Below are 115343 nucleotides of genomic sequence, written 5' to 3'. Positions count from 1 at the left end.
TTTTCTGAGATGATATCAAAACCTTTGGCATATTTTACAGTGCTTTTAGCAGGCTTCTCTTTAGTGGTTTTTTTAGTTTCTTGTTTACACTGTGTGAACAGAAATAATAAAGAAAAAATAAGTAAATAACGTTTCATAGTAATAAGTTTTTATAAGTGGAAACTAAGGATGTCCCCGTAGTTTAGTTTAAGTTCAAATGATTTTTCCAACGGAATATTGTTTGTATAAGCCCAAAGACTCCTCATTACTCCCGCATGGGTAACTAGCACTACTTTTTGGAGGTTTTTGGCTTTTAATTCGGTTAAAAAACTGGTGGTTCTGTTATGTAAATCGATATAAGACTCGCCATTTTTAGCAGGAGTTTTTACAAAATCGTTCATCCAAATATCGAGTTCTTTTTTATCAATATCGTTCCATTTTTGTAGCTCCCAATCACCAAAATCAAGCTCTTTCAATCGATTATCAAAAATCACCGTGGACGAAAGTTTTTCAGCTAAAAGTTTACAACGTCGTAAGGGACTGCTATAATACGTTACACCAGAATCGTTAACAGGAGCTTTTTTAAGAATAGTACTAACTTCCTCCTCAAAACTAGAGGTAACGTCAATATCTGCCTGACCATAGCATATACCCTTGGCAATATCTGGTGTGGTATGTCGTACTAAAATAACTTCCATAAAGCGAGCAGACTTAGATAAAAAACAATTTCAGCTACTTGTTGTAAAGCACCCGCGCAATCTCCTGTTTGACCTCCAATCCATTTTTTAAAGAAATGTCCCATATATAAATAGGTAACAAGTAATGGAAATAAGACTAAAAACACTATTGGTTTTTGAAAGAAAAACAGCGGTACTATTCCAAAAATAGCAGATATAAGTAGCGATTTGCTACTCATTTGTTTGGTAGTTGGTTTTATTTTAGAGCTATCAATATCTCTTACATAGTCATGTGTATACAATAAAACCGTAGCGATAAATCGGCTGATACTATGCCCAGAGATAATTACTAGAATTAAATTTACGGATAGGCTTTGTAAATGATATAAAGCTAAAAACTTTATCGCTAGGATAAAGACCAAACCACTCACTCCGAAAGTTCCAAGTCTGGAATCTTTCATAATGGTTAAAATCTTTTCTTTGGTCCATCCACCACCAAAACCATCGCAAACATCGGCAAATCCATCTTCATGAAAAGCTCCTGTAATCCAAATAGAACTAATCATGCTGATTACAATAGCAATATCCGTAGGAAAAATATAAGAAGAAGCGAAGTAGGCTAGTGCTGCAATGCTTCCAACTACAATTCCTACTAAAGAAAAATAACGACTGCTCTTATTGAGTATTTCAGGTGAGTGATTAACCCATTTAGGACACGGAATTCGTGTGAAAAACAATACAGCAGTTAAAAAATAATGAATTTGTCTTTTTATCATAACTAGGCTTCGCTAACATTGGCACTTTTAAAAGTCGCCATTTCGTTTAAAAAGTTTACACTCGATTGAATAATAGGAAATGCAACCGCACAACCTGTACCTTCACCTAAGCGTAAGCCTAAATTTAAAAGAGGTTCAGCATTTAAAAATTCTAACATTTTTTGATGACCTTGCTCACCTGAATTATGACAGAAAATACAATAGTCTAGAATATTAGAATCCATTGCATGAGCTGCTAATAGGGCAGCAGTCACAATAAAACCATCAATAAGTAAGGTCATTTTTAAAGAAGCGGCTTCTAACATAGCACCACACATCATTACAATTTCAAATCCGCCAAAAGCAGTTAAGGCTTCCGTAGGTGTTGAAATAGAATCGGCATGTAACTTATAAACCTCACGTAATGTGTCAATTTTTGTTTGTAGTCCTTTATCATCGATTCCAGTACCTCTACCAACACATTTTTCAATAGGTGTATTGGTAAAATAACTCATTAATAAAGCTCCAGATGAAGTATTGCTAATTCCCATTTCGCCAAAACCAATAATATTGGAACCTTCACTATATACTTTTCTTACCAATTTTCTCCCTTTTTCCAAAGCTTCTTGACAGTGTTCTAGCGTCATGGCTTTAGTAGTACTATAATCTTGAGTTCCTTTAGCTACTTTAGCATCGGTGAGTTGAGGATGTGCTTCAAAATCAGTATTTACACCAGCATCTACAATATTTAAAAGAATATTATTTTGTTTACAAAATACATTGATGGCAGCACCTCCTTGCAAAAAGTTAAATACCATCTGTTGCGTAACCTCTTGTGGGTATGGACTCACTTTTCCTGTAGTTGCAATTCCATGATCTCCAGCAAAAACCATAATAGTAGGTTTTGATAGTACAGGTGTAGTTGTATTTTGAATTAACCCAATTTGTAAAGCAATTTTTTCTAAACCTCCTAAAGCACCAACAGGTTTGGTTTTAAAGTTAATTTCTTCTTGAAGTTCGTTTTGTAGTTCTTTTGATAAGGGAGTTATAGTTGTTGTCATGTGTTATTTTAAAGTTAAAGGAAGTCCAGATACCATAAAAGTAGCTTTGTCAGCCAATTTTGCTATGTGTTGATTCGTCCAACCTTGTAGTTGTGTAAATTTTCTTCCAGATTCAGAATTAGCGTGTAATCCCATACCAATTTCATTAGAAATGATGATAATATTGGCGTCAATTTCAACCAATTTGTTTATTTCTTCTTTGGCGATTTCTAGTGCTTTTTCAATATCATATTTTGTGTCTACAAAGAAATTTGTTAGCCACAGTGTTACACAATCGATAACCACAGTTTGTTTTTCAGAAATTACTTTACTTAACCATTTTTCTTCTTCAATAGTGGTCCAACGTTCATCTCTATCAGAAATATGCCTGTCTACTCGTTGTTTAAAATCTTCGTCCCAAATACGAGAAGTTGCTAGGTAAATAGGGGTTTTAGATAAAGATTCTGCTAACTTTTGAGCATAGCTACTTTTACCTGAGCGTTCACCTCCTGAGATATAATATATCATGAAATCGCATTTTATTTTGACACAAAGATTGGAAAGATTTTTAATAAAAAACAAATTAAAATAGAGAACTGTTTATTTTTGCTGAACCAAAACTACGAATTATGACAGTATCTTCTTTTATGCCAGCAGTAACTCAGATGATTTATGATATGGGGTTACAAGATTATTTAAACGGAATTACTTTTGAGTGTCCTGAAGTGGCTTTAAAAGAAAAAGAAGTAGCTGTTAGATATAAGTTGGAAGGAAAAGTACTAACGAGTAAAGAAATAACAGCTATTTTTTCAAAAACAAAGGCGGAAGGAAAAACTTTGTATTATGTAGATGAACCTGTTTTAGAAAGTATAGCACCCGATATTGTTTTTACACAAGATGTGTGTGATGTTTGCCAAATAGATACGGAGTCTGTGGCAAAATCAGCTTATAAATTACCTAAGGTTCCCGAGTTAATTTCTATAACACCAAACTCTTTAGAAGACGTTTTTGATAATGCATTAACCATTGCAAAAGCAATGAAGCAAGAAGAAGTAGGAGAGGCGTATGTGAAGGGATTAAAAAAACGTATTTACGACATTGTAGATGTGCAACGTGAGCATAAAATACAGTCTAAAAGTGTAATGCTGTTAGAGTGGATTGATCCGTTGTTTAACTGCGGACATTGGATTCCCCATCAAATAGGATATGCTGGTGGAATCGATTTATTGTCACATCCATCAGGAGATAGCATCGTTATTTCTTGGGATAAAATTGTAAAGTATGATCCAGAGGTGTTAATTATTGCTCCTTGTGGATATGGAATCGATAGAACACTAGAAGACATGAAGTTTTTAGAAGAAAGAGAAGAATGGAAGTCTTTGAGAGCTGTAAAAAACAAACAAGTATACATTGCTGACTTCGCGATGTTTACACAATCTTCTGCGGGTACTTTAGTAGAAGGAGTGGAATGTTTGGCAAAAATGATTCATCCAGATTATTATACACTACCAGAGAACTTAAAAACAAAATTCGCAAAATATCATGATTTGATGGTTGCTAATTTATAAGAATACTATACATTTGCCGTGATTTTTGGTTTTTCTTTAATCGTCTATTAAAGAAAATTAAAAGGGAATTCGGTGCAAAACCGAAGCTGTTCCCGCAACTGTAAGCTATTAAGCTTGTAACAATTACTCAAACCACTGTTTTTTAATGGGAAGGTATGTTACAAGACGCAAGCCAGGAGACCTGCCAATTATTATAATTTAATTAAAACTTTCGGGATAAAAGTTTAATGTATAATGAAGGAAATAACAATAATATTTATACTGTTTTTTACGATTAATCTTTTTTCTCAAAAAGATACAATAGCTATTAACAAATTAAAAGAGGTAATAGTTAACGGGAAGAGAAATGTAGAAAAAAAACGCATTGCTACAAAAGAATTAAAGATTGGGATAAAAGAACAAACAAAAAACCCTATCAACTTAACGAACCTCTTACGATATAATAGCCCAATAGCATTTAGAGATTATGGTAATGGAGGGGTGAGTACTGCTCGTTTTAGAGGAACATCGGCTTCAAATACGTTGGTACTATGGAATGGAATTCCTATAAATGCTGTAGGAAGTGGACAAACAGACTTTAATGCACTTTCTGCGAGTATAAGTGATAATATTCTTGTGCAAAGTGGTGGAAATAGTACTGAATATGGTTCAGGAGCTATAGGAGGAACGGTACACTTAAAAGATGAAGTACTGTTTAAAGAGCATCAAAAACTTCAATTGTTTACTTCTTATGGAAGTTACAATACAACGTCTAATTTCTTTAAAAGTTCATCTGGAACAGATAAGTGGAATGTGAAATTAGCATCTACATTTAATTATTCCGATAATGATTATACATATATTGATGGACGTTATAAAGATAGCGAAGGTAACTTACTAACTAATGAAAATGGTAATTACAAAAACTACGGAGTTAATTTTGTCATAGGTTATAAGTTTAGTCCTGTAAACTTTTTATCGTTTTATTCGACTGCTTACTATGGAAACCGTTTGTTTTCTGATGGATTACCAAATCCGTCTGCTGGAAGTGAACGAAATGAAGATTTTAATCAAAGAAACTTACTACAGTGGAAATATGCGTTTTCTTCTCAGTTTAAACAAGAACTAAACTTAGCTTACTTAACTCAAGAATATCGATATTATAGTAATAAAGATGCTGAAAATTATAGTTTTGGAAAGTCTAAAACAACATTAGTTAATCATTCTTTAATCTATAAACTATCAAACATCTTATCTTTTAACTACAAAACGATGTTTGAAAATATTAATGGTGAAAATACAGATGTTAATACCAAAACAAGAAATTCAGTAGCCTTTGTAGGTAGTGTTAAATATCAGCCTATTGAAAAATTAGCAACAAAGATACAAGCAAGAAAAGAAATAAACTCTGATTTTGATGTACCTATATCTTTATTTGTAGGAGGAGAATATAGATTAACTAATCAATTAAACATTCTAGCCAATTTTTCAACAAATTATAGAGTTCCTACTTATAATGAAATGTATTGGCCTGTTGTAGGAAACTTAGGTTTAATACCTGAAAGCTCTAAGCAAGGAGAATTAGGAGCTTCTTTTAAAAATAAAAGCTTAAACATAACATCTACATTGTTTTATATCTATATAAATGATAAAATTTTGTGGTTACCAACAGGAGGTAGTAATTTATGGAGACCAAGAAACGTAAATGATGTAATAAATAAAGGCGTAGAAACTTTTGTAAGTTATAAGAAGGAAATAGGAGAACATACTATTGATTTTTCTTCCAACTATACGTTTACCTTGGCAGAAAATACAGAAACTAAAAAAACACTTCCTTATGCACCCGAGCATCTTTTAAACTTTAATGTAAATTATAATTATAAAAGGTTTAACTTTTTTATACAAAGTTTACATCAAAGTAAGGTATATACTAATGAAACAAACTTAGATTTTTATTCATTAGATCCAGTACATGTTCAAAATGCAGGAGTAGTCTTTAATTTATCTACAAAACAAACAAAACTTCCAACATTAGGATTTACACTAAATAATATATTTAATAAAGTGTATTATTTCTCAAACTTACGTCCTATGCCTGGAACAAATTTTAATATCAATTTAAATTATAAATTTTAAACCAATGAAAATAACAAAACTACTTTTACAGCTTTTTTTAGTAAGTATAGTTCTTACTTCTTGTTCTAGTGACGATAAAATAGTTGAAGTAATAAGAGACAAATACGATGATGGTATAATAATCAGTTCAGAAGGAAATTTCGGAAACAAAGATGGTTCCGTAGCTTATGTGGATAATTCTTTATCAACTGTTGCTACTAATTTTATTTATACAGGTAAAAATAATGCACAATTAGGAGGTTTAATTCAATCTATCACATTTACAGATACAGATGCTTATATCATTTTAAATGATGTTAATACTATTGTAGTGGTTGACAGAATTACCTTTGAGAAAAAGACAGAAATTAATACAGGGCTAGGGAATCCTAGATACATGACTATTGTTAATGGTAAAGGATATGTTACGAATTGGGGGGATGGAGCAAATGAGAACGATGACTATCTGGCTATTATTGATATCGAAACAAATACTATTGAAGAGAATACAATTTCACTAGCTAATGGTGTGGAACAAATTGTAAGTAGAAATAATAAGTTATATATCTCGCATAAAGGAGGGTGGTCATCTAATAATATTGTTTCTGTAGTAGATTTAAACAATAATAATGCTGTTTCAACAGTAACAGTAAAAGATAATCCTGATGAAATAGTATTTGATAATTCAGGGAACTTAATTGTTTTATCAGAAGGAAAGCCTCTTACTTATAATGATGATTATACAGAAGTATTAACATCAACGACTTCTTCAATAAGTTTTATAAACACTTCTACTAATGAAGTTACAAAAGAAATGGTGTTTCCAGAAAACAAAAGAGCAACATACTTAACACAATCAGAAGGTAAACTTTACTACTACCAAGGTGATACAGACAAAGTTTATAGTATTAGTGAAACTGCTACTGAATTAGCTGATGATGGAATAAGTGTAGGTTCTATTTATGGTATGAATGTAAAAGGAAATGAATTATTTACTGTAAAGTATGAATTTACAAAATTGAGTAAGCTTTTAGTTTATGATATAAATACAAAATCAGAAGTTTACTCTTCACCTGTTGGTTTAGGAGCTTCAAAAATTTATTTTAATTAAGTTGTCCCCCAATAAACAGGGAAATATTGCTATGAATAAGCTCACCAACTTGGTGAGCTTACTTTTTATAAAAACTTTTCTTGTATTTCTTTAGAAGGAATCATGCACGTTTCTTTTTTACCAAACCATTTATAACGATTTTTAGCAATATAATCGTATACAATATTTCTAAGCCCTTCAGGAAGAATCCAAAAAACTTGAGTTAACTTCCAAATTCCGCCAAAATCATTCATAATTTTTAAAGCTGCTGATGATTTAATATCATAAGCCACATTTGGTTCATATAAAATAATAGAATCAACTTTAGAAGTATCAATACCCAGATATTGTGTGATTTCTTTTCCTATGTCTGATTGAAGAGAGGTAAAAACAAACATATTTTTAGTGTCATACTTTATAACTTTTAGCACACTATCGTTGCAAAAATTACACACACCATCAAACAAAATCACTTTTTTATTGCTAGGTAAATTGTTCATATTTAGTTTTTTGTAAAAAATTAAGCGCTAACTTGTAACATTAATCAAAATTAAGCGTCTTGTAAGAAAGTAAATAATGATTTAACAATAATTTATTAGTAGATTAGAGAAATTAGTATTTATTTTTATTTAAAAATTAACTAACACTATGATTCGAATAGAAAATCTTCACAAATCTTACCCTATAGGAAAAGACTCACTTCATGTTTTAAAAGGGCTAGATTTACACATAAAAGAAGGGGAATTTGTGTCTATTATGGGATCTTCAGGGTCTGGAAAATCTACCTTATTAAATATTGTAGGTTTATTAGATACACATGATGAAGGAAAATATTACTTAAATGGGCAGTTAATAGAAAATTTAAATGAAAAAAAAGCTGCTGTATTACGTAACAAGTTTTTAGGATTCGTTTTCCAATCATTCAATTTAATTTCCTATAAAACAGCTCTAGAAAATGTTGCTTTACCATTGTATTATAAAGGAGTTGGTAGAAAAGAACGGTTAGAAATAGCTTTAGAATATCTTGAAAAAGTAGGGTTAAAAGAATGGGCTAATCACTTGCCGAATGAGCTTTCTGGAGGTCAAAAGCAACGTGTAGCAATTGCAAGAGCTTTAGCTACCAAACCAAAAGTTGTATTAGCAGATGAGCCTACAGGGGCTTTAGATTCTACAACAACCGATTCGGTAATGGATTTATTAAAAGAAATTAACGATGAAGGAATGACTGTTTTTGTAATTACACACGAGGAAGAAGTAGCAGCACAGACTAATAGAGTTGTTCGTTTAAAAGATGGAGTTATAATTAGTGATGAGTTAACAGAAGCGGCAACAAATAAAGCAAAAGCAATTTAATTATGTTTGATTTAGATCGCTGGAGAGAAATATTTCAAAGTATTGGTAAAAATAAGTTGCGTTCTGTTTTATCAGGATTCACTGTAGCTTTCGCTATTTTACTATTTACGCTATTATTCGGAATTGTATCAGGTTTACAAAATCAGTTTAAATCTGCTTTTGTAGATGATGCAACCAATGCTATGTTTGTAAGAGTATGGAAAACGTCAAAACCTTATAAAGGATTACAAACAGGAAGAAGAATTCAATTAAAAAATAAAGACTTTGATTACGTTAAAGACGAATATGAAAACAAAATTCAACATTTAACGGCAAGAATATACAAAAGCGTAAATATTACCTACAAGAACAATCAAAATAATTATCAATTACGTGCAGTTCACCCAGATCATCAGTTTTTAGAAAAAACAATTATTGATGAAGGAAGGTATATTAACGACTTAGACTTAAAAGACAAATCTAAAGTAATTGTAATTGGTAGACTTGTAAAGCAAGATTTATTTGGAGAAAAGCCAGCTTTAGGAAAAAGAGTAAATGTTGATGGAATTTCATACAAAGTAGTCGGAATATTTTCTGATAAGGGAGGAGATAATGAAGAAAGATTGACTTACATGCCTGTAACAACGGCACAGAAATTATATGGAAACAACGATTATATCAGTCAAATTAATATAGGATATGACCCTAAGTTAAATCTTGATCAGGCCATTACATTTGGTAATAGATTAGAAAGAGATTTACGTAAAAAATTAGACATACACCCAGATGATCAAAGTGCTTTATCTGTAAGAAACATGGCGGAAGCAAACAAAGGGATTAATCAATTTATGTTTGCGTTATATTTCATTGTCATATTTGTAGGTTCAGGAACTTTAATTGCAGGAATTATTGGTATCAGTAACATTATGATTTTTGTTATTAAAGAACGTACCAAAGAGTTCGGAATCCGTAAAGCATTGGGAGCAAAACCATCTTCAATTATTGGTATGGTAATTCAAGAATCTATTTTAATAACCACAATAGCGGGGTACTTAGGTTTAAGTTTAGGAACTTACATTTTAAGTGCTATTGGAGATAGTTTAGAAAAATACTTTATAAAAGATCCAAGTGTAAGTCCAGGTATTGTAATAGGAGCTACTATTATTTTAATCTTATCAGGATTAATCGCAGGGTATTTGCCAGCAAAAAAGGCAGCACAAATTAAACCAATTGTAGCACTAAGAGCAGACTAATTATGAAGTTTTTATTTGATTCAGACACTTGGCAAGAAATTTACGGAAGTATTCGTAAAAATAAATTAAGAACTGGTATTACCATTGTAGGTGTACTATGGGGAATTTTCATATTAGTAGTCTTATTAGGAGCTGCACGTGGTATGGAAAACAATTTTAAAAGAATTTTTGGAGACTTTGCTACCAACAGTGTTTTTATGTGGACGCAGAGAACCGATATGCCTTTTAAAGGATTTCAAAAAGGAAGAAGGTTTAATTTAACCTTTAAAGATATTGAAGTACTTCAAAAAGAATACGCCAATGAAATAAAGCTATTAGCACCAAGAAATCAAACCAACGGTAGTGTTGTTAAAGATTTTAAATCTGGAGATTTTCAAGTAAGTGGAGATTACCCAGTTTTAGATCGTGTACAAAAGAAAGATTTAATCTACGGTAGATTTCTCAATCAAAATGATATAAAGAATAACTCTAAAGTTTGTGTTATTTCTGAAGACATGTACAAACAACTGTTTGATAAAAAAGAAAAGCCAATTGGACAGTATGTGAAAATTAGTAATGTAAACTATAAGGTTATAGGGGTTTATAAACCATCAAATACTATAGATATTGATGGAGATACTGCATACATTCCGTTTACAACTTTTCAAAAAGTATACAACACTTCAAATAAAGTAGATTGGATGATGATTACGGCTAATGAAGGAGTAGATATTAAGCAGATGGAAAAAGACATTCTTTTAACCTTAAAAAATCTGCACAAAGTACATCCAGAAGATAACAGAGCATTTGGTAGTGTAAATTTAGGAGACCAAATAGATAAACTAATGGGCTTTTTAACAGGAATGCAATTCTTAACATGGTTTGTTGGTATTGCAACCTTAATAGCAGGAGTTTTTGCTATTGGTAACATCTTATTAATTACTGTAAAAGAGCGTACTAAAGAAATTGGAATTAGACGAGCTTTAGGGGCAACTCCAATAAGTATTAAAAGACAAATAATATTAGAATCTGTTTTTTTAACTACAATAGCAGGAATGTTAGGAATTATTTTTGGAGGACTTGTTCTATTCCTATTAGACTTTACAGTAGGAAGTGGAGACGATCCAACACTTGTAAATCCAACCGTAAATATACCCATAGTAATGCTGGCCTTTTCAATCCTAGTAATTCTAGGAACCTTAATAGGTTTAATACCAGCATATATGGCAACAATAGTAAAACCAATCGAAGCATTAAGAGAAGAATAAAAAAAGAAATAATCAATTAATCATGAGCAAAAGAGCAAAAATTATCTTAGGAATAGTAGCACTATTATTTGTAGTCATCCTAATTTGGTTAGGAAAGAAAAATCAAAAAAGTGTGGTAACCTATGAAACAGAAAAACCATTTAGAACAACAATTGTAAAAAAGGCAGTGGCTACAGGGAAAGTAGTTCCTCTAGAAGAAGTAGAAATAAAACCTCAAATTGCAGGAATTATAGACAAAATTGTAGTTGAAGAAGGAGCAATTGTAAAAGCAGGAGATTTATTAGCTACAGTAAGAGTTGTACCAAACGAACAATCATTACAAAGTGCAAGAGGAAGAATAAACTCAGTACAAATTCAATTAAATAATGCTAAAACTCAATACGACAGAAATAAAAGTTTATTTGATAAAGGAGTAATTTCTAGTCAAGAGTTTGAAGCCTCACAATTATCATACAATCAAGCAAAAAATGATTTGACAAATGCTCAAAATGATTATCAAATCATTAAAAAAGGATCAGTAGGTTCTGCCGGAGCAAACACAAATATCAGAGCAACAACATCAGGTATGGTTGTAGAAATTCCTGTAAAAAAAGGATACCAAGTTATTCAATCAAATAACTTTAATGAAGGTACAACTATTGCTACTATTGCTGATATGGAAAAAATGATTTTTGAAGGACAAGTTGATGAATCAGAAGTAGGAAAATTAGTAAAAGGATCAAACATAGAAGTTTCATTAGGAGCTATTGAAAACAAAAAGTTTCCTGCAATATTAAACTTTATAGCACCTAAAGGAACAGAAGAAAACGGAGCAGTACAGTTTAAAATTAAAGCAGATGTAAGTCTTGATGACAACTATTTTGTAAGGGCAGGTTATAGTGCCAATGCAGATATCGTTTTAGAGAAAAAAGACAGTGTTTTATCTATTAAAGAATCGTTGTTACGTTTTGATAAGAAAACTGAAGAGCCTTATGTAGAAGTAAAGAAAGGAGAGGATGAATTTGAAAAGCGTGAGTTAAAACTAGGAGTTTCAGACGGAGTAAATATTGAAGTATTAGAAGGTGTAACTACAGAAGATGAAATTAAAATCTGGAACAAAGCATCAAAAGATGACGAAAAGAAAGATTAAAACATCTAAATAGTTGATTAATAGTTGTAAAGCAGTTCTTTTAAGAGCTGCTTTTTACTTTTAAGGTATAATATAACACATTCATATCCAAAAAGGTATCATTCAAGGAAGTAAAGGTGGAAAAGGCTTTTTTGTTGTAGATATTTGGAGTGCTCAAACAAACGAGTACTTAATTTAATTTATTGGGGAAAATTAAATTATTTAAATAAGGGGTAAAAAGCAGCTTTTTAGAAGCTGCTTTTTTTTAGATATATTTTAACCTTTATAAAAAGGTAACTTCACTACTTTAGCAGGAATTTGTTTCTTACGAACTTGGATAAAAATATCACTATCAACTTTAGAGTTTTCTTTAGTAACATACCCTAATCCAATTCCTTTTCCTAATGACGGACTCATAGTACCAGAGGTAACACGTCCAATGTTGTTTCCATCAGCATCAACAATTTCATAATCATGACGAGGAACACCACGTTCAGTTAATTCAAAAGCAACTAATTTACGAGTAACACCCGCTTCTTTTTGAGCTTTTAAAGCCTCAGCATTAACAAAGTCTTTCGTAAACTTAGTAATCCATCCTAAGCCAGCTTCTAAAGGAGAAGTAGTATCGTCAATATCGTTACCATATAAACAATATCCCATTTCTAAACGTAAGGTGTCACGAGCAGCTAAACCAATAGGCTTAATTCCCCAATCTTTACCAGCTTCAAAAACTTTATTCCAAAGTTGCTCAACATCTTCATTCTTTACATATACTTCAAATCCACCAGAACCAGTATATCCAGTAGCAGAAACTACTACATTCGGAATTCCAGCAAAATCAGTAATTTCAAAAGTATAGAATTTAATAGTAGATAAATCTACTGAAGTTAACGATTGCATAGCTTCCGCAGCTTTAGGACCTTGAATAGCTAATAACGACCAATCTTCAGAACGGTTTTCCATCTCAACGTTTAAATCGTTGTGTTGAGAAATCCAGTTCCAATCTTTTTCAATATTAGAAGCATTTACCACTAACATATACTCATTTTCAGCAATCATGTAAATAATTAAATCATCTACAATTCCTCCATCAGCATTAGGCATACAGCTATATTGTGCTTTTCCAGGAACTAATTTAGAAGCATCGTTAGAAGATATTTTTTGAATTAAAGCCAATGCATTTTCTCCTTTTAAAAAGAACTCTCCCATATGACTTACATCAAAAACACCAACTCCTTTTCTAACAGTTTCGTGTTCAGCAGTTACTCCTTCGTATTGTACAGGCATGTTATAACCTGCAAAAGGAACCATTTTAGCTCCTAAAGCTTCATGTACATGTGATAAAGCTGTATTTTTCATGTGTTTGTTTTTTATTGTTTTTATTAACGCATGTAACCTTTTGTGAATAAAACAACCATTATAGGGTATATTTTATTTATGTAGGTTTCATTATTGTGTATTGTTTGTTTTAAAAAAGTGATGCTAAAGTATTGAAAAATTAGCAAACAATACAGGCGAATCTGTGTAATATTATAAGAGTATATTACCTAAATGTTTGTTAATATTTTCCTTATTCTATCATAGAATACTAAATTTGAGAGTAACAAATTTTATCACGATGCTAAAAAAACTATTATTTACTCTTTTCTTACTAAATATATGTGTTGTTGTATCAGCACAAGTTCCAACAGATTATTTACCAGCTGATTTTCATAAAGAGCGAAGAGCAATTTTACGATCAAAAATGCCTAAAAATGCTGTAGCAGTTGTTTTTGCGAATCCAACTCGAAACAGAGCTAATGATGTAGATTATGTATTTCATCAAGATCCTAACTTTTACTATTTAACAGGGTTTAGAGAACCCAATGCGGTTTTGGTACTATTTTCTGAAAATCAAAAAGACGCTAAAGGAAATAGTTATAATGAAATATTATATGTGCCTAAAAAAGACCCTCGATTTGAAATGTGGAATGGAAAACGTTTAGGAGTAGAAGGAGTAAAAAAAGAATTAGGGTTTGCGATGGCAAAAACATCAGAAGAATTTGTTACAGATGCTATTAATTTTAAAAGTTTTGATAAAGTAAGCATATTAAAACTTAATGATGATTATAGAAACTCAGAAAGAGATAAAGGAGAAATTTACGATTTAGTAAAAGCATTTAAAAAGCAGTCTGGGTATAAGAATGAGGAGGCTAAAGATCCAAATATAGAGTATATTCATAAGGCTATAGCAAATGTGCCTGATGCGAAGTTAGAAGAAGTGGCTAAAGAACTATCTAAAAACTTAGAGAATTATCCAGAGTATAAAAAAGACCCGATAATAAAAGAGTATATAAGTGCTACAGATGATGGATTAAGAAGAGAACTCAAACAAAAAATAAAAATAAAACTTCAAAAAAATAGTGAGTCTAATATAGATGTTAAATTTTTATCAACCGCACTTGCTGAAATGCGTGAAGTAAAAACACCAGAAGAATTAAAACTGTTGACTAAGGCGATACGAATTTCGGCAATAGGACAAGTAGAAGTAATGAAAGCTATGAAACCGCATATGTCTGAAACAGAAATTCAAGGAGTTCATGAGTTTGTGTATAAAAAATATGGAGCAGAGTATGAAGGTTACCCATCTATAGTTGGTGCAGGAAACAATGGTTGCGTTTTACATTACATTGAAAACAACAAAACAAAACTTGGAAATGAGTTAGTTTTAATGGATTTAGGAGCGGAATATAGAGGATATACAGCTGACGTAACCAGAACCATACCAGCAAACGGTAAGTTTTCTCCAGAACAAAAAGCTATTTACGAATTGGTATTAAAAGCACAAGATGCAGGAATCAAGGTATGTAAACCTGGAAATCAATTTTGGAAGCCAGGAGAAGCAACAAAACAGATTATTAATGAAGGATTAGCAGCTTTGGGTATTATTAGTTCTCCTTCAGCAAAACATAGCTATTTTCCACATGGTACTTCTCACCACATAGGCTTAGACGTTCATGATCCAGGAACATATGGTGCTTTTAAAGAAAATATGGTTATTACCGTAGAACCTGGTATTTATATTCCAGAAGGAAGCCCTTGTGATAAGAAATGGTGGGGAATTGCAGTTAGAATTGAAGATGATATTTTAATCACAAAAAGCGAACCTGTAAACCTATCAGCAGAAGCTCCAAGAACCGTTGAAAATATTGAGAAAATGATGGCTAAAAAAAGCGTTTTAAATGATTTTTTACTGCCTAATTTAGATTGATAAAGAAAACACATAAACAACTTGTAATACAATAATATTCATAACGACAGATAACAACCTTTAACCTAAAAAAACTAAATGAAATTCAATAGAAAAACAATCTCAAACATTGTATTTGTCGTTATTATAGGCTTATTACTATATCCGCCAACCAAAGTATATTTTATTAGGTTGGTTTCATTTTCACCTTCTACTATTACAGAAGATAAAAGAGAAGTATTAAACGATTACGACTGGAATTTAAAAGGGTTAAACACTACGAATATAGATTTTAATGAAACAAAAGATAAAGTTGTTTTTGTAAACTTTTGGGCAACTTGGTGTCCACCATGTATAGCGGAAATGCCAAGTATTCAAAAGCTATACAATGATTATAAAGACAAGGTTGAGTTTGTATTTGTAAGTAACGAAGATTGGACGACTATTGAAGCATTTTATAAAGATAAAGGCTACGATTTACCAACATATAATATTTTATCTAAAGTACCAGAACAGTTAGTAAGCAACTCAATTCCTGCGACGTTTATTATGGATAAAAAAGGAACTATTGTTGTAGACAAAAAAGGAGCAGCTGATTGGAATAGTGATAAAATTAGAATTTTGTTAGACGAATTACTACAATAGAATATTTACCTTTGTAGCATGAGTCAAGAACAGCCAAATAATCCGCTTCACGGAATAAAATTAGCCACCATGTTAGAAGAATTATACTTAGAGTATGGTTGGGAGGAAATGGGAGAAATATTGAATATAAACGCTTTTAAAAAGAACCCAACCTATAAATCTAGTTTAAAGTTTTTAAGAACAACGCCTTGGGCAAGAGCTAAAGTAGAAAAGCTGTACCTACAAATGTTAGGCTATTAAACGTTAACGTAATACCAAACCACTCCATTCTTTAGCATTTTCTAACATAGGGAAGTGCCCTGTGTTTTCAAGCCATCGTAATTCATTATTAGGAATTTCTTTGTGTAATTGCTCTCCAATAGCTTTTACAGCAATAGGGTCGTGGGTAGCCCAAACTATTTTTGTAGGAATTTGTGTTTGTGTCAATCCACCAATCCAACGATGCCAAAAAAAGTATCGCTCATTAATATAATTGCTCAATAAATGAATAACATTCCGACCATTATTATAATTTAACTGAAACCACATTTCGTTTAACTCTTCCTGAGAAACCTTAGAAGAATCAACATAAATTTTGCGAATATTCCTATTAAAAACAGTTTGATTCGCCAATTTAGCAACCCACTTTCCTGTAATTTTATTCTTTAGTAACTTTTGAATAGTTCGTAGTTTGGCTAATTCAATATGCATGCTACCATTGCACAAAATCAATTCTTTAATAGAAAAAGGAAGCAGATTCATATTGTTTCTAGCAATAATTTCGGTGGCAATACTGGTACCGTAATCATGCGCTAGTATTGTAACCTCATGTAAACCTAGTTTTTTCCATAAAAGTAAGGCTACATCGGTCTGCTCAATTAAAGAATACGAATAGTTTAAAGGTTTATCAGAAAAACCAAACCCTAAATGATCGTGAATAATCACTCTGTATTTTTTTGATAAAAAAGGAAGCGCTTTATAATAATCAAAAGAAGAAGTAGGATATCCGTGGAGTATCACAAGAGTTTCATTAGTATTTCCTTCATCAATAACGAAAACTTGTTGATTATTAATGGTGTAAAATTCACCCTTATTTTTCCATTCTAGTGAAGTCATAAATATAGAAGCTTTGGTGTTTACAATGTACTCATTTTTGTGTAGTTTTGATTTAATTTAAAAAGAAAGCTTTATCCATTTCATTGACGTCATATTACCCATTCCGTTGCAAAAAACGTTTACCTATACGGTAACCGAAGCAGAAGCATCTTTTTTAAAAAAAGGAATGCGTGTAGCGGTTTCTTTCGGAAAAAGTAAAATTTATACTGCATTGGTGTTTAACATTCACCAAAATGCACCCGAATTATATGAAGCCAAAGACATTCATCAAATTTTAGATGATACGCCTATTATAACGGAACAGCAACTAAAACACTGGCAATGGATTTCGAGCTATTATATGTGTTCGTTAGGCGATGTATATAGAGCAGCCTTACCATCAGCATTTTTGCTAGAAAGTGAAACCATCATCTATAAAAATGAAAACTTTGAAGAAGAAGCAATACTAACCGATGAAGAGTTTTTAATTTTTGAAGCCTTACAACATCATTCACAGTTAACCATTCATCAAGTTGCTGATATTTTAGGAAAGAAAACCGTACTTCCTATCATTAACGAATTGATAGAGAAGAATGCGGTTTACATTAAAGAAGAAATTTACGAAACATATAAGCCTAAACTGGTTAAGTATGTTCGATTACATAACAATTATGCCTCAAATGAAGGCTTGCAAACGCTTTTAGAGGAACTTTCAAGAGCTAAAAAGCAACGAGAAGCTGTACTGACGTATTTTCAGTTAGCAGCGGCTAAAAAGCCGATAAAAGCAAAAGACCTAGAAGAACAGTCGGGAGCTTCTTCCGCAGTTTTAAAAGCCTTGGTAGAGAAAGATATTTTTGAGTTTTATCATATTCAAACCGATCGAATTAACTACCAAGGAGAAACGAATCAGATAAAAGAGCTGAATGAATTTCAGCAAGAAGCTTTCAATCAAATAAAAACTTCTTTTGAAACGCAACAGGTAAGTTTATTACACGGGGTTACAGGATCTGGTAAAACAGAAATTTATGTAAAGTTGATTAAGGAAGTGATTGCTGAAGGAAGACAAGTACTGTTTTTGTTACCAGAAATAGCTTTAACAACCCAAATTATTACCCGTTTACAAAACTATTTTGGGAACTTTATTTCGGTATTCCATTCAAAATACTCGATGAACGAACGGGTAGAGGTGTGGAATAATGTGTTAGAAAATAAACCGAAAGCACAGGTTATTTTAGGAGCACGTTCTTCGTTGTTTTTACCGTTTTCAAACTTAGGGTTGATTGTAGTAGATGAAGAGCACGAAACGTCTTATAAACAGTTTGAACCGTCACCACGTTATAACGCTCGTGATGCTTCGGTAGTATTAGGTCATTTACACCAAGCAAAAGTATTGTTAGGTTCTGCAACACCATCAATAGAGAGTTATTTTAATGCTGAGCAAAACAAATACGGATTTATAGAATTAACGCGTCGTTTCGGAAACATTCAGTTGCCTAAAATCGAGCTGATAGACATTAAAGAAAAGCATCGAAAAAAGGAAATGAATGGTCATTTTTCTGATCGCTTATTAAAAATGATAACGGAAGCGTTGGAGGAAAAAGAACAGGTTATTTTATTTCAAAACCGACGTGGATTTTCGCCTGTGGTAGAGTGTACTACTTGTGGTGTTTCTCCTCAATGTCCGAATTGTGATGTGAGTTTAACTTATCATAAATTCCGCAAGGAGTTAAAATGTCATTATTGTCATTACCAACGTGCAATGCCGAATAGTTGTGGTGCTTGTGGAAGTGCTACCTTAGACACCAAAGGTTTCGGAACGGAGCAAATAGAACTCGAGTTAAAAGAGTTATTTCCGAATCATAATATTGGACGAATGGACTTGGATACCACGCGTGGTAAATATGGGTATCAAAAGATTATTGGGGCTTTTGAAGCGCAAGAAATTGATATTTTGGTAGGAACGCAAATGCTATCTAAAGGATTGGATTTTGAAAATGTATCGTTGGTAGGAATCCTGAATGCAGATTCTATGCTTAATTTCCCTGATTTTAGAGCACATGAACGTGCTTTTCAGCTGATGGTACAAGTATCGGGTAGGGCAGGACGTACCAAAAAACAAGGAAATGTGGCGATACAAACTTATAATCCGTATCATCAAATTTTACAGCAGGTATCTACTAACAATTATACAGAAATGTATAAAGAGCAGTTGCAAGATCGTTGGCAGTTTCATTATCCGCCATACTATCGCTTGATAAAAATAACCTTAAAACACAAAGATTACACGCGTGTTGATAATGGTATCAACTGGTTAGCAAAAGCTTTACAAAATGTGTTTCACGAAAATGTATTAGGACCCACAGCGCCAGCAGTTTCTCGTATTCGAAACCAATATATTAAGAATTTAGTGATCAAAATTCCACCAAAACAATCCTTAGGAAAAACCAAAGAGCAGCTACAAAAAATTAAAAATACCTTTGAAGCGGTTAAAGATTTTAGACCCATCCGTTTTATTATTGATGTGGATGCTTATTAAAGCTTTCTTTTTCATAATTTTTAATAGTTCTATTTATTTCGTCATTGAAACTATTTGGAGATATTTCTATAAGCTCCATTTTTCTTAATTCGTTTTTTTTTCTCCCTAATTGGTAAAAGAATAATTTGTTGTTCTTTTCTTTTAGAACAGCATAAGAGTTTAAATCAAACAAGATTATTTTAAAATCATTAACATTAATAATTTCATATTTACTTATAATCCAATCATTAGTTTTTAGTTTATTTTTATCTAAAAAATACTTTTTAGAAAAGAATAGAGTGTCAATATTAATAGAATCTTTAGATTCTAGTTTTAATTTATAAAGCTTGTTATATAGATCTACATCTGCTTTTTGTTTTAAAGAATTAGGTATTTTTTTATAAGTAGAGCTTTCATGATAAGGATAATTATTTAAAATGATGCTATCCCTGTTAACTTGTTTAATGGAAATAGCATTTCGATAGTTCAGTGTATCTTTATTAAGCAAAAAAATAATTTTACCAAAACCGATACTAGCTTGGTTTATTATATTTTTACCAAAAGAACTAGGATGATATTCACTTCTTTGAAAAAAATTGAAATCAATAATAGATACACCTTCGGTCCATGTTTTAGTTGATTTTACCCATGTACCATTAATTCTGTAGTTACTATATAAAAAATAAAATATAAAGCAGATAGTTAAAAGCATTAAAGCCTTTTTGAATTTTAACTTCATGTTTTAAAAATTTCGAATATCCACAATATCCCCATTTTTAAGTTTGTTTTGGGTGTCTATGGTAAAAATGGTTTCTGCAACGTACTCAGGAGTGTACAACTGGTCGTTTTCTTTTAAATCGATAAAACGTTGTACGTTTTTAAAATCTTTTTCATTGGTACTTCTAATATCAGTTTGCATATTGGTATCTACCACACCAGGGTAAATAGCATTGCACTTTACCCCATGTTCAAGCTCGTTTTGTTCCGCAGCAATGGTTTTGGTCATCATGTCAATGGCTGCTTTAGAGGTACAGTAAATACTCCAACCTTCGTACGGTTTTACAGCTGCTCCAGAAGAAATACTAATTATTTGTTTTTTACAGGTTAACTGTTGTGTAGCTTCAATAAACAAACTGGATAAAATGAGTGGAGTAGTGGTATTCAAATGAATACTCTTGGTAATATCTTCCGAAGGAATGTTTTCTAAGTTCGCTATGGCACCGAGTCTTCCTGCATTATTCACTAAGGTAATCGATGAAACTTCCAATTTCTGAATTTCATCTAATAACATTTTAAACGTGTTGTGTGTGGCTTTGGTATCAGATAAATCTACAGAAAGCTGCACCACATTTTCCAAATCGACAATGCTTCTGGATAGTGAGTACACTCTGTAGTTTTCTTGTGCGTATTTTTCGGCTAAGGCTTTACCGATTCCTTTACTTCCTCCGGTGATGATGATTATGTTCATAGAGTAAAAATAGGGAAATATTGGTAGTTGTACTCTAAATTGTGAGATTTCTCCCTTCGGTCGAAATGACGAGTAACGTCATAGCGAGGAGTGATAACGACGTGTCTATCTTTTAGTCGATATAAAGAATGCTTCGTTATCACTCGCAATGACGGTTACGTTGTGTTGAGGAAAGCTCAGCGGCGCTCGCTGATGGTTTCGTTGCGTTGAGGAAAGCTCAGCGAAGCTCGCTGATGGTTCCGTTGTGTTGAGGAAAGTTCAGCGAAGCTCGCTGATGGTTTCGTTGTGTTGAGGAAAGTTCAGCGAAGCTCGCTGATGGTTCCGTTGTGTTGAGGAAACTTCAATAGAGCTAAATCTTATAGTTGAGTATTTGCAATTCTAAAAGGTATTTGTAACTTCATTGGGTGAGATTCCTCCCTTCGGTCGGAATGACGGTAGTCGATTATTTGAAGAATTCTTTTGAATTTTCCCAATTTGAGTTATTTGAAAAATTCTTTCGAATTTTCCCAATGCACATCCATTTCAGCGAGGGTCATATCAGAAAGTTGCTTACCTTCTTTTTTGGCAGCTTCTTCTAAGAACTGAAAGCGGTTGATGAATTTCTTATTGGTTTTTTCTAGGGCATTTTCAGGATTTACCCCAATAAAACGAGCGTAGTTAATCATGGAGAACAAAACGTCTCCAAACTCTTTTTCTATTTTCTCCTGATTGTTGTTTTTGATTTCTTCGTTCAACTCAGAAAGCTCTTCTTGAACTTTTTCCCACACTTGATGTGGTTCTTCCCAATCAAAACCAACACCTGCAACTTTATCTTGAATACGATTGGCTTTTACCACTGCAGGTAAACTTTTAGGAACTCCTTCTAAAACAGATTTATTACCTTCTTTTAGTTTGAGTTTTTCCCAGTTTTTCTTAACGTCTTCTTCGTTTTCAACAACCACATCACCATAAATATGTGGATGACGGTCAATGAGTTTATCTGAGATTGCATTGGCAACATCAGCAATATCGAAAGCTTGTTTTTCGCTTCCTATTTTAGCATAAAAGACGATGTGCAAAAGCACATCGCCTAATTCTTTTTTTATTTCTTGTAAATCATTGTCTAAAATAGCATCTGCTAACTCGTAGGTTTCTTCAATAGTTAAATGACGCAGACTTTGTAATGTTTGTTTTTTATCCCACGGGCACTTCTCACGAAGATCGTCCATGATGTCTAACAAACGATTAAAGGCGGCTAACTGTTGCTTACGAGTATTCACGATTTAAGCTTCTTCTGTAGTTGTTTCTTCAGCTTCAGCTAACGTACTAAAGTCAAATTCAGCTTTCGCTAAGATGTTGTACCACTGAATTACTTTTTTAATGTTTGAAGCATATACACGCTCTTCATCAAACCCAGGTAATACTTCTCCAAAATAAGTAGTTAATTTATTAGCGCTCTCTTTGTGAGAAATAGCTTCTTTACCATCTTCTTTATCAGCAATATTTTTAAGTACTTGTGCTAAAGGCACTTCTTCTTCGTACGTGTAAATAGCGATATTTTCTAATAAACTTACGTTATGAGTAGCAGTAATAGGAAAACGTTTACCGTCAACAATAGATTTTACGATAACTCCTGTTTTAGTTTGTGATAAGATTTCATACAAACCTGGCTTACCTGTTACAGCTATAATTTTGTTAAATTCCATGTCTTAATGTTTTTTTAGTGTATAACTATTATCTTTTAGCATTAGGAAAACGCATGCGATATCCAGCGTTTACTTTCCCTTTAGAAATATTGTCTAATTTCTTTTTAATTAATCTCTTTTTTAAAGAAGAAAGTTTATCGGTAAACAAAATTCCTTCAATATGGTCATATTCATGTTGAAAAACACGTGCAGGTAATCCGCTTAACGTTTCTGTGTGTTTTTCAAAATTTTCATCTTGGTATTCAATAGTAACTTTTTCTTGACGAAAAACATCTTCGTTTATGGTTGGAATACTTAAACATCCTTCGTTAAAAGCCCATTCGTCACCTTCTTCTTCAATAATTTTAGCATTGATAAATACGCGATTAAAGTTTTTGAAAACTTCTTTTTCTTCTTCACTTATATCGTCATCTTCTGCAAAAGGAGAAGCATCAATAACAAATAAACGGATGTCTTTTCCTATTTGAGGAGCCGCTAAACCAAGTCCGTTAGCATTGTACATAGTTTCTCTCATATCAGCAATTAATTTGTCTAACTGCGGATAGTCTTTATCGATTTCTTTTCCTACTTTACGTAAAACGGGATCTCCGTATGCTACAATGGGTAAAATCATTTACTTTTTAATTTTAAGGAATGCAAAAATACAAAGAATGCTTTTGGTAGAAAATTATTTGTTGTATAAATACGACTGTAAGATGATTGTAGCACTTATTTCGTCTACTAAAGCTTTATTTTGACGTTGTTTTTTCTTCAAACCACTATCAATCATTGTTTGAAAAGCCATTTTAGAGGTAAAACGCTCATCTACACGTTTTATAGGGATAGAAGGGATAGCTTTTTCAAGCTTTTGTAGAAAAGGAGTTATGAGTACTTCACTTTCACTATCAGAATTATCCATCTGCTTTGGTTTTCCTACTAAAAAAAGTTCAACATTTTCTTTTTGAGTATACTCTTTTAAAAATGTGATAAGTTCAGAAGTATCTACAGTTGTTAAACCCGAAGCAATAATTTGAAGTTCATCGGTTACAGCAATACCTGTTCTTTTTTTTCCAAAATCTATGGCTAATATCCTGCCCATTCTATAAGTTTTTGCAAAGGTAGCTAAATTAAACAAGGAAGAAATATCTGTTTAAAAAATGTATCTTCGCGGTATATTGTTGAAAGCAACTTTATTTTTGCTGAAAAATATTATTAAAAATGACAGAATTACAATCAATTATAGAAAAAGCGTGGGATAACCGCGATTTATTAAAGGAAGAATCTACAATTAATGCTATTAGAAAAGTAGTAGATTTATTAGATGCTGGAGATTTACGTGTTGCTGAACCAACTGACAAAGGATGGCAAGTAAATGAATGGGTAAAAAAGGCAGTAGTGTTATATTTTCCTATTCAAAAAATGGAAACTTTAGAGGCTGGTATTTTTGAATATCATGATAAAATTCCATTAAAGAGAGGGTATGAAGCGAAAGGAATTCGTGTAGTACCAAATGCTGTAGCTCGTCACGGAGCCTATATTTCAGCAGGAACTATTTTAATGCCTAGTTATGTAAATATTGGAGCGTATGTTGATGAAGGAACTATGGTAGATACTTGGGCAACTGTAGGTTCTTGTGCGCAAATTGGTAAAAACGTACACTTATCTGGAGGAGTAGGAATTGGAGGGGTTTTAGAGCCTTTACAAGCAGCACCAGTAATTATTGAAGATGGAGCTTTCATCGGATCTCGTTGTATCGTTGTTGAAGGAGTTAGAGTAGAGAAGGAAGCTGTTTTAGGAGCGAATGTAGTATTAACAATGAGTACTAAAATTATTGATGTTACAGGTGATGAACCAGTTGAAATGAAAGGAGTGGTACCTGCTCGTTCGGTAGTAATTCCTGGAAGTTATACCAAGAAGTTTGCAGCAGGGGAGTATCAAGTTCCTTGTGCTTTAATCATTGGTAAGCGTAAAGAAAGTACCAACAAGAAAACTTCGTTGAATGATGCTCTTAGAGAGTATGATGTAGCGGTTTAAGAAAACATAAATGAATAAATCAGTGCTACGCTTTTTAAGAAAGCTTACTTTTTTGCCTCAAAAAACATTTTTACCCTTTTTGTACGAATACTACACAGGGAAAAAATTGAATTTGAAAAAACCACAAGAGTTTAATGAAAAAATTCAGTGGTTAAAAGCATTTTATCAACCAAAAATATTGAATATTTTGGTTGATAAATATGCCGTTAGAGAATATGTTTCAGAGAAAATAGGAGAGGAATACTTGAATGAATTATATGGTGTTTACGATTCGTTCTCTGAAATAAATTTTGAGGAGTTGCCCGAAAAATTTGTTTTAAAAGCAGTGCATGCAAGTAGTTATAATCTTATTTGTACAGATAAGAACAAATTAAATTTAAACAAGGTAAAAAAGAAAGTAAAGAAATGGCAAGCCGCAAATCAGTATTATAGAACAGGACAAGAATGGGCTTATAAAGATGTGAAACCTAGATTGATTGCGGAAAAGTACCTAAAGGACGATGAAAGAGATTCTTTAACAGATTATAAATTTTATTGTTTTAATGGTAAAACAACCTTTCTTGAAGTTCATTTAGACAGGGCAGACAATCACAAAAGAGCTTTTTACGATTTTGATTTTAAACAATTACCTTTCAGGTATGTTTCTTTAGAAAAATCTATTTCAGAAGAAATACAAAAGCCAGCAACATTAGAAAAAATGATAGAACTTTCTGAAAAACTATCGGTTGGTTTTCCTTTTGTTCGAGTGGATTTTTATTCTGTAAAAAATAAAATTATTTTTGGAGAAATGACTTTTTATCCTTCCGATGGTAGAAAAGACTTCTACCCTGAAGAATACAACAAGAAAATAGGGAATATGATTAAATTACCTGACTTAAAAGGGAGAAAAGTTATTACAGAAATAAAGTAGAGTTAACTTATTTGAAAAGGAATATGCAAATAGATGCAGTAATTACTTGGGTTGATGGTAAAGATGAGCTTCATCAACAAAAAATGTTACCTTATTTAGAAAATAAAGAGGTAGTTAGAAACAAAAAATTTAGGACAAGATTTGACCAAGTAGAAGAAATAAAATATACTGTTAATTCAATTCTAAAGTTTGCACCATTTATCAGAAATATTTTTATTGTAACGGATAATCAAACACCGAAATTTCTTAAAAATAAACAAGAAGGAGAATATACCAATGTTTTTATAGTTGATCACCAGCAGATTTTTAAAGATGATATTGAGTTTTTACCAGTTTTTAATTGTCGACCTATAGAAACAAAGCTCTACGACATTCCAAATTTATCTGAACATTTTATTTATTTTAACGATGATATGTTTTTATTGAAGGAGGTGAAAATTTCAGACTTTTTTATTAATGGCAAACCAGTAGTTAGAGGAAAATGGTTAAAATTCAATGAAAATATTTTCTACAAGCGTTTATTCAATTCAGAAAAGAAAAAGAAACGAGCAGGACATAAAAAAGCACAGGAAATGAGTGCAAAGTTGCTTGGTTTCAAAAAGTACTACAAGTTTCATCATACGCCTTATCCTTTGAGAGTTTCTACATTCAAAAACTTTTTTAAAGAAAATAAAGAGATTGAAAGACTCAATATAAAACATAAGTTTAGAAATGTAGAACAATATACACCTCAGGGATTGGCAAATCATATTGAAATTAAAAACAAAACAGCGGTTCTAAAAAATGATTATCAACTAGTGTATTTTCAAAATTATAAAAAATCTTTTGTTTGGTTAAAATATAAATTGAATACGTTTACTAAACGAAAAGATAAGTTGTTTTTAAATATGCAGAGTTTAGATCAATGCCCTGGAGAAAAGCAAAATTATGTGCTTAATTGGTTAGAAGAAAGGTATACGTTATGAATATGTTAGATGATATAATAAATAACTTAAAAGCAAATAAAACAATTCTATATCCAACTGATACAGTTTGGGGACTAGGTTGTGATGCAACTGATGAAGACGCTGTTAAAAAAATTTACCAATTAAAAAATAGGGAAGAATCGAAGAGTCTAATTATTTTGGTTGACTCTATTGAAATGTTGCAAAACCATGTGGGAAATATACCTGAAAAGGCTTTAGAAATTTTAAAGACATCGGTAAAGCCTACTACTATAATTTACAATAAACCGAAAGGGTTAGCACCGAATACCATTGCTTCTGATAATACGATTGCTATTCGAATTCCACAGGATGAGTTTTGTATTCAGTTAATTAAAGAGTTTGGAAATCCTATTGTTTCTACATCAGCAAACGTTAGTGGAGAGCCAACACCTAAGTCTTTTTCAGAAATAAGCGAAGCAATTTTAAAGAATGTAGATTATGTGGTAAATTTGCATCAAGATAAAGTAGCAGAAAAGTCTTCAACCATTTTAAAAATTGAAGGTGACGATGTTATTGTGATTAGAGAATAATTGTATGCAAAAACAATATTTTAAGGAAGCAATTTCCGCAGAAATATTTCAATATATATCCCAAGCAGCTAAAGAATTACAACTAGAAAGCTATGTAATTGGCGGTTTTGTACGTGATTTTATTTTAAAACGTGGAACAGCTAAAGATATTGACGTTGTCGCTGTTGGAAGTGGAATAGAATTAGCTCAAAAAGTAGCTGAATTACTACCTAGTAAGCCAAAAGTTCAAGTGTTTAAAACTTACGGAACGGCAATGTTGCGTTTTCAAGATGTTGAAATTGAGTTCGTAGGGGCACGTAAAGAATCTTATTCAGAAGAGAGTAGAAACCCTAAAGTTTCTGAAGGAACCTTACAAGACGATCAAAATAGGAGAGATTTTACGATAAATGCATTAGCATTGAGTTTAAATGAAGATGATTTCGGGTTGTTACTTGATCCTTTTGGAGGTATAGCGGATTTAGAAGCAAAAATTATAAGAACACCGTTAGATCCAGATATAACCTATTCTGACGATCCGTTACGTATGATGCGTGCTATTCGATTTGCTACCCAATTGAATTTTACTATTGAAGAAAATTCATTAAATGCAATCACAAAAAATGCTTCAAGAATTGATATTATTACTCGTGAGCGTATTGTAGTTGAGTTGAATAAAATTTTAGAATCTCCAGTGCCTTCTATAGGTTTTTTATTATTGGAAAAAACAGGGTTGTTAGAAAGAATTTTACCAGAATTAATTGCTTTAAAAGGAGTAGAAGAGGTAGAAGGACAAAAACACAAAGATAATTTTTATCATACACTAGAAGTAGTTGATAATATTGCACAAAATACGGATGATGTTTGGCTTCGTTGGGCAGCGTTGTTACATGATATAGGTAAAGCTCCTACAAAACGTTATCACAAAAAAATAGGCTGGACATTCCATTCACATGAGTTTGTGGGATCAAAAATGGTATATAAACTATTCAAACGTTTAAAAATGCCATTGAATAACAAGATGAAGTTTGTTCAGAAAATGGTGATGTTAAGCTCTCGTCCGATTGTTTTAGCAAGTGAAGTAACGGATTCTGCAGTGCGTCGTTTAATTTTTGATGCTGGTGATGATGTAGAATCATTGATGACTTTATGTGAAGCAGACATCACGACTAAAAACCCGAAGAAATTTAAGCGATATCATAAAAATTTTGAGATAGTTCGTCAAAAAATTAAAGAGGTAGAAGAGCGTGATAGAATTCGTAATTTTCAACCGCCAATTACCGGAGAAGAGATTATGGAGGCTTTTAATTTAAAACCTTGTAGAGAAATAGGTCAGATAAAAGAAGCGATAAAAGAAGCAATATTAGATGGTAAAATCCCTAATGAACATGATGCTTCTTATCAGTTTATGTTGGAAAAAGGAGAACAATTAGGTTTAAAAATAGGTCAACAATAAAAGTAATAAAAAAGAGAAGCATTTTGCTTCTCTTTTTTATTATCCTAAAGATTGCATTTCTACAAGCTTTTTATATGTTCCGCTTTTGGAAATTAGTTCTTCGTGTGTTCCTTGTTCTACAATTTTTCCTTTTTGCATTACTACAATCAAATCGGCTTTCTGAATAGTAGACAAACGATGTGCAATGACTACAGAAGTCCTGTTTTGCATCATTTTCTCTAAAGCGTCTTGTACTAGTTTTTCAGATTCTGTATCTAAAGCCGATGTAGCTTCATCTAAAATCATAATTGGAGGGTTTTTAAGTACCGCACGAGCAATACTTAAACGCTGTTTTTGTCCTCCTGAAAGCTTATTCCCACTATCACCAATATTAGTATCATAACCATTAGGCAAGTCTTTTATAAATTCGTGAGCGTTGGCAATTTTTGCAGCTTCGATGATTTCTTCATCACTTTTACCTTCAATTCCCAAGGTAATATTATTCTTTATTGTATCATTGAACAATATAGAATCTTGTGTAACTAAACCTTCTAATTGTCTGAGTGAATGTTTTTTGATATTTCTAATATTTATACCATCTATTTCGATAGCACCTTTGTTAACGTCATAAAAACGCGTTAATAAGTTTGCGATAGTAGATTTACCACTTCCTGATTGCCCAACCAAAGCAACCATTTTACCTTTAGGTATACTTAGAGAGAAATCCTCTAGAACGTAGTTGTCTTCATATTTAAAAGAAACATTTTCTATTGAAATATCTGTGTCAAAAGTCTTTTTGTCAATGGCATTCGAAGTATCCTTTAACGGATTTTCTGTTTCTAATATTTCTAAAACACGTTCAGCAGCAGCATTTCCTTTTTTAACACTATAACTAGCTTTAGAAATAGCTTTTGCTGGAGTTAAAATATTGTAGGCTAATCCCATATAAGCAATAAAATCTTCGCCTTGTAATGTGCCTTCTTCTAAAACTAATATACCTCCATACCATAAAAGAACTGCTATAACACCTATGCCTAGAAATTCACTAGCAGGACTTGACAAGTTAGTACGGTTAACTAAAGTGTTTGAAAAATGATAAAAACGGTTAGTTGAATCTTCAAATTTTTGTTGAAATTCCTTTTCAGCAGTAAATCCTTTAATTACTTTCAATCCCCCTAGAGTTTCCTCCAATAACGATAAAAAATAACCTTGCTCTTTTTGAACATTATCTGATTTTCGTTTTAAGCTTTTCCCTATTAAGGAAATTATATAACCAGAAATAGGAATAAAAATAAAAACAAATATTGTTAATTTAACGCTAATTAAAACCATTGCTACAATTGTGAATACAATAGTTAAAGGTTCTCTAACAATCATCAATAATATTGATAAAAAAGAATGTTGAATTTCTAATACATCAGTACCAATACGTGCCATAGTATCCCCCTTTCTTTTTTCTGAGAAGTAGGATATTGGTAGCTCTATAGTTTTCCTATATAAATCGTTTCTAATATCTTTTAAAACACCGTTCCTTAAAAATGTAATAAAATACATAGCTAAGTAATTAAAGATGTTTTTAAAGAAAAAAGTTATGATAACTAAACCAACAACTACCATTAAAGCTTTTGATTTATCTTCTCCTGCTATACCTGTAATATGGTAAGAAATAAACTCTTTAAAATAACTGATAGTATCTGCAATTCCGTTAAAAGTAGGTTTTGTTGTTACTTTTGGAGTATCAGGTTTGAAAATGACTTCTAACATTGGCATTAAAACCAAAAAAGAAAGCGTTGAAAAGAATGCATATAAGATATTAAATAAGATATTTAAATACCCATATTTTTTGTATGGGACAGCATATTTAATAATCTTTTTGAAATATTCCATTATAAGTTTAACTCTTTAATAATACGTTGAATTTTGTTGTCAAGTTCTTTTTCTACTTCCTTAGCATTTGAAATATCACTTAATTTACTTTTAACACTAAAGTAAAATTTGATTTTAGGTTCTGTACCACTTGGACGAGCGGCAATTTTAGTTCCATCTTTGGTTTGATAGATTAATACATTTGATTTAGGAATGTCAATTGTGGTTTTTTCACCAGTGATTAAATTTCTTCTTACAGAGGATTGATAATCGTATAAGTATTCTACTTTAGCACCATCTATTTCTGTCAAATGGTTATTGCGTAAATCAATCATCATTTGTTTGATTTGCTGCGCTCCATCCATTCCTTTTTTTACTAAAGAAATTAAATGCTCTTTATAAAAGTGATGGCGTGTATATAAATTCAATAATTCTTTATAGAAAGAACTATTGTTAGATTTTGCATCTGAAGCAATTTCACAGGCTAGTAGGGCAGAGGTAACAGCATCTTTATCACGCACAAAATCGCCTACCATATAGCCAAAACTTTCTTCACCACCGCCTATAAAATTAAGTTCAGGATGATCTTTAATCATTTTAGCAATCCATTTAAAGCCAGTTAATCCAACTTTGGTTTCCACTCCATATGAATCTGCTATTTCATTCACTAAATTGGTTGAAACAATTGTTGATCCAACAAATTGCTTTCCGTTTAGCTTCCCTTGTTTTTTCCAATCATTAATCAAGAAATCAGTCATCATACTCATGGTTTGATTTCCGTTTAACAAAGTCATGTTTCCATCTATATCTCTAACAGCAATTCCAATTCTGTCTGAATCAGGATCGGTTCCCAATACGATATCAGCATCAATTTTATTAGCTAAATCAACCGCCATTTTAAGAGCCGCTGGTTCTTCTGGATTTGGAGATTCAACTGTAGAGAAATCACCATCAGGAATAGCTTGTTCTTCAACAATATGAACTTGAGTATAACCAGCACGTTTTAAAACCTCTGGAATTAATTTGATAGACGTTCCATGTAAAGAAGTAAATATTATTTTTAAATCTTCACGACCTTTAATATCAAAAGTTCCGTTAGCTAAAGAAGATTTCCAAAAAGCTTCATCAATTTCGCTTCCGATAGAAGTTATCAATTCTTCTTTTGAATTAAAATTGATTTCAGAAAAAGCTAAAGAATTTACTTCATTGATAATTTCTGTGTCTTGTGGAGGAACGATTTGTCCACCATCATTCCAATATACTTTATACCCGTTATATTCTGGTGGATTGTGAGAAGCTGTTAATACGATTCCTGCGTCACATTCTAAATAATTTACCGCAAATGATAATTCTGGAGTAGGACGCATATCTTCAAACAAAAATACTTGAATGTTATTTGCAGATAATACATCAGCAACCACTTTAGCTAACCATTCACTGTCGTGGCGGCAATCGTAACCAATAGCTACTTTTAATGTTTTATCAGGATATGTTTTGTGTAAGTAATTACTTAATCCTTGAGTTGCTTTACCTAAGGTGTATTTATTAATTCGGTTGGTACCTGCGCCAACAATTCCTCGGATTCCTCCAGTTCCGAATTCTAAATTTTTATAAAAACGATCTGCTAAATCGTCAGCATTAGTATTAATTAATTGCTGAATTTCTTGTTGGGTTTCTGAATCGAAATCGTCAGAAAGCCACAGTTTTGCGCTGTTTAAAATCTCTTTCATGTATCAAATAAAAAAACGTACAAAGGTACGAGTTTAAAAATTCAGTTGTTCTTTAATTTTATAATGTTTTTGTTGCGGATTACTCTTGATAATTAGCTCACCTAAGAATCCTGCTAAAAACATTAGAGTTCCTAAAATCATGGAAGTTAAGGCTATGTAAAACCAAGGATTATTTGTAACGAGTATTGCTTTTACTCCGACAGTAAGGTGGTATATTTTCATCACCCCAATAAAAAAGGCAGATAAGAATCCGAAAATAAACATTAAAGTTCCCCATAAACCAAAAAAGTGCATAGGGCGTTTACCGAATTTAGATAAAAAGGAAATAGTAATTAAGTCTAAAAAACCGTTTACAAAACGATCCATTCCAAATTTGGTAACTCCGTATTTACGAGCTTGGTGTTGTACTACTTTTTCATCAATACGATTAAAACCTTCATTTTTAGCTAAAACAGGAATATAACGGTGCATTTCACCGCTTACTTTTACCGCCTTAACTACTTCATTTTTGTAAGCTTTTAATCCGCAGTTAAAATCGTGTAATTTTAATCCTGATGTTTTACGAGCAGCCCAATTGAAAAGTTTAGATGGAATATTTTTAGTAATTACGTTATCGTAGCGTTTTCTCTTCCATCCAGAAATTAAATCGAAATTTTCTTCAGTAATGAGCTTATATAATTCAGGAATTTCATCTGGACTGTCTTGTAAGTCAGCATCCATAGTAATAACTACACGTCCTTTTGCTAGACCAAAACCAGCATCTAACGCTTGTGATTTTCCGTAGTTTTTTTGAAAACGAATTCCTTTAACTGATTTGTTTTTAGCTGATAACTTTTCAATAACATTCCAAGAAGTATCTGTGCTACCATCATCAATAAAAATGAGCTCGTATAAAAACTGATTGGATTGCATGACGTTTGCAATCCAATCGTGTAACTCGTGTAAAGACTCTTCTTCGTTAAGAAGAGGTATTACTACCGATATATCCATATATTTTATTCAATGTTTAAAAAGGTAAAGTTACGAAGTATTACTTTTATGTAAAACTTTAACTTGTTTAAACTATTTTTAATATTGGTCTTCTTCTGTTTTTTTCATGATAGCTCCAGCAATAAGGGACGTTACTCCGCCCAAGAACATATTCATTATAAATACGCCACCGAATAAAGAAAGGAAAAAGAATTTTCTTGATTGTTTTTCACTATTTTCTATTTGTTCTGGAGTCATTCCAAAGCTGTCCGCCCAAACAACTTTTTGCATCTCTATAGTATTATCCATAAAGTTAGGTTCTATTACAAAAGCAAAAATGGCATAATAAACTATAATAATTAATGTAGCTATTAACGTAATACCTAATCCAACTTTTAATGCTTTTCCAAATGAAATGAGTTCATTATTATTAGATTTATATTTTCGTATACCAAGGACAATAAAAGCTACAAGAGCTATAAAACCTGCAATACCTGAAATAAATTCTTGTTTATATTGCATTCCTAATGCATATTTTATAAGTGCTATTAAAATAGAAGCACCTCCTAAATATAATCCGTAGTTTAAGATAATGTTTTTACTTTTTGCTTGATTTTCCATTGTGTGAATTTAGTTAGTGATACAAATATATTCTTTTTTAATATTACGTTTATTTTATCCTGTCAAAAGAAAAAAATATAAATAACAAACTATTAGTATTCAAAAACTTAGAAATGTTACAGTTTTTTTATTGAAATTTTGTTGTTTTTTACGAAAAAATGGTTGTAAATTTGCATCGGCAAGTCCTACACAACCAGCTCCCTTTGAATCCCCCAGGGCGGGAACGCAGCAAGGGTATTAGGTCGTAGCGGTGTGATGTAGGTAGCTTGCCTTTTTTTGTACCCGATAGTTTCGTTTATTCTTCCTCGTTTAAATTCAAATCACTTCTGGGGTGATGCAATTCAACAACTTCTTTAAGGTAGCTATTATCTAAATGCACGTAAATCTCTGTAGTAGTAATACTTTCATGTCCTAATAACTGCTGAATAACACGTAAGTCTGCTCCGTTTTTAAGTAAATATGTAGCAAAAGAATGCCTTAAGGTATGTGGACCAATACTTTTTTTTAGATTGATTTTTTGAGCTAATTCTTTTAAAATAATAAAAATCATTTGGCGAGTTAACTTTTTACCTCTTCTATTTAGGAAAACGGTATCTTCATCTTCCTTTTTAGGAATAATTTGGGACCTGATTTCATTAATATAGAAGTTTAACCTATGAATAGTGGTGATATGAATAGGAACAAAACGATATTTATTTCCTTTACCGAGAACTTGAATATAACCTTCGTCAAAAAATAAATCAGAGAGTTGTAGATTTATTAATTCACTTACACGAAGACCGCAACTGTAAATAGTTTCTATAATCGTTTTATTGCGTTCTCCTTGTGGATGACTTAAATCAATAGCAGCGATTAACTTATCTATATCTTCTTTTTCTAATGTATCAGGTAGTTTTTTGGTGATATTAGGACTCTCTATTAAGTCTGTAGGGTTGTCTTTTCGGTAATCTTCAAATACCAAAAAATCAAAAAAGCTACGTAATCCTGAAATTAAACGAGCTTGGCTACGAGCTTTTATGCTTTTACTTATATCATAAATAAATTGTTGTAAAACTTCATGAGTTATATAAACAGGAGAAGGGATTACTTCTAAATTATTTACAAATGAGGTTAACTTTTTTATATCTCTTTGATAGCTGTCAATAGAGTTTTTTGAAAGTCCTCTCTCAATTTTTAAAAAATTAGTATAATCAGATATAGCTTGTTCCCAGTTCATTTTTAAAAGAGTAGCTTTTTTTAGAAAAAGGTATTGTTAAAATTATTTTTGCTAGACAAACTTATAATTATAAATTTAAAAATTAAGAAAAAATTATTATTAGTAATTGCTATGGTAGCAGTGGGGTTAATTGCTAACGCACAAGAAGGAAAGTTTGTATTGGTTTACCTGTAGCAGATGCTTACACAGGTTACGATTTTGCAATAGGCTTAGAAGCTAATTATTTATTTAGTATTTCAGATAATTTTTAGTTAGGCCCTTCGGTTTCTTACTCTCATTATTTTGGAGGTGAATTTGCTGGTTTTGATATTAAAGATGCCTCTTTTTTACCTATTGCAGCAGCAGCGCGTTTTGATGCTTCTGAAAAATTTGTTGTAGGTTTAGATTTAGGTTACGCAATAGGTATTAGTCCAGATGGAAATGATGGAAGGTTTCATTACAGACCATTAGTAGGATATAACGTTTCAGATAATACTTCTATTCAAGCTTCATATTCTGGAGTTAGTGTTGAAGGCGGTACAATGGCTAATTTTGGATTTGGTGTTGTATTTGGACTATAGTTTAATAGTTTTAATAAAATATAAAGGGGGTAATTATACTCCTTTTTTTTATTAAAAGAATTTTTAAGCTAACTTTTTAAGTTTTAGTGTTTTAAGTAGAAAGAGGGGGTTAACCTCTTTTTTTATTAAAAAAATGAGCTGTTAAAACTTTATTTAGGTGTATCTTCGCCGGCTCAAAATAAAACTTATAAAACAAAAATTATGAAAAAATTTTTAGTAGTTGCTATGATGGCTTTAGGTTTAGCTGTTAATGCACAAGAAGGACAATTAAACGTTGGTGGTACTATTGGTTTACCAGTAGGTGATGCTGATGGTTTTGACGTAACTGGAGCTATTGAGGCTAACTATTTATTTAATGTAGCTGAAGGTTTTAAAGTAGGACCATCTGTATCGTATGTACACTTCCAAGGAGAAGGAGCTGATATAGCTTTCTTACCTTTAGCTGTAGCTGGTCGTTACAATGTAGCTGAGAAGTTTGTTGTTGGTGCTGATTTAGGGTACGGAATTGGTGTTAGACCTTCTGGAGTTGATAGTGGTTTTTACTATAGACCAATGGTAGGTTACCAAGTAAGTGAAAAGATTACTTTACATGTTGATTATTCAAATGTTGCTCTTGATGGAGCTACAGCTTCAACTGTTGGTTTAGGAGGAACTTATTCTTTTTCTTTATAATAAGAAACTCAATAATAAGTAAAAAAGAGGAAGCAAAGTTGCTTCCTCTTTTTTTGCTTTAAGAAAAAGATGTTTTTTGGGAGAACTCTAACCTATTCATATTGAAGCAGTTAGTTTTTGTTGGTGCTGTTTTGGTTTTTTTTTAGGAAAAAATGATTGCTTAAAGTCCTAATTTAGATGTATATTTGCCGGCTCAAACTAAAAATTTATAAAATTTAAAAATTATGAAAAAATTATTATTAGTAATTGCTATGGTAGCTGCAAGTTTTACAGCTAATGCACAAGAAGCTAACGGACAAACAGCTAAAGGAAAGTGGTTAGTAGAGGGAAATACTGGATTTGGTGCTGCTCACGGAGCTGCTACAGGATTTCAGTTATCATCTATTGATACACCAGCTGGATCAGAAACTGTATGGGGAATTGGAGCAGAAGCGGGTTATTTTATCATGGATGATTTAGCAGTTAAATTTGGTTTAGGATACAATGATAGAGGTGCTGAAGATGCATTTTCTTACAAGATTGGAGCAAAATACTATATTTCTAGTATGATTCCAGTACAGATTGATTATTCAGGAGCTTCTTATGACAACTATGATGCTTCTTACTTAGGTTTACAAGCTGGTTATGCTATTTTCTTAGGAGACATGGTAAGTATTGAGCCAGGATTAAGATATAATTTAGGTTTAGGTGATTCTGAAGATATCAACGTTTTTCAGTTAAATGTTGGATTTGCTTTACACTTCTAAGAAGTACTTTAACAATAAACTTAAAAAGGAAGCAAAATTGCTTCCTTTTTTTATGCTCAAAAATTAAAAAGAGTATTTTTACTTTAGAAAATATTAAGAATGAAAAAAATAATTTTAATTAACGGACCTAATTTAAACTTACTAGGAAAAAGAGAGCCGGCTATTTATGGAACAAATTCTTTTGAAGACTATTTTGAAGAATTAAAAAGTAATTACACTAATGTAAATTTAGAGTATTTTCAATCGAACATAGAGGGAGAGTTGATTGATAAACTGCATGAAGTAGGTTTTGATTATGATGGTATTATTCTAAATGCAGCAGCCTATACTCATACATCTGTAGGTATTGGTGATGCTGTAAAAGGTATAGAAACCCCTGTAGTTGAAGTGCATATTTCAAATATACATGCTAGAGAAGAGTTTCGTCATGTAAGTTATATTGCTCCTAATGCCAAAGGAGTTATTTTTGGTTTTGGTTTACAAGGGTACGAACTAGCGCTTCAAAGTTTTTTGTAAATACCAGTAACGAACCCATAGTAATACAAACAAAGGAGTTATAGGGTAGGTATATAACTGTATTTTGGTTAACCAAACAACAGGAATTAAAACTAAAAAAATCAATAAAATTTTCATATAAATGTGAATCCATTTAGGAGGGTTTTCTTTCAGCAAAAAGAAAGCTACCATTAAATTAGGAGCAAACGCCCATAAAAAGTTGAAGTTGTTTGGAGCAGTTGAATGATTAGTAAGGAACCATAAGAATACAATTAATAATCCTAAAATTCCTGTTGTAAAAAACAACGTAAAGTCAAGCCATTTACTTCTTTTTGAGTTTTTTATGTCTTTGTAAGTAATAAATATCCCAAGTAAGAAGAGTAGTAAAATTGCTAAAAAGGGACTAATAACATCACTTTTAGATTCTTTTTCTTCAAAATCGAGTAAAATGTTGGTTTTTTTAACTAAATCTTCTTCTTTATTTTCTTTGATAATTTTTGAAGCTTTTAAAGCTTCAAAAACATAATCAGGTAGGTATAAATATTCTTTTGGAGAGGCTATTTTATCTAACTTACTTCCTAAAGCAATATTGATACCTAAGCTTCCCCATGTGTTTGGACTAATTTCTTTATTCATCAATTGTCGTAACGATAAATCCTCCGTAATAAAATTATCCTTAAAAACTAAGTTATCTCCTGTAACTTTTTGAATTATATCACGAGGTCTGGTAGCACAGTTATCGAAAAAAGGATCGTAAAAATAACTTGCATTTTCAGGCAGAGCATTTGTTTCTAAAAACTGAAAGAACTCATTTCTCTGTTGTTGTGTTAAGTTTAAAACTTGTTCTTTAACCCAACGTTTATCTTGTTGAGCACTCTTTAAAGATAAATGGAACGGATAACGAGCCAATTTATATTTCATATAGCCTTTGGTGAAGTTTACATAAAAGCTAGGGTCATCAAAATCAAAAATCCCATAATTGTAAAGAAGATCTAGTTGTAAAACAGGATCTTTTACTCTAATAGCTGTGTGACCAAACTTTTCATATAAAGCTTCTCCAGGTCCTGATGTAATAATACTTATTTGAGAAAATTTAGATAAACCTAAAGTATTAACTCTTTGAGAGAAACTTTGATTAATATATAGCAGACAAAGAAAAAGAAAGGTGTATTTTTTTATCATCATAAGAATCTGAGGAGGTTAATGTCGGTATTTTACAAATATCATAAATCCGATTAATATAACTAGGGGTTTTTAAGGTTATTGTTTAATATTCAATTCCAAGAATTTCATTTATAAATCTTGAAATACGTTGTTCTAGCCATCTGTTTTCTGTGCTAGAAAAAGAAGACATAAAACCTACATGTCCGCCATAATTTGGTGTAGAGAGATAAAAGTTTTTCATTTGCTTAGCTTCTTTTATAGGGTAGCATTCTTTTGATAAAAAACTATCATCTAAAGCATTAATAAGTAATGTTGGAACCTTAATTTCTGGAATAAAAGGCTTAGCACTTGCTTTTAGCCAATAATCCTCGGAACTTTCAAAGCCAAAAACAGGTACGGTGTACTGTTTTTCTAAATGTCTAAATTTACTAGCTTTAAATAAGAGTTCTTTATTTAATTTGAAGTCAGGGAACTTTTTTGCTTTGTGTAAGAGCTTTAACTTCATAGTTTTTAAAAACTCATTTAGGTAAATTTTGTTTTTTAATTTATTTAGTTCCGCTTGAGAAGAGGTTAAATCAACAGGAACAGATACAGCTATTCCTCCTTTAACTTCTGAAGGAATATCACTGTATTCCCCTAAATATTTTAAAGTTAGATTTCCTCCTAAACTAAACCCTGTGATTATAATATTGTCATAATCATAATGTTTTTTTAAGTATTTAATGATGAAACTAACATCGTCTGTTTTTCCGCTATGATAGGTTTCCAAAAGTAAATTATCTTCTCCGCTACAACCTCTTAAATTCATACAAACTGTATCAAAACCTAAACTGTTTAGATGGTTAGATGTTGTAATCATATAATTTGACTGAGAACTTCCTTCTAGTCCATGAATTAATAGCACAATAGTGTTAGATTCCACGAAAGAAAAGTCTAAATCAATAAAATCAGCATCCCACGTTGTAATTCTTTTTCGTTTATATTCAATAGTGTCTTTCATGAATAACGGACGATAAACAGTGTTAAAATGAGCACTTTTAAATGGGAGGCTAGGAGAGAATGTATCTGAGATAATTGGCATAATACTAAGTAATAGCTTTTTAAACAAAGATGACAAAAAATAGCTAAAATGTAAAAACCATTGAATGATTTATTATTTTAGCTGTAAATTTATGAGTACTATGAATGTCAAAAAATATATTCCAAATTTATTAACCTTAGGAAACTTGTTGTGTGGTACTATTGCTACCATTTTTGCCATAAAAGGTGATTTTTTTGCTACGGCAATATTAGTAATGCTTGGGATACTTTTTGATTTTTTTGATGGGTTTGCAGCTCGTATGTTAAAGGTACAAGGTGAATTAGGTAAACAGTTAGATAGTTTAGCTGATATGGTAACAAGTGGAGTAGTGCCTGGGATTGTAATGATGCAAATGTTGGTAAATGCTATAGATGTAGATGCTGTTGGATACTTTGGAGTTGATGAATATGGAGCAACAGGAAGTAATTTGCCTTATTTAGGCTTATTGCTAACATTAGGAGCAGGATATCGTTTAGCAAAGTTTAATATTGATGAGCGTCAATCGGATAGTTTTATTGGAGTACCAACACCAGCTATGAGCTTGTTTGTGATTTCTTTACCATTAATAGCCCAGTTTGATAAAGAATCGTTTTTAATAAGTTTTATTGAAAATCAATACTTTTTAATATTACTTACAGTGTTGTTTACGTATTTAATGAATGCTGAAATACCGTTGTTCTCCTTGAAGTTTAAAAATTTTTATTTTAAAGATAATGTGATTAAGTATGTGTTTTTAGCTTTATCAATTATATTAATTATTACTTTAAAAATAGTTGCAATTCCAATGATAATACTATCATATGTAGTATTGTCTATTGTAAATAACTCAGATAAAAAACTCTCTTCAAAATAGAATAAGTTACATCTTAAATAAAACAAAAAAGCACGTTGTGAATCCAACGTGCTTTTTTGTTTTGATTTTGAAAATTATTTTTTAGGTGTTTTTTTGAGGTTCAAAAATGTTACTTATGAAATGATAATTTTCTAAAGATATTTTATCTTCAGCAAAGACCTTATCCATAAGTTTATTTTTCGTAAAATCTCCTTTTTTGTAGATATCCCAACTTTCGTTATTTCTATTGGTTAATGTAACTTTATCTGTACCTATTTCAAAGTTACACCAGTCATTATAATTAGCTATTTTTTTATAGCTATGATCAGACACTTTGATATTCCCTTTTACATTTAAACCTTCTATATCAATACATAAATTACAGAAATCGATGAAACTCATATTATCCGCAGGTATAACAAGAAAAGAATTAGTATTCCCTTTTTTTCTATACAGCTTAAAACCATCTTTTAAGTTTTGGTTATGATAGACTTTAGAAAAAGAGGAGAAAAGATCTTCTTCTTTTGCGTTCTCAATTATGAAATGATTTTGTGTTACAGCTTGATTATCGAATTTTTTCTTCTTAAGCTCAAAATCCTTTCCAAGATATACTCTACGAACAGTTTCGTCTTCAGCAAGCTCTTCGGGAGTTCCTTCTTTTAAAATCCCCCCATTATACATTAGGTAAGTTCTATCAGTAATTGCAAGAGTAGCCTGCACATCATGATCGGTAATTAAAATACCTATATTTTTATTTTTCAATTGTGCTACAATTCCTTGAATATCTTCTACAGCAATTGGGTCGACACCAGCAAAAGGTTCATCTAATAAAATAAATTTAGGGTCAGAAGCTAAACAACGTGCAATTTCTGTTCTACGACGTTCACCACCAGACAATAGATCACCACGGTTTTTACGTACATGTCCTAAACTAAATTCATCTATTAACTCTTCTAGGCGTTGTTTTCTTTCAGCTTTAGTTCTATCAGTAAATTCAAGAACTGACATGATATTATCTTCTACTGAAAGCTTTCTAAAAACAGAAGCTTCTTGTGCTAAATAACCAATTCCTTTTTGAGAACGTTTATACATTGCATCAGTAGTAATTTCTTCATTATCTAGAAAAATATGACCATCGTTAGGTTTAATCATACCTACAATCATATAGAAAGAGGTCGTTTTACCAGCTCCGTTAGGACCAAGTAATCCAATAATTTCACCTTGCTCAACTTCCAAAGAAATTCCTTTTACTACTTTTCTACTACCGTATATCTTTTGTATGTTGTCTGCTCTTAACTTCATTTATTATTGTTGAAAATGGAATTGATTAAGGTATAAAAGTAACAAAACTGTTTCTTAAAAACTTCTTAAATCAATATATGTATAAATTAAGCTTCGTTTTCTAATGCCTCCCAAAACTCTACAGCTCTTCGTAAATGAGGAATTAAAATAGTTCCACCTACTAATGTGGCAATACTCATAGTTTCCATCATTTCTTCTTTGGTTACACCATTTTGGTGGGCTGTTTTTAAATGATAAGCAATACAGTCATCACAACGTAATACTGCAGATGCTACCAAACCTAGTAATTCTTTAGTTTTAACAGGTAGATGTCCTTCGGTAAAAGCATTGGTATCTAAGTTAAAAATACGTTTGATTACTTTATTATCTGATGCTAAAATCTTTTCGTTCATTTTAGCACGATAGTCGTTAAACTCTTGGACTTTTTGTGACATTCTTTTGTTGTTGTTTTAAGACAAATTTTGATACATAAATACTCATTTCATATAAAATCATGATAGGTACTGATACAATTACTTGACTAGCCACATCTGGTGGAGTAATAATAGCAGATAATACCAATACCACGACTAATGCATGTTTACGATATTTTCGTAAAAACTCTGGTGTAATTAATCCTATTTTAGTTAGGAAGAAAATAACGACAGGAAGTTCAAAAAATATAGCAACACCCAATAATGTATTTGTAATAAGGCTAATGTAAGCCTCTAACTTAAAATTGTTTTGTATAGCGTCTGATATTTCAAAGTTGTAAAAGAAGTATACAGACATTGGTAAAATAACGTAATAGCTAAATAAAATCCCTAGAAAGAACAGAAAAGAAGAGGTGAAAATAAAACCTTTTGATTTTTTCTTTTCGCTTTCATGCAACCCAGGAGCTATAAATCGCCAAAACTCCCATAAAATATAAGGAAAAGCAACTACAAACCCTAAAATTAGAGAAGACCAAATTCCTGTCATTAATTGTTGAGTAGGATTTAAAGCTTGAAGTGTTTGTTTAAATTTAATAGTGCAAAAACTACTATCAATTCCAATAGAAGAAAATACTTTACAAAAGAATTGATACGTTGCAAAATCAGGTTTTAAATGAGCTAAAAGAATCTCATTAAAAACAAAATTAATATTTGCAAAAATGACGATTGCTACTACAAAAATAGCTGCAAAACTCCTTACTAAATGCCATCTTAGTTCTTCAAGATGGTCTAAAAAAGACATTTCCTTTTCTGCCATCTTAAAATATTCCTTCTTTAATTAAATCATGTAAGTGTACCACACCTACATAATTGTTGTCTGCATCAGTAACTAAAATTTGGGTAATATTGTTGTTCTCTAAAGTATCTAAAGCTTCAACAGCCATAGCATCTACGTCTATTGTCTTTGGGGTAGTACTCATAATATCAGTAGCAGTAAGCTCGTCTATTTTTGTCGTTTTACTTAGCATTCTACGAATATCTCCATCGGTAATAATTCCTGCAATTTTATCATTATCAACAACGGCAGTTACACCTAAGCGTTTTTCTGATATTTCAACAATTACTTGAGTAACTTTATCTGTACTTTTTACTTTTGGTAATTCATTATTTTTAATAAGATCAGAAACTCTTAAATACAGACGTTTTCCTAAAGCTCCTCCAGGGTGATATTTTGCAAAATCACTACTAGTAAAACCTCTTAATTCTAATAAACAAACGGCTAAAGCGTCCCCTAAAACTAATTGAGCTGTAGTACTTGTTGTAGGAGCTAAGTTGTTAGGACAAGCCTCTTTATCTACAAAAGAATTTAAAAGGAAGTCGGCATTTTTTCCTAAGAAAGAATCAGGGTTTCCTGTTATAGCTATAATTTTATTGTTATAGTTTTTAATTAAAGGTACCAACACTTTTATTTCAGGAGTATTCCCACTTTTAGAAATACAAATCACCACATCATCATCCTGCACATTACCTAAATCACCATGTATAGCATCAGCAGCATGCATAAAAACAGCAGGTGTACCTGTTGAGTTAAAAGTAGCTACCATTTTAGTAGCAATATTGGCACTTTTTCCAATACCAGTTACAATAACACGCCCTTTTGAATTAAATATAAAATTAACAGCGTCCGTAAACGAGCTATTTAATAAATTTGCTAAATTAGCAATAGCATTACTTTCTAAAAGAATAGTATCTTTTGCGGTTGAGAGAATAGCGTTTGCGTCTTTCAAGTTAAAAAAGTTTTAAGTATATTTTTAAAGTGTAAAAATAGGAATATTTGAGAAGAAAATCTTTTTTAATAAAAAGAAAGTTTACGTTATGTATTGTTGGGAATTTTTGTAAATTAGTTCTCGTTTTTAATTTTTGATATTAGAAGATGAATAAAGAGCAGACGGATTTATATGGATCATTAAAAAAAATCTTCGGATTTAACCAGTTTAAAGGGCTACAAGAAGATGTAGTTAACAGTGTGTTAGCAAATAAAAACACATTTGTTATTATGCCTACTGGTGGTGGTAAGTCGCTATGTTATCAATTACCTGCCTTAATGAAGGAAGGTACAGCAATTGTGGTATCACCATTAATTGCCTTAATGAAAAATCAAGTAGATGCCATTAGAGGAATTTCTGAAAACCATGGAATAGCCCATGTATTAAACTCTTCGTTAAACAAATCAGAGATTGCCCAGGTAAAATCAGATATTGAATCTGGAATTACAAAATTATTGTATGTAGCTCCTGAATCTTTAATAAAAGAAGAATATGCTGAGTTCCTTAGGAAGCAAAAAATATCGTTTGTAGCGATTGATGAAGCGCACTGTATTTCTGAATGGGGGCACGATTTTAGGCCTGAATACCGAAATCTAAGAAATATTATTAAGCAGATTGATAACGTACCAATTATTGGTTTAACAGCAACCGCAACAGAAAAAGTACAAGAGGATATTCTTAAAACTCTTGGAATGACGGATGCGAATGTATTTAAAGCATCTTTTAACAGATCAAATTTATTCTACGAAGTTAGACCAAAGACTAAAGAGGTAGAAAAAGATATAATTCGCTTTATAAAACAACGAATAGGGAAATCTGGAATCATATACTGTTTAAGTCGTAAAAAAGTAGAAGAAATAGCTCAAATTTTACAAGTGAACGGAATAAATGCAGTTCCTTACCATGCAGGATTAGATGCAAAAACACGTGTTAAGCATCAAGACATGTTTTTGATGGAAGATTGTGATGTTGTAGTAGCTACAATTGCTTTCGGTATGGGGATTGATAAACCTGATGTTCGTTTTGTAATACACCATGACATTCCTAAAAGTTTAGAGAGTTATTATCAAGAAACAGGTAGAGCTGGTCGTGATGGAGGAGAAGGTTATTGTTTAACTTTTTACTCATATAAAGATATTGAAAAGCTTGAAAAATTCATGGCTAACAAGCCAGTAGCAGAACAAGAAGTAGGGCATGCTCTTTTACAAGAAGTTGTTGGGTATGCAGAAACGTCAATGAACAGGCGTAAATACTTACTTCACTATTTTGGAGAAGAATTTGATGAAGTAAATGGAGAAGGTGCTGATATGGATGACAATATGCGAAATCCTAAGAAAAAGCACGAAGCAAAAGATGAAGTAGTAACCTTACTTTCTGTTATTAGAGATACTAGCGAAATGTATAAGCCTAAAGAAATTGTAAATACAATAATAGGTAAAGAAAATGCATTGTTAAAGTCTCACAAAACAAATATTCAACCTTTTTTTGGTGTTGGTAAAGCAAAAGACAATCATTACTGGATGGCTTTAATTCGTCAAGTACTAGTGGCGGATTTAATTAAGAAAGAAATAGAACAGTATGGTGTATTAAAGCTAACTAAAGAAGGTAAAGAGTTTATAAAAAATCCATCATCATTTATGATGACAGAAAATCATGTTTATAAGACAGCGGATGATGGTACTATTATTACTAATGAAAAGTCTGCAGGAGGAGTAGATGATAAGTTGGTAGCGATGTTGAAAGATTTAAGGAAAACTGTAGGAAAACGTTTAGGAGTACCGCCTTTTGCTGTTTTTCAAGATCCATCTTTAGATGATATGGCATTAAAATACCCTGTAACATTAGATGAATTAGCAAAAGTTCATGGTGTTGGAGAGGGTAAAGCTAAAAAATACGGTAAAGATTTCGTTGCACTCATTTCAAAATATGTGGAAGACAATGAAATTATGCGTCCTGATGATTTAATAGTTAAGAGTACAGGAGTAAATTCTGGATTAAAACTTTATATCATTCAAAATACAGATAGAAAATTACCTCTAGAAGATATCGCAAAATCTAAAGGTTTAGAAATGTCTGAGTTGATAAAAGAAATGGAGGCTATTGTATTTTCTGGAACTAAGTTAAATATCGATTATGCTGTAGATGACTTACTTGATGAAGATCAACAGGAAGAAATCCATGATTATTTTATGGAAGCTGAAACTGATAAAATTCAAGAAGCCTTAGATGAGTTTGATGGAGATTATGATGATGATGAATTGCGATTAATGCGTATTAAATTTACAAGTGAAATAGCTAACTAAAAATAACTAAGTAATATACTAATAGGTAAGTTTGGTGTAAGCTGGAAGATGTTTTTAGAAGAATAAATAGCAAAATGAATCCTAGAGTATCAGAATATATAGAAGATAAAAGTAATTGGACGCAAGAGTTAAATCTCTTGCGTTCTGTTTTTTTAGATCTCCCTGTAGATGAAACCATTAAGTGGGGAGCTCCTGTTTATGTGTATAAAGGTAAAAATATAGTTGGTTTATCTGCTTTTAAAAATTATTGTGGCTTATGGTTTTTTCAAGGTTGCTTTTTAACTGATAAAGAAGAAGTATTGGAAAATGCTCAAGAAGGAAAAACACAAGCAATGCGTCAATGGAGATTTAATCAATTGGATGAGATTAATATAGTATTGATAAAACAATATGTATTAGAGGCTATTAAAAACTCAGAAGAAGGAAAAGAGTTAAAACCTAAAAAGAATATCAAACCTATAGTTATTCCAGAAAAATTACAGTTAGAGCTAGATAGAAATGATAGACTAAAAGAAGCTTTCAGTCGACTTATTTTAAGTAAACAAAGGGAGTTTACCGATTATATTTCTGAGGCTAAGAGAGAGACTACGAAAGAAAAAAGACTTGAAAAAATAATTCCAATGATACTAAATGGAATTGGTTTGTATGATAAGTATAAAAATAAAAACTGTTAGTTAATAGTAATTTTATCAATTGTAGCGGTTGAATCACAACGTATAACATATAAATTGATATGATTTAAACTGTCTTTACCTGTAATAAAGTATTCTGCACAAGGCTTTAAACGAGGCTTACTTTTTCCAAAATCTACATCTCCGTGATTTAAAATAGTAGAAATAGTAGCGGTATCAATTTTAGAAGTTGCTAATATTTGCTGAGCATTATCAGAAAACAAACGCTTTTTAATTCTAATTGTTTTTAAAGTACGAGCGTCCATTCCATAGTCAAAAGAAACATCTTTACCTTTCCAAATAAAAAGAACAACTAAACTACCTAGGGCAATTCCTATTAAATAATAACCAACACGTTTTAACCACTGCATAATTTAAAAATTGAAGTGCAAAAGTAAGTAAAATAGAACTATAAAATCAATAAATTAATATCTCTGTAAGGAAGGTCAAACCAGTCTGCTACAGTTTTATTGGTTAAAATTCCATGATAAAAATACATTCCATTACGCAAACTTTTATCAAAACGAGCAGCATTTTCAAAACCTCCTTCTTCAGCAATTTCTAATAAATAAGGTGTAAATATATTACTGATAGATACAGAAGCGGTTCTAGAATACCTTGAAGGAATATTAGGAACACAATAATGAATTACTCCATGGTTAGCAAATGTAGGCTTACTATGTGTAGTAACTTGAGAGGTTTCAAAACAACCACCTCTATCAATACTTACATCAACAATAACAGCTCCATCTTTCATTTGTTCAATCATTTCCTCGGTAACAACTACAGGAGAGCGATCTTTTCCTCTAATAGCCCCAATAGCAACATCACATCGCATTAAAGCTTTTTGTAAGGTTTTAGGTTGAATCGTTGAAGTGTAAATAGGTGCTTGTACACATGATTGTAAGTTACGAAGCTTAGTTATTGAGTTGTCAAAAACTTTTACTCGCGCTCCTAAACCTATGGCTGTTTTAGCAGCAAATTCCCCAACTGTTCCTGCTCCTAAAATAACAACATCAGTAGGAGGAACACCTCCTATATTACCTAGTAGTAAACCATTTCCTCCATTAGAAGCTGTCATAAGCTCTGCAGCAATGTGCATAGAAGCGATTCCTGCAATTTCACTTAATGATTTTACTATAGGAAATACGCCATGCTCATCTTTAATATAGTCAAAAGCAATTGCTGTTACTCTTTTTTTAGCAAGTGCTTCAAAGTATTTTTTGTCTTGTGTTTTTAATTGTAGAGCAGAAATTAAAACCGTTTGTGGGTTTAACATTTTAATTTCCTCTAAAGATGGTGGCTCTACCTTTAATACAATATTACAAGCAAAAGCTTCTTTAACGTCATAGGATATCTTAGCTCCAGCATCAGAATATTCTTGATCACTGTAATTAGCTCCATCACCAGCACCAGTCTCAATCACAATCCTATGTCCGTGAGCGACTAATGCAGCAACTGCATCGGGAGACAAACTAATTCGTTTTTCTTCAAAATGAGTTTCTTTTGGTAAACCTATAAATAAATCTCCTTTTTGCTTTTTAATTTCAAGCATTTCGGTTTGTGGCATTAACTGCTCTTTGGTAAAAGGTGAAATAGAACCCATCTAAAATTTAGTTAGTTTTTAATTGAATGTTTCGTTGCCCGTTTTCTAGCAAACTAATTGATATTGAAACAGTATCTAAAGGTAGTAAATTTTTAACATTCTCAGGCCACTCAACTAAGCACCAATTATTACTGTATAAATAATCTTCAATTCCCATGTCATACGCTTCTTCTTCTTTTTCAATACGGTAAAAATCAAAATGATATACTGTTTCGTTAGAGGAAGTCTTATACTCATTAACTAGTGAAAAAGTAGGAGAATGGGCAATATCTTCTACACCCAAAACTTTACATATTTCTTTTATTAAAGTTGTTTTACCAACGCCCATTTCTCCATAAAAAAGTAGAATTTTATGTTGGGTAGTAGCTATGATTTCTTCAGCTACAGCTGTTAATTCGTTTAGTGAATAATCTCTGTTCATAAGTAGCAAAAATAAAGAAGTAGATGGTAAATTACTATAGTTTATTTGTTCTTATAGCTATAATGACCAATAATTTTAAAATTGAATAAACAATCTTCTAAAACTTGACCAGCTCCAATGTTATGTACTATCAAGTATTGTTGATTATTGGTTGGTGATTTTTTAGATGAAACTATCCCAATATGAGTTAACCCTCCTCCTAAACTCCAACAAACAATATCTCCAGGTAAATAATTATTAGGGTTTTTAGTAGTTTTCTTAATAGTTCCTTTTCTTTTAAAAAAGATCATTAAATTAGGTACTCTTCTATGGTCTATATTAGTGTCAGTACTTTTAAGTCCCCATATTTTAGGATACAATGAAAAGTTAGCTTTCATATCTTCATGAACTTCTTGCTGTAAATCTACTCCTAATTTACGATAGGCGCGAATAATAACATCAGTACAAACTCCTTTGCCTTTTGGAACATCTCCTTTAGGGTAAGGCATAGAGAAGTAACTAGGATCGTAAGTAACTTTATTTTTTGTCAGCTCTAAAGCAGCAGTAGAAAGTTTATTTTCTTGAGCTATTAAAGAGTGGGAGCAAGCAAAAAAAGATAAAAATAATAGAAACTGAAACTTAATTTTCATGTCAACACTAATTTTAAAAAAAGCTAAAAAGCTACTTTGGATTATAAACAGCACAAGGAATAATCATCTCTTCCAGTGAAATTCCTCCATGTTGATAAGTGTTTTTATAATACTTTACAAAGTGATTATAATTGTTTGGGTAAGCAAAAAACAGATCTTCTTTTGTAAATATAAAAGGACTGTTAATAGCTACTGAGGGCAAGAAAATATCTTTTGGGTTTTTAACCGCGTATACATCTTTGTCTTCATAACTTAAACTTCTACCAGTTTTATATCGTAAGTTAGAACTAATATTCTTATCACCAATAACTTTAGTAGGGTGCTTACAATTTATAGTACCATGATCGGTTGTAATGATTAACTTTTGTCCTAATTTTTGAGCCTTTTGAATAATATCATAAAGAGGAGAGTTTTTGAACCAGCTTACAGTTAAAGATCGATAGGCTTTATCATCACCAGCCAGCTCCTTGATAACTTCCATTTCAGTCTTAGCATGTGAAAGCATATCAACAAAGTTGTATACTACAGCTGTAAGGTCATTTTGTCGCGTTCCGTTATAATTATCAGCTAAATCTTTTCCACTTTTTAAAGAAACTATTTTGTAATATTCATGTGTAATATTCAGCCCTAAACGTTTTATTTGCTCTTCTAAAAAATCAGCTTCAAATAAGTTTTTACCTCCTTCATCAATATCATTTTTCCAATAATTTGGATGTCTTTTTTCCATTTCAGAGGGCATTAAGCCAGAGAATATAGCATTACGAGCATATTGAGTAGCTGTAGGTAAAATACTGTAGTATGAATATTCCTCTTCCTTTTTAAAATAATTATTGATGAAAGGTTCTAAAACCCTGTATTGGTCATAACGAAGGTTGTCAATTACTACCCATAAAACACCTTGGTTTTTCGATAAGTTTGGTACTATATAATCTTTAAAAAGTGTGTGCGAAAATGTAGGCTTATCATCTCCAGTTAACCAGTGTTGGTAATTCTTTTTAATGAATTTAAAAAATTGTGAGTTAGCTTCAGATTTTTGAGACTCTAAAATCTCTAACATTCCAGTGTCATTAATATTTTCTAATTCAAGCTCCCAATGAACTAGTTTTTTATATAGTTCAGCCCACTCCTCATAAGAATTTACCATAGCTAAATCCATAGAAATTTTCCTAAATTCTTGTTGGTAACTTGACGTAGTTTTTTCAGAAATTAAACGAGAGTGGTCTAAATTCTTTTTTAAACTTAATAATATTTGATTAGGATTCACTGGCTTAATTAAGTAGTCTGCAATCTTAGACCCAATTGCTTCCTCCATCAGATACTCTTCCTCACTTTTGGTAATCATAACCACAGGGAGATTTGTGTTTTTTTGTTTAATATCAGATAGTGTTTCTAAACCTGTAATACCAGGCATGTTTTCATCTAAAAAAACAATATCAAAATTATTTTCACTAACTAAATCAATAGCATCAGTACCATTAGTACAGGTTGTAACTTTGTAATCTTTTTTTTCTAAAAATAATATATGTGGTTTTAATAAATCTATTTCGTCATCTACCCAAAGAATATGTATGTTTCTCATCATAATTTTTAACTTGTTTTCTACCTAAATAACGGTTAAAAGTAGTTTTGTTGTGTTTATAAAAGCTAAAAATACGTTAATTAAACGCTGGTTAATTTGGTTTTGTAGATAAATTATGATTTTTTTGTTTAAAATTCAAGGATTTATACATTTTGAAGAAATCAAAAACCAACAAATTAAAGATAATTAACGATCCTATTTATGGATTTATCTCGATTCCAAACTCCCTAATTTTTGATATTATTGAGCATCCTTATTTTCAAAGGTTACGTAGAGTAACACAGATGGGGCTATCAAATTTAGTATATCCTGGAGCTAATCATACTCGTTTTCATCATGCAATAGGTTGTATGCATTTAATGCAAAAAGCTGTACATGTGTTACGAATGAAAAATGTCGAAATTTCAGAAAAAGAAGCAAATGCTTTATATATAGCTATTTTATTACATGATATAGGTCATGGAGCATATTCACATGCATTAGAACATAGTATTGTTAATGAAATTACTCATGAAGAAATTTCATTAAAATTTATGAAAGCCTTGAATGATGAATTTGAAGGAAAGTTAAGTTTAGCTATTCAAGTATTTGAAGGGAAACACCCACGTAAATTTTTATACCAATTAATATCAAGTCAATTAGATATTGACCGATTAGATTATTTAAAAAGAGATAGTTTTTTTACTGGAGTAGCGGAAGGAAACATTTCATCAGATCGTTTAATAGCAATGATGAATGTAGTGGATAACGAATTAGTAATTGAACAAAAAGGAATTTATTCAGTAGAGAAATTTGTTATAGCGAGACGCCTAATGTATTGGCAAGTTTATTTACATAAAACTGGCTTAGTAGCAGAAAATCTTCTGGTTAGTATATTAAAAAGAGCAAAGGAGCTAGCTACAAAAGGAGTGGAGCTTCCTTCTAGCAGAGCTCTTAGGTATTTTTTATATAATCCGATAAATAAAGAGAATTTTTCAAATAAAACATTAGAAATATTTTCTGAGCTAGACGACTATGATGTTTTATCAGCAATAAAAGAATGGAAGAATCATGAGGATTTTATTTTGTCTACTCTAGCCACAAAAATCATTGATAGAAGTTTGTTAAAGATTGAAATTCAGGAGAAATCATTTACTGAGGAGTATATTGAAAAGAGGCGTAAAAAATTAAGAAAGCTTGTAGATTTAAGTGAAAAAGAACTTGAATATTTTGTTTTTTCAAATGAAATAAAGCACCAAGCATATAATACCAAAAAGCCAATTAAAATTTACACAAAAAAAGGTAAGCTAAAAGATATAGCAAAAGCTTCTGACCAGCTAAACCTTAAAGCATTGACAAAGCCTGTAGTGAAGTATTACCTTTGTTACCCTAAGAAAATAAACTAGACGAATACTTAGAAACAAATTCTAATCGAGAGGTATTTGAACAAAAATAATTACTTTTGCAGATAATGAAATTTACAGCAAAACAAATAGCCAATATTTTAGAAGGAGAGATTGAAGGGAATCCGGAAGCTGAAGTATCTACACTTTCTAAGATAGAAGAAGGCAAAGAAGGTTCATTAACCTTTTTATCAAATCCAAAGTATAACTCGTATATATATACAACTCAAGCATCAGTAGCTATTGTAAATAAGAGTTTTGTTCCTGAAAAGGAAATTGAAACTACTTTAATTAAGGTTGAAGATGCTTATAAAGCATTTTCAAAACTTTTAGAGTTTTACAATGAAGTGAAAAATAATAAGCAAGGAAGAGAAAATCCTCATTTTATAGCTAATTCAGTTACTATTGGAGATAATGAGTACATAGGAGCTTATGCTTATGTTGGTGAAAATGTAGTTTTAGGTAATAATGTTAAAATTTATCCTAATTCTTATATAGGAGATAATGTAACAATTGGTGATAATACAGTTGTTTTTGCAGGAGTAAAAATATATTCTGAAACTGTAGTAGGTAAAAACTGTAAAATTCATTCAGGAACAGTAATTGGAGCAGACGGTTTTGGATTTGCACCAGATGAAAATGGTGAGTATAAAGCAATACCACAAATAGGAAACGTTATTATAGAAGATAACGTAGATGTGGGGTCTAATTCAACTATTGATAGAGCTACTCTTGGATCAACAATAATTCGTAAAGGAGTAAAATTAGATAACCAGATTCAAATAGCTCATAATGTTGAAATTGGTAAAAATACCGTTATAGCTTCTCAAACAGGAATTGCAGGATCTACTAAAATAGGAGAGAACTGTATGATTGGAGGTCAAGTAGGTATAGTTGGACATATAACCATTGGAAACAATGTAAAAATCCAAGCTCAATCAGGAATAGGAAAAAGTTTAAAAGATGAAGAGGTAGTACAAGGGTCTCCAGCATTTGGATATTCAGACTATAGTAAGTCTTACGTACACTTTAAAAACTTACCAAAATTAGCAACTACAATACATAAAATAGAAAAAGAGTTGAATGCTCAAAAAGTAAAAAATGAGTAAGAAACAAAAAACAATACAAAACGAAGTTACATTATCAGGTGTTGGATTACACACTGGTAATGAAGTTACAATGGTTTTTAAACCAGCTCCAGAAAATCATGGATTTGCTTTTAAGCGAGTGGATTTAGAAGGGGAGCCAGTAATAGAAGCAAAAGCTGATTATGTAACAAACACACAAAGAGGAACAAACCTTGAAAAAAATGGAGTTCAGATACAAACATCTGAACACGTTTTAGCTGCAGCAGTTGGATTAGATATTGATAACTTATTGATAGAAATTAATGCTTCTGAACCTCCAATTATGGATGGGTCTTCTAAGTTTTTTATTGAAGCTCTAGAAAAAGCAGGAATTGTTGAACAAGAAGCTGAGATAGAAGAGTATGTAGTAAAAGAAATTATTTCATACAAAGATGAAGTAACTGGAAGTGAAATTATTTTAATGCCTTCAGATGAGTACCAAGTAACTACTATGGTAGATTTTGGAACTAAAATATTAGGAACTCAAAATGCAACATTAAATACGATTTCAGACTTTAAAGAAGAAATTTCAGCAGCAAGAACATTTAGTTTCTTACATGAAATTGAAATGTTGTTAGAACATGACTTAATTAAAGGTGGAGACTTGAATAATGCTATTGTTTATGTCGACAAGGAATTGTCTGATGGCACAATGGAAAAGTTAAAAAAAGCCTTTAATAAAGATAATATTACTGTAAAACCTAACGGAGTTTTAGATAACTTAACATTACATTGGGCTAATGAAGCTGCGCGTCATAAGTTGTTAGATGTTATTGGTGATTTGGCTTTAACAGGTATTAGAATCAAAGGAAAAGTAATAGCTAATAAGCCAGGACATTCTGTAAATACTACTTTTGCTAAGAAATTAGCTAAAATCATAAAAAAGGAAAAAAGAAATAATGTTCCTTCTTATGATTTAAACCAACCACCATTAATGGATATCCATAAAATAATGGATATTTTACCTCACAGACCTCCATTCTTATTAATTGACAGAATTATTGAATTATCAGATAAACATGTAGTTGGGATGAAGAATGTTACTATGAATGAAGATTTCTTTGTAGGACATTTTCCTGGAGCTCCAGTAATGCCTGGGGTTCTTCAAGTAGAGGCTATGGCACAGTGTGGTGGAGTTTTAGTATTAAATACAGTTCCAGATCCTGAAAACTACTTAACATATTTCATGAAAATGGATAATGTTAAGTTCAAACAGAAAGTATTACCAGGAGATACATTAATATTTAAAAGTGAATTAATCACACCTATAAGAAGAGGTATTGCTCATATGCAAGCTTATGCATACGCTAATGGAAAGTTAGTGTGTGAGGCAGAGCTTATGGCACAAATTTCAAAAGTAAAATAATATGAATCAACCACTTGCGTACGTACACCCTCAAGCAAAAATAGCTAGAAATGTAGTTATTGAACCTTTTACTACTATTCATGCAAATGTAGAAATAGGTTCAGGAACATGGATAGGTTCCAATGTAACTATTATGGAAGGTGCGCGCATCGGTAAAAACTGTCGAATTTTTCCAGGTGCTGTTATTTCAGCTATTCCTCAAGATTTAAAATATAATGATGAGGATACGACCGTAGAAATAGGAGACAACGTTACTATAAGAGAGTGTGTAACCATTAACAGAGGAACTTCAGATAGAATGAAAACAGTTATTGGAGATAACTGTTTAATTATGGCGTATTGTCATATTGCGCACGATTGTAAAGTGGGAGATAACTGTATTTTTTCAAATAATTCAACTTTAGCAGGTCACGTAACAGTGGGTGATAATGTGGTACTTGCAGGCATGGTGGCAGTACATCAATTTGCTTCAGTAGGAAATCATGCTTTTGTAACAGGTGGGTCGTTAGTTCGTAAAGATGTTCCTCCTTATGTAAAAGCAGCAAGAGAGCCTTTGTCATATGTAGGAATTAACTCAGTAGGGTTGAGAAGAAGAGGTTTTACAACTGAAAAGATTAGAGAAATTCAGGACGTTTATCGTATTTTATTTCAGAAGAACTATAATAACTCACAAGCGATTGATATTATAGAAGCTGAAATGGAAGCAACCTCAGAGAGAGATGAAATTATTCAATTTATAAAAGATTCGCATCGCGGAATCATGAAAGGATATTTTAAAGCAAATTAATTAGTAAAATTGCACTTATAAGAGCAACTATAAAGATCAAATAAATGGCATCAACATCAGATATTAAAAAAGGATTATGTATAAAGTATAATCACGACATATTTAAAATCATTGAGTTTTTACATGTAAAACCAGGTAAAGGACCTGCTTTTGTTCGTACAAAACTTAAAAGTGTTACATCTGGAAAAGTGATAGATAATACTTTTTCTGCTGGGCATAAGATTGATGACGTTCGTGTAGAAACGCATAAATTTCAGTATTTATATCCTGAAGGAGATTTATACCACTTCATGAATACGGAAGATTATAACCAAATTACACTTCAAAAATCAGTATTAGATGCACCAGATTTAATGAAAGAAGGTGAAGTAGTTACTGTTTTAATAAATACAGAAGATGGTATGCCATTATCAGTAGAAATGCCATCACACGTAATTTTAGAAGTAACACATACTGAGCCAGGAGTAAAAGGAAATACAGCAACAAATGCTACTAAACCAGCAACTGTTGAAACTGGTGCTAGAATTAATGTACCTTTATTTATTAATGAAGGAGACAAAATAAAGATCGATACTGAAAAAGGCGCATATACGGAGCGTATCAAAGAATAAATTTAATATTCCCGCTTTAGCGGGAATTTCTTTTTAAAGATGAAATTTAAACAACCTCAAACTCTAGAGCAAATAGCAGGGTTATTAAATGTTGAATTTGTTGGAGAAAGTAATTTTCCTATAACAGGAATTAATGAAATTCATGTAGTAGAAAAGGGAGATATAGTTTTTGTAGATCATCCAAAATACTACGATAAAGCATTAAAATCAGCTGCTACTACAATACTAATAAACAAAAAAGTAGATTGTCCAGAAGGAAAATCATTATTAATTTCTGATGATCCTTTTAGAGATTTTAATAAAATAACCAAACACTTTAACCCTTTTATAGCATCAAAAAGTAGTATTGCTGAATCTGCTATTATAGGAGAAAATACTGTTATACAACCAAATGTTTTCATTGGAGAGAATGTAAGAATTGGTAAAAATTGTTTAATACATGCTAATGTGTCAATTAACAATAATTGTATAATAGGAGATAATGTAACAGTTCACGCCAATACCGTTTTAGGAGCAGATGCTTTTTATTATAAAAATAGACCAGAAGGCTTTGATAAATTAATATCTGGAGGTAGAGTAGTACTTGAAGATAATGTAGATTTAGGAGCTTCATGTACTATTGATAGAGGTGTAACTGGAGATACATTAATAGGAAAAGGAACTAAAATCGATAACCAAGTGCATATAGGTCACGATACTGTGATAGGTAAAAAATGTTTAATAGCTGCACAAACAGGTATTGCAGGGTGTACTGTCATTGAAGATGAAGTTACAATTTGGGGACAAGTAGGTATTATTAGTGGTTTAACAATTGAAAAGGGTACTGTTTTGATGGCACAGACAGGGGTCTCGAAATCTCTTAAAAAAGGAGTGTATTATGGAACTCCACAACGTGAGTATCGTCAAACACTAAGGGAAGTCATCTATTTAAAAAATGCAACAAATAAAGAAAAAAAGTAACCTAAAATTAATTGTGAAAACACAATTAAAAAGTTATTTTTGTCTGTCTTAAAAAAATAATAAAAAGCAAACCAATGAGTGTTTTAGTAAATAAAGATTCAAAAATTATAGTTCAAGGTTTTACAGGAAGCGAAGGTACTTTCCACGCTGGCCAAATGATCGATTACGGAACAAACGTAGTTGGAGGTGTAACACCAGGTAAAGGAGGTCAAGAGCATTTAGGTAAACCAGTTTTTAATACAGTTGATGAAGCTGTGCAAAAAGCAGGAGCAGATACTTCAATTATTTTTGTGCCACCAGCATTTGCTGCTGACGCTATTATGGAAGCTGCTGAAGCTGGGATCAAAGTAATCATTTGTATTACTGAAGGAATTCCTACTGCTGACATGGTAAAAGTAAAAGCTTATATTGACCAATTAGATTGTACTTTAGTAGGACCTAACTGTCCAGGTGTGATTACTCCAGAAGAAGCAAAAGTAGGAATTATGCCAGGATTTATCTTTAAAAAAGGTAAAGTAGGTATTGTTTCTAAATCGGGAACTTTAACTTATGAAGCTGCGGATCAAGTTGTAAAACAAGGATACGGAATTACTACCGCTATTGGTATTGGAGGAGATCCAATTATTGGAACGACTACAAAAGAAGCTGTTGAGTTATTAATGAATGATGACGAAACTGAAGCAATCGTTATGATTGGTGAGATTGGTGGTAACTTAGAAGCTGAAGCTGCTCGTTGGATTAAAGCTGATGGAAATAGAAAACCAGTTGTTGGTTTTATCGCAGGACAGACTGCTCCAGCTGGTAGAACAATGGGACATGCAGGTGCTATCGTCGGTGGTGCTGATGATACAGCTCAAGCAAAAATGAAAATTTTAGCTGAAAATGGAGTACACGTTGTAGAGTCTCCTGCTAAAATTGGAGAAATGGTAGCTAAGGTTTTAGCATAATAAACACATAATACATATTAGAATAAATTCCCGTTTTTAACGGGAATTTATTTTTATATTTGAATCCATTAAACTACCCAGATGTAAGTATCTTGGGTATTCAAAAAAAATGTAAGAATTTAGAGGCAAGCTTTTGGGAATAAATCCCTTGACTATCGCCCTGCGATTAAAACAACTAATAAATGAAACTTTTAGAAAATAAAACTGCAATTATTACTGGAGCTACTAGAGGAATTGGTAGAGGAATTGCATTAGAGTTTGCAAACCAAGGATGTAATGTTGCATTTACTTATAACTCTTCTGTTGAGGCAGCAACTGCTTTAGAAAATGAATTGAAAGAATTAGGAGTAAAAGCTAAAGGATATCAATCAAACGCAGCAGAATTTGATGCAGCTCAAGAGTTAGCAAAAAACGTTTTGGAAGAATTCGGAACCATTGATGTATTGGTAAACAATGCAGGTATTACAAAAGATAATTTGTTAATGCGTATCTCAGAAGATGATTTTGATAAGGTAATTGAAGTAAACTTAAAATCAGTTTTCAATTTAACAAAAGCAGTAATTCGTCCGATGATGAAGCAGCGTGCAGGATCAATTATTAATATGAGTTCTGTAGTTGGATTAAAAGGAAATGCTGGTCAAGCAAATTATGCAGCTTCAAAAGCGGGAATTTTAGGATTCTCAAAATCAGTAGCATTAGAATTAGGTTCTCGTAATATCCGTAGTAACGTAGTTGCTCCAGGTTTTATCGAAACTGAGATGACAGCAAAATTAGACGAAAAAGTTGTTGAGGGTTGGAGAAACGAAATTCCTTTAAAAAGAGGAGGTACTCCAGAAGATATTGCAAATGCTTGTGTATTCTTAGCGTCTGATATGAGTTCATATATTACTGGTCAAACATTATCAGTTGACGGAGGAATGTTAACATAGTGTTAACATATTGAGTTTTTTATAATAATTTTTATAAGTTAGATTAGTACTTTTTAATTTTAAACTTAAATTATTATGAAAAACTTAATTAAAATGTTAATGTTTATTTTTGTGATAGTATTAACATCTTGTTCTGAAAATGAAAATTCTTTAACCAATGGATTACAGTCAGAAGTAACTATTGATGATGACGTAAAAAGAAGCGCAAGAACTGGATGTACTATCACCGAGGTGTCCACTTATGGAAATCAAGTGACTTATTCAGTTAGCCTTCAGGGTTTTAATAATCCTGTAATTAGCTGGCAAGTTTTATCAGGAAGTATGAGTATTGTTGGGAGTAGCACAAATCAAACAGCTATAGTTAGTTTTGATGTCGCTAATTTTACTGGAGGAGAACTAAAAGTCTCTATTTATGAATACAGTGACCCAAACAACACTTATTGCGGAGAAACTCTTACATTATCACAGGGAGATTGTCCTGATCCATGCACAGGAGTTTCTGGAACAATTGTAGAAACTATTGAAGCATGTTATCCAGCGTCTCACCCATATGGTAGATACTATTTAAATTATGCAGGTGATAATGAAGATGTTACTTGGTCAGTAAATTATGGGACAATTACATATCAATCAGGAGCTTCTCAAGTTCATGTAGCAGCAGCAAGTTTAGATCCATTTACTTTAACAGCTACAATTAATACAGATGGAGGTTGTGTCAAACAGATAAGTAAAGTTTTTTATCCTTGTGATGCTGGAAGCGGAGGATTTGGAAAATAATTTATTAGAATAAACTCAATCAAAAAAAAGCCTGTATTATTTTTATAATACAGGCTTCTTCTATTTTAAGGGGTTGATTTGCTTGTAAGGGGGCAAGCACGAGGGGTTGCCTTGGGGGACAATTTCTAAACTCAACTCAAAGGGGGAAATAAGTCTTAGGGGAGTTTAGTTATTAATGATTTATAAAATCCAAACGGTTTGTAAGGGGAAACAAATACCGAGGGTTATTTGAATTTTATAGCACATTAAATTCTTAGGGGATTGTTAGGGAATCATTTATACTATTATCTTTTTTTGTAATCTTCAAAGGTTCCATCGTCATATAAAACCAAAATGTTTTTAATTTCTCTAAAAGCGGCAGATTCTTTTTGTTTTGAAGGGTTCTCTGAGAATTGCGTATTTGATTTTTTTTCGGGTTCTTGGTCAAATACAGGATTTTCATTAAACAGAGAAGGAGCTTCACTTTTCTCTATTTTTATCTCTTTTTTGTGATTTTCTGTATTTTTTGGAAAATAGCCTTTACCATATACTAACCAATTAAGGTCAACTTCATCAAAAGCCGTTTCAACTTTTATAATAAAATCTAGACTCGGTTTATTTCTTCCTGATAATAGGTGAGAAATGCTAGACCTTGGTACATCAATTTTATCTGCAAAACTTGACGCCGATAAATTGTAATAATCTAATATTAGTTTTAGTCTTTCTATCATTTGTTTACTTATGTAAACATTAGGGGTTGTTTACGTTTGTAAATATATATTGTTTTATAATTGTAAACAAGAAAAAATACATTTTTTTTCAACTCCACCAAAATAAATACCATAAAACACTTCAGATAACAATATATAACTCGCTTAAATACAGTTGTTTATGTTTTAAGTATAGAAAAATATTATATAGTAGATGAATTTGCTCGATTACAATTGTAATTGTTAAAACACAGGTCTTTAGGGTGTTTAATAATGTAACCTAACCTAACAATAATCATTATAATACCTTTCTTGGCTTATTAATAGCTTGTTTTATGCTTTTAAAATAAATAATAACGCTAAATAATAGACTTCTTTTCATAGTTTTATTTAAATCCTTTAAAATCAGTGTAAAAATCGCATTCAGCTTATATAATCACTTTAAAACTATTTAGTTTATAAGCTTGATAATTAAAAAGAGCTAATTATACTTCTATATGTATAAAATAGTGTTGTAATAGTTATAATTCAGGAAGTTTATTACAATTGTAATTAAAAACAACTTATTAACAAATGTGAATTAATAAATCATTTGTTTACTTTTGTAAAAAAAAGAAAGCACCCTGTTTACAGAGTGCTTTATATTATACGATAAAGTAGTATTTATACTTACTTTTTATTCTCTATCCATTTTCTTGCGTTTACAAAAGCTTCTAACCAAGGAGAAACTTCATCTTGTCTGTCTTGTGGGTAATAAGCCCAATTCCATTGGAAAGTTGAACGTTCAATATGTGGCATTGTTACTAAATGACGACCAGTTTTGTCACACATCATTGCTGTGTTATAATCTGATCCATTTGGATTATTAGGATATCCTTCATAACCATACTTCGCAACAATATTATAATTGTTTTCAGTTTCTGGTAAATTGAATTTTCCTTCTCCATGAGAAATCCAAACCCCTAATTCAGTTCCCGCTAAACTAGATAACATTACTGAATTATTTTCTTGAACTTTTACAGATGTAAACGAACTTTCGTGTTTCTTAGATTCATTATGAAGCATTTTACCATGTTCGTTATGTTCTGGATTAATTAATTCTAACTCCATAAACAACTGACATCCGTTACAAATACCTACTGAAAGCGTATCTTCTCTTTTAAAGAAATTTTTCAAAGCAGTATTTGCTTTTTCATTATATAAGAATGCTCCGGCCCATCCTTTTGCTGAACCTAAAACATCTGAATTAGAAAATCCTCCAACTGCACCAATGAACTGTATATCTTCTAACGTTTCACGACCAGAAATTAAATCGGTCATGTGAACATCTTTTACATCAAAACCGGCTAAATACATAGCATTAGCCATTTCTCGTTCTGAGTTTGAACCTTTCTCTCGAATAATAGCAGCTTTTGGTCTGTTTTTTACAGTACCTACAGTATCAGCAAGCTTTCCAGTGAAATGAGTTGGGAATGTGTATTTTAATGGTTGATTCTTGTAATTATCAAAACGATCTTTAGCTAAACCATTAGCTGTTTGTTTTTGGTCTAATAAATACGAAGTTTTATACCAAGTATCTCTTAGCTCAGCAACAGACAAAGCAAAAATATCAGTTCCGTTTTTAATATTTAATCTGTCAGATTCAGTAACTGAACCTATTTTGAAGAATTCAATATTATTATCTACTAAAATTTGTTCTACAGAAGCATCTACTGCTTGGAAAACAATTCCTGAATTTTCAGCAAATAGCAATTTAATACTATCAGCTTCGCTTAAAGCAGACAAATCTAGGTTGGCGCCAGTATTTACATCGGCAAAACACAATTCCAATAACGTAGTGATTAATCCTCCAGAGGCAACATCATGTCCAGCAACGATTTTTCCTTCTTTTATTAAATTCTGCAATACATTAAATGCTGATTTAAAGAATTTATTATTCGTTATAGTAGGAGCGGAGTTTCCTAATTTATTTAGGATTTGTGCAAACGAACTTCCGCCTAATTTAAATTCATCTTGCGATAAATTAATATAATAGATATTTCCCTTATTTGGTTGTAAAACAGGTTCTACAACTTTATTGATATCGTTACAATTAGCTGCAGCAGAAATAACCACAGTACCTGGAGAAATTACTTCTTCATTAGGGTATTTCTGTTTCATTGATAACGAATCTTTTCCTGTGGGAACATTGATTCCTAAATCAATAGCAAATTCAGAAACTGCTTTTACCGCTTCGTATAAACGAGCATCTTCACCTTCATTTTTACAAGGCCACATCCAGTTTGCAGATAAAGAAACTGATTGTAAACCATCTTTTAAAGGAGCCCATACAATATTGGTTAAAGCTTCAGCGATTGAGTTTTTACTTCCTGCTTCTGGATCAATTAATCCTGAAATAGGAGAGTGCCCTATTGTAGTAGCAATACCTTCTTTACCTTTATAATCTAACGCCATCACACCTACATTGTTCAATGGAATTTGTAAAGAACCCACACATTGTTGCTTCGCTACTTTTCCTCCAACACAACGGTCAACTTTGTTGGTTAACCAATCTTTACAGGCTACGGCTTCTAATTGTAGTACCTGCTCTAAATATTGGGTAAAGTTTTCTTTAGAATACTCAACGTCAGCGTAATTACGATCTACTGTTTTATCAGTCATAATCGTTTTTGGAGAACTACCAAACATATCTTCTAAAGCTAAATCCATTGGTTTATTACCGTTGGTTTTAGATTCAAAAGTAAAGCGATGGTCACCAGTAACATCACCAACAGTGTACATTGGTGAACGTTCACGTTCAGCAATCTTATTAAGGGTATCAATATGCTTTTCAGCAATCACTAAACCCATACGCTCTTGAGATTCATTACCAATAATCTCTTTATCAGATAGAGTAGGGTCACCTACTGGTAATTTATCTAAATCGATGTTTCCACCAGTATCTTCCACTAATTCAGATAAACAGTTTAAGTGTCCACCAGCTCCATGATCGTGAATTGAAACAATATAGTTTTCATCACTTTCTACCATACCACGAACAGCATTGGCAGCACGTTTTTGCATCTCTGGATTTGAACGTTGAACAGCGTTTAATTCTATTCCTGAAGAAAATTCTCCAGTATCAGCAGAAGAAACTGCAGCTCCTCCCATACCAATACGGTAGTTTTCACCTCCAAGAATAACTATTTTATCTCCTTCTTGTGGAGTATCTTTTAATGCTTGCTCTTTTTTACCATATCCAATTCCTCCAGCCTGCATAATTACTTTGTCGAAACCAAGTTTGCGAGCATCTTCTTCATGTTCAAAAGTTAAGACAGAACCACAGATTAATGGTTGACCGAATTTATTACCAAAATCAGAAGCTCCATTAGATGCTTTGATTAAGATATCCATTGGAGTTTGGTATAACCATTTACGTTCATCCATTCCTTTTTCCCAAGGACGATTCTCTTCTAAACGAGAATAAGAAGTCATATAAACAGCAGTTCCAGCCAATGGTAAAGATCCTTTTCCACCAGCTAATCTATCGCGAATTTCTCCACCTGACCCTGTAGCTGCACCATTAAAAGGTTCTACAGTAGTAGGGAAGTTGTGTGTTTCAGCTTTTAATGAAATAACAGATTCAAACTCTTTTGTTTCGTAAAAATCTGGTTTGTCTGCACTTTTCGGAGCAAATTGCTCCACTTTTGGTCCTTTTACAAAAGCAACATTGTCTTTATATGCAGAAACAATATCATTTGGATTTTGTTTTGATGTTTCTTTAATTAATTTAAATAGGGAAGTAGGCATCTCTTCACCGTCAATAACAAAAGTTCCGTTAAATATTTTATGACGACAGTGCTCTGAGTTTACTTGAGAGAATCCAAATACTTCAGAATCGGTTAATTTTCTACCAATTTTAGTAGCAACTTCTTCTAAGTAAGTAATTTCTTCATCACTTAAAGCCAACCCTTCTTGCTCATTATAAGTAGCGATGTCATCAATTTCTAAAATTGGTTCAGGTTTAATATTGATAGTAAAAGTTTCTTGGTTTAATCCACTAAACTTTTGAGAAATCATTGGGTCAAAATCAGAAAAATCGTCAGAAACTGCTTCGAATTCTTCAATTCTGATGATTCCAGAAATCCCCATGTTTTGAGAAATTTCAACAGCGTTGGTACTCCAAGGAGTAATCATAGCTGCTCTAGGCCCAACAAAAAAGGCGTCAAGAGACGCCGCGTTTATTTTCGGTTGGTTGCCAAATAACCAAGTTAACTTCGAAATTGTTTCAGATGTTAATTCTTCTGTTGTTTGAACAGCAAATACTTTACTGTTTACGTTTCCAAAGAAATGAATCATTATGTTATAGTTGTGTTTGTGTGTTGTTTTAAAGGCGTAAATTTAATTCTTTTGGATGAAATAGAAGCATAAAAAAAGCAGCAAAATTTCAGCTGCTTTTTTATTAATTTTTATCAGGTATTCTATTCCTCTCTATTTTTCCTTTTTTTGTTGTTTTATAATTTTCGTAACAGTTTAAGACAGCTTCTATTAATTGCAAGTCACTAGCTTTTTTTATAAAATATTCAGAGTAGTTACAATCAGACAGTAGTTTATTTAATTCAGCTCTATCCATTTCTAGGTATTCCATCATAACCTCGCGATCAAACTTACCTGCTAGCATTTTTCGTAAATCATCTTCCTTTTTAAGTTTTTTTAGTTTTTTAAGCTGTTTAGGCTTTTTACCAAAGAGGTTATATACTAAATCAACTGGATTTAATAACTTAGCAATAGGAGAGGAGATTTTTTGAGGTCTTCCAACTTCATAAGTTTGAGGAAGTCCATTAATATGTATTCTTGTAAAGCGATCTTTTGGAACTTGTTTAATATCTACTTCTAGTACTCCGATAAGTTCAGTAGATTTAATAACTACTTCCTTTACTTCTTCAGGTTTTTCTTCTAAAGAGATTACAACTTCATTCCCTTTTAAAAGGTCATTTGTAATTTTTAGTTTTATTGAGGAGTACCCTAAATAAGAAACCAATACAGTATCATTTGCTTGTGCAACAAGATTAAAAAGCCCTTTTTCATTTGTTATAGTACCTACAACACTGTTAAGGTTTAAGATATGAGCCGCACTCAAAGGTTTTTTAGACTCGGAGTCTATTATTTGTCCTTTTAGTTTGTCTTGTGCTTGAATAGATATACTAAATACTATTGCTACTAAAAATAATAATTGTTTTTGCATAAGGCGAAAATAAGAATAATAGGCTTTGTACTAGTTAATAATTTGTGAAATTAATTATTATTTTGTTAGGCGTGTGTTTTTAATGATAATTGATAAATAAAAATATAAATAAGTGGAGATAATTTAAAAAAATAAATAAAAAAGTAGGGGAAACGTATTTGAGATTGTTTAATTACTCCTCGAGGTCTTAATTAGTACAATATTAAATTTAAAAAATAAATAAATGAAAAATCTAAAAATACTTGGATTAACCCTCTTTTCAATTATTTCATGTCAAAACGACGATCTATTACATAATTCTGAAATAAATTCTAGTAAAGAGCAAGTAGCTCAATTTATAACACCGGATACACCAGATGGTATTCATAATTTAAATATTAATGAACTGTATGATAACACTTTTTCCAAAGCTAAAGGAGTAGCTGTAGAAGAGAATTGTGTAGATAAAGAAGTGTCATTTACTCAAACAGATTCAGATTTCTTTATTTTGGATGCAAATAGTTCTTTACTATGGCCTGGTAATTTGGTAGCTGCGAGATCTATACAAGAAGGAGCTCCAGTGTCTATACCTATTTTTGGAGAAGATAGGAATCCTTTAGAGGTAAGAGTAAATGTGTTGTCAGGAACATCTGCTTCTACATCAAGAACAATTGAAGAACCAACACCAGGAAAAGTTCAAGATAATTTAAACTCTATTTTAAATGCTTACTATAAGAGTAAAGCTAATTTTCCTGCTAGTTTTGATATTAGTATTCAAAGAATTCATGATGAAAAACAATTTCAATTATCTTTAAATGCAGGATATTCTGGACCTAGTGTAAATGTGTCAGGTAGTTTTGGGTTAGACTTCTCTACCCAGAAAACTAGATATGCAGTTACTTTGAAACAACGTTTTTTTACAGCTTCAGTATCTCCTAAAGAAGGAATTATAGGAAAGAATGGTTGGTTAAATAATAATGTTTCCCCAGAGAGGTTAAAACCTTATGTTACTGATTATTTAGAGGTAAGTGAAGATCAACAAAACCCGTCTTCGTATATAGAATCAGTAACTTATGGTAAACTATATACGTTAATTTACGAATCTAGTAGTAGTGCTAAAGAAGTTGAAGCAGCTCTGAATTTTGCTTATAAATCAGTAGGAACAGAAGTGAATGCAGAATTAGAAGCTAGGTATAAATCAATTTTTAGTGAATCTACTGTTAAAGTTAAGCAATTGGGAGGAAACGCTACTTCTGGAATAGCATCATCTTTAGCAGCTATGGCTAACAATTTAGATAGGGTTGTTGATTTTCTGAAAGAAGGAGCGGAGGTATCAGTTGATAATCCAGGGTATCCGATTTCTTATAAAGTAAATTATACTTACGATAACAGACCTTTTAAAGTAAGTTCAAATTTAGAGTATATTATCAAAGAATGTGATTTAGTATATTATGATAAGATAAGAGTAGACCCAACTAATGTAGCTCTATATGGAAGTGATCATGGAACTAGTGGAGCTGAGCTTTTCGGTAGATTTTATGTAGAAAAGTATGACCAAGAACTAGGATCTTGGTATTTAACAGGAAAGAAAATTTATTGGGGGTACGGAATTGAAGATCATGTAGGTTTAGACTATTATAGATTTGGCGAAAAAAGAAGCGTAGCTGATGGAAAAGTAATTGACTTTATGGTAAAGGCTAAAGCAGGTGAGCGCTTTAGAATAGTTTCTGTAATAGGAGAATGTGATTCTGGATGTTATGTTTATAGAGATGGAGTAAAGGCTTATAATGAGTATGAGTATAATCTTAGTTCAAAGAAATGGGAAGATTATACAAGACACAATCCGTATGTAGATAATTATACAGTAGGAGATGGTTTTCATAATCAAACATGGAATGGAGTAAGGACTATAGTTCAAGATGATACTTGTTATTTAGACTATAACACATATATATTAAATTAAATAACTTAAACACAAGGAGGTTTTTTTTAGTCTCCTTGTCTTATATAAATAAAAAAAGCACAATACAAAAATGTATTGTGCTTTTTTGTGCACGTAACAGGAGTCGAACCTGCACTTCCGTTGGAAACAAGCCCCTCAAGCCTGCGCGTCTACCAATTCCGCCATACGTGCATAAACTAAAAAAGTTAAGCGGAATGCTTAACTTTTTGTGACCGGGCTGGGGCTCGAACCCAGGACCCTCTCCTTAAAAGGGAGATGCTCTACCAACTGAGCTACCCGGTCATTGCTTCTTTGTGAAAGCGGTTGCAAATATACAACTGTTCTTTAAATCAAAAAAGCTTTTTTGTAATATTTTTTACTCATATTTGTAACTGCTTAATTACTAGTTTATGAAAATTGTATTATTAGGATATATGGCGAGTGGAAAATCGACAATTGGACGAAATTTAGCCGAAAAAATGGAAATTCCGTTTGTTGATTTAGATGAGTATATCGAAAAAAAAGAAGAAAAAACAGTTTCTGAGATTTTTGAACAGAAAGGAGAGATTTATTTTAGAAAGCAAGAACATATATATTTAAAAGAGCTTTTGGAGCAAGAAAAGAGCTTTATATTGTCTTTAGGAGGAGGTACACCTTGTTATGCAGGAAATATGGATGTGTTATTAAGTTTTAACGACGTGAGGTCGGTGTATTTAAAGACGAGTATAAATACTATTGTAGACAGGCTAACAAAGGAAAAAAGTAAACGTCCATTAGTTGCTCGCTTAAATAAAGAAGAGTTGGCAGAATTCGTTGCAAAACACTTATTTGAACGAAGCTATTTTTATAATCAAGCTAAATATAAGATAGCCGTAGATGATAAAAGTATTGACGAAATTATGGATAGTTTACAATCAATTTTAAGTTAAATAAGCAATTGTTTCATTAGCTTTGAATTCAACAACTACATGTTCCTTAATAGATGTAGATAAAGATAGACCTTTAAAGTCAGCCTTAACAGGATATTTTTTGTGGTTTCTATTTACTAACACAGCAGTCTTAAATCGTTTTAAAGGGACTTCTAAAAAATGCTTAACACCATATATAAGGGTGGTACCTGAGTTTAAAACATCATCGACTAAAACTAATGCTTTATTTTGGTACTCTTTACTACTTATAGAGGTAGTGATTGGACTGATTGGTTTTTTCTTATCAATAAAAACTTTACATAATGTTACTTTTATAGGAGAAACCTGACTTAAAACAGTTGAAATTTTTTCTGCTAAAAAATATCCATTATCAGCAATACCAGCAATAATAATTTCCGTTTCGTTACTATTACTTTCATAGATTTGAAAGGCTATTCGACGAATTTTTTGTTCAACCTGAGTATTGTTTAAGATGATATTATTTACTTCAGTCATTCTATTAGCTAATTTTAACTTAATTTGGAATTACAAATTAACATCATTTTTATTAGAATCGTCATAATAATCGTCAATATCACGACGATCTTTTTTTGTAGGACGTCCAGTTCCTTTTTTACGATAATAGTCCTTAGCGTATTTTAATAACTCAGTTTTTTCAAACTCTTCTTTAGGGGTTAAATCTTTTCTGTATAAATCAACCAATTTAGCCCCAACGCGGTTAGGAGGGATGTCTATAACTTTAATTTTGTAATTTATTTGGTTTTTACGGATGGTAATTTCTTCATTACCAAATATTTCTTTTGAAGGTTTAAGGTTAGTACCCTCTATTTTAACATGCCCTTTTTTACAAGCATCTGTGGCAATACTACGGGTTTTAAATAAGCGAATACACCACAAATATTTGTCAATTCTCATATAAAAAGTTAATTTTTATCGTTTCGTTTTTTACAAAGGTATAAAAATGGTAAATTGCGCGTTAAAATTTCAGAATTAAATGATAAAATTTAAACATTTACTTTGTACTGCCATTGTAGGTACTCTTTTATACGCTTGTGGAAGTGATAGCAATTCACCCGTTGATAATTTTGACCATGAGGCACAAGCTATAATTGATAATGACTCTTTGGTTACATTTTTGAAGAATAACTATTATAATGAGGTTTTAGATTCAGTTAAACCTATTACCAATAATGAAACATCATTATTTGATGATGATAAGTTGGTGACTAAAGAAGTAACTGAAAATGATATTAATTATAAACTTTATTATTATGTAAATAGAGTAGGTACTCCAGATGAGGACAAAGGGTTTCCAACGGTAATGGACTCTGTTTATGCTAAATATAGGGGACAAAGAATCGTTAGAAAAGACAGTTTAAGTCCAGATTTTGATAAAAACACTGCATGGTTTTCTTTAAACAATGTTATTAGAGGTTGGACTTATAGTTTTATTCATTTTAAAGGAGGAAACAATGTAACAAATGATGGGCCTATTAATTATGAGAATGGAGGAAAAGGAATTTTGTTTATACCTTCTGGATTAGCTTATGCAAATAGAGGAACAACTACTATAGCCCCAAATTCTTTATTGATGTTTTATATCGAGTTGTGGGATTTGGTTCCAGATACTGATGAGGATCAAGATGGGGTAGCTTCCATCAACGAAGATCCAGATGGAGATGGAAATCCCAGAAATGATGATACAGACGGAGACGGTGTGCCTAATTATTTAGATACTGATGATGATGGTGACGGTGTTTTATCAAAAGATGAGGACAAAAATGGAGACGGAAATCCAGCAAACGATTTTAGTGACCCAAATAAACCTAATGTACCTGATTATTTAAATAGAGACATTTTTTAGATATAAAAAGTTATAAAAAAAACCGAAGTTTTAACTTCGGTTTTTTTTGTATTTAACTTTAAAATGTTTTAGAATCTATATGATAAACCAACAATAATTTGATTTACACGAGTATCAAAATTTACGTTTCCAACATTAGAATCTACAAATTCGGCTTCAGTATCTGATAAAGCTCTTTCCCAACGTACATCTAAACCTAGCTTACCAAGTTCAACACCAGCACCTAATTGTAGTCCAACAGAAAAACCATCAGAATCTACTTGTTTAAGGTCTTCAATATCAAAATCAGAATCTAAAATATACTGAAAAGAAGGTCCTGCAAAAACATGCCCTACCTTTAAAAAGTTAAATCCTAATAAAACAGGAACGTCTATTTTTTGAATATCATAAGTTGTTACTGTAGCGGTAGGCTTATATTGAACTTCGTTACTTAATTGCGTATATACCAATTCAGGTCTAATATATAAACCTGTAGTAGGTAATTTTATACGTAACCAAGCACCAGCGTGAAAACCTGTTTTGCTTTTTGCTCCACCAAAGACGTCGTCTTTTACATCAGAAAAAGAATCAGAGTTGTAGTTGATACCACCTTTTATACCTCCTTGTATTTGGCTTTGTGCTAATTGAGAGCCTCCTATTAGAAGGCATAAAATAAAAATTGCTTTTTTCATTGTTATGAATTTACACTGTTAAATTGGGTTAAATATTTACTTTTTTATATAAAAAAATACATCACTTTAAACTTAAAAAGTGATGTATTTATTGTTTGGTTATTTATATTCTTATTTTCTAGAAATAACTTTTTCAACTGCTTTTACTATGGCTTCATCATTTAAGCCATATTTTTTCATTAGTTCATCTGGAGTAGCAGATTCTCCAAAACTATCATTTACAGCAACAAATTCTTGTGGAGTAGGTACATTAGTAGCTAAACAGCGAGCAACACTTTCTCCTAAGCCTCCATATTTATTATGTTCTTCAGCAGTAACTATACATCCTGTTTTGGCAACAGATTTTAAAATAGCTTCTTCATCTAATGGCTTGATTGTATGAATATTTATTACTTCTGCAGAAATACCTTTGGCTTCTAATTGCTCAGCAGCTTGTAAGGCTTCCCAAACTAAATGACCAGTAGCAACAATAGTAACATCGTTACCTTCGGTAAGTTGAATAGCTTTTCCTATTTCAAAAGGTTGTTCGGTCATAAATACTGGTACTTTTGGACGCCCAAAACGTAAATATACAGGACCTTCATGTTCTGCAATTGCTAAAGTTGCAGCTTTAGTTTGGCTATAATCACAAGTGTTTATTACAGTCATTCCTGGCAGCATTTTCATTAATCCGATATCTTCTAAAATTTGGTGTGTTGCTCCGTCCTCACCTAAAGTTAATCCAGCGTGAGAAGCACAAATTTTTACGTTTTTATCAGAATAAGCAACTGATTGACGAATTTGGTCATAAACTCTACCAGTAGAAAAGTTAGCGAATGTACCAGTAAAAGGGATTTTTCCTCCAATTGTTAATCCAGCTGCAATTCCTATCATGTTTGCTTCAGCAATTCCTACTTGATAAAAACGTTCTGGATGATTTTCAGCAAACTCATTCATTTTCAATGAGCCTGTTAAATCTGCACATAAGGCTACAACATTAGGATTTTTTTGTCCTAATTCAGTTAAACCATCACCAAACCCAGAACGGGTATCTTTTTTTTCAGTATAAGTATATTTTTTCATCAGTTTGTGTTGTGTAAATACGCGTCAAAAATAATCTTTTATATAGATGTAAAGCTACAATTTTGATAATTCTTTGTAAAGTTTATGAATAGGAAATCCCATAACGTTAAAATAGCTTCCTTCAATTTTAGTAATTCCTATTTTACCAATCCATTCTTGAATACCATAAGCACCAGCTTTATCAAAAGGCTTATAAGTGTTTATATAGTAGTTAATTTCTTCGTCTGATAGTTCCCTGAAATTAACAATAGTGGTATCATTCACCGTTTTTTGAAATGATTTACCAGTAATACATATAGAAGTAATAACTTCATGTTTGTTATTTGATATCTCTTTAAGCATTTGAAATGCTTCTTCATAATTTTTAGGTTTTCCTAAAGCTCTTTTGTTTATCCATACTATAGTGTCAGATGTTATTAACAACTCGTTTTCTTTTAATTCTTTTTTGAAAGGAGTAGCTTTCAAATCAGCTAAAAAATCAGTTATTTCTGAATGTTTTAGCTCTTTAGGATAGATTTCTTCAACTTCCTTTGTTTTAATAGAAAAAGGAATGTCTAAACTTTTTATTAATTCTTGTCTTCTAGGTGAATTTGAAGCAAGAATAATGGAGTATTTTGATAGTTTAGTTGATAACATATTTTATATAATAACCTATGGTAGGAACACTTAAGAGGGCTAAAAGGAAATTAACGTAACTAATTTTATGCAAAGCATTATAGTCCTTAGCTTCAGAAGCTAGCATTAATCGGTAAATAAAGTATAGCTCAGGAATTGTTCCTAGTAACATAATTGTTGAGAAAATGAACTTGTTTTTAATAAAAGAAATTGCTATTGAAAATACAAATAAGCAACCTATTATAGAGAGCATTAAAGCAATGTTTTTAGCCCTTTTTCGTCCTAATAAAACAGGAAGGGTATTTTGTTTGTTTAAATTATCTTGATTTACGTTAATAATATCAATAATTATTTCAACAACGATATTACTCAAAAAAGAAATGGTTACATAAGCGATAGTTATTAGTTGAAGGTCGTAAAACAATTCCCATTGCTCTATCGATAAATTAAGAGGAAAATCAAACCACCAAAGAGTAAGTAGTGCAAAAGGTTTTAGAAAAGACGTAACAATGTTGCTAAAAAAAGTTTTTTGAGTGTTGTTTTTAGAGTAAAGGTATACAATAATAGGGCAGGCTATAAATATAAGTCCATACCAAGCTTTGTTTACTTTTATAGATAAATATAACCCTACAATAATGCCTATTAGCATTAAGTAAATGGATAGATTTTTTACTTTTTGTAAAGGGAGTCTAGTTTTTTTTTGTGTATTTCTAAAGAAAAAACTGGTCAAGTAACCAGAAGCTAGTAAAAAAGCACTAGAGATAGATAACAAACCTAAATCAAGGAAAGAAAGAGTTGTTTTAAAACCATAACCATGTAAAAAAGAAAACTTAAATAAGAATAGGATAAAAATAAAGTATATAATTTTTTTCCATTGTATGATATTTAAAAAAGTATCATTCATTAATTATAAGCCTTTTTAATTCGGGCTAAATCACGTTTATTATCACGATCTTTAATGCTTTGTCTTTTATCATGGGTTTTCTTTCCTTTAGCAAGAGCAATATCTAGTTTTGCCCAACCATTCTCATTAATAAATAAGCGTAATGGGACAATTGTACTACCTTTAGCTTCAACTTCTTTTTCTAGTTTTTTCAATTCACGTTTATTTAATAATAAACGACGCTCACTTTTAGGTTTGTGGTTATAATGGTTTCCAAAAGCATATTCTTCAATATACATGTTTACCACAAAAAGCTCTCCTTTGTCATTGAATTCACAAAAACTTTCAGTAATTCTAGCCTTACTTTGTCTTATAGATTTAATTTCAGTACCAGTAAGTTGAATTCCTGCTGTGTATTTATCTATTATCTCGTATTCGAAACGAGCTTTTTTATTCTGTATGTTGATCTTTTTTTGCATAAATAGAACACAAATATAACTATAATTTTAAGTTGTTAAATAAAATTATTAAGCTATGATTTAAGTCATGTTTTATGGGAGGAGCGGAATGTAATTTTGCTTAAAATTTAAACTTATAATCATGAAAAAAATAATATTAAGTATTGTATTAGGAACATTATTTTTTAGTAATGTAAATGCTCAGGAAACTACTAAAACAAATGATTTTAAAAAATGGCAAGCGCGCTTTAGATGGGTAAGTGTTTTACCTAACGAATCAGCAACAATTGGTACTATTGGAGGAGATGTTGAAATAGGTGAAAGTTTTATCCCTGAACTTGACTTTACGTACTATTTTACTGAAAATATAGCAGCTGAATTAATTTTAGGTACAGCAAACCATGATGTAAAAGCAGTAAATACAGCTTTAGGAAACGTTAATTTAGGAGATGTATGGTTGTTACCTCCAACACTAACATTACAATATCATTTTAATATAAGTGATTTTAAGCCTTATGTAGGAGCGGGTGTTAATTATACTATTTTTTACAATGCTGATCCAGGAGCTGTAGTAGATGTAGATTATGAAAATGGTTTTGGGTATGCACTACAATTAGGTTTTGACTATGATTTAGATGATACTTGGTTTTTAAATGTAGATGCTAAGTATATAGGATTAAGTACAGATGTTTCTGTTAATGCAGGTGTAGCAACAGTACCAGCAGAAGTAGATATTAACCCTTTACTTATTGGTTTTGGCGTAGGCATGAGGTTTTAACCAATAAATTATAATCCCCTTTTTTAGAGCTACAATTACGTAGCTCTATTTTTTTGTGTAAAACTTAACAATTAAAATTAATGAATACGTGTAAATTTGTTAGCTAATAAACGACGAACACAAACAAAATTATATGCGACATTTATACATTTTTCTATTATTATTAATAGTTTCGTGTAAACCAAAATTTACCGCCCAAGAAGTAATTGATAAGTCAATAGAGCACTCTAAGTTGAATGAAATAGAGAACGCTACTATATCTTTTAATTTTAGAAAAAACCACTACGAAGCGACTAGAGATAAAGGAACATTTAAACTAGTTAGAGTTATAAAAAATGATTCTGTAACAATAAAGGATATATTGTCAAATGATGCTTTTGAACGATTTGTGAACGATAGTTTAATAGAATTATCTAAAAAAGATGAAAATCGTTATAGTAACTCCGTAAATTCAGTTCATTATTTTTCAGTATTACCCATTGGGTTAAATGATAAGGCTGTTCAAAAAAAGTTACTTGAAGATGTTACTATTAAAGGAAAACAATATTATAAGGTTAGAGTTACTTTTACTGAAGAGGGGGGGGGAGAAGATTTTGATGATGTATTTATTTATTGGTTTGCTAAAGATAACTTTCAATTAAATTACTTAGCGTACAAATACCATACAAATGGAGGAGGAGTACGTTTTAGAGATGTAAAAGAAGAAAAAATAGTGAAAGGAATTCGTTTTGTTGACTATAATAATTACAAGCCTATAGATAAAGATATTGATTTTTTTACTATTGATAAACTATACGAAGAAGGTAAATTGAAGAAATTATCTGAAATTGTTTTAGAAGATATACAAGTAGATACTTTTTAGAATTTTTAGTAACTAAAAGCTATAGAAAACCGAGTGACTTTTTAAGAACACTCGGTTTTTTAAATTAAAAAAAAATATTACAAAATTAACTTATTCAACTGTAATTAGTTTCGCAGGTTTAGGTTTTGCGGCTTCTAATTTTGGAATATTAATTTTTAGCTCGCCATTTTTATAGGTAGCTTTAATCTTTTCACTATTAACAATACCTTTAGGTAGTGTAAAGCTTCTTTTAAACGACATATAACTATATTCTTTTCGTGTATAGTTGTTGTTCGTATCTTCTTTATTCTCTTTTCTTTCAGATGAAATAGTTAGAATATCATTTTCAAGGTTTACTTGAAAATCTTCCTTATTCATACCAGGAGCAGCTACATCAACTGTAAACTCATTTTCATTTTCTTTAATGTTTACAGCTGGTAATGTAGTATTTGTATCCGAGAAATTTGAAGTAGACCAGTCTCTAAAAAAATCATTAAAGACATTTGGTAATGCTGGAAAATCAGTGCTCTTTAATAACATAACTTTACATTTTTTAGTTAAACATTAATTTTAATAATTATAACTCAAAAAAAATACCAATTAAAAAAAGTGACATTTTTTCATTATTTAAAACGAAAAAATGTCACTTTTTGAATTGATTTATAGATATTTATATAGAATTATTTTTCTACTAAATCAGATTGATTTCTAAAGACTAATTTATCATCAAAAGCATCTAGTAAAATAATACTATCTGTAGTTATTCTTCCTGATAATATTTCTTTAGATAATTGATTTAAAACCTCTTTTTGAATTACACGTTTTACAGGACGTGCACCAAATTCTGGTTGATATCCTTTTACGGCTAAGTAAGCAATAGCTTCATCAGTAGCATCAAATGTTATATTTTGTTGTGCAATCATCTTTTTAACACTATTCAATTGTAGTTTTACAATTTCTTTAATGTTATCTTCAGATAAAGGAGTGAACATAATGATATCATCAATCCTATTCAGAAATTCAGGTCTTACGGATTGTTTTAACAACCCTAAAACTTCTGTTTTTGCTAAGTCCATAGTTGTATGGATGTCTCCCTTCATATTATCAAATTTCTCTTGAATAATATGGCTTCCCATATTAGAGGTCATAATAATGATAGTGTTTTTAAAATCAGCAACACGCCCTTTATTGTCAGTCAATCTACCTTCATCTAGTACTTGTAATAAGATGTTAAAGGTGTCTGGGTGCGCTTTTTCAATCTCATCTAACAATACAACCGAATACGGCTTTCTTCTAACAGCTTCAGTTAATTGTCCACCTTCATCATAACCAACATATCCAGGAGGTGCACCAACTAATCTACTTACTGAATGACGTTCTTGATATTCACTCATGTCAATACGAGTCATAGCATTTTCATCATCAAATAAATATTCAGCAAGTGCTTTTGCTAACTCTGTTTTACCAACTCCTGTTGTACCTAGGAATAAAAAAGAGCCGATAGGTTTATTAGGATTCTGTAAACCAGATCTAGAACGGCGTACAGCATCAGAAACGGCTTCGATGGCTTCTTCTTGACCAACTACTCGTTTGTGTAACTCATCTTCTAAAAGTAATAACTTTTCACGTTCAGACTGTAACATTTTAGTTACGGGAACCCCCGTCCATTTAGCTACAACTTCAGCAATGTCATCATAGGTAACTTCTTCTTTAATTAAAGAGTTTTCTTGTTGATTAGCTAAAACTTCTTGTTGTTTATCAAGCTCTTCTTGTGCGTCTTTAATCTTACCATAACGCAATTCAGCTACCTTACCATAATCACCATTACGCTCAGCTTTTTCAGCTTCAAGTTTATAGTTTTCAATATCAGTCTTTAAGTTCTGAATGGTATCTACAACACTTTTTTCTGATTGCCATTTTGCATTAATCTCATTACGTTCTTCTTTTAAATTAGCTAAATCGGCATTTAAAGATTTTAGTTTAGTTTCATCATTTTCACGTTTAATTGCCTCTATTTCGATTTCTAACTGCATTATTTTACGATCTAGCACATCTAACTCCTCTGGTTTAGAATTAATTTCCATACGTAATTTAGAAGCTGCTTCGTCCATTAAATCAATCGCTTTATCTGGTAAAAAACGATTTGTAATATAGCGTTGAGATAATTCTACAGCACCAATAATGGCCTCATCTTTAACACGAACCTTATGATGTGCTTCATATTTATCTTTAATACCACGTAAAATAGAAATAGCACTCTCAGTATCAGGTTCATCTACCATTACTTTCTGAAAACGACGCTCTAAAGCCTTATCCTTTTCAAAATATTTTTGATACTCGTCCAAAGTTGTAGCTCCAATAGCTCTCAATTCTCCACGAGCTAAAGCAGGTTTTAAAATATTAGCAGCATCCATTGCACCTTGACCACCACCTGCACCAACTAAAGTGTGGATTTCGTCAATAAATAACACGATGTCTCCTTCAGACTTTGTAACTTCTTTTACTACAGATTTTAAACGCTCTTCAAATTCACCTTTATACTTAGCTCCAGCAATTAACGCTCCCATATCTAAGGAGAAAATTTGTTTTTCTTTTAGATTTTCAGGAACATCACCTCTAATAATTCTATGTGCTAACCCTTCTGCTATTGCAGTTTTACCTGTACCAGGTTCACCAACCAGAATTGGGTTGTTTTTAGTTCTACGCGATAAAATTTGTAGTAATCGTCTAATTTCTTCATCACGACCAATTACAGGATCTAATTTTCCGTCTTGTGCTAACTGGTTTAAGTTTTTAGCATATTTATTTAAAGAGTTGTATGTCTCTTCGGCACTTTGTGATGTTACACGATTTCCTTTACGTAACTCCTCAATAGCTGCTTTTAAACTTTTTTCAGTAACACCTTGGTCTTTTAATACTTGTGCTATTTGACTTTTAGATTTAAAAATAGCTAAGATTAAATGTTCAATAGATACATATTCATCGTTCATTTTTTTAGCGATGATAGATGCTTCATTTAATGTTTTATTAGCTTCACGAGAAAGCATTAAATCAGCACCAGTAACTTTAGAAAAGCTTTCTAATTGCTTATCTAATACTTGCTGTATAACATCGACATTTATATTAAGTTTCTTTAAAATGAAAGGAAGTACATTTTCATCGACTAAAAATAAAGCTTTGAAAATGTGTTCATTTTCTATAAGGTTGTTACCATAACTTTGCGCTAATTGTTGCGCTTGCTGTATGGTTTCTTGTGATTTTATTGTATAATTGTTAAAATTCATATCGTTTTATTTTTTTCTCTGTAAAAGTCAAAATCAGTACCAATTGATTTTTAAAATAAAAAAGAGACATTTTGTCTTTAAAAAATGGGTTTTTATGACTTTTTGACTGATGTAGTGGTAGTTAAGAATAATTATGTTAATAAAAATAAGAATTTTATGGGAGTATTAAACACTCTTTTTGGAAGAAAAGATAAAAATAAAGAGGGAGAAGAAGCGTTTATCAACTGGATTCCTTTAACCTCCTTAGATCAAATAAAGGAGATAAAAGAACGATCTAAAAATGAACCTGTAGCTATTTTTAAACATTCAACAAGATGTGGCATAAGTAGCATGGTTATTAAACGTTTTGTAAACAGTTTTGATGAGGATCTAAAAGATTTTAAAGTGTATTATCTAGACTTACTTAGTTATAGGGAAATTTCTAATGAAATAGGGTACACTTTTCAGGTTTTACATCAATCACCTCAGTTGTTGGTAGTTAAAAATGAAGAAGTAATTTCACATGCTTCTCATTATGATATTGCTCGTATTGATTTGAAGAAATTTTAAAAAAGATGCCATTTTTAATGGGATTTCCTTAAATACCTCGTATTTTTGCATATTTCAAAATTATAGAGATTTGAGTAACGAAACAGCAACTTCACAACCAAAGAAAGGAAAAAATCTATACGATTATCAAAAAGAAGCATTGCACAAAATTTTCAAAAGTTTTGAGAATGCCCCCGAAAATTACCATTTACTTTATCAACTACCCACAGGAGGAGGAAAAACAGTTATTTTCTCTGAAATTACACGTCAATACTTAAAACATTATCAAAAGAAAGTATTGATAATGACGCACCGAATAGAATTGTGTAAGCAAACAGCAAAAATGCTTAAAGAGTTTGGTGTAGTAAACAAAATTATAGACAGTAAAGCAAGTTTAGATGACCAAGATGAGTTTGATTGCTTTGTAGCTATGGTAGAGACTTTAAACAATCGTTTGAACGACGATATGTTAGATATTTCGGATGTTGGTTTAGTAATTATTGATGAGGCACACTATAACTCATTTACTAAGCTATTCAAGTTTTTTGATAAGTCTTTTATATTAGGTGTAACAGCCACTCCTTTAAGTTCAAATATAAAACTTCCTATGAAGGATAATTATGATGAGCTTATAGACGGAGAAAGTATTGGTGCTTTAATTCAGAATGAATACTTAGCAAAAGCTAACATCTATTCTTATAATGTAGGGTTAACTTCATTAGAAGTAGGGGCTAATGGTGATTATACCGTAAAATCATCTGAAGATTTATATACGAATACAGATATGCTTTCTAAGCTTTTACAAGCTTATGAAGAACGAGCAAAAGGAACAAAAACCTTGATTTTTAACAATGGTATAAATACATCACTGCATGTGTATGATACTTTTAAAAGAGCAGGTTATCCAATTGCACATTTAGATAATACGAATACAAAGAAAGAACGTGATTTTATCCTAAAGTGGTTCCACAAAACTCCTAATGCAATTATTACTTCGGTAAGTATCTTAACAACAGGATTTGATGAACCATCAGTACAGTCAATTATTTTAAATAGAGCAACAAAATCGTTAACATTATACTACCAAATGATTGGTCGAGGTTCTCGTATTTTACCAGGGAAATCAGAGTTTAATGTAATTGATTTAGGTAATAACTTCCATCGTTTTGGACCTTGGGGAGCAGATTTAGATTGGCAAAAAATGTTTAGAGCACCAAATTTCTATTTAGATAACTTATTATCTGATGAAGAAATAGAAAGTGACTTTAGATATGAGCTACCTGCAGATGTAAAAGCAGAGTTTGCAAATTCTGAAGATTTATACTTTGATGTTAAAAAAGTATACAGAGATACCATACAAGGAGGAGAGTCTTCAAAACGAGTGTTAGAAAAATCAATAGAACATCATGCAAAAATGTGTGTTGAAAATAGTGAAGATGTTTTTGATGCGTTAATCTTAGCTAAAAAGTTAGGAGGCGATATAGATGATAGAATTTTTAGATACTCTAAATGTATTTCAAAAAGCACACATAATTTTATCGACTGGTTGCAAGATGACTATCGTAAAAAGCTAAATAGTTATTTACGCAGTAATTTTGATGAAGTGTATGAGGAAATTTATGGATATCCACCACCAGAAGAAGAATAAAAAATAAAAGAAAATAAAAATCCAGTTCGAAAGAACTGGATTTTTTTATAATTATACTTAGGTTAAAGTATTATTTGGCTGGTAATACTTTACCAGAACATTCACCAAAACCAATACGTATTTTTTCATTTTTACAGTAACCGCGCATAATAACTGTATCGTTATCATTTATAAATTTACGCTCGCTTCCGTCATTCATTTTTATTGGATTTTGACCTCTCCAAGTTAACTCTAACATAGATCCAAAGCTATCTTGAGTTGGTCCAGAAATAGTCCCACTTCCCATCATATCACCAGCATTTACAGGACATCCGTTAACAGTGTGGTGTGTTAATTGTTGTACCATTGTCCAGTACATGTACTTAAAGTTAGAATTACATACAACTGTTTCTTCTTTACCTTCTGGTTGAATAGCCATTTGTAAGTTAATGTCATAACTATCCTTTCCTTCTTTCTTTAAATAAGGTAAAGGCTCATAAACTTGCTCTGGGTTATCTACTCTAAAAGGCTCTAAGGCATCTAAAGTAACAATCCAAGGAGAAATAGTTGAAGCAAAACTTTTTCCTAAGAAAGGGCCTAAAGGAACATATTCCCAAGCTTGGATATCACGAGCAGACCAGTCATTAAATAATACCAATCCGAAAATATATTCTTCTGCTTCTTCAATAGGGATTCTTTCTCCTAAATCATTTGCTACTGTAGTAATAAACGCCATTTCTAATTCAAAATCTAATAATTTTGAAGGTCCGAAATTTGGTTTAGTTTCACCTTCACTTGGACGTTGTTGTCCTATAGGGCGACGGATAGGAGTTCCTGATGGTACAATTGAAGAACTTCTTCCATGGTAACCAATAGGAATTTGTAACCAGTTTGGTAATAAAGCATTTTCAGGATCTCTAAACAAGCTTCCTACATTGGTAGCATGTTCCTTACTTGCATAAAAATCGGTATAATCTCCTACAGAAACAGGAAGTTGCATTTCAACTTCGTCCATTCTAAAGATTATCTTGTCTTTGTGTTCAGCGTTATCTCGTAGCTTACTATTTTTTACATCAAAAATATCCGCAATTCTATTACGAACTAAACGCCAAGTTTTACGTCCATCAGCAATAAAATCATTTAAGGTATCTTGTAAGAAGATATCATCTGTTAACGGAATTCCATCAAAATATCCTAATTGGTGTAAGGCACCTAAATCGATTGCATAATCACCAATTCTTGTACCAATCGTTATAATATCATCTTTTGTAAGAAAAACCCCAAAAGGTATATTTTGAATAGGAAAATCTGAGTCTTCAGCTACAGTTAACCAAGATTTTCTATTCGGGTTATTAGCAGTTATTTCCATTTATCGTTTTGTTATATTTTTCATCAAACCTACATATTTTTTTCAATTTACCCCAAAAAGATGAGTAAAAAAAATACTAAAGTATTTTTGTAGATACTTCTTGTAAAATCCATATAATTTGAATAATAAAATTAGTACTTTTGGCTACTTTATGTAACAACACACAACATGCAAAAAGATCATCAAATATTTGATTTAATTCAAGAAGAAAAAGAACGTCAACTAAACGGTTTAGAGTTGATTGCTTCTGAAAATTTTGTAAGCGACCAAGTAATGGAAGCTCAAGGATCAGTTTTAACAAATAAATATGCTGAAGGATACCCAGGTAAACGTTATTATGGTGGGTGTGAAGTAGTAGATATCGTTGAGCAAATTGCGATTGATAGAGCTAAAGAATTATTTGGAGCTGAGTATGTAAACGTACAACCACACTCTGGAAGTCAGGCAAACACAGCTGTTTTTGCAGCATGTTTACAACCAGGTGACACTATTTTAGGCTTCGATTTATCTCATGGAGGTCACTTAACACACGGTTCGCCAGTAAACTTTTCAGGAAAATTATACAATCCAGTATTTTATGGTGTAGATAAAGAAACTGGATATATAGATTATAATCATTTAGAGCAACAAGCTAAGGAACATAAGCCTAAATTAATTATTGCAGGTGCTTCTGCGTATTCTCGAGATATAGACTTTAAGAAGTTTAGAGAAATAGCAGATAGCGTTGGTGCTATTTTAATGGCTGATATTTCTCATCCAGCAGGGTTAATAGCTAAAGGGATTTTATCTGATCCATTACCACACTGTCATATTGTTACTACAACAACTCACAAAACGTTACGTGGGCCTCGTGGTGGAATGATTATGATTGGAAAAGATTTTGAAAATCCATTCGGATTAAAATTAAAATCAGGAAAATTAAAGAAAATGTCTACATTGATTAACTCTGCGGTATTTCCAGGAAATCAAGGTGGACCATTAGAACACGTTATTGCTGCAAAAGCTGTTGCTTTTGGTGAGGCTTTAACAGATGAGTTCTTAGAATATCAAATTCAAGTAAAAGAAAATGCACAAGCAATGGCGAAAGCATTTGTGGCGAAAGGATATGAAATTATTTCTGGAGGTACAGATAACCATTGTATGTTAATTGATTTACGTAACAAAAAGATTACAGGTAAAGCTGCTGAAGATGCTTTAGGAAAAGCAGAAATTACAGTAAACAAAAACATGGTTCCTTTTGATACTGAATCACCATTTGTTACTTCTGGTATTCGTGTAGGTACTGCTGCAGTTACAACTCGTGGCTTAAAAGAAGAAGATATGGAAGTTATCGTTGATTTAGTTGATGAAGCATTAATGAATGCTGAGAACGAAGAAGTATTAGAGGCAGTAGGAGAGAAGGTATATGATTTAATGCATAATAGACGTTTGTTTATTATGTAGAAGAAGTCTCTTCTAATAAGTATAAATAAAAAGGTCGCTCTAAAACACTTTAGAGCGACCTTTTTTTATTCGTCATTATCTTGAGCTCGTTCAAGAATTTTTTCAGGAAGTGCCTTTTTAGCTTTGGCTCCCATTTTCTTTAACTTTTCTACACTGGTAATTAAGTTTCCTCTACCTTCTACCAATTTATTCATTGCAGCAGCATAATCGGCTTTGGTACCATCTATTTTTTTACCAATATTAACCAAGTCAGCCAATAATCCGTTAAACTTATCATACAAAGCACCTGCTTGTCGTGCAATTTCTAAGGCATTACGTTGTTGCTTTTCGTTATTCCACATGGTATCAATAGTACGTAATGTAGCTAATAAAGTAGTAGGGGTAACGATGACTATATTTCTTTCAAATGCTTTATTATAAAGGGTGTTGTCTTCGTTTAAAGCTACTGCAAAAGCAGGTTCAATAGGTACAAATAACAATACAAAATCAGGAGATTCTATCTTATAAATATCTTCATATTTTTTTTCTGAAAGCTGCTCAACATGTCGCTTTAATGAGTTTACATGCTCTTTTGCAAAACGCTCTTTTATAATATCGTCTTCACTATTTACATATTGTTCATAAGCAGTTAAAGATACTTTTGAATCGACTACCATTTTTTTGTTGTCAGGTAGGTGAATTACTACATCGGGCATGATACGTTTACCTTCATCATTGGTAAAAGATTGTTGAACAAAGTATTCTCTGTCTTTTTCTAAACCAGATTTTTCTAAAACACGTTCTAAGACTAGTTCTCCCCAGTTTCCTTGGGTTTTACTATCACCTTTTAAAGCTTTGGTTAGGTTTAATGTTTCCTTACTCATTTGAGCATTTAATTCTTTTAATCCTAATAATTGCTCCTTTAAAGCAGAATGCATTGAAATGCTTTCTTTTTGAGTATCTTCAACCTTCTTTTCAAAAGTTTGAATTTTTTCTTGAAGCGGATTTAAAATATCCTTTATGTTTTTCTTATTTTGCTCAGTAAACTTATTCGATTTCTCATCTAGAATTTTGTTCGCTAAATTTTCAAACTCTTTGGTAAACTTATCCTGTAGTTTTTCTACTTCTTCTTTATTTTCTTGAAGTTTTAACTGTAAATTTTTAAGTTCTTCGTTTTTTCTAGCCAATTCAAGAGCAGTAAACTCTTTTTCACGACGCAACTCACTATTTTCTTTAGTTTTTTCGTCTAATCTATTTAAAAAGTCTTCCTTTTGTTGAGAAAATGACTCTTCCTTTTCTTTTTTCTGAATTTCAAAATTAGCTTGATGGTTTTGTAGGGTTACAATCTCTTTTTCTAAATCAGAAGTTTGTTGTTTAAACTTTAGTTTAGAGAGTAAGTTTCCAATAACAAACCCAATTAGTAAGGTACTAATAGCAATTAAAATAAGTAAAAGAGTGGTATTCATTAGAATAAATAAAAGTTAATTAAGTGAACAAATATAGGACAAGATAGGTTAAATTTATTTGATTTTTGTAGGGAAAACCGTATCATTGACCTTTATACCTAGTAAATGATATCTAAATTTATATTTCACAAAGTTTTAGGCTGGAAGGTAGTTGGAGATTTTCCAAGAGACTTAAAAAAATATGTTGTTATTGGAGCTCCCCACACGAGCTGGAAAGACTTTCCGATTGCTATTTTAGCAAGAAATACTATTGGAGTAAGAGTCAACTTTATAGGTAAAGCATCGTTATTCAAACCTCCTTTTGGGTTTATTTTTAGAGCTTTAGGGGGAGCTCCTGTTGATAGAAGTAAAAGCACGAATAAGGTTGATGCTATTGTGGCTGTTTTTAATCAGCATGAAGAATTCCGTTTAGCTTTATCCCCTGAAGGAACTCGTGCTAAAGTAACCTCATGGAAAACTGGGTTTTATTATATTGCCAAAGGTGCTAATATTCCTGTGGTAATGTTTGCTTTCGATTTTGAAAACAAGCAAATTATTATAGCGCCTCCTTATTACTTAACAGATGATATGAACGCTGATATGAATCATTTTTATGATTTTTATAGAGATATAAAAGGAGCAAAACCAGAGTTGTTTTCAGTACCTGATAAAGAGTAAAACAAACGTTAAATAGTCTTATTTTCTTGAAAGTTTTACGATATTTAAGTACCTTGTAGAAGGTTTAAAAACAGTAAGATATGAAAAGGTTTGTTTTTTTTATTAGTATAATTTTTGTGCTGTTTAGTTGTGCTTCATCAAAAAACGTAACACAGGCAGAAATAGATAACTTAAATGCTCTTATAGAAAGTAAAACTTTTGAAATAGAAGCAGAATGGGCAGAACCCATGGTTACAAATGCAATGGCACAAATAGCTAATGCAGGTTTGTTACCTATAGGAAGTAATGCAGGAAATATTAATTTAGTGGGAAACAGTAATTTTTTCAGAATGAAAAAAGATACTGTTGCAGCTTATTTACCATATTTTGGTGAGCGACAAGCAGGTGGTTCTTATGGAGGTACAGATATTGGAATTGAGTTTGAAGGAGTTCCTGAAAATTTAGTTGTATCTGAGGATAAAGAGAATAGCTATAAAATTAGTTTTAAGATAAAAGATAAAAATACAACAACTGAAAACTACAATGTTATAGTTAGAATATACCCTAGCTTATCGAGTACTATTTATGTAAATAGTACGCAGAAAAATTCAATTAGATATAGAGGTAAAGTACTTAAAACTTCAGAAGAAAAGTAGAATATTCTATATAATACTGTATTTTTAGTAGCTCATTATAATAATGTATGGAGCTACCAAACTTTAAAAAGTATCTTATTGAAAAAGGAGGGTTATCAGAAGATGATTACCTTCAAATACAGCCGTTTATTTCTTTAAAAAACGTTTCTAAAAGTGATTTTTTATTAAAAGAAGGAGATGTGTGTTCTCATTTCTTTTTTGTAGAAAAAGGTTTGTTACGTTTATATGCCTTAAATGAAGAAGGGAAAGAAAATATTTTACAGTTTGCTACTGAAAATTGGATTGTGAGTGATAGAGGAAGTGTTTATTTTCAACAACCATCAACATATTATATTGACGCTGTAGAAGATACATTAGTCATAATGTTAGACGAGGACTTTATTAATAAAGTGTCAAAAATAAATACTGATTTTAGAAGAAAAAATGAGCATTTGTTACAAAAACATATACGCCAATTATACAAACGTATTAGTCAACTACTAGGAGCATCAGCTAAAAGACGTTATTTAGATTTTGTAAGTATGTATCCAGATATTATGTTACGAGTTCCTCAATGGATGATAGCTTCATATTTAGGAATTACTCCCGAGAGCCTCAGTCGTGTTCGTAAAGCTTTAGCTGAGGAAAACTTCAAACCCAATAATTGAGGTACGAGTTATAATTGTTGATTTACGGTTGTTAGATCATCGTAATTCATTCTTACCATAGGTCAATGCATACCTTTTTTTGTTGCCGTAATTTTACAGTGAAATAAAAAAGGATTTATTATGAGACATTTAAATGCATTAGTTGTAACCCAAAATACATCAATGCCTAAAATTTTAAATTGGCAAGTTTCAACTGTTCCTAATGTCGAGACAGCCATTGAGAAATTATACCAACAGGCATATAACGTTTTAGCTATTTCAAAAGAAACAAAAGAAGTAGATAAAAATAAATTACAGAAGATTATTACTGTATTATTCCCAAATGCAATTTTAGTTGAGTTTAGCAATGAGTCTACACTTTCTGAAAGTGTTAAGAATGGATATTGGTTTAAAAACAAACCTCAATTACAACGTAGTTATTTAGACAATTCATTTGATATTGAATTAGCCAGTAGTTTATAGTAATTAAAAGAAAGGAATTTAAAATGAAAACAAGAAGTATAGAAAAAATAGTAAAACCAGGAACTCCACATTTTGTAGGTGATGGATTTAGAGTTCATAATTTTATACCAGGAACTTCAACAATGCAACGAATGGATCCGTTTATTATGTTGGATTATAATTCTAAATATAATTTTCCTCCAACAGATAAACCAAAAGGCGTAGGAGTTCATCCACATAGAGGTTTTGAAACTGTAACAATAGCTTATAAAGGGCGTGTTGAACATGGAGATAGTGCTGGAGGTGGAGGAATTATTGGTGAAGGTGATGTACAGTGGATGACGGCAGCTTCAGGAGTTTTGCACAAAGAATTTCACGAAACTGAATGGAGTAAAAAAGGAGGAGAGTTTCAAATGGTACAATTATGGGTAAACCTTCCTGCTAAAGATAAAATGAGTCCGCCAAAATATCAAGCAATAGCTAATACAGAAATGGCTAAAATACCATTAGCAGATGGAGGAGGAGAAGTAGAGGTAATTGCAGGAGAATATAAAGGAAACAAAGGGCCTGCATCTACATTTTCGCCAGTTAATATGTTTAATGTAAAGTTGAAGAAAGGAGTAAAAACACAGTTAACCTTTCCTAAAAACTATACTACTGCTATTTTATCAGTTGAAGGTAGTGTTAAAGTGAATGAATCAAATAATGTTTTAGAAGATCACTTTGCATTATTTAAAAATGATGGAGATACATTTACTTTAGAAGCCTTAGAAGATGCGGTAATTTTAGTATTAAGCGGAGAGCCTTTAAACGAACCGATTGCAGCACATGGACCTTTTGTAATGAATACTAAACAAGAGTTGATAGAAGCATTCCAAGACTTCAACACTGGAAAATTTGGGTATTTAGAAGATTAGAGGAATAAAGTTTATTCGTTAGGGATGGATATTTACTTGATAAGCTTGGTTAAGTTGTGCTTATAAGTTCTACCAATAGGAATGTATGTTTCTTGAATTTTGATTCGATTACCTTCTATGACTTCTATTTTTTTAGTAGGAATAATATACGATTTGTGAACGCGAATAAAGGTATTAGGTAATAGTTTTTCAAAGTTACCAAGTCTATCTAAAGTAATTATAGTTTCATTTTCAAGGTGTACCTTCACATAACTACCTATACTTTTTAAATAATTTATAGAGTTTAGAGTTACTTGATGAATTTTTTTATCACCTTTAATAAAAATTTGCTCACCTGTTGTATTGGTGTTAGATACTGATGAAGTGTTTACATCCTGTATAATAGTCGGTTTTGCAGCTTCTTCTATAAGTTTTTTTTGAGCTGTAGCTTTGTTTACTGCTTTTAAAAAACGTTCAAAACTAAAGGGTTTAAGAAGATAATCTAAAATATTTAGTTCATAGCCTTCTAATGCATGTTCTTGATATGCAGTAGTAATAATAATCAAAGGCGGATTGTGTAGCGTACGTAGAAAATCTAGTCCTTTCAATTTTGGCATATTAATATCTAAAAAAATTAAATCTACTGAATGTTCATTTAGGTAATTCATCGCATCTAAAGCAGAATGACATACTTTTACAATATCTAAAACATTGAGGTTCTCACTGTAATTTTTAATTACTTTATGAGCTAAAGGCTCATCATCTACAATGATACATTTCATGCTAAATTTAGTTTTAATTGCACCTTAAACATACCATTACTATTTGTAATGTGCAAGCTATGATTAGAAGGATAGGTAAGTGCTAATCGTCGTTTTACATTCTCTAAACCAATTCCAATTTGTTTGTTTTCAGTAGTTTCAATAAAATTGTTTTCAATAGTAAAGAGCAAGGTTGTTTTAGTTACTTCAAGTTGTAAATTGATAAAAGCATCTTTTTCCATAAGATCAAATCCGTGCTTATAAGCGTTCTCTAAAAATACAATAAGTATCATTGGTGCTATTTGTACATCAAAATCTTTTACATTCTTTTGAAAAGTGACAATACCGCGTTTGTGTTGTCGCATTTTTTGTAATGCTATAAAATTTTCTAAGTAACTCACTTCACTTGTAATAGGAACTTTAGGAGCCTTACATTCGTAAATTGTATAACGCATCATTTCAGAGAGCTTTAAAATAACACTAGGAGTTTGTTTAGATTGCTCAAGTGATAATGCATATAAATTATTTAAGGTATTGAAGAAAAAATGTGGGTTGATTTGATTTTTCAATACCGATAATTCTAATTGAAGACGATCGTTTTCTATCTGTTTTATTTTTGATGATTGCATATACCATCGATAAGAAAGGTGCAGTAAGGTAGAAATTAGTAGAATAAAAATCATACCTGCGATTCCTGTATCTAAACTTGGATTTTGATTTTTCATTTGAAAGAAATGTTCATCCATCCAAGGTTCACCATACCCCATTACCCAACCCCACACTAGAATAAGTATGGCGGAAAAGAGAGTGAAAAGTAAATACTTCTTTGGTACTAAAAATTTAGGAATTAACCAGTAGATATTTAGATAAACAGGAGGAGCTATTAGAAAAAAAACTCCCGACATGGTTTGTAGCAACATCAATCCAAACAATTGAAACGTAAAGGAAGTTTCATTTGTTACAGCCATCATAAAAGCAAGTGTAATACATGAACTAAATAAAAATGATAAATGGAGAAAGAGGCGCTTTTGAAAGGTGTTCATGTAAACAAAAATACTATAAGTAATTAGAATTCACTATTAGAATTAGCAAATCAAATGTTTTTATCAACGAACGACCTGTTTTCATAAACAAACGCCATTTGTAGATATGTAGAAGGTATTGATTTGGCTTTGTAGGCTTTTGGTTAAAAAAAGATTTTTTCTAACGAAGGTTATCATTCTTTTGACATTCATTTAAAATATACAATGATGAAACTAACCATAAACAGTTTATGTAAAACGTATGCTAATGGTGTACGAGCATTAGATAACCTCAGCTTAGAAATAAATAACGGAATGTTTGGTTTGTTGGGACCCAATGGTGCAGGAAAATCTTCCTTAATACGAACTCTGGCGACTTTACAAGAGGCAGATAGCGGAACTGCTTTTTTAGGAGATATAGATATATTAAATAATCCTTTAGAATTGCGAAAAGTACTCGGTTATTTACCTCAAGAGTTTGGAGTGTATCCCAAAATTACAGCCCAACAGCTCTTAACCCATCTCGCCATATTAAAAGGAATTACAGCTAAAAATGAGCGTAAAGATTTGATAAACTATTTATTACAAAAGGTAAATCTTTATGAAAAGCGAAACAAAGCAGTAAGTGGTTTCTCAGGAGGTATGAAACAACGTGTAGGAATAGCACAAGCACTAATAGGAAACCCTAAACTAATTATTGTAGATGAACCCACTGCTGGTCTTGATCCTAGTGAACGAAATAGTTTTCATAACCTTTTAGCTACAGTAGCTAATGATGTGGTTATTATTCTTTCCACTCACATTGTTGAAGATGTTAACGAGTTATGTGAAAAGATGGCAATTATGAATCACGGAAAGATTATATGTCAAGGTGAACCTAAAAAGGTAATTGAAGAGATACATAATAAAGTTTGGCAGAAAAGAATAGAACATCATGAACTGGAAAACTATAAAACTCATTATGAAGTAATTTCAAATAAAATGGTAGGAGGTAAGCCTTTAATTCATGTACTGAGTAATGAAAAACCAGAGATAGGATTTGAGTCTGTAGCTCCTAGTTTAGAAGATGTGTTCTTTACTAAGATCAATGAGGCGAAAAAGAACAATGTAGCTGAGTTAATTTAATAAACCAATAAGACGATGTTTAAAACTTTTTTTTTCAACGAAATAAAGAATGGAGTTAAAAGCTCTATGCTGTATATATTTTTTGTGATGTTTACTGTAATTGCAGCAGTCGGAGTGGTAAATGAAGGAATAGCGTTTGGTGGAGCAACAGGAAGTGTATACAGAAACGCACCTTATGTAATTACTTTTTATACTGTTAAATTATCAATGATAGCACTTTTGGTTGCCACAGCCTATTTTAATAATGCAGCATTACGCGATTATCAACATCATTTTAATGAGATTCTGTTTGCCTCTCCAATTCGAAAAGTAAGTTATTATTTTGGACGTTTTTTAGGAGCCTTTTTGCTGTCATTATTGCCTTTACTGGGAGTGTTTTTAGGCTTTTATCTAGGAACAGATTTTGCGTTAGAGAGTAATGTTTTACCACAAGACTCTATAGGGGTGTTACAGCAAGGAGTTTTTATGAATAACTTCTTACTTTTTGTGATACCTAATATGTTTGTTTCTGGAGCTATTATTTTCGCTATAGCACACAAATATAAAAGTACTGTAGTTTCTTTTATAGCTACGATTATAATTATTGTAGCTTATTTAATATCAGCAACTTTAATGAACGATATACATACTGAAAGTTGGGCAGCTATGTTAGATGTTTTAGGAGGGAATGCATACCTTGTTGATACTAAATATTTAACACCTTTAGAAAAAAATACTGAAGTAGTGTCACTTTCAGGGTGGTTATTTATGAATAGGCTATTTTGGATTGGAATAGGAGTAATTATTTTGATAAGTTCTTATTATTCTTTTTCATTTGTTTTGAAACAGAAACCTATAAAAAAGAATTCTCGAAAAGCTAAAGAAGTAAAGCAAGAATTCAAACAGCCTTTGGTACATTCTGATTTTAATTTTTCAACTACAATTTACCAGTTTAGAAGTTTTTTAAAGATGAATTTATACGCTATTGTAAAAAGCAATACGTTTAAAATTTTACTCTTTTTTGGAGTTTTAATTTTACTGAATAAACTGTCAAATGGTTTTGAGTATTACGGACTTCAATCATACCATATAACCTCTAAGATGATTGCTTTTAACAGACCTATAAGTATGATAATAGGTATGATTATTTTAGTTTTTTTTAGTGGTGAATTAGTTTGGAAAGAACGTAACAGTAACATTGCAGGAGTGCTTGATGGAACACCACACAATTCTTTAATACTACTTTTATCTAAAATCAGCGCATTAGTAGTAATCAATATCGTTTTTGATTTACTATTAATAGGAATTTCGATATTGTATCAGATGTTACATGGAGTTTTTAGCGTACAATTAGGTGTGTATCTATTAGATATGTTGTATTCAGGGGTACCCATATACATTACTTGGGCTTGCATCTTAATAGCTATGCAGATAATTATCAATCACAAATATTTAGCATACTTTACTGCTATTTTATGTATTTTCTTATTTGAGTTTTTAGTAGTTGATGCTTTAGGAGTTCAATCATTTATGTTGAATTTAGGGTTTTCTCCAGAATACATTTACTCTGATATGAATAAGTTTGGTCCAGAGTTACTAGCTAAAAATTGGTTTAGTTTGTATTGGGTATCTTTTGGTGTTTTGCTGGTGACCATTACTAGTTTACTATGGATAAGAGGAAGTATTAAAGGAGTTAGAGCTCGTTTTCGATTGGCATTCAAACGAATCACACCAAAATTTGTACAAGCCTTTATAGGTAGTTTGGCTTTCTTTTTATTGGTCTCTGGGTATGTATATTACAATACTCAAATACTAAATAATTATTACAGTGTTGCAGAGATTAAAGACATGCAAGTAGCCTATGAAATTAAATATAAAAAGTACGAACAAATTCCACAACCTACAATTACAGCTATCGACTATAAAATAGATGTATATCCTTATAAGAGAAATGTATCTGCTACCAGTATTATTACAATTAAAAATACCAGCGACAAAGCTATAGATTCATTACATTATTCACTTTCTTATTTTGTTGATGAAGGAAATGAAGGAATAGAATTAAAAAAGTCAAAATGGATTAAAAAGATCAAAGTACCTAATGCTAAGTTAGTATTGAATGATAAAGAATTAGGGTACCAAATTTTTAAGTTACATACACCATTAGAACCAAGTGAAACTATAAAGCTAACTGTTGATACTAATTATCAAAGCCAAGGGTTTGAAAATAAAGTGTCAAATATTCGCGTAGTTAAAAATGGTACTTTTTTCGACTCTACTGCAATCTTACCTACTTTTGGTTACGAACTATATAATGAGTTAGCTGATGATAAAGACAGAAAAAAATATGGATTATCATCACGCAAAAATCTTCCCGATTTGGACGACAAGGATAAATCCTACCTTACACGTAATTATATTACAGGAGGAACATCGTCATGGGTAGATATAACCACACAGATAACAACCTCGGAAGATCAAATAGCTGTGGCTTCTGGAAGTTTACAAAAAAAATGGACTATTGGTAATCGTACTTGTTATCAGTATAAAAATGATCATAGTTCATTAAACTTTACCAGTTTTATGTCAGCGAAATACGAAGTAGCTACTAAACAATGGAATTCTGTAGATCTTGAAGTGTATTATGATGCTTCACACGATTATAATATTGATATAATGCTTGAAGCTTTAAAAAAGTCGCTAGAGTATTATACCGAGCAATTTGGTCCTTATATGCATAAACAAGCACGAATAGTAGAAATCCCCAAATATTACAGTTTTGCACAGGCTTTTCCAGGAACAATACCATATACAGAAGGAGGTGGATTTGTTACTAATTTGAGTAATGCGAATGATAATAATGTTATTTATGCCTTAGTTACCCATGAAATGGCGCATCAATACTGGGGGCATCAAGTGGTAGGAGCAAAAGTTGCTGGAGCAACTATGCTATCGGAAAGTTTTGCAGAATATTCTTCTCTTATGGTTTTAAAAAACACCTTAAAAAGTGATGAGAAAATGAAACAGTTTTTAGCATATGACTTTGAAAAGTATTTACGTGGTAGAGGGGTAGAATCTCAACAAGAACAACCTTTACTTTATGTAAAAGACCAAAACTATATTCATTATGGTAAAGGAAGTTTGATATTGTATGCGTTACAGGAATATATAGGTGAAGATAAGGTTAATACAGCTTTAAGATCATTTTTAAACGCTTATAAATATCAAGAAGCACCTTATCCTACTAGTTTAGATTTTTTAAAGTATTTAAAACCACAAATACCTGAAGAATTACAATACTTGCTTAAAGATTGGTTTGAGGAGGTAACTTTATATGATTATAGCTTAAAAAATGCTACATATACAAAACTAAACAATGGGAGTTATAAAGTGAATTTGATAATTGATGCTAATAAGATAAAAGTAGACAGTTTAGGTAAAGAAAAAAAAGTAATGCCCTATAATTGGGTAGATATAGCTCTCTATACTAAAGACAAAGAATTATTAATAAAACGAGTATTGTTTAACCAAAAAGAAATGCGTTTATCTTTTGAAATAAATGAACTACCAAGCAAAGCAATTATTGATCCAAAACGATTGTTGATAGAACGAAATATAGAGGATAATGGTAAGATAATGAGTGTTTTATAGCGATAAAATACAGTGAGTAAAACCTTGTAGATAATTAATAATCAAATATTTGAAGTAATAATAGTATCTTTAAAAAGTATATAGAATAGAGGTTATAAAACACTAAAACAGATAGAGTTACTTATGTCTAACACAAAACTAATAATTGAAGAGCGAGCAGCAAATATTGGAAATTTTCTAGTAGGTCGTTTGTTACCATTTCGACAAAAGCGAATGGTAGGTCCTTTTATTTTTATTGATCATATGGGACCAGTAAAGCTTACCGAAAATGATAACTTAGATGTAGCAATGCATCCTCATATAGGATTATCAACACTAACTTTTTTGTTTGAAGGTGCTATTGTACACCGTGATAGTATCGGTACCGAAATAGAAATCACACCAGGAGCTGTGAATTGGATGACAGCAGGAAAAAGAGTAGTACATACTGAAAGAACTCCCGAACGGTTAAGGAATTCAACCAAAAAGCTTCATGGATTACAAATATGGGTGGCTTTACCTTTAAGTGAAGAGCAATGTGAACCTTCTTTTACACACGTTTCTGCGGATGAGATTCCTAGTTGGGAAGACGATGGAGTACAGTTTAAGCTCATTGCCGGAAAAGCCTTTGGTAAACAATCACCTGTTCCAGTATATAGTCCATTATTTTTTATTGAAATTAAGTCGAGTAAAACACAAACAATCACTATTGGAGATCATTTGTTTGGTGAGAGCGCTTTGTATATTCTAGAAGGAAGTATTACTAGTGATGGACATATTTATGGAGAAAAGCAGTTATTAGTAGCAAAAGATAGTACTTTATGCGCCTTTGAAATAGCTGCTAATTCTACCGTGTATATTTTTGGAGGAAACCTTTTTCCTGAAGAACGTTTTATCGAGTGGAACTTCGTAGCTTCTAATAAAGAATTGATAGAACAAGCGAAAGAAAATTGGAAGGGTAATAAATTTCCTTCTGTACCAAACGAGACAGAGCGAATCCCCTTACCAGAACAGCGACGTTTTGGAGGGTAATGAATAATGTAATTAATAACAATTATATGAAAACAGGTAGATTAGAAGCATTTAGCGATGGTGTTTTAGCCATTGTAATTACCATTATGGTATTAGAAATGAAAGCTTCAGAAGATACTACATTTAAAGGACTATTATCTGTAGCTCCCGTATTTATAAGTTATTTACTTAGTTTCATTTATTTAGGAATATATTGGAATAACCATCATCATTTAATGCAGGTAACGCAAAAAGTAAATGGTACAATTTTATGGGTAAACTTACACTTACTCTTTTGGTTGTCTTTAATTCCATTTACTACTAGTTGGGTAGGAGAGCATGGTAATTATAATGAAGCCTTACCTGTAGCTATTTACGGATTTGTTTTGCTCATGAGTGCAATAGCTTATTTCATTTTAGAAAGAGTATTAATTAAATACCATGATGATAATTATGCATCATCTAAACTATGTGCAAATGGATTCAAAGAGTATACTTCTTTAATTTTATACCTTTTAGCTATACCATTAGCTTATTTATATACATGGATTGCTATACTGTTTTATGTAGTAGTAGCATTTTTTTGGTTAATTCCTGAAAGAAGGTTAGAAAGTTTTGTTGAGGATAATTAAAAGTAAGGTTTTTCCATACTAAAATTATGGTTTTTTAACTGTTGAACTTTTTTTTAAAAGTTAATTTAGGGACGTAAAATAAATATTTTAACCCCCAAAAAACTTTATAATGAAAAAAGTGATTTTAAACGTAGAAGGATCTCAAGAATTAACAAAAACAACATTAAAAAATATTAAAGGTGGAGGACCTTTTCCTTTCCCTAAAGAATGTGGAGGAGACGGTTCTTATATCTATCAAGATGGAGTAAAGGTTTGCTGTTATCGACCTACAACTATGGATTATATTTGTTAATCCTTTTTAAAGAATATTTAAAACTGCTTAAGGAACCCCTTAAGCAGTTTTTTATTACAAGCCTAACTTATTCATTTTTCCTTTTTCATACCTACTATCTTCGGCAGGGTAGCGTAAAATGGCCTCATATTTTTTAGAATCCTTAGCTAAAGCATAAATTAAACTTTCGCCAGCATAGTTAGGAGTTTGATTGTAGATAGGATCGGCATAAGCTTCTTTGGTAGAAACGATAGTCCAACCTTTTTCTTTAAATAACTGTATTAAATCATCTATAAATAATGCAGCAGCAAGGTTATGGTGCAGTAATACGTTATGCTTAATATGTCGCCCGGTAAGTTCAAAAGAGATTTTTTCATAAAACTGAGCACGATTCCAGATATGTTCCAAGTAAAATTTTCTAAACTTATTGATGTCAAAAGAAGAATCTGTACGTAGTTTTTTAATCAAACGACTATCTATATACCAATCAGAAGCATCAATAGTTACATATCCATTTTTATAGTTTTGCTCTTTTAAAAAGTTACGAAAAGATTCAATTTTTTCTTTCGAGTTTCCTTCTTTAAGGTATGGAAACCTAAAGTACTTTTGATAATTAGAGTATTGTTTAATAAGGCTATCGTTTTTCAACAATTCATTTTTAAATTGTTCAAAAGTTACTTTTGGGCTATTATAATTAGGATGTGTATAGGTATGATTCGCAATACTGTGTCCGTCATTATTCCAAGATGTTAATAAGTGTTTACCTCTTTTACTGTTTTTACCTTCTCCTTTTACAAACAAAGTAGCTTTTACCTTGTTGTCTTTTAATTTTTTTAGTAACATAGAATTCCATTTTTCAAAAGAATATCCAGGTCTGTCACCTAAAGTACCATCATCAAAAGTAAAACTGATAGATTGTGCATATATAGAACTATATAATATAGAACAAAATGTAATCAATAGGAGGTTAAGTAAGAATATGTTTTTTTTCATGTTCTAATCTTTCTTAGTAATGTTATTAAACAGAATTCTCCCACAAATTTTATGGGAGAACTGCTTTTTGTTTTAATAAAAGATAATTATTCTTTAAAGAAATTTATAGGATTTACTTGTGCTTCTTTATAGTGTACTTCATAATGTAAGTGCGATCCTAATGATGCACCAGTGTTACCTACATACCCAATAACATCTCCTTTTTTAACCGATTGATTTTCTGTAACATTAAACTTTTGTAAGTGTGCATACCATGTTTGGTACCCATCACTATGTTCAATTACAATTAAATTTCCCCATTTGTTTTGGTCAGCAGCTTTGGCAACAACACCATCAGCAGTAGCAATAACAGGTGTTCCTATAGGTGCTTTAATATCAATACCTTTGTGCATCATTTTTTTACCTTTTTTTAACGGATTTCTTCGCTTTCCGTAGGTATTACTGATGTCATTTTTACTTTTTCCTTGCACAGGAAAAAGAGTGGGAGGGTCAAGAACAAACTCTTTAGCTAACTGGGGAGTTGTACTTGGTAAGAGTTTTTTAGTTGTGTTTGGCTTGGTAAACGCCAAACAAAGACTTGCAGCACCCATAATGAATACTGAGTAGGTGAGTTTGTACACCTTAGCCGTGGGCTTCTTTGTGATCATATCTATTCGCTTTTTGATTACTGATTGATTAAAATAACTATACAAGTTATTAGCTGGTGCTGTTTCTTTTTCAATGTTTTGTAAAAGAGCCTGTAGGTAATTGGATGTTTTAATTGGTCCGTTCAATACCCAGCTATCTGCTTGATATTCGTGTATCGCTTTTAACGATTTTCGATAAGCATATACTAACGGATTGAACCAAAATAAGACAATATAGGCTTCAGCAAATAGCACATCTATAGAGTGTTTTAGCTGCACATGTGCTTTTTCGTGTGCTATTATCAGTGTACTTTCTGTAGGATGCACATGTTTAGAAATGAATATCCAATTAAAAAATGAAAAAGTACTGGTATGATTGGTTTGTATGAGTTGATAGTTGTTTTCCAACGTAACTCCTGATTGCTTCTTTAGTTGAAATAGTAACCAAAGGGAATGTAACAGTCGCAAGAATACTAACAAGCTACCTAACAAATACAAACCAAAAAGAATGGTTTTAAAATTATAGGTTTGTGTACTTGTTTTTTCAATAGTATCAACTAATACCGTTTTGCCGTTGGTAACAAATTCGTTGAACTGTGGAATTTGAATTATGGTTGATGATGTTTCAAAAGTTAACAGATACGATAGAGGAGCTAACAAAGCTACTATAGGTATTAAAAGCAATATAAATCGGTTTACTTTATGAAATGTTACTCGACTACCTACAATGATATAAAGTAGGTATAGGCAAGAAAATACCAGACTGCTTTGAATGAGATAAATTAAAAAACTAGTCATTTTTTTCTTTTAACGTTTCTATTTTATCTTCAATAAGACTCTTAATTTCTTCTAATTCGGTTAGGTTAAAGTCTTCATTTTCTGTAAAAAACAAAGCAAACTTACTTTTAGAACCGCTAAAAAAACTTCCAATCACATTTTTAAAATGTTTTTTAAAATATTGTTCTTTAGTAATGGTAGGAGCGTACTGTCGTACTTTACCAAAGGTTTCAAAATTTAGAAAACCCTTTTTTACCAAAACACGTACTACGGTTGATATAGTTGTATACGCAGGTTTAGGTTCTGGGTATTGTTCTACAATATCTTTTAAGAAAGCTTTGTTGAGCTTCCATACATATTGCATTACTTGTTCTTCTGCTTTTGTAAGTTCATTCATGTAGCAAATATAGCACTATTTTGTTACTATAACTATAATTATAGTAATGAAACTATTTTTATAGTCGTTAAAGTTTTGTTAAGTGATTATAAGACTAGTAAACTAAGAGGATGGGTGAAATATAAAAGTAGTAAAGTTTAGTTCAATAATTTATCGATATTCATTTTATACATTTTTCCTATGGGAATACTATGATCTCCTATCAGAATTCTATTACCCTCTATACTACTAATATGCCTCTTGGTTACTGCAAATGATTTATGCACTTGTAAAAAATCATTCTCTGGAAGTAATAGTAATACATCGGATATTTTTTCTCTTATAGTAACAGTAGTATCAGTGGTCACTATTTTTGTGTAGTTTCCAGCAGCTTCTATAAACTGAATCGTATCAAGTGTAACTTGAATGTATTTTTTATTACTACGAAGAAAAATACTGTTGGTGTTTTCAGTATTATTTTTTGAGATTCTTTGTACTTGAGTATTTTGTGAAGTACCAATAACTTTGTTTACAGCTTTTAAAAAGCGTTCAAAACCAAAGGGTTTAAGTAAGTAATCAACTATGTTAAGCTCATAACCTTCAAGGGCAAACTCTTTGTACGCTGTAGTAACAATTACTTTGGGAGGGGATGCTAAGGTCTTTAAAAACTCAAATCCTTTTAGTTTAGGCATGTTTAAATCAAGAAAAATTAAATCTACCTGATGTTTATTTAAATACTCTAAAGCTTCAATAGCATCATAGCAATGCTTTTGAAGTTCCATTGTTGGTAATAAATCGCAATAACCCTTAATAATATCGTGAGCAATATGCTCATCGTCTACAATTAGATATTTAATCATAAGTTCTTAATATTTAGGTTAGCGTAATAGACGTCTCCAGTTTTAGAAGTAGTTAAAGTATGATTTTTAGGATACACTAACTCTAATCTTCGTTTTAAGTTTTGTAAACCAATACCTTCATCTTGATTTTCTCCCGAAGCATCAAAATTATTCTCAATTTCAAAATGTATAGCATTTTGGTGAGCCTTTAAAGTTAAACGTACGTAGGCGTTGTTTCTTAAACTTTCGACGCCATGTTTAAAAGCATTTTCTAAAAGAATAATAAAAAGTAAAGGCATCACTTTATAATCGTTATCTGATATATCAGTGTTGAATTGTATATCAATAGCTTTATGATACCGCATTTTATGAAGTTCGATGTAATTTTGTAAATAGGTTACTTCTTCAGAAAGTAAAACGGTGTCTTTTTCACCATCATAAACACTATAGCGCATCATATCAGAAAGCTTTAAAATAAGTTCTTGCGCTTTTTTAGCATCTTTACCTACCAGACCATAAAGGTTGTTAAGTGTATTAAAAAAGAAATGAGGATTTACCTGACTTTTTAGATGCATCAATTCAGTTTTAGTTTTTTCATTTTTTAGTCGAATGATTGATTTTATTTGCTTAAACAACCAATAAAAGAAAGTAGAAAATGCCACTAAAAAATAGAGAGTTATAAACTCTACAAAGCCTTCTAGCTTACCAAAAGTATCATTAAAAGCGACAATAATTATACCTATTAAAACAAGAGATATTCTATAAATACGCTTAAAAACAGCCTTCTTTCTATCCGTAATATTAAAATTCATAAGTCAATATTAGTCAAATAAAATACGCCTCACAAATTAGTTGATAAACATGTTTTCTGTAGGGATAAACATGCAGTTAACTGTGATAAAATACTTTTATAGCCTTAAGGTACTATTTGTATCACACAACACAGTAGGTTCATCACATAACTTTTAATAGTAGAAGCTGTATGGGTAGGTTTGTTCAATATCAATTAAACACTCAAAAAAAATGAACAGTTTAACCATTAATAATTTAAGTAAAACCTATGCAAATGGTGTAAAAGCACTACAAAATGTATCGTTAGAAATACCTAAAGGAATGTTTGGTTTATTAGGTCCTAACGGAGCAGGAAAATCAACGTTAATGCGAACTATTGCCACTTTACAAGATGCTGATAAAGGTTCTGTAATGCTTGATGATCTGAATGTAGCGAATGATAAGAATTCCGTGAGAAAAGTACTCGGATATTTACCACAACAGTTTGGTGTATATCCAAAAGTATCTGCTGAATCCTTATTAAATCATTTGGCAGTATTAAAAGGAATTACCAATAAAAAGGAGCGAGATGAATTGGTAAAAGCATTATTACATAAAACAAATTTGTATGAAGCTAGAAAACGAAATTTAGATGGTTATTCAGGAGGAATGAAACAACGTTTTGGTATTGCCCAAGCATTATTGAATAGCCCTAAATTACTTATAGTTGATGAACCTACTGCGGGATTAGATCCTGCTGAGCGTAATAGATTTTACAATTTATTAAGTGAAGTTGGTGAAAACACCATTGTCATTTTATCAACACATATTGTAGAGGATGTTAAAGAATTGTGCACCAATATGGCTATCATCAATCAAGGGCAAGTAGTATTAAAAGGAAGTCCTTTAAAACTAATAGGAAACCTAGAAGGCAAAGTATATCAAAAAACAATTAAAAAGCAAGAATTAGAGCAGTATAAACAAGAGTATAGGGTTATTAATGAAAAGCTATTCTTAGGAAAACCAATCATAAATATTTTGAGCGAATCTGACCCTAAAAATGGGTTTACTTCTGTACCTACTGGATTAGAAGATGTGTATTTCTCACAAATTAATAACTATTAATACAAGTAAAGTTATGTGGTACGAAATATTCAAATTTGAACTAAAATATAGAGCTAAACGTCCTGAAACGTATGTATTTTTTGTGTTTCTCTTTTTGTTTTCAATCGTAGGTGTCGATTTTGTTTTTCAAGGAGTAGAAATAGGGATGATGAAAAAAAACAGTCCATTAATCATAGCTAAAACCATGGGGGCAATTACAGGGATTTTTATGATTATGGCATCTATGATTATGGGAGTTCCTATACTTCGCGATTATCAGTATAATATAGAGGCATTGCTATTTACAAATCCCATTAAAAAGCGTGATTATTTAGTAGGACGATTTTTAGGTTCATTTACGGTATTGTTAATCATCTTTAGTGGAATACTGTTTGGAATGATGGTAGGTGAGTATCTACCTTGGCATAAAGATATGTTACCGTTTAACGCTGCTACTTATATACAATCGTTTATAATTATTGTTTTACCCATACTATTCTTCGGAGCTTGTCTATTTTTTGTATCAGGAATGTTGAGTAGAAAATTGTTAGTTGTTTATACACAAGGTATCATTTTATTTGTGGTCTTTTTACTAACTAAAGCAATAACAAATGAGTTTTTACAAGCAATTTTAGATCCTTTTTCATTAACTAGCTTAACACAGGTAGCTAAGGATTTATCAGCTGTAGAAAGTAGTGTATTTGATATACCATTTAGCGGAGTATTGTTTTACAATAAGTTGTTTTGGAGCTTATTAGGAGTAGTTGTCTTACTTGTTGGTTATCGTAAATTTTCGTTTAGTTTATTAACTAAAATACCAAAACGAAAAAGAGAAAGAATACAAAACAAGCAAAAAGGTTCTGTAAAAACAAATTATCCAATTCCGAGAATACATATTCATTATAATTTTAAAACACAGTGCTTACAGTTACTAAAGCTTTCTCAATTTTATGTCAAATCACTATTAAAGGAAACATCATTTTGGGCAATTGCTATTTGTGGAATTATCATTATTCTTATTAACTCTGTGAATTTAGGAACTGTTTACGATGTAGATAGTTATCCAGCAACCTATTTTATAGTAGAAGAATTACAAGAAATGTCGATGTATTTTTTCATCATCATTCTTATATTTTATTCAGGAGAACTTATCTGGAAAGAACGTACAGTCAAACTGAGTTTGATATACGATGCTACCTCTATTTCCGATACAATTTCTTTAACCAGTAAGTTTATTGCTCTTATTGTTATTTATATAGTATTGATGTTGAGTTTGATTGCTACAGGAATCCTGTTTCAGATAGCTAATGGGTACTATCAGTTTGAGTTAGCTATTTATTTTTTCGGATTCTTTGTAGAAATATTACCTTTCTTGATACTATACACTTTTGTAGCCTTTTTCTTCCAAGCAATTAGTAATAACAAATTTGTTGGTATTTTTTTAGTACTTCTTTTTTTCATCGTGAATATTGCTTCAGAATATTTAGGGTTTCAGCATAGTTTATACAAGTTTGGAGGTAAGACGCTAGGTACGTATTCAGCAATGAATGGTTATGGACACTTTTTACAACCTTATTTGTGGGTTAAAGTCTATTGGTTAGTGTTTGGGGTTATATTGTTAATCATTAGTGCGTTATTAATAACAAGAGGTACTGAAACTCATTTTATAAAACGCTTAAAATCTTTAAAATACCGAATAACAAAGCCTCTAGCAAAGTATTTAATTGTAGCAAGTATATTCTTTGTGAGTGTTGGAGGTTATATATTTTACAATACTAATATTCTTAATGATTATTGGACAAATGCTGAAGAAACTGCCTTTAGAGTTAACTACGAAAAAACATTAAAATCTTTTGAATACCTTCCACAACCAAAAATTACAACGGTAAACTTAAAAGTAGAACTGTATCCTAATAGGAGAGCTTATGAAGTTGAAGGTTATTATATGCTGAAAAACACGTTTGATAAACCTATAAATGAAATTCATATACAAAAGCTAATCGCATCTCATGTGCAGTTAGATTCTGTAAGTTTTGAAGGTGTTAGGATAAAAAAGACAGAGTACAATCCATTTGAATATACCGTTTACACCTTGTCTAAAGAGTTACAACCTAACGACTCTATAAAGATGAGCTTTAAGCAAAGCTATAATCCAAAAGGGTTTACTGATGAAAAGAGAAAAACTCATATAGTACACAACGGAACGTTTTTTAATAATGAGGAATTCCCTACAATCGGTTACAATAGAAAATATGAGCTTCGAGATACAGACGAACGAGCAAAATTTCAGCTAAAACCAAGACTGAATAAGGTTAGGAGGGAAGACACTCATGAGCTTGTAAATGCACGTTCAGGGAGTGATTCTGACGGAATACATTTTGAAATGATTATTGGTACAGCTTTAGGTCAAACAGCGGTGGTTCCAGGGAACTTAATTAAACAATGGAAAGAAGGAAAACGTAACTATTTTCATTATAAAATGAACCAGCCAATGATTAATTTTTATAGCGTTGTTTCCGCAAGATATGTTACTTTAAAAGATAAGTGGATTTCTAAAGACAAAACAGTCGATTTGGAAATTTACTATCACAAAAAACACGATTATAATCTGGATAGAATGATGCATGCTATGAAAAAGTCGCTCGATTATTTTAGCACTTATTTCAGTCCGTATCAGTATACCCAACTACGTATTATGGAGTTTCCTAGGTACGCAGAATTTGCACAATCTTTTCCGGGTACGATTCCGTTTTCTGAAGCAATTGGTTTTGTGTTGGATATTGATGACGAGAAAGATGTAGACATGGCTTTTTATGTAACAGCACATGAAGTGGCACATCAATGGTGGGGAATGCAGGTTGAAGCAGCCAATGTACAAGGAAAACACATGATTTTAGAAACGTTGTCTCAGTATGCAGCCTTAATGGTGTTAAAAAACAATTATCCGAAGGAAAAAGTAACACAGTTTTTAACCTATCAAGATGAAGCGTATCATAGAAAACGAAAGAAAACTAAAATGCCAGAACCTTCTTTAGCATTGGTAGGAAATCAAGACTATGTGTATTACAACAAAGGCGCTTTGGCAATGTACATCCTACAAGATAAGATTGGAGAAGATAAAGTGAACTTGGCATTACAACGATTTATTGAAGATTGGAATACCTACAGCGGAAAAATAAAAGTAACCACGAACAGATATGCTACAACCAAGGATTTATTACATTACTTAAAAGAAGTAACTCCTAGCTCGTTACAGTACCTTCTTCATGATTTATTTGAAACCGTAGATAGCAAAGAAATTGTTTTATAGGAACAATATATATAGATAAAGAAAGTATTAAACCATCTACGGTTTAATGCTTTCTTTCTTTCATACTTCTTTTTTTAGTGGACAATTGAGCAAGTTTATTAGCATAACTATGAACCTTTATTTGGTAAAAGAAGTGGTCTTTGGGTTTATTTATTTTGGTGTTTAAACCAGATATCAGTAAAAAGTTTCATTATTTCCTTAAAATCTATAATTCATCCGGTTTTTCAATTAATATCTTTGTGATAAAACTTATTTTTTGATTAAAGAATTCAAAATACAGCAATTTTTAAAATACTTTAATATAGAGGGAGGTAAGAGTGATATTATACATATCACAAAATATAGTGAGCATCATAATCTTCGCTTATCTTCGGAGGCCATTTTAATTGATTTTTATTTTTTAGCTTTAAAAACAGACTTTGAATCTGTTGAAGATTTTGGTAAAACTGAGTTTGATAATAGTAGAAATTCATTTGCCTATTTTGATACCCCCGAAACACTTGTAGAATGGAATGTTAAAAAACCATGGAAAGGCTATCATATTTTAATTAACAAGAAAGTTTTTAAAGACTATGCAAAAACTTATAATTTTTCAGGATATGATAGGCACGAGGCTTTGTTCCTTAAACAAGAAGAAGAAGATTTACTAGCTGATATTTTCAATAAAGCCTATAGAGAGTATTTAAAAGCAAATTTTTCAGAAGAAATATTATTATCGTATTCTAAATTAATTTTATCCTATATCCATTCGTTTTACAAAAGACAGTTTGAAACTCGACAAGAGATTTACAATAAAATTGTTTCAGAATTTAAGACTCACTTAGAAATTTATTTCAATGATAAAAAAGAAAACTATGAGTTACCAACGGTAAGTTATTTTGCAGAAAAAGCACATCTTTCAGCCAATTATTTTGGAGATGTTATCAAGCATTTTACCGGACGTCCACCAGTAGAACATATTCATGATCACATTATTCGTCTTGCAAAAATAAAACTAACAGAGCCGAATGCTAATATCAGTGAGGTAGGATATAGCTTAGGTTTTGATTACCCAACATACTTTACCCGTTTCTTTAAGAAAAAAACAGGTTTTACACCTTCAAAATTTCGTAAAAAGTAAAAAGTTTCATTCTTACCGTAATTTGTTTAACAGCCTAGTTTCTATTGTAGGATACTTTTGTAGAGTAATTAATAAATAACTCAAAAATAAAGTACAAGTAGATGAAAAAAGTATTGATAGTTAATGGTTTTCAACCCAATGCCTTTTCGGAAGGTAAGTTAAATGCATCTTTAGTTGAAAGAGCAAAACAACAATTTGAAGCAAATAATTTTGAAGTAAAAATAACAAATGTGTCTGAAGAATATGATATTGACGAGGAAGTAGAAAAGCATGTTTGGGCAGACATGGTGCTGCTACAAACACCTGTAAATTGGATGGGGATAACCTGGGGATATAAAAAATATATGGATGAAGTATTTACAGCAGGAATGACAGGGAAATTATGTTTATATGATGGTCGAAGTGAAGAAAATCCACAGATTAATTATGGAACAGGGGGGAGTTTAAAAGGATCAAAATACATGCTTTCTTTAACATTCAATGCACCCAAAGGAGCTTTTAATAATAAAGAAGAATATTTATTCGAAGGAAAATCGGTAGATGATTTGTTTTTTCCTCAACATATGAATTTTAGATTTTTTGGCATGACAGCTCTTCCAACTTTTGTGTGTTACGATGTATGGAAAAACCCAACTATAGAAAAAGATTTCAATCGATTTGAAGAACATTTATACAAATTTGTAATAAAGGAAAAGGCAACAGCTTAAGCTATAAACACTAAAATTAAAAGGACGAGAACTCAATACTATTGAGTTCTCGTCCTTTTGTAGTGTATAGTTTTATAACAATAATTCTATTTAGACTTCTTTTTTTGATTGGGCATCATTTCTTCTGGGAACGGGAATAAAATTGTTGAGTTTTTCTCCGCTGCTATATTAGATAATGTTTGATATAAACGTAGTTTAATAGCCGAAGGTGATTGATCTATAAGTTTACCCGCTTCTAAAAGTTTAGAAGCAGCTTGCTCTTCCGCCAACGCAAGAATAATACGTGCCCTTCTAGAACGTTCTGCTTCAGCTTGGTTAGCCATCATACGACGCATGTTTTCAGGTAGTTGTATATCTTTTATTTTAACATCGTTTATTTCAATACCCCATTCTTTGGTTTCTAGCTCTACTATCTCTTTAATATTTTTTCCCATTTCTTCTCGTTTGGAAAGTATGGTATCTAATTCAACCTTACCGCAAACATCTCTAAGTGCAGCTTGTGCTAATTGGGTAATGGCAAACTTGTATTCTTCCACTTCTAAAACAGCACGTTCAGGATCGTTAATTTTGAAGAAAACAACTCCGTCAATACTACAAGGCACATTATCTTCGGTCATTACTTCCTGTGAATCTATATTAAAGGTAATTACACGAATATCAACTATTTGAATGGTTTCAATAAATGGGATAATCCATCTAAACCCAGGATTTAAGGTTTTTATGTATTTACCAAACCTAAATTTAATAGCTCGCTTATACTCAAAAATTATACGGATTCCGGCAAGTAAAAATATAGCTAAAATTCCGAAAAGGATTGTAAATCTATTCATGGCTATAGTATTATAAATGTTACGGTATACTTAAAGAAAAAGTCAATAAAACAAAGAGGGTAGAGTTATTACTTTATTATTTCAAATTACACTAACTTAATAAGTGTAATAACATGATCCTTATAAATTTACGAATTTTTAAGAGTAAATAAAAACATAACAACTTTTATGTTTTGTAAATCAACATATTAACTAAGTAGTATTATAAACTCTATAAATGAAGAATTATGGTTTTACCGTAACTCTATTATGGTTTTTAACTCTTCTTATTATTTGTAGTTATTTAAATTTGAAGAACTTAAAACTTTATATGATGTTAAAAAAGATTACAAATTTAGGTACTTCCCTAAACAAAACAGAACAAAAAACTATTAACGGTGGTGGTGGAATAAGAGAATGTGAGTTCAGTGCGGATCCTAGTACCGATTGGTGCTGTCATTTACCAGATGGTTGTCCTTCTGATAATTAACAATACTAAATAATATAAGCGGATTAAAAATCCGCTTTTTTGTTGTGTTAAAGAATAAAGCTACAGTTATGCTTGCTTTTTAATAACGTATCTGTTTAGAGAGTCTTCAAGTTTCTGAATCATTCTTTTTCTAAGTTTTTCAGGTTTCAAAACTTCTATGCTATTACCAAAGCCCAAAATTAAACGTTCCAATTCATAATTAGGAATTACTAAAATATTAAAGATAGCCCCGTCATCAGTATATTTTATTAACCTTTGAGATTTATGAAAAGGTTTTGTGATAACATAAGGAGTATTTGATTTATCTACCCAAAAAGCAATACGTTGTGGTTTAGTGTTTGAAACAGTTACACCAACAACATCTTTATAATAAACATCACCATTAATAGCTTTATCTATATATGTTGTGTTTTCAACTTCTTCTATAGAATTTATACGATCTAAAGCTAAAGTTGTTTCCTTACCCTTTACCAATGCCAATAAAAACCACCTATTATTAAACTCCTTTAATAATTGTGGATGCAAGGTTATTGTACTAGCTTTTTCTGCTTTAAAAGACTGATAATTTATCTTTAATACTTTTTTTTCCTGTATAGCATTGTATAAAGGATCTATAAAAGACAAGCCTTTTAGCTGCTCGTTTTTATCTAAATGAATAATAGCCCTATTGTTTTTTTGAGAAGAGTATACTGAATCTTCTAAACGTTGTAGCACTCCATCCATTTCTTTGAATAAAGAAAAGTCTTTAAACTGACGTAATACTTGAATAGCATCATTCATCACTTTCACATCGTTTTCAGTCACAGGAATATTCATAATGGAATACCCTTCTTCAGCATAACGGTAATATTTTCGTTGATACACTTCAATCGGAGCATTATACCCTAATTTATCACTACGCATCAATTGAATATCTAACTGAACCGTTCTCTTACTTACATAAATATCTTTTCCTTCGTATTCATACAAAGCATCAGAACAAGCATCAATTAAATCATTCAAAGTCCAAGTACGCATTGTGTTTCTCAAGCATTGATCAATTGTTTTGTATCGAATTAGGGCATTTTTATTAGAAGCCATTTTATAATTTTTTAGTAAAAATGATAAATTCTTTTTTGGTACGCAAAAAGATTGCGTAATACAGTGAAATATTTGCAGTGTGATTAAGAAAAAGAAGTCGTTTAAGTGGGAAATTGCTATGAATATAAAAATATTTAAAACGTAGAAAAATGAAGAAACTAAAAAATGAATATAGAAATCAAGATGAAGCTTTACCAAAAGCTATTATTTGTGATTTAGACGGAACTTTATCTTTGATAAATAACAGAAGTCCTTTTGATGGTAGTATGTGTGAACAAGATTTACCTAATGTACCTATTGTTAGTTTAGTAAAGAATTACCAACAATTGGGATATAAAATACTTCTTTTATCAGGTAGAGAAGCTAAATATCAACCAGAAACAGAGTCTTGGTTAAAAAAGCATGAAATAGCTTATGATGCACTATGGATGCGTAAATCAAGAGATAATAGGAAAGATGCGATTATTAAAGAAGAGGTATTTAAAAGAAAAATAGAGCATAAGTACTTTATTGAGTTTATTTTAGATGATAGAAATCAGGTGGTTGATTTATGGAGAAAAGAATTAAAACTACCTTGCCTACAAGTATTTTATGGTGATTTTTAAAAAGATATATTATAATTTAAAATCAATCTAATAGATAAAATCAACTAAAAATATCATATTTGCAGCAGTTCATTGAAATGGCTTAGAAATTTTATGAGATATGTAAGGCAATAGTGTTTTACATAATTTATAAAATACAATACTAATGAATTGGAAAATTCAAAAATTAAATAATGGAGAAACCATTATTTCAAAAGAGCCAGGTAATTCTATGTTACCTATTTTAAAATCTAAACAACCTGTAAAACTAAAACCAATAAACTGGGAAGATTGTAAGGTTGGCGATATTGTGTATTGCAAAGTTCGTGGAAACTGTTTTACGCACCTAGTAAAAGGAAAAAACAATAAAAGAGGTTTGTTAATAGGAAATAATCATGGAAGAATAAACGGATGGACTAAGAATGTATATGGAATAGTAGTAGAGATATTACCAATGCCATAGGCATTTTAAGAAAGAAAAAAAGAGAATGAAGGTTCTCACATATTTTATAAATTAATATAACAAAATTTAACCTATGCTAATGCAATTCATACACATATCGGACGCTCAAAAGCGATTTTTATGGAGTTATCAATAAGGTTATTGTAGTATAAAATCACTAAAAGCGTCCAAATTATATAATTTGGACGCTTTTTTTATATAAAATTTCATGTCTTTGAAATCAACATGTAAAATGCTACATAGCTTACAACCAAGAGGTTACTAATCTGAAGAAATTTGGACAGGACACTTATATACCTAAACCAGTATAAGATCTTGATTTTCAGTAAAATAAAATCATTTTAAACTTGTGTAATTCAAAAAAGGCTCACATCTTTGCACCAGTGATTTTTATACCGAGAGCAATTGAAGTGTAAACATACTAAAACAACAAAATAATAATTTTTAAAAACGAAGTAAACATGTTCAAATATCAATTAAACATAAGTACAGTAAAAGAACCAGGTTCTTTTGTACACATGCTTCGTGATTTTCTTCATACATAGAGATAACAAGAATTTATATATGAAAAATCCGAAGCCTCAATAACGTTTCGGATTTTTTTATGCTACACATTTCCGTATAGTTTCAATTTCCGAAGCAAAGAGAAAAATATTGATACAAAGCACTAATTAGAAAATTGGTGCCCAACCTTATAATGTCTCAACATGGGAAATAAACTAAAAGGAAAAGATCTAATCAAATTAGGTTTTCCAAAAAACAATAGTATAAATATTGCCTTAGGGCAAATTAACCGATACAGAAAAAAAGAAAAGAAAGAACGCATTTTAGAAGAAGCGAAACAAGTACTGCTTTATCCAGAAAAATATCAAGGAAATGCTATTTGGGGTAAAGTTGCTGAAGGTTTAACCAAGCCTGTTGAAATTAAAATGCATCAGTTAAGAAATACAAGAGCACCGTTTTCAATTTATGGAGAAAATGAAATTGATGAACAAGCTAAGTTTCAGTTATACGATGCTTTAAAATTACCTATAGCAGTACAAGGAGCTTTAATGCCAGATGCACATTCAGGGTACGGATTACCCATAGGTGGCGTGCTTGCTACAGAAAATGCAGTAATTCCATATGGAGTAGGAGTAGATATTGGCTGTAGAATGGCATTGAGTATTTTTCCGATGAAAGCCTCTTATTTAAAAGGTAAACAGCATCAATTAGAAAATATCTTGAAAGAACATACCAAGTTTGGAATGTATGAAACACATGATAAAAAGCAAGATCATGAAATTTTTGAACGTAGTGAATTTCAAGATATCCCTTTACTAAAACGGTTAAAAGTAAAAGCATATAATCAATTAGGAACTTCAGGAGGTGGAAATCACTTTGTAGAGTTCGGAAAGGTAACTATAACAGATGAACACAATGAATTTAACGTGCCTGTAGGAGAATATATGGGATTGTTAACGCATAGTGGATCACGTGGATTGGGAGCAAACATTGCAAAACACTATACTTATTTAGCGAGTAAACAATGTCCGTTACCTAAAAACGTACAACATTTAGCATGGTTAGATTTAAATACGCACGATGGACAAGAATATTGGTTAGCTATGAATTTAGCGGGTGATTATGCAAAAGCATGCCATGATAACATTCATAAACGAATAGCAAAATTATTAGGTGTAAAACCATTAACTATGATTGAAAACCATCACAATTTTGCGTGGAAAGAACAAGTAAACGGAATTGAGCGTATTGTACATAGAAAAGGAGCAACACCCGCTAATAAAGGAGCATTAGGTATAATTCCGGGATCTATGACTGCACCAGGATACATTGTTAGAGGTCTAGGAAACCAAGAGAGTTTGCAATCGGCATCACACGGAGCAGGAAGAAAACATTCAAGAAGAAAGTGTAAAGAGAAATTTACCAAAAGTGATATTAAGCATCAATTAAAAATGAACGAAGTTACGCTCATTGGAGGTGGAGTAGATGAAGCTCCTATGGCGTATAAAAATATCAAAAAAGTAATGGCAAATCAGCAAGAATTAGTAGAAGTATTAGGAACCTTTACACCTAAAATTGTACGAATGGATAAGTAAAACAACAATTGTCATTATGATGGAGGAAACAAAATGAAGTAATCTGCTTATTGATTAACAGATTACTTCGTTTCACTCGCAATGACATGAATAGAAAATTAAAATGGACATAAAAATAATACAATTTACAGCAGGTCGTGGACCTTCAGAATGCTACTGGGTAGTAGCAAAAGTGCTAAAAGCATTTATAAAAGCTGTAGTAGAACATAAGATAACGTATGACATTCTTCATAAAGAAAGTGGGATAGAGAATGGAACCATACAATCAGTAAGTGTTCAATTAAAAGGAAATAACCTGTCTTTATTTTTAAAAGATTGGTTGGGAACTATTCAATGGATAGGAAAATCAACCTTTAGAAAATACCATAAACGTAAAAATTGGTTTATTGGTTGTTTTGAATTGGAATATAACAATGAGTTAACCATACAAGAAAAAGACATCGAGTTTAAGGCAATTAGAAGCTCTGGACCTGGTGGACAACATGTAAATAAAGTAAGTTCTGCTGTACGAGCAAAACATAGCACAACAGGAATTCAAGTATTGGTTTCGGAAAGTCGTTCACAGCATCAGAATAAAAAAATAGCTGTACAACGTTTAAAAACCTTGATAGCAAATCATAATATAAATCAATTACAAAACACCATAAAACAAGAGTGGGAAAACCATTTAGACTTAGAAAGAGGAAATCCAGTAAAAGTATTTGTAGGAACTGATTTTAAAGTTAAAAACAACAAAAAAAGATTTAAAACAACACGTAATCAATTAAAAAGCGATTTGCGTAAACAATTATATTAAGATGAAAACATTAGCAAACAATTACATATTTAAAGCATTAGATGCTTTTCCTTATGAATTAGAAGAAACAATGGAGGCATTAACATATGCTTTGGCATATGAAGAAAAAAATGTAGTAGCGTTGTGCTTAATGGGACGCATTTATGCAGAGCACTTAGGTGATTTTGAAAAAGCAAAACTGTATTATACTGAGGCTTTAGCAGAAAATATGCATGCTTTTAACGTATATCCACATTACATCAATGTGTTATTATGGCATGAAGACTATGAAGAAGCTGAACGATTCATCGATTTTGCATTAACCGTAAAAGGTTCCGACAAAGCAATTTTATATGTAGGAAAAGCCCAATTATATGAACAGAAAGAAGCGTATAAAAAATCATTACAAATTTTAAAACTTGCTAAGAAACATACGTATAATGGTGATTACATGAGAACTGTAAGAGAACATATAGAACGTGTAAAGGATAAGCTTCCTAAGAAAAAGAAGAAAAAAAGTAAGAAAAAGCAAGAATAATTTTTAGTACGCAAAAACATTGCGCAACACTGTGTAATATTTGCAGTGTAATTATGAAAAAGATATTTGAAGAGAGATAAAATGCTAAGAAAACCTCATTATAACAAAGAGTATAGTGAGGTATCCATAAAAGTTCATTTACATATTATAGATAAAAATATCAAGCAAGTCTTGTTGCGTGTTTCTGTATAGCACCATTGTATACATTCTTACAGTATTTGTATTAGAATTGTATATGCAACTAGTCTTGAAGGTTTTGATTATTTGCCAAAAAATAATCTCACTCTATGTACGCAGGTTCGAATCCTGCCATAACGAAAGTTATGTAGTTCAACTAGGTAGAACAA

111 protein-coding genes, 2 tRNA genes, 1 other RNA gene, 1 pseudogene and 1 riboswitch (1 of these 116 running past the window's edge) are annotated in these 115343 nt (G+C 31.4%); of the genes and pseudogenes, 60 read left to right on the top strand and 55 right to left on the bottom strand.

From position 1 onward, the window contains the following. The 5 genes in view from VCM48_RS02850 to VCM48_RS02830 are tightly spaced (at most 12 nt apart) and all read right to left on the bottom strand, a layout consistent with a single transcriptional unit that may run on beyond the window. Positions 1-137: the start of an ABC transporter substrate-binding protein gene (locus VCM48_RS02850; protein ID WP_482271535.1), read on the bottom strand. It extends 976 nt beyond the left edge of the window; the window shows 137 of its 1113 coding nt (coding positions 1-137); it begins with the start codon at positions 135-137; the stop codon falls past the left edge of the window. Between the two features lie 12 nt (positions 138-149). Next, positions 150-677 (bottom strand): alpha-ribazole phosphatase, encoded by a 528-nt coding sequence (gene cobC, locus VCM48_RS02845; RefSeq protein ID WP_482271534.1) that lies wholly within the window; start codon positions 675-677, stop codon positions 150-152. Then, positions 662-1432, bottom strand: coding sequence for an adenosylcobinamide-GDP ribazoletransferase (locus VCM48_RS02840; protein ID WP_482271533.1), 771 nt, complete (start codon positions 1430-1432; stop codon positions 662-664). The genes cobC and VCM48_RS02840 overlap by 16 nt, the downstream gene beginning before the upstream one ends. 2 nt (positions 1433-1434) lie before the next feature. After that, positions 1435-2472 (bottom strand): nicotinate-nucleotide--dimethylbenzimidazole phosphoribosyltransferase, encoded by a 1038-nt coding sequence (cobT, locus tag VCM48_RS02835; RefSeq protein WP_482271532.1) that lies wholly within the window; start codon positions 2470-2472, stop codon positions 1435-1437. Positions 2473-2475: 3 nt separating this feature from the next. Beyond that, the gene (locus tag VCM48_RS02830) at positions 2476-2979 is read right to left on the bottom strand and encodes a bifunctional adenosylcobinamide kinase/adenosylcobinamide-phosphate guanylyltransferase (protein ID WP_274639987.1); all 504 of its coding nucleotides are present in this window, start codon (positions 2977-2979) and stop codon (positions 2476-2478) included. A gap of 101 nt (positions 2980-3080) precedes the next feature. Between VCM48_RS02830 and VCM48_RS02825 the strand changes: the two genes are divergently transcribed. The 3 genes from VCM48_RS02825 (at position 3081) to VCM48_RS02815 (ending at position 7224) form a co-directional block, all read left to right on the top strand. Then, positions 3081-4019 carry an ABC transporter substrate-binding protein gene (locus VCM48_RS02825; protein ID WP_415268905.1) on the top strand — a complete coding sequence of 313 codons (939 nt, stop codon included), beginning with the start codon at positions 3081-3083 and terminating at the stop codon, positions 4017-4019. A gap of 9 nt (positions 4020-4028) precedes the next feature. Further along, positions 4029-4222: riboswitch (cobalamin riboswitch) on the top strand. 31 nt (positions 4223-4253) lie between these two features. Beyond that, positions 4254-6134: a TonB-dependent receptor plug domain-containing protein gene (locus VCM48_RS02820; RefSeq protein WP_482271531.1), complete on the top strand. Its 1881-nt coding sequence runs from the start codon at positions 4254-4256 to the stop codon at positions 6132-6134. A gap of 4 nt (positions 6135-6138) precedes the next feature. Continuing rightward, on the top strand, positions 6139-7224 hold the full coding sequence (locus VCM48_RS02815; RefSeq protein WP_440121693.1) for a YncE family protein: 1086 nt from the start codon (positions 6139-6141) through the stop codon (positions 7222-7224). Between the two features lie 65 nt (positions 7225-7289). Here the strand turns inward: VCM48_RS02815 and VCM48_RS02810 are convergent, their stop codons facing one another. Further along, complete coding sequence (locus tag VCM48_RS02810) at positions 7290-7703, bottom strand: thiol-disulfide oxidoreductase DCC family protein (RefSeq protein WP_482271530.1); 414 nt, start codon at positions 7701-7703, stop codon at positions 7290-7292. A 148-nt stretch (positions 7704-7851) separates the two neighbouring features. Between VCM48_RS02810 and VCM48_RS02805 the strand changes: the two genes are divergently transcribed. The 4 genes from VCM48_RS02805 to VCM48_RS02790 are packed head-to-tail and all read left to right on the top strand — an operon-like array spanning position 7852 to position 12164. Next, entirely contained in the window at positions 7852-8556 is a 705-nt protein-coding gene (locus tag VCM48_RS02805) for an ABC transporter ATP-binding protein (RefSeq protein WP_274639983.1), read from the top strand. A 2-nt stretch (positions 8557-8558) separates the two neighbouring features. Continuing rightward, on the top strand, positions 8559-9788 hold the full coding sequence (locus VCM48_RS02800; RefSeq protein WP_440121691.1) for an ABC transporter permease: 1230 nt from the start codon (positions 8559-8561) through the stop codon (positions 9786-9788). A gap of 2 nt (positions 9789-9790) precedes the next feature. Then, positions 9791-11035: an ABC transporter permease gene (locus tag VCM48_RS02795; RefSeq protein WP_482271529.1), complete on the top strand. Its 1245-nt coding sequence runs from the start codon at positions 9791-9793 to the stop codon at positions 11033-11035. Positions 11036-11057: 22 nt separating this feature from the next. After that, positions 11058-12164 carry an efflux RND transporter periplasmic adaptor subunit gene (locus tag VCM48_RS02790; protein WP_274639980.1) on the top strand — a complete coding sequence of 369 codons (1107 nt, stop codon included), beginning with the start codon at positions 11058-11060 and terminating at the stop codon, positions 12162-12164. A gap of 255 nt (positions 12165-12419) precedes the next feature. Here the strand turns inward: VCM48_RS02790 and gcvT are convergent, their stop codons facing one another. After that, complete coding sequence (gene gcvT / locus VCM48_RS02785; RefSeq protein WP_482271528.1) at positions 12420-13502, bottom strand: glycine cleavage system aminomethyltransferase GcvT; 1083 nt, start codon at positions 13500-13502, stop codon at positions 12420-12422. Between the two features lie 259 nt (positions 13503-13761). Here gcvT and VCM48_RS02780 point away from each other — a divergent pair, with 259 nt between their 5' ends. The 3 genes from VCM48_RS02780 to VCM48_RS02770 all read left to right on the top strand — a co-directional run bounded on the left by VCM48_RS02780 (position 13762) and on the right by VCM48_RS02770 (position 16257). After that, positions 13762-15393 carry an aminopeptidase P family protein gene (locus VCM48_RS02780; protein WP_482271527.1) on the top strand — a complete coding sequence of 544 codons (1632 nt, stop codon included), beginning with the start codon at positions 13762-13764 and terminating at the stop codon, positions 15391-15393. A gap of 78 nt (positions 15394-15471) precedes the next feature. After that, on the top strand, positions 15472-16017 hold the full coding sequence (locus VCM48_RS02775) for a TlpA family protein disulfide reductase (RefSeq protein ID WP_482271526.1): 546 nt from the start codon (positions 15472-15474) through the stop codon (positions 16015-16017). A gap of 18 nt (positions 16018-16035) precedes the next feature. Further along, positions 16036-16257 (top strand): VF530 family protein, encoded by a 222-nt coding sequence (locus tag VCM48_RS02770; protein ID WP_099214301.1) that lies wholly within the window; start codon positions 16036-16038, stop codon positions 16255-16257. 3 nt (positions 16258-16260) lie between these two features. On the opposite strand, the gene VCM48_RS02765 is transcribed toward VCM48_RS02770, so the two are convergent. Further along, positions 16261-17112: an alpha/beta fold hydrolase gene (locus VCM48_RS02765; protein WP_482271525.1), complete on the bottom strand. Its 852-nt coding sequence runs from the start codon at positions 17110-17112 to the stop codon at positions 16261-16263. A 73-nt stretch (positions 17113-17185) separates the two neighbouring features. Here VCM48_RS02765 and priA point away from each other — a divergent pair, with 73 nt between their 5' ends. Continuing rightward, positions 17186-19627 (top strand): replication restart helicase PriA, encoded by a 2442-nt coding sequence (priA, locus tag VCM48_RS02760; RefSeq protein ID WP_482272202.1) that lies wholly within the window; start codon positions 17186-17188, stop codon positions 19625-19627. Here priA and VCM48_RS02755 read toward each other — a convergent pair. The 6 genes from VCM48_RS02755 to ruvX all read right to left on the bottom strand — a co-directional run bounded on the left by VCM48_RS02755 (position 19605) and on the right by ruvX (position 23837). Next, entirely contained in the window at positions 19605-20345 is a 741-nt protein-coding gene (locus VCM48_RS02755; RefSeq protein ID WP_482271524.1) for a hypothetical protein, read from the bottom strand. The two genes, priA and VCM48_RS02755, sit on opposite strands and share 23 nt — an antisense overlap. 3 nt (positions 20346-20348) lie before the next feature. Next, positions 20349-21074, bottom strand: a complete 726-nt coding sequence (locus tag VCM48_RS02750; RefSeq protein ID WP_482271523.1) for a (S)-benzoin forming benzil reductase — start codon at positions 21072-21074, stop codon at positions 20349-20351. A gap of 479 nt (positions 21075-21553) precedes the next feature. Further along, positions 21554-22333, bottom strand: a complete 780-nt coding sequence (gene mazG / locus VCM48_RS02745) for a nucleoside triphosphate pyrophosphohydrolase (RefSeq protein ID WP_121146917.1) — start codon at positions 22331-22333, stop codon at positions 21554-21556. A 3-nt stretch (positions 22334-22336) separates the two neighbouring features. Then, on the bottom strand, positions 22337-22759 hold the full coding sequence (locus VCM48_RS02740; RefSeq protein ID WP_273695109.1) for a DUF5606 family protein: 423 nt from the start codon (positions 22757-22759) through the stop codon (positions 22337-22339). A gap of 28 nt (positions 22760-22787) precedes the next feature. Continuing rightward, entirely contained in the window at positions 22788-23372 is a 585-nt protein-coding gene (def, locus tag VCM48_RS02735; protein WP_099214309.1) for a peptide deformylase, read from the bottom strand. 54 nt (positions 23373-23426) lie between these two features. Continuing rightward, complete coding sequence (gene ruvX / locus VCM48_RS02730; protein ID WP_274639970.1) at positions 23427-23837, bottom strand: Holliday junction resolvase RuvX; 411 nt, start codon at positions 23835-23837, stop codon at positions 23427-23429. 119 nt (positions 23838-23956) lie between these two features. On the opposite strand from ruvX, the gene VCM48_RS02725 reads away from it, so the two are divergent. From VCM48_RS02725 to VCM48_RS02705, 5 genes are read left to right on the top strand one after another with little or no spacing between them, the layout of a single operon-like run. Further along, entirely contained in the window at positions 23957-24772 is an 816-nt protein-coding gene (locus tag VCM48_RS02725) for a 2,3,4,5-tetrahydropyridine-2,6-dicarboxylate N-succinyltransferase (RefSeq protein ID WP_482271522.1), read from the top strand. Positions 24773-24782: 10 nt separating this feature from the next. Next, positions 24783-25682: an ATP-grasp fold amidoligase family protein gene (locus tag VCM48_RS02720; protein WP_482271521.1), complete on the top strand. Its 900-nt coding sequence runs from the start codon at positions 24783-24785 to the stop codon at positions 25680-25682. Between the two features lie 23 nt (positions 25683-25705). Beyond that, complete coding sequence (locus tag VCM48_RS02715; RefSeq protein WP_482271520.1) at positions 25706-26647, top strand: stealth family protein; 942 nt, start codon at positions 25706-25708, stop codon at positions 26645-26647. Between the two features lie 2 nt (positions 26648-26649). Beyond that, positions 26650-27198 carry an L-threonylcarbamoyladenylate synthase gene (locus VCM48_RS02710; RefSeq protein ID WP_482271519.1) on the top strand — a complete coding sequence of 183 codons (549 nt, stop codon included), beginning with the start codon at positions 26650-26652 and terminating at the stop codon, positions 27196-27198. Positions 27199-27202: 4 nt separating this feature from the next. Then, entirely contained in the window at positions 27203-28630 is a 1428-nt protein-coding gene (locus VCM48_RS02705) for a CCA tRNA nucleotidyltransferase (protein WP_482271518.1), read from the top strand. A gap of 39 nt (positions 28631-28669) precedes the next feature. Here the strand turns inward: VCM48_RS02705 and VCM48_RS02700 are convergent, their stop codons facing one another. The 4 genes from VCM48_RS02700 to VCM48_RS02685 form a co-directional block, all read right to left on the bottom strand. Continuing rightward, entirely contained in the window at positions 28670-30496 is a 1827-nt protein-coding gene (locus VCM48_RS02700; RefSeq protein WP_482271517.1) for an ABC transporter ATP-binding protein, read from the bottom strand. Further along, on the bottom strand, positions 30496-32205 hold the full coding sequence (locus tag VCM48_RS02695; protein WP_482271516.1) for a phospho-sugar mutase: 1710 nt from the start codon (positions 32203-32205) through the stop codon (positions 30496-30498). Before VCM48_RS02695 ends, VCM48_RS02700 begins: the two co-directional genes overlap by 1 nt. Positions 32206-32238: 33 nt before the next feature. Then, positions 32239-33195, bottom strand: a complete 957-nt coding sequence (locus tag VCM48_RS02690) for a glycosyltransferase family 2 protein (RefSeq protein ID WP_482271515.1) — start codon at positions 33193-33195, stop codon at positions 32239-32241. Between the two features lie 78 nt (positions 33196-33273). Then, complete coding sequence (locus tag VCM48_RS02685; RefSeq protein ID WP_482271514.1) at positions 33274-33795, bottom strand: DUF4199 domain-containing protein; 522 nt, start codon at positions 33793-33795, stop codon at positions 33274-33276. Between the two features lie 176 nt (positions 33796-33971). On the opposite strand from VCM48_RS02685, the gene ffs reads away from it, so the two are divergent. Next, positions 33972-34070: signal recognition particle sRNA small type (ffs, locus tag VCM48_RS02680), an RNA gene on the top strand. 20 nt (positions 34071-34090) lie between these two features. Here the strand turns inward: ffs and VCM48_RS02675 are convergent. Beyond that, the gene (locus VCM48_RS02675; RefSeq protein WP_482271513.1) at positions 34091-35011 is read right to left on the bottom strand and encodes a site-specific tyrosine recombinase; all 921 of its coding nucleotides are present in this window, start codon (positions 35009-35011) and stop codon (positions 34091-34093) included. 761 nt (positions 35012-35772) lie between these two features. Between VCM48_RS02675 and VCM48_RS02670 the strand changes: the two genes are divergently transcribed. The 3 genes from VCM48_RS02670 to aroQ all read left to right on the top strand — a co-directional run bounded on the left by VCM48_RS02670 (position 35773) and on the right by aroQ (position 37505). Next, positions 35773-36243: a hypothetical protein gene (locus VCM48_RS02670; RefSeq protein ID WP_482271512.1), complete on the top strand. Its 471-nt coding sequence runs from the start codon at positions 35773-35775 to the stop codon at positions 36241-36243. A gap of 224 nt (positions 36244-36467) precedes the next feature. Continuing rightward, the gene (locus VCM48_RS02665; protein ID WP_417785112.1) at positions 36468-36989 is read left to right on the top strand and encodes a hypothetical protein; all 522 of its coding nucleotides are present in this window, start codon (positions 36468-36470) and stop codon (positions 36987-36989) included. 99 nt (positions 36990-37088) lie between these two features. After that, entirely contained in the window at positions 37089-37505 is a 417-nt protein-coding gene (aroQ, locus tag VCM48_RS02660; RefSeq protein ID WP_482271511.1) for a type II 3-dehydroquinate dehydratase, read from the top strand. Here the strand turns inward: aroQ and VCM48_RS02655 are convergent. Together VCM48_RS02655 and VCM48_RS02650 are read right to left on the bottom strand one after the other, a co-directional pair. Next, positions 37482-38669, bottom strand: coding sequence for a lipoprotein N-acyltransferase Lnb domain-containing protein (locus VCM48_RS02655; protein WP_482271510.1), 1188 nt, complete (start codon positions 38667-38669; stop codon positions 37482-37484). The genes aroQ and VCM48_RS02655 overlap by 24 nt on opposite strands. Before the next feature lie 82 nt (positions 38670-38751). Continuing rightward, positions 38752-39729, bottom strand: a complete 978-nt coding sequence (locus VCM48_RS02650; RefSeq protein WP_482271509.1) for a YheT family hydrolase — start codon at positions 39727-39729, stop codon at positions 38752-38754. 91 nt (positions 39730-39820) lie between these two features. Here VCM48_RS02650 and VCM48_RS02645 point away from each other — a divergent pair, with 91 nt between their 5' ends. Then, entirely contained in the window at positions 39821-40582 is a 762-nt protein-coding gene (locus VCM48_RS02645) for a CDP-alcohol phosphatidyltransferase family protein (protein WP_482271508.1), read from the top strand. Between the two features lie 546 nt (positions 40583-41128). On the opposite strand, the pseudogene lptB reads toward VCM48_RS02645, so the two are convergent. The 4 genes and pseudogenes from lptB to VCM48_RS02625 all read right to left on the bottom strand — a co-directional run. After that, positions 41129-41863, bottom strand: a pseudogene (gene lptB, locus VCM48_RS02640) (LPS export ABC transporter ATP-binding protein); the annotation flags it as partial. 86 nt (positions 41864-41949) lie between these two features. After that, positions 41950-42297, bottom strand: coding sequence for a carboxymuconolactone decarboxylase family protein (locus VCM48_RS02635; protein ID WP_099214324.1), 348 nt, complete (start codon positions 42295-42297; stop codon positions 41950-41952). Continuing rightward, positions 42272-43093 carry a twin-arginine translocase subunit TatC gene (gene tatC, locus VCM48_RS02630; RefSeq protein ID WP_099214325.1) on the bottom strand — a complete coding sequence of 274 codons (822 nt, stop codon included), beginning with the start codon at positions 43091-43093 and terminating at the stop codon, positions 42272-42274. Before tatC ends, VCM48_RS02635 begins: the two co-directional genes overlap by 26 nt. 1 nt (position 43094) lies before the next feature. Continuing rightward, the gene (locus tag VCM48_RS02625; RefSeq protein ID WP_482271507.1) at positions 43095-44063 is read right to left on the bottom strand and encodes a KpsF/GutQ family sugar-phosphate isomerase; all 969 of its coding nucleotides are present in this window, start codon (positions 44061-44063) and stop codon (positions 43095-43097) included. Between the two features lie 146 nt (positions 44064-44209). Here VCM48_RS02625 and VCM48_RS02620 point away from each other — a divergent pair, with 146 nt between their 5' ends. Together VCM48_RS02620 and VCM48_RS02615 are read left to right on the top strand one after the other, a co-directional pair. Then, on the top strand, positions 44210-46405 hold the full coding sequence (locus VCM48_RS02620; protein WP_274639954.1) for a RecQ family ATP-dependent DNA helicase: 2196 nt from the start codon (positions 44210-44212) through the stop codon (positions 46403-46405). 74 nt (positions 46406-46479) lie between these two features. Beyond that, a complete protein-coding gene (locus tag VCM48_RS02615) occupies positions 46480-47079 on the top strand; it encodes a YdeI/OmpD-associated family protein (protein WP_482271506.1) in 600 nt (199 codons plus the stop codon). Here VCM48_RS02615 and VCM48_RS02610 read toward each other — a convergent pair. Genes VCM48_RS02610 through porX form a run of 5 tightly spaced genes read right to left on the bottom strand, consistent with a single transcriptional unit; the run spans position 47076 to position 51311 of the window. Then, positions 47076-47447, bottom strand: coding sequence for a DUF4258 domain-containing protein (locus VCM48_RS02610; protein ID WP_482271505.1), 372 nt, complete (start codon positions 47445-47447; stop codon positions 47076-47078). The genes VCM48_RS02615 and VCM48_RS02610 overlap by 4 nt on opposite strands. Positions 47448-47485: 38 nt before the next feature. Next, on the bottom strand, positions 47486-48682 hold the full coding sequence (locus tag VCM48_RS02605) for an alanine dehydrogenase (protein WP_274639951.1): 1197 nt from the start codon (positions 48680-48682) through the stop codon (positions 47486-47488). A gap of 7 nt (positions 48683-48689) precedes the next feature. Next, positions 48690-49103, bottom strand: coding sequence for a tRNA (adenosine(37)-N6)-threonylcarbamoyltransferase complex ATPase subunit type 1 TsaE (gene tsaE, locus VCM48_RS02600; RefSeq protein ID WP_482271504.1), 414 nt, complete (start codon positions 49101-49103; stop codon positions 48690-48692). 41 nt (positions 49104-49144) lie between these two features. Beyond that, positions 49145-49732, bottom strand: coding sequence for a DUF1287 domain-containing protein (locus VCM48_RS02595; protein WP_482271503.1), 588 nt, complete (start codon positions 49730-49732; stop codon positions 49145-49147). A 31-nt stretch (positions 49733-49763) separates the two neighbouring features. Continuing rightward, the gene (gene porX / locus VCM48_RS02590; RefSeq protein WP_274640043.1) at positions 49764-51311 is read right to left on the bottom strand and encodes a T9SS response regulator signal transducer PorX; all 1548 of its coding nucleotides are present in this window, start codon (positions 51309-51311) and stop codon (positions 49764-49766) included. A gap of 152 nt (positions 51312-51463) precedes the next feature. On the opposite strand from porX, the gene VCM48_RS02585 reads away from it, so the two are divergent. The 9 genes from VCM48_RS02585 (at position 51464) to VCM48_RS02545 (ending at position 60197) form a co-directional block, all read left to right on the top strand. Continuing rightward, positions 51464-52696, top strand: a complete 1233-nt coding sequence (locus VCM48_RS02585) for an HD domain-containing protein (RefSeq protein ID WP_482271502.1) — start codon at positions 51464-51466, stop codon at positions 52694-52696. A gap of 65 nt (positions 52697-52761) precedes the next feature. Beyond that, positions 52762-53802 carry a UDP-3-O-(3-hydroxymyristoyl)glucosamine N-acyltransferase gene (lpxD, locus tag VCM48_RS02580; RefSeq protein ID WP_482272233.1) on the top strand — a complete coding sequence of 347 codons (1041 nt, stop codon included), beginning with the start codon at positions 52762-52764 and terminating at the stop codon, positions 53800-53802. Further along, entirely contained in the window at positions 53795-55186 is a 1392-nt protein-coding gene (locus VCM48_RS02575; protein WP_274639946.1) for a bifunctional UDP-3-O-[3-hydroxymyristoyl] N-acetylglucosamine deacetylase/3-hydroxyacyl-ACP dehydratase, read from the top strand. Before lpxD ends, VCM48_RS02575 begins: the two co-directional genes overlap by 8 nt. 1 nt (position 55187) lies before the next feature. Next, positions 55188-55973 carry an acyl-ACP--UDP-N-acetylglucosamine O-acyltransferase gene (gene lpxA, locus VCM48_RS02570; protein WP_274639945.1) on the top strand — a complete coding sequence of 262 codons (786 nt, stop codon included), beginning with the start codon at positions 55188-55190 and terminating at the stop codon, positions 55971-55973. A gap of 44 nt (positions 55974-56017) precedes the next feature. After that, positions 56018-56584, top strand: coding sequence for an elongation factor P (efp, locus tag VCM48_RS02565; RefSeq protein WP_047788759.1), 567 nt, complete (start codon positions 56018-56020; stop codon positions 56582-56584). Between the two features lie 39 nt (positions 56585-56623). After that, positions 56624-57544 carry a UDP-3-O-(3-hydroxymyristoyl)glucosamine N-acyltransferase gene (locus tag VCM48_RS02560; RefSeq protein ID WP_482271501.1) on the top strand — a complete coding sequence of 307 codons (921 nt, stop codon included), beginning with the start codon at positions 56624-56626 and terminating at the stop codon, positions 57542-57544. 74 nt (positions 57545-57618) lie between these two features. Beyond that, complete coding sequence (gene sucD / locus VCM48_RS02555) at positions 57619-58491, top strand: succinate--CoA ligase subunit alpha (protein ID WP_099214339.1); 873 nt, start codon at positions 57619-57621, stop codon at positions 58489-58491. Positions 58492-58673: 182 nt separating this feature from the next. Then, entirely contained in the window at positions 58674-59420 is a 747-nt protein-coding gene (gene fabG / locus VCM48_RS02550; protein ID WP_125344947.1) for a 3-oxoacyl-[acyl-carrier-protein] reductase, read from the top strand. Between the two features lie 75 nt (positions 59421-59495). Further along, a complete protein-coding gene (locus VCM48_RS02545; RefSeq protein ID WP_482271500.1) occupies positions 59496-60197 on the top strand; it encodes a hypothetical protein in 702 nt (233 codons plus the stop codon). Between the two features lie 284 nt (positions 60198-60481). Here the strand turns inward: VCM48_RS02545 and VCM48_RS02540 are convergent, their stop codons facing one another. The 3 genes from VCM48_RS02540 to VCM48_RS02530 form a co-directional block, all read right to left on the bottom strand. Next, positions 60482-60907 (bottom strand): helix-turn-helix domain-containing protein, encoded by a 426-nt coding sequence (locus VCM48_RS02540; protein WP_099214342.1) that lies wholly within the window; start codon positions 60905-60907, stop codon positions 60482-60484. A 648-nt stretch (positions 60908-61555) separates the two neighbouring features. Further along, positions 61556-65224, bottom strand: coding sequence for a phosphoribosylformylglycinamidine synthase (purL, locus tag VCM48_RS02535; RefSeq protein ID WP_482271499.1), 3669 nt, complete (start codon positions 65222-65224; stop codon positions 61556-61558). Positions 65225-65327: 103 nt separating this feature from the next. After that, positions 65328-66110, bottom strand: a complete 783-nt coding sequence (locus VCM48_RS02530; RefSeq protein ID WP_440121636.1) for a carboxypeptidase-like regulatory domain-containing protein — start codon at positions 66108-66110, stop codon at positions 65328-65330. Between the two features lie 223 nt (positions 66111-66333). On the opposite strand from VCM48_RS02530, the gene VCM48_RS02525 reads away from it, so the two are divergent. Beyond that, positions 66334-68052 (top strand): thiol-activated cytolysin family protein, encoded by a 1719-nt coding sequence (locus VCM48_RS02525; protein ID WP_482271498.1) that lies wholly within the window; start codon positions 66334-66336, stop codon positions 68050-68052. Between the two features lie 88 nt (positions 68053-68140). Here the strand turns inward: VCM48_RS02525 and VCM48_RS02520 are convergent. Together VCM48_RS02520 and VCM48_RS02515 are read right to left on the bottom strand one after the other, a co-directional pair. After that, a tRNA-Leu gene (locus VCM48_RS02520) sits at positions 68141-68223 on the bottom strand. Positions 68224-68261: 38 nt separating this feature from the next. After that, positions 68262-68334, bottom strand: a tRNA-Lys gene (locus tag VCM48_RS02515). Between the two features lie 107 nt (positions 68335-68441). Here VCM48_RS02515 and VCM48_RS02510 point away from each other — a divergent pair. Continuing rightward, positions 68442-68960: a shikimate kinase gene (locus VCM48_RS02510; RefSeq protein WP_482271497.1), complete on the top strand. Its 519-nt coding sequence runs from the start codon at positions 68442-68444 to the stop codon at positions 68958-68960. Here the strand turns inward: VCM48_RS02510 and VCM48_RS02505 are convergent. Both VCM48_RS02505 and VCM48_RS02500 read right to left on the bottom strand, forming a co-directional pair. Further along, complete coding sequence (locus VCM48_RS02505; RefSeq protein ID WP_274639936.1) at positions 68952-69455, bottom strand: phosphoribosyltransferase family protein; 504 nt, start codon at positions 69453-69455, stop codon at positions 68952-68954. The genes VCM48_RS02510 and VCM48_RS02505 overlap by 9 nt on opposite strands. Before the next feature lie 30 nt (positions 69456-69485). Beyond that, a complete protein-coding gene (locus VCM48_RS02500) occupies positions 69486-69875 on the bottom strand; it encodes an RNA-binding S4 domain-containing protein (RefSeq protein WP_274639935.1) in 390 nt (129 codons plus the stop codon). A 79-nt stretch (positions 69876-69954) separates the two neighbouring features. Between VCM48_RS02500 and VCM48_RS02495 the strand changes: the two genes are divergently transcribed. Continuing rightward, the gene (locus tag VCM48_RS02495; protein WP_274639934.1) at positions 69955-70824 is read left to right on the top strand and encodes an FKBP-type peptidyl-prolyl cis-trans isomerase; all 870 of its coding nucleotides are present in this window, start codon (positions 69955-69957) and stop codon (positions 70822-70824) included. A 68-nt stretch (positions 70825-70892) separates the two neighbouring features. On the opposite strand, the gene VCM48_RS02490 is transcribed toward VCM48_RS02495, so the two are convergent. The 5 genes from VCM48_RS02490 to smpB all read right to left on the bottom strand — a co-directional run bounded on the left by VCM48_RS02490 (position 70893) and on the right by smpB (position 74534). Continuing rightward, complete coding sequence (locus VCM48_RS02490) at positions 70893-71495, bottom strand: porin family protein (protein ID WP_482271496.1); 603 nt, start codon at positions 71493-71495, stop codon at positions 70893-70895. A 111-nt stretch (positions 71496-71606) separates the two neighbouring features. Continuing rightward, positions 71607-72557, bottom strand: a complete 951-nt coding sequence (locus VCM48_RS02485; RefSeq protein ID WP_274639932.1) for a transketolase family protein — start codon at positions 72555-72557, stop codon at positions 71607-71609. A 54-nt stretch (positions 72558-72611) separates the two neighbouring features. Further along, positions 72612-73193: a Maf-like protein gene (locus VCM48_RS02480; protein WP_482271495.1), complete on the bottom strand. Its 582-nt coding sequence runs from the start codon at positions 73191-73193 to the stop codon at positions 72612-72614. Then, positions 73180-74076 carry a UbiA prenyltransferase family protein gene (locus VCM48_RS02475; RefSeq protein WP_440121625.1) on the bottom strand — a complete coding sequence of 299 codons (897 nt, stop codon included), beginning with the start codon at positions 74074-74076 and terminating at the stop codon, positions 73180-73182. Before VCM48_RS02475 ends, VCM48_RS02480 begins: the two co-directional genes overlap by 14 nt. Then, on the bottom strand, positions 74076-74534 hold the full coding sequence (smpB, locus tag VCM48_RS02470; RefSeq protein ID WP_099214355.1) for an SsrA-binding protein SmpB: 459 nt from the start codon (positions 74532-74534) through the stop codon (positions 74076-74078). Before smpB ends, VCM48_RS02475 begins: the two co-directional genes overlap by 1 nt. Before the next feature lie 121 nt (positions 74535-74655). Between smpB and VCM48_RS02465 the strand changes: the two genes are divergently transcribed. Both VCM48_RS02465 and VCM48_RS02460 read left to right on the top strand, forming a co-directional pair. Further along, positions 74656-75291, top strand: a complete 636-nt coding sequence (locus tag VCM48_RS02465) for an OmpW/AlkL family protein (protein WP_482271494.1) — start codon at positions 74656-74658, stop codon at positions 75289-75291. 133 nt (positions 75292-75424) lie between these two features. Then, positions 75425-76153, top strand: coding sequence for a DUF6503 family protein (locus tag VCM48_RS02460; RefSeq protein WP_482271493.1), 729 nt, complete (start codon positions 75425-75427; stop codon positions 76151-76153). Positions 76154-76243: 90 nt separating this feature from the next. Here VCM48_RS02460 and VCM48_RS02455 read toward each other — a convergent pair whose 3' ends face one another. Both VCM48_RS02455 and clpB read right to left on the bottom strand, forming a co-directional pair. Then, positions 76244-76672: an Hsp20/alpha crystallin family protein gene (locus tag VCM48_RS02455; protein WP_482271492.1), complete on the bottom strand. Its 429-nt coding sequence runs from the start codon at positions 76670-76672 to the stop codon at positions 76244-76246. 140 nt (positions 76673-76812) lie between these two features. Further along, positions 76813-79416 carry an ATP-dependent chaperone ClpB gene (gene clpB, locus VCM48_RS02450; protein ID WP_482271491.1) on the bottom strand — a complete coding sequence of 868 codons (2604 nt, stop codon included), beginning with the start codon at positions 79414-79416 and terminating at the stop codon, positions 76813-76815. Between the two features lie 156 nt (positions 79417-79572). Between clpB and ytxJ the strand changes: the two genes are divergently transcribed. After that, positions 79573-79965 (top strand): bacillithiol system redox-active protein YtxJ, encoded by a 393-nt coding sequence (gene ytxJ / locus VCM48_RS02445; protein ID WP_274640042.1) that lies wholly within the window; start codon positions 79573-79575, stop codon positions 79963-79965. A 70-nt stretch (positions 79966-80035) separates the two neighbouring features. Then, a complete protein-coding gene (locus VCM48_RS02440) occupies positions 80036-81592 on the top strand; it encodes a DEAD/DEAH box helicase (protein WP_274639925.1) in 1557 nt (518 codons plus the stop codon). Positions 81593-81662: 70 nt separating this feature from the next. Here the strand turns inward: VCM48_RS02440 and fahA are convergent, their stop codons facing one another. Beyond that, complete coding sequence (fahA, locus tag VCM48_RS02435; RefSeq protein WP_274639924.1) at positions 81663-82940, bottom strand: fumarylacetoacetase; 1278 nt, start codon at positions 82938-82940, stop codon at positions 81663-81665. A 168-nt stretch (positions 82941-83108) separates the two neighbouring features. On the opposite strand from fahA, the gene glyA reads away from it, so the two are divergent. Continuing rightward, positions 83109-84383 (top strand): serine hydroxymethyltransferase, encoded by a 1275-nt coding sequence (gene glyA / locus VCM48_RS02430; protein WP_482271490.1) that lies wholly within the window; start codon positions 83109-83111, stop codon positions 84381-84383. A gap of 65 nt (positions 84384-84448) precedes the next feature. Here glyA and VCM48_RS02425 read toward each other — a convergent pair whose 3' ends face one another. Continuing rightward, entirely contained in the window at positions 84449-85828 is a 1380-nt protein-coding gene (locus VCM48_RS02425) for a DNA recombination protein RmuC (protein ID WP_482271489.1), read from the bottom strand. Positions 85829-85933: 105 nt separating this feature from the next. Here VCM48_RS02425 and VCM48_RS02420 point away from each other — a divergent pair, with 105 nt between their 5' ends. The 5 genes from VCM48_RS02420 to VCM48_RS02400 all read left to right on the top strand — a co-directional run bounded on the left by VCM48_RS02420 (position 85934) and on the right by VCM48_RS02400 (position 89125). Then, positions 85934-86485 carry a 1-acyl-sn-glycerol-3-phosphate acyltransferase gene (locus VCM48_RS02420; protein ID WP_124588739.1) on the top strand — a complete coding sequence of 184 codons (552 nt, stop codon included), beginning with the start codon at positions 85934-85936 and terminating at the stop codon, positions 86483-86485. Positions 86486-86565: 80 nt separating this feature from the next. Then, entirely contained in the window at positions 86566-87120 is a 555-nt protein-coding gene (locus tag VCM48_RS02415; protein WP_482271488.1) for a DUF4251 domain-containing protein, read from the top strand. Positions 87121-87167: 47 nt separating this feature from the next. Beyond that, entirely contained in the window at positions 87168-87767 is a 600-nt protein-coding gene (locus tag VCM48_RS02410) for a Crp/Fnr family transcriptional regulator (protein WP_482271487.1), read from the top strand. 120 nt (positions 87768-87887) lie between these two features. Further along, entirely contained in the window at positions 87888-88229 is a 342-nt protein-coding gene (locus VCM48_RS02405) for a hypothetical protein (RefSeq protein ID WP_482271486.1), read from the top strand. A gap of 23 nt (positions 88230-88252) precedes the next feature. After that, positions 88253-89125 (top strand): pirin family protein, encoded by an 873-nt coding sequence (locus tag VCM48_RS02400; protein WP_482271485.1) that lies wholly within the window; start codon positions 88253-88255, stop codon positions 89123-89125. Positions 89126-89157: 32 nt separating this feature from the next. Here the strand turns inward: VCM48_RS02400 and VCM48_RS02395 are convergent, their stop codons facing one another. Beyond that, on the bottom strand, positions 89158-89886 hold the full coding sequence (locus VCM48_RS02395; protein ID WP_482271484.1) for a LytR/AlgR family response regulator transcription factor: 729 nt from the start codon (positions 89884-89886) through the stop codon (positions 89158-89160). After that, positions 89883-90836: a sensor histidine kinase gene (locus tag VCM48_RS02390; RefSeq protein WP_482271483.1), complete on the bottom strand. Its 954-nt coding sequence runs from the start codon at positions 90834-90836 to the stop codon at positions 89883-89885. Before VCM48_RS02390 ends, VCM48_RS02395 begins: the two co-directional genes overlap by 4 nt. Before the next feature lie 276 nt (positions 90837-91112). Between VCM48_RS02390 and VCM48_RS02385 the strand changes: the two genes are divergently transcribed. The 5 genes from VCM48_RS02385 to VCM48_RS02365 all read left to right on the top strand — a co-directional run bounded on the left by VCM48_RS02385 (position 91113) and on the right by VCM48_RS02365 (position 97556). Beyond that, positions 91113-92012, top strand: a complete 900-nt coding sequence (locus VCM48_RS02385; RefSeq protein WP_482271482.1) for an ABC transporter ATP-binding protein — start codon at positions 91113-91115, stop codon at positions 92010-92012. 66 nt (positions 92013-92078) lie between these two features. Beyond that, positions 92079-95642, top strand: a complete 3564-nt coding sequence (locus VCM48_RS02380) for an ABC transporter permease/M1 family aminopeptidase (protein WP_482271481.1) — start codon at positions 92079-92081, stop codon at positions 95640-95642. A gap of 123 nt (positions 95643-95765) precedes the next feature. Beyond that, positions 95766-96653 carry a pirin family protein gene (locus tag VCM48_RS02375; RefSeq protein ID WP_482271480.1) on the top strand — a complete coding sequence of 296 codons (888 nt, stop codon included), beginning with the start codon at positions 95766-95768 and terminating at the stop codon, positions 96651-96653. Between the two features lie 26 nt (positions 96654-96679). Continuing rightward, the gene (locus VCM48_RS02370; RefSeq protein ID WP_482271479.1) at positions 96680-97264 is read left to right on the top strand and encodes a TMEM175 family protein; all 585 of its coding nucleotides are present in this window, start codon (positions 96680-96682) and stop codon (positions 97262-97264) included. 109 nt (positions 97265-97373) lie between these two features. Continuing rightward, positions 97374-97556, top strand: a complete 183-nt coding sequence (locus VCM48_RS02365) for a hypothetical protein (RefSeq protein ID WP_099214373.1) — start codon at positions 97374-97376, stop codon at positions 97554-97556. A 54-nt stretch (positions 97557-97610) separates the two neighbouring features. On the opposite strand, the gene VCM48_RS02360 is transcribed toward VCM48_RS02365, so the two are convergent. From VCM48_RS02360 to VCM48_RS02340, 5 genes are all read right to left on the bottom strand, one after another. Continuing rightward, complete coding sequence (locus VCM48_RS02360; protein WP_482271478.1) at positions 97611-98528, bottom strand: polysaccharide deacetylase family protein; 918 nt, start codon at positions 98526-98528, stop codon at positions 97611-97613. An 86-nt stretch (positions 98529-98614) separates the two neighbouring features. Continuing rightward, positions 98615-99838 (bottom strand): peptidoglycan DD-metalloendopeptidase family protein, encoded by a 1224-nt coding sequence (locus VCM48_RS02355; RefSeq protein ID WP_482271477.1) that lies wholly within the window; start codon positions 99836-99838, stop codon positions 98615-98617. A gap of 106 nt (positions 99839-99944) precedes the next feature. After that, positions 99945-100328 carry a BlaI/MecI/CopY family transcriptional regulator gene (locus tag VCM48_RS02350; protein ID WP_482271476.1) on the bottom strand — a complete coding sequence of 128 codons (384 nt, stop codon included), beginning with the start codon at positions 100326-100328 and terminating at the stop codon, positions 99945-99947. Between the two features lie 137 nt (positions 100329-100465). Further along, positions 100466-101167, bottom strand: a complete 702-nt coding sequence (locus VCM48_RS02345; RefSeq protein ID WP_482271475.1) for a LytR/AlgR family response regulator transcription factor — start codon at positions 101165-101167, stop codon at positions 100466-100468. After that, positions 101164-101958 carry a sensor histidine kinase gene (locus VCM48_RS02340; protein ID WP_482271474.1) on the bottom strand — a complete coding sequence of 265 codons (795 nt, stop codon included), beginning with the start codon at positions 101956-101958 and terminating at the stop codon, positions 101164-101166. The genes VCM48_RS02345 and VCM48_RS02340 overlap by 4 nt, the downstream gene beginning before the upstream one ends. 211 nt (positions 101959-102169) lie before the next feature. On the opposite strand from VCM48_RS02340, the gene VCM48_RS02335 reads away from it, so the two are divergent. The 4 genes from VCM48_RS02335 to VCM48_RS02320 all read left to right on the top strand — a co-directional run bounded on the left by VCM48_RS02335 (position 102170) and on the right by VCM48_RS02320 (position 108158). Continuing rightward, positions 102170-103042 (top strand): ABC transporter ATP-binding protein, encoded by an 873-nt coding sequence (locus VCM48_RS02335; RefSeq protein WP_482271473.1) that lies wholly within the window; start codon positions 102170-102172, stop codon positions 103040-103042. Between the two features lie 13 nt (positions 103043-103055). Then, positions 103056-106331, top strand: a complete 3276-nt coding sequence (locus tag VCM48_RS02330; RefSeq protein WP_482271472.1) for an ABC transporter permease/M1 family aminopeptidase — start codon at positions 103056-103058, stop codon at positions 106329-106331. A gap of 256 nt (positions 106332-106587) precedes the next feature. Next, entirely contained in the window at positions 106588-107451 is an 864-nt protein-coding gene (locus VCM48_RS02325; RefSeq protein ID WP_482271471.1) for a helix-turn-helix domain-containing protein, read from the top strand. Between the two features lie 101 nt (positions 107452-107552). Continuing rightward, a complete protein-coding gene (locus VCM48_RS02320; protein ID WP_482271470.1) occupies positions 107553-108158 on the top strand; it encodes an NAD(P)H-dependent oxidoreductase in 606 nt (201 codons plus the stop codon). A gap of 86 nt (positions 108159-108244) precedes the next feature. Here the strand turns inward: VCM48_RS02320 and VCM48_RS02315 are convergent, their stop codons facing one another. Further along, positions 108245-108988: a slipin family protein gene (locus VCM48_RS02315; protein ID WP_274639905.1), complete on the bottom strand. Its 744-nt coding sequence runs from the start codon at positions 108986-108988 to the stop codon at positions 108245-108247. 313 nt (positions 108989-109301) lie between these two features. Here VCM48_RS02315 and VCM48_RS02310 point away from each other — a divergent pair, with 313 nt between their 5' ends. Beyond that, on the top strand, positions 109302-109457 hold the full coding sequence (locus VCM48_RS02310) for a hypothetical protein (RefSeq protein WP_482271469.1): 156 nt from the start codon (positions 109302-109304) through the stop codon (positions 109455-109457). A gap of 66 nt (positions 109458-109523) precedes the next feature. On the opposite strand, the gene VCM48_RS02305 is transcribed toward VCM48_RS02310, so the two are convergent. Beyond that, entirely contained in the window at positions 109524-110537 is a 1014-nt protein-coding gene (locus VCM48_RS02305) for a helix-turn-helix transcriptional regulator (RefSeq protein WP_482271468.1), read from the bottom strand. A gap of 149 nt (positions 110538-110686) precedes the next feature. On the opposite strand from VCM48_RS02305, the gene VCM48_RS02300 reads away from it, so the two are divergent. The 5 genes from VCM48_RS02300 (at position 110687) to VCM48_RS02280 (ending at position 114996) form a co-directional block, all read left to right on the top strand. Continuing rightward, entirely contained in the window at positions 110687-111142 is a 456-nt protein-coding gene (locus VCM48_RS02300) for a phosphatase domain-containing protein (RefSeq protein ID WP_482271467.1), read from the top strand. Between the two features lie 145 nt (positions 111143-111287). Further along, positions 111288-111584 carry a phage repressor protein gene (locus tag VCM48_RS02295; protein ID WP_099214383.1) on the top strand — a complete coding sequence of 99 codons (297 nt, stop codon included), beginning with the start codon at positions 111288-111290 and terminating at the stop codon, positions 111582-111584. 707 nt (positions 111585-112291) lie between these two features. Continuing rightward, on the top strand, positions 112292-113683 hold the full coding sequence (locus tag VCM48_RS02290) for an RtcB family protein (protein WP_482271466.1): 1392 nt from the start codon (positions 112292-112294) through the stop codon (positions 113681-113683). Positions 113684-113786: 103 nt separating this feature from the next. Beyond that, a complete protein-coding gene (gene prfH / locus VCM48_RS02285) occupies positions 113787-114479 on the top strand; it encodes a peptide chain release factor H (RefSeq protein ID WP_482271465.1) in 693 nt (230 codons plus the stop codon). 1 nt (position 114480) lies between these two features. Continuing rightward, positions 114481-114996, top strand: a complete 516-nt coding sequence (locus tag VCM48_RS02280; protein ID WP_482271464.1) for a tetratricopeptide repeat protein — start codon at positions 114481-114483, stop codon at positions 114994-114996. Positions 114997-115343 lie beyond the last annotated feature (347 nt).

Source organism: Tenacibaculum sp. DPLXC6, from assembly GCF_056815515.1.
Note: the sequence above shows the minus strand (reverse complement) of the source record. Positions and strands in the feature narration are given on the sequence as shown.

Excerpts from the sequence above, each read along its gene's own strand:
- cobC (WP_482271534.1), bottom strand. The coding sequence starts at position 677 with ATGGAAGTTATTTTAGTACGACATACCACACCAGATATTGCCAAGGGT.
- VCM48_RS02840 (WP_482271533.1), bottom strand. The coding sequence starts at position 1,432 with ATGATAAAAAGACAAATTCATTATTTTTTAACTGCTGTATTGTTTTTC.
- cobT (WP_482271532.1), bottom strand. The coding sequence starts at position 2,472 with ATGACAACAACTATAACTCCCTTATCAAAAGAACTACAAAACGAACTT.
- VCM48_RS02830 (WP_274639987.1), bottom strand. The coding sequence starts at position 2,979 with ATGATATATTATATCTCAGGAGGTGAACGCTCAGGTAAAAGTAGCTAT.
- VCM48_RS02825 (WP_415268905.1), top strand. The coding sequence starts at position 3,081 with ATGACAGTATCTTCTTTTATGCCAGCAGTAACTCAGATGATTTATGAT.
- VCM48_RS02820 (WP_482271531.1), top strand. The coding sequence starts at position 4,254 with ATGAAGGAAATAACAATAATATTTATACTGTTTTTTACGATTAATCTT.
- VCM48_RS02815 (WP_440121693.1), top strand. The coding sequence starts at position 6,139 with ATGAAAATAACAAAACTACTTTTACAGCTTTTTTTAGTAAGTATAGTT.
- VCM48_RS02810 (WP_482271530.1), bottom strand. The coding sequence starts at position 7,703 with ATGAACAATTTACCTAGCAATAAAAAAGTGATTTTGTTTGATGGTGTG.
- VCM48_RS02805 (WP_274639983.1), top strand. The coding sequence starts at position 7,852 with ATGATTCGAATAGAAAATCTTCACAAATCTTACCCTATAGGAAAAGAC.
- VCM48_RS02800 (WP_440121691.1), top strand. The coding sequence starts at position 8,559 with ATGTTTGATTTAGATCGCTGGAGAGAAATATTTCAAAGTATTGGTAAA.
- VCM48_RS02795 (WP_482271529.1), top strand. The coding sequence starts at position 9,791 with ATGAAGTTTTTATTTGATTCAGACACTTGGCAAGAAATTTACGGAAGT.
- VCM48_RS02790 (WP_274639980.1), top strand. The coding sequence starts at position 11,058 with ATGAGCAAAAGAGCAAAAATTATCTTAGGAATAGTAGCACTATTATTT.
- gcvT (WP_482271528.1), bottom strand. The coding sequence starts at position 13,502 with ATGAAAAATACAGCTTTATCACATGTACATGAAGCTTTAGGAGCTAAA.
- VCM48_RS02780 (WP_482271527.1), top strand. The coding sequence starts at position 13,762 with ATGCTAAAAAAACTATTATTTACTCTTTTCTTACTAAATATATGTGTT.
- VCM48_RS02775 (WP_482271526.1), top strand. The coding sequence starts at position 15,472 with ATGAAATTCAATAGAAAAACAATCTCAAACATTGTATTTGTCGTTATT.
- VCM48_RS02770 (WP_099214301.1), top strand. The coding sequence starts at position 16,036 with ATGAGTCAAGAACAGCCAAATAATCCGCTTCACGGAATAAAATTAGCC.
- VCM48_RS02765 (WP_482271525.1), bottom strand. The coding sequence starts at position 17,112 with ATGACTTCACTAGAATGGAAAAATAAGGGTGAATTTTACACCATTAAT.
- VCM48_RS02755 (WP_482271524.1), bottom strand. The coding sequence starts at position 20,345 with ATGAAGTTAAAATTCAAAAAGGCTTTAATGCTTTTAACTATCTGCTTT.
- VCM48_RS02750 (WP_482271523.1), bottom strand. The coding sequence starts at position 21,074 with ATGAACATAATCATCATCACCGGAGGAAGTAAAGGAATCGGTAAAGCC.
- VCM48_RS02740 (WP_273695109.1), bottom strand. The coding sequence starts at position 22,759 with ATGGAATTTAACAAAATTATAGCTGTAACAGGTAAGCCAGGTTTGTAT.
- def (WP_099214309.1), bottom strand. The coding sequence starts at position 23,372 with ATGATTTTACCCATTGTAGCATACGGAGATCCCGTTTTACGTAAAGTA.
- ruvX (WP_274639970.1), bottom strand. The coding sequence starts at position 23,837 with ATGGGCAGGATATTAGCCATAGATTTTGGAAAAAAAAGAACAGGTATT.
- VCM48_RS02725 (WP_482271522.1), top strand. The coding sequence starts at position 23,957 with ATGACAGAATTACAATCAATTATAGAAAAAGCGTGGGATAACCGCGAT.
- VCM48_RS02720 (WP_482271521.1), top strand. The coding sequence starts at position 24,783 with ATGAATAAATCAGTGCTACGCTTTTTAAGAAAGCTTACTTTTTTGCCT.
- VCM48_RS02715 (WP_482271520.1), top strand. The coding sequence starts at position 25,706 with ATGCAAATAGATGCAGTAATTACTTGGGTTGATGGTAAAGATGAGCTT.
- VCM48_RS02710 (WP_482271519.1), top strand. The coding sequence starts at position 26,650 with ATGTTAGATGATATAATAAATAACTTAAAAGCAAATAAAACAATTCTA.
- VCM48_RS02705 (WP_482271518.1), top strand. The coding sequence starts at position 27,203 with ATGCAAAAACAATATTTTAAGGAAGCAATTTCCGCAGAAATATTTCAA.
- VCM48_RS02700 (WP_482271517.1), bottom strand. The coding sequence starts at position 30,496 with ATGGAATATTTCAAAAAGATTATTAAATATGCTGTCCCATACAAAAAA.
- VCM48_RS02695 (WP_482271516.1), bottom strand. The coding sequence starts at position 32,205 with ATGAAAGAGATTTTAAACAGCGCAAAACTGTGGCTTTCTGACGATTTC.
- VCM48_RS02690 (WP_482271515.1), bottom strand. The coding sequence starts at position 33,195 with ATGGATATATCGGTAGTAATACCTCTTCTTAACGAAGAAGAGTCTTTA.
- VCM48_RS02685 (WP_482271514.1), bottom strand. The coding sequence starts at position 33,795 with ATGGAAAATCAAGCAAAAAGTAAAAACATTATCTTAAACTACGGATTA.
- VCM48_RS02675 (WP_482271513.1), bottom strand. The coding sequence starts at position 35,011 with ATGAACTGGGAACAAGCTATATCTGATTATACTAATTTTTTAAAAATT.
- VCM48_RS02670 (WP_482271512.1), top strand. The coding sequence starts at position 35,773 with ATGAAAAAATTTTTAGTAGTTGCTATGATGGCTTTAGGTTTAGCTGTT.
- VCM48_RS02665 (WP_417785112.1), top strand. The coding sequence starts at position 36,468 with ATGAAAAAATTATTATTAGTAATTGCTATGGTAGCTGCAAGTTTTACA.
- aroQ (WP_482271511.1), top strand. The coding sequence starts at position 37,089 with ATGAAAAAAATAATTTTAATTAACGGACCTAATTTAAACTTACTAGGA.
- VCM48_RS02655 (WP_482271510.1), bottom strand. The coding sequence starts at position 38,669 with ATGATGATAAAAAAATACACCTTTCTTTTTCTTTGTCTGCTATATATT.
- VCM48_RS02650 (WP_482271509.1), bottom strand. The coding sequence starts at position 39,729 with ATGCCAATTATCTCAGATACATTCTCTCCTAGCCTCCCATTTAAAAGT.
- VCM48_RS02645 (WP_482271508.1), top strand. The coding sequence starts at position 39,821 with ATGAGTACTATGAATGTCAAAAAATATATTCCAAATTTATTAACCTTA.
- VCM48_RS02635 (WP_099214324.1), bottom strand. The coding sequence starts at position 42,297 with ATGTCACAAAAAGTCCAAGAGTTTAACGACTATCGTGCTAAAATGAAC.
- tatC (WP_099214325.1), bottom strand. The coding sequence starts at position 43,093 with ATGGCAGAAAAGGAAATGTCTTTTTTAGACCATCTTGAAGAACTAAGA.
- VCM48_RS02620 (WP_274639954.1), top strand. The coding sequence starts at position 44,210 with ATGAATAAAGAGCAGACGGATTTATATGGATCATTAAAAAAAATCTTC.
- VCM48_RS02615 (WP_482271506.1), top strand. The coding sequence starts at position 46,480 with ATGAATCCTAGAGTATCAGAATATATAGAAGATAAAAGTAATTGGACG.
- VCM48_RS02610 (WP_482271505.1), bottom strand. The coding sequence starts at position 47,447 with ATGCAGTGGTTAAAACGTGTTGGTTATTATTTAATAGGAATTGCCCTA.
- VCM48_RS02605 (WP_274639951.1), bottom strand. The coding sequence starts at position 48,682 with ATGGGTTCTATTTCACCTTTTACCAAAGAGCAGTTAATGCCACAAACC.
- tsaE (WP_482271504.1), bottom strand. The coding sequence starts at position 49,103 with ATGAACAGAGATTATTCACTAAACGAATTAACAGCTGTAGCTGAAGAA.
- VCM48_RS02595 (WP_482271503.1), bottom strand. The coding sequence starts at position 49,732 with ATGAAAATTAAGTTTCAGTTTCTATTATTTTTATCTTTTTTTGCTTGC.
- porX (WP_274640043.1), bottom strand. The coding sequence starts at position 51,311 with ATGAGAAACATACATATTCTTTGGGTAGATGACGAAATAGATTTATTA.
- lpxD (WP_482272233.1), top strand. The coding sequence starts at position 52,762 with ATGAAATTTACAGCAAAACAAATAGCCAATATTTTAGAAGGAGAGATT.
- VCM48_RS02575 (WP_274639946.1), top strand. The coding sequence starts at position 53,795 with ATGAGTAAGAAACAAAAAACAATACAAAACGAAGTTACATTATCAGGT.
- lpxA (WP_274639945.1), top strand. The coding sequence starts at position 55,188 with ATGAATCAACCACTTGCGTACGTACACCCTCAAGCAAAAATAGCTAGA.
- efp (WP_047788759.1), top strand. The coding sequence starts at position 56,018 with ATGGCATCAACATCAGATATTAAAAAAGGATTATGTATAAAGTATAAT.
- VCM48_RS02560 (WP_482271501.1), top strand. The coding sequence starts at position 56,624 with ATGAAATTTAAACAACCTCAAACTCTAGAGCAAATAGCAGGGTTATTA.
- sucD (WP_099214339.1), top strand. The coding sequence starts at position 57,619 with ATGAGTGTTTTAGTAAATAAAGATTCAAAAATTATAGTTCAAGGTTTT.
- fabG (WP_125344947.1), top strand. The coding sequence starts at position 58,674 with ATGAAACTTTTAGAAAATAAAACTGCAATTATTACTGGAGCTACTAGA.
- VCM48_RS02545 (WP_482271500.1), top strand. The coding sequence starts at position 59,496 with ATGAAAAACTTAATTAAAATGTTAATGTTTATTTTTGTGATAGTATTA.
- VCM48_RS02540 (WP_099214342.1), bottom strand. The coding sequence starts at position 60,907 with ATGATAGAAAGACTAAAACTAATATTAGATTATTACAATTTATCGGCG.
- purL (WP_482271499.1), bottom strand. The coding sequence starts at position 65,224 with ATGATTCATTTCTTTGGAAACGTAAACAGTAAAGTATTTGCTGTTCAA.
- VCM48_RS02530 (WP_440121636.1), bottom strand. The coding sequence starts at position 66,110 with ATGCAAAAACAATTATTATTTTTAGTAGCAATAGTATTTAGTATATCT.
- VCM48_RS02525 (WP_482271498.1), top strand. The coding sequence starts at position 66,334 with ATGAAAAATCTAAAAATACTTGGATTAACCCTCTTTTCAATTATTTCA.
- VCM48_RS02510 (WP_482271497.1), top strand. The coding sequence starts at position 68,442 with ATGAAAATTGTATTATTAGGATATATGGCGAGTGGAAAATCGACAATT.
- VCM48_RS02505 (WP_274639936.1), bottom strand. The coding sequence starts at position 69,455 with ATGACTGAAGTAAATAATATCATCTTAAACAATACTCAGGTTGAACAA.
- VCM48_RS02500 (WP_274639935.1), bottom strand. The coding sequence starts at position 69,875 with ATGAGAATTGACAAATATTTGTGGTGTATTCGCTTATTTAAAACCCGT.
- VCM48_RS02495 (WP_274639934.1), top strand. The coding sequence starts at position 69,955 with ATGATAAAATTTAAACATTTACTTTGTACTGCCATTGTAGGTACTCTT.
- VCM48_RS02490 (WP_482271496.1), bottom strand. The coding sequence starts at position 71,495 with ATGAAAAAAGCAATTTTTATTTTATGCCTTCTAATAGGAGGCTCTCAA.
- VCM48_RS02485 (WP_274639932.1), bottom strand. The coding sequence starts at position 72,557 with ATGAAAAAATATACTTATACTGAAAAAAAAGATACCCGTTCTGGGTTT.
- VCM48_RS02480 (WP_482271495.1), bottom strand. The coding sequence starts at position 73,193 with ATGTTATCAACTAAACTATCAAAATACTCCATTATTCTTGCTTCAAAT.
- VCM48_RS02475 (WP_440121625.1), bottom strand. The coding sequence starts at position 74,076 with ATGAATGATACTTTTTTAAATATCATACAATGGAAAAAAATTATATAC.
- smpB (WP_099214355.1), bottom strand. The coding sequence starts at position 74,534 with ATGCAAAAAAAGATCAACATACAGAATAAAAAAGCTCGTTTCGAATAC.
- VCM48_RS02465 (WP_482271494.1), top strand. The coding sequence starts at position 74,656 with ATGAAAAAAATAATATTAAGTATTGTATTAGGAACATTATTTTTTAGT.
- VCM48_RS02460 (WP_482271493.1), top strand. The coding sequence starts at position 75,425 with ATGCGACATTTATACATTTTTCTATTATTATTAATAGTTTCGTGTAAA.
- VCM48_RS02455 (WP_482271492.1), bottom strand. The coding sequence starts at position 76,672 with ATGTTATTAAAGAGCACTGATTTTCCAGCATTACCAAATGTCTTTAAT.
- clpB (WP_482271491.1), bottom strand. The coding sequence starts at position 79,416 with ATGAATTTTAACAATTATACAATAAAATCACAAGAAACCATACAGCAA.
- ytxJ (WP_274640042.1), top strand. The coding sequence starts at position 79,573 with ATGGGAGTATTAAACACTCTTTTTGGAAGAAAAGATAAAAATAAAGAG.
- fahA (WP_274639924.1), bottom strand. The coding sequence starts at position 82,940 with ATGGAAATAACTGCTAATAACCCGAATAGAAAATCTTGGTTAACTGTA.
- glyA (WP_482271490.1), top strand. The coding sequence starts at position 83,109 with ATGCAAAAAGATCATCAAATATTTGATTTAATTCAAGAAGAAAAAGAA.
- VCM48_RS02425 (WP_482271489.1), bottom strand. The coding sequence starts at position 85,828 with ATGAATACCACTCTTTTACTTATTTTAATTGCTATTAGTACCTTACTA.
- VCM48_RS02420 (WP_124588739.1), top strand. The coding sequence starts at position 85,934 with ATGATATCTAAATTTATATTTCACAAAGTTTTAGGCTGGAAGGTAGTT.
- VCM48_RS02415 (WP_482271488.1), top strand. The coding sequence starts at position 86,566 with ATGAAAAGGTTTGTTTTTTTTATTAGTATAATTTTTGTGCTGTTTAGT.
- VCM48_RS02410 (WP_482271487.1), top strand. The coding sequence starts at position 87,168 with ATGGAGCTACCAAACTTTAAAAAGTATCTTATTGAAAAAGGAGGGTTA.
- VCM48_RS02405 (WP_482271486.1), top strand. The coding sequence starts at position 87,888 with ATGAGACATTTAAATGCATTAGTTGTAACCCAAAATACATCAATGCCT.
- VCM48_RS02400 (WP_482271485.1), top strand. The coding sequence starts at position 88,253 with ATGAAAACAAGAAGTATAGAAAAAATAGTAAAACCAGGAACTCCACAT.
- VCM48_RS02395 (WP_482271484.1), bottom strand. The coding sequence starts at position 89,886 with ATGAAATGTATCATTGTAGATGATGAGCCTTTAGCTCATAAAGTAATT.
- VCM48_RS02390 (WP_482271483.1), bottom strand. The coding sequence starts at position 90,836 with ATGATGGCTGTAACAAATGAAACTTCCTTTACGTTTCAATTGTTTGGA.
- VCM48_RS02385 (WP_482271482.1), top strand. The coding sequence starts at position 91,113 with ATGATGAAACTAACCATAAACAGTTTATGTAAAACGTATGCTAATGGT.
- VCM48_RS02380 (WP_482271481.1), top strand. The coding sequence starts at position 92,079 with ATGCTGTATATATTTTTTGTGATGTTTACTGTAATTGCAGCAGTCGGA.
- VCM48_RS02375 (WP_482271480.1), top strand. The coding sequence starts at position 95,766 with ATGTCTAACACAAAACTAATAATTGAAGAGCGAGCAGCAAATATTGGA.
- VCM48_RS02370 (WP_482271479.1), top strand. The coding sequence starts at position 96,680 with ATGAAAACAGGTAGATTAGAAGCATTTAGCGATGGTGTTTTAGCCATT.
- VCM48_RS02365 (WP_099214373.1), top strand. The coding sequence starts at position 97,374 with ATGAAAAAAGTGATTTTAAACGTAGAAGGATCTCAAGAATTAACAAAA.
- VCM48_RS02360 (WP_482271478.1), bottom strand. The coding sequence starts at position 98,528 with ATGAAAAAAAACATATTCTTACTTAACCTCCTATTGATTACATTTTGT.
- VCM48_RS02350 (WP_482271476.1), bottom strand. The coding sequence starts at position 100,328 with ATGAATGAACTTACAAAAGCAGAAGAACAAGTAATGCAATATGTATGG.
- VCM48_RS02345 (WP_482271475.1), bottom strand. The coding sequence starts at position 101,167 with ATGATTAAATATCTAATTGTAGACGATGAGCATATTGCTCACGATATT.
- VCM48_RS02340 (WP_482271474.1), bottom strand. The coding sequence starts at position 101,958 with ATGAATTTTAATATTACGGATAGAAAGAAGGCTGTTTTTAAGCGTATT.
- VCM48_RS02335 (WP_482271473.1), top strand. The coding sequence starts at position 102,170 with ATGAACAGTTTAACCATTAATAATTTAAGTAAAACCTATGCAAATGGT.
- VCM48_RS02330 (WP_482271472.1), top strand. The coding sequence starts at position 103,056 with ATGTGGTACGAAATATTCAAATTTGAACTAAAATATAGAGCTAAACGT.
- VCM48_RS02320 (WP_482271470.1), top strand. The coding sequence starts at position 107,553 with ATGAAAAAAGTATTGATAGTTAATGGTTTTCAACCCAATGCCTTTTCG.
- VCM48_RS02315 (WP_274639905.1), bottom strand. The coding sequence starts at position 108,988 with ATGAATAGATTTACAATCCTTTTCGGAATTTTAGCTATATTTTTACTT.
- VCM48_RS02310 (WP_482271469.1), top strand. The coding sequence starts at position 109,302 with ATGTTAAAAAAGATTACAAATTTAGGTACTTCCCTAAACAAAACAGAA.
- VCM48_RS02305 (WP_482271468.1), bottom strand. The coding sequence starts at position 110,537 with ATGGCTTCTAATAAAAATGCCCTAATTCGATACAAAACAATTGATCAA.
- VCM48_RS02300 (WP_482271467.1), top strand. The coding sequence starts at position 110,687 with ATGAAGAAACTAAAAAATGAATATAGAAATCAAGATGAAGCTTTACCA.
- VCM48_RS02295 (WP_099214383.1), top strand. The coding sequence starts at position 111,288 with ATGAATTGGAAAATTCAAAAATTAAATAATGGAGAAACCATTATTTCA.
- VCM48_RS02290 (WP_482271466.1), top strand. The coding sequence starts at position 112,292 with ATGGGAAATAAACTAAAAGGAAAAGATCTAATCAAATTAGGTTTTCCA.
- prfH (WP_482271465.1), top strand. The coding sequence starts at position 113,787 with ATGGACATAAAAATAATACAATTTACAGCAGGTCGTGGACCTTCAGAA.
- VCM48_RS02280 (WP_482271464.1), top strand. The coding sequence starts at position 114,481 with ATGAAAACATTAGCAAACAATTACATATTTAAAGCATTAGATGCTTTT.